Source organism: Pseudomonas oryzihabitans (assembly GCF_007665395.1).
GTDB classification, from domain to species: Bacteria; Pseudomonadota; Gammaproteobacteria; order Pseudomonadales; family Pseudomonadaceae; genus Chryseomonas; species Chryseomonas psychrotolerans_C.
In genome coordinates this window covers 37,241-150,201 of the sequence record NZ_VDND01000014.1, presented here as the reverse complement: position 1 = coordinate 150,201, position 112,961 = coordinate 37,241, and the positions used below count along the sequence as shown (strand labels likewise).

Here is a 112,961-nt window from a genome sequence, read left to right as displayed (position 1 = left end):
GGCCAATCGCCTTCGGCGGCGTGCAGGTCGGTATGACAGACGCCACTGGCGGCGATCTTGACCAGTACCTGGCCGGCGCCCGGGGTGGGCACCGCCACTTCGCGGATCTCCAGGGGTTGGCCAAAGGCGGTGACGACGGCAGCTTTCATTGTTTTAGGCATGACGAGTCCCTCATGGATACAAGATGCGTGGATGAAGCCAGACGGGGCCTGCGCCGGGACGCACCGATCCACCGCGGGCGGCCGCTGCGTCTAGCGTCGGCCACCCACGGGGAAGGGGTGTTGATCCAGGTCAGGCGGGAGGCGCACCCCGACGTCCTGCTGGGGCGCACCGTCCAGACGTCGTACTTTCCGAGCGGCCCTGACGCCTACGCAGCCGCCTGGAAGCTGCGCCTGACGTCTCGCGGGGCGCTTAGAAGAAGCCCAGCGGATTGATGTCGTAGCTGACCAGCAGGTTCTTGGTCTGCTGGTAGTGGTCGAGCATCATCTTGTGGGTTTCGCGGCCGACGCCGGATTTCTTGTAGCCGCCGAAGGCGGCGTGGGCGGGGTAGAGGTGGTAGCAGTTGGTCCAGACGCGACCGGCCTTGATGCCGCGGCCCATGCGGTAGGCGCGGTTGATGTCGCGGGTCCAGACGCCGGCGCCGAGGCCGAACTCGGTGTCGTTGGCGATGGCCAGGGCCTCGGCTTCGTCCTTGAAGGTGGTCACGCCGATCACCGGGCCGAAGATCTCCTCCTGGAAGACGCGCATCTTGTTGTGGCCCTTGAGCAGGGTCGGCTGGATGTAATAACCACTAGACAGGTCGCCCTGCAGCTGCTCGACGTTGCCGCCGGTGAGGAATTCGGCGCCTTCCTTCCGGGCGATGTCCAGGTAGGAGACGATCTTCTCGAATTGTTGCTGCGAGGCCTGGGCGCCGATCATGGTGTCGGTGTCCAGCGGATCGCCGCGCTTGATCTGGGCGATCTTCTTCTGCACCGCTTCCATGAAGGGGGCGTAGATGGATTCCTGTACCAGGGCGCGGGACGGGCAGGTGCAGACCTCGCCCTGGTTGAAGAAGCCCAGCACCAGCCCCTCGGCGGCCTTGTCGATGAAGCTCGGCTCGGCCTGCATGATGTCTTCGAAATAGATGTTGGGCGACTTGCCGCCCAGTTCCACGGTGCTGGGAATGATGTTCTTGGCCGCACAGGAGAGGATGTGCGAACCCACCGGGGTGGAGCCGGTGAAGGCGATCTTGGCGATGCGGGTGCTGGTGGCCAGGGCCTCGCCGGCCTCCTTGCCATAGCCCTGCACCACGTTGAGCACGCCGGGCGGCAGCAGGTCGCCGACGATCTCGACGAACAGGGTAATGGACAGCGGCGTTTGCTCGGCGGGCTTGAGCACCACGCAGTTGCCGGCGGCCAGGGCCGGGGCCAGCTTCCAGGCGGCCATCAGCAGCGGGAAGTTCCAGGGGATGATCTGGCCGACCACGCCCAGTGGCTCGTGGAAATGGTAGCTGGCGGTGGTGTCGTTGATCTCGGCGGCGCTGCCTTCCTGGGCGCGGATGCAGCCGGCGAAGTAGCGGAAGTGGTCGGCGGCCAGGGGCACGTCGGCGTTGAGCGTCTCGCGCACCGCCTTGCCGTTGTCCCAGGTTTCGGCGACGGCCAGCTTTTCCAAATTCTGTTCGATGCGATCGGCGATCTTCAGCAGGATCAGCGAGCGTTCCTGGACCGAGGTGCGGCCCCAGGCATCGGCGGCGGCATGGGCGGCGTCCAGGGCGCGCTCGATGTCGGCGGCGTCGGAGCGGGGGAATTCGCCGATCACCGAACCGTTCACCGGCGAGGTATTGGTGAAGTACTGGCCCTTCGCCGGGGCGACGAAGTCGCCGCCGATATAGTTGCCGTAGCGGGCCTGCAAGGTGACGAGGGCATCTGGGGTGCCGGGAGCTGCGTAGCGCATGGTGGGTCTCCTGTTTGTTCTTGTAGGAAGAGCGGCGCTCCGATCCTGAGCAAGGCACGGGCCAAGTCGGGCGAACCCGCATGGCCGCAGCCTTTTCTGCCGCATGAGGTGAGCGCCGCCCCCTGTCACTGTGACAGAGGTGTCACCCCTTGGCGTGACAGCCTGTCACCTCGGGGTGACAAGGTGCCCAGCCCCGCCGATTTGGCCTATGCTGGAGGCCGCAGACGCCCACGCGGAGGACAACAACAATGGCCGCCACCCCGTCCGATCGTCATGCCAGCCAGGTGCTCGAACTCGCCCGCGGCGCTGTCCTCGACGGCCCCGCCAGCGATCCGGCCATCGCCCGTTCCTGGCGGCGCTGTCTCGACGAGCATCACCTGGACCCGGCTGCTCGCGTGGCGCCCTGGGTGCTGGACCGCGCCCGCTTCGACGAGCACCGCGAGCGCCAACAGCGGGTCCTGCAGATCGCTCGTAGCCAGATGAATTCCCTGCACCAGCAACTCGGCGGCGCCGGCCACGCCGTGCTGCTCACCGATGCCCGCGGCCTGATCCTCGACTGCGTGACCGCCGAGGCCGAGCGCGGGATCTTCCAGCAGGCCGGCCTCTGGCTAGGGGCCGACTGGAGCGAGGCCTGCGAAGGCACCAACGGCATCGGTACCTGCGTGGTGGAGCGCCAGGCGCTGACCATCCATCGCGACGAACACTTCCGCAGCCGCCATACCCAGCTGACCTGCTCGGCCAGCCCGGTATTCGATCCGGCGGGCGAGCTGCTGGCGGTGCTGGACGTCTCTACCGCCCGCCAGGAAGCCTCGCGCCAGGGCCAGTTCCACACCATGGCGCTGGTCAATCTCTCGGCCAAGCTGATCGAGAGCTGCTATTTCCTCGACCGCTACGCCGAAGGCTACCTGCTGCGCTTCCACGCCCAGGCCGCCTATGTCGGCCTGCTCAGCGAGGGGCTGCTGGCCTTCGACGACGAGGGGCGTGTCGAGGCCGCCAACGAGACCGCCCTGATGCTGCTCGGCCTGGCGCGTGGCGCCGTGCTGGGGCAGCGGATGGAAAGCCTGTTCGAGCTACGGCTGGACGATCTGCTGGAGCGTGCGCGACCGCAACCCAGTGCCTGCTGGGCGCTGCGCGGGCGCCAGGGGCAGACGTTCCACGGTCTGGTGCGCGGCCCCCAGGTGCGCCCGATCACCCCGGTGGCGGTGCCCAAGGCGCCCCTGCCCGGCGGTATCTGCCTGGCCGACCCGGCCCTGGCGCGGGATTTCGTCCGGGCGCTCAAGGTCCTGGAGCGCGACGTCCCGGTGCTGCTGCACGGCGAGACCGGCACCGGCAAGGAGGCCTTCGCCAGCGCCCTGCACCGCGCCAGCAGTCGCGCCGGCCAGGCCTTCGTCGCCCTCAACTGCGCGGCCATTCCGGAAACCCTGATCGAGAGCGAGCTGTTCGGCTATCGCGGCGGCAGCTTCACCGGCGCACGCAAGGAAGGCATGGCCGGCAAGCTGCAGCAGGCCGATGGCGGCATCCTTTTCCTCGACGAGATCGGCGACATGCCGCTGGCCCTGCAGACGCGGCTGCTCAGGGTGCTGGAAGAGCGTCAGGTAGTCCCCCTCGGTGGTGGTGCCCCGCGGGCACTGGATCTGCGGCTGGTCAGCGCCAGCCACCGCGACCTGGAGGCCCTGGTGGCCGCTGGCAGCTTCCGGGAGGACCTCTACTATCGCCTGCGCGGCCTGGTAGTGACGCTGCCGGCGCTGCGCGACCGTAGCGACCGCGGCGAACTGCTCGATCAACTGCTGGCCGAAGAGGCGCGCGGCGAGTCGATCCGCCTCGAGCCGGCGGCCCGCGCCTGCCTGCTGGCCCAGCCCTGGCCCGGCAACGTCCGCCAGTTGCGCACCGTGCTACGTACCCTGGTCGCCCTGAGCGAAGACGGCCGGATCGGCCTGGACGAGCTACCGGCGGAATGCCGTACCGAGGCACCTCGCGTCTGCGCCCCTACCGCACCGGTCGACAGCGCCCGGGAGGAGCTGCGGGCGGTGCTGGACGACTGCCACTGGCAGATGACCCGGGCGGCCAAGCGGCTGGGGGTGAGTCGCAATACCCTCTATCGCTGGCTGCATCAGCACGGTCTGCAGCGCCCGCAGGCCTAGCGCGCCGTCTTCGGACAAAGGTGGGCGATGCAGGGCGAGACGAACAGACTGCCGCGATAGGCACCCGCCAGGGTGCGGCTGGCGACTAGGGTCCACAGCAGGACCAGCGCCACCACTAGCACGGCGCCCAGGCCGGTGAAGAAGGGCGCCGCCAAGGCCTCGCCCAGGTGCAGGGTGGTCAGCGCATAGACGCCCAGGGGAAAGGTGAAGCCCCACCAGCCCAGGTTGAAGGGTATACCCTGGCGGGTGTAGCGCCCGGTGACCAGCACGGCCAGGGCCAACCACCAGAGCCCCAGGCCCCATAACAATACGGCGCCCAGCAGGCCCAGCCCCTTGGCAATCTCGCCGATGCCGGCCAGCCCCTGGGCGGCCAACACTGCTGGCGCATCGGTGCCCAGCACGAGCAGGCCCAGGGCTCCGGTGCCGATCGGCCCCAGCGCCAGCCAGCTCGACGCCGCCATGCTGGCCGGCGGCAGCTTGTGCAGTGCCAGGCGCAGCAGCAGGATCACCAGCAGACTCAGGGCGATGGGCACCGAGTAGGCCCAGAGCACATAGCTGGCGATGAGCACGGTGAATTGCTCGCCAGCCGCCAGGTGTGGGACCAGCAGCCCGCCGCTGGCAGCGGCGACTTCCGCCGCCACCACGGGCAGCAGCCAGACGGCGGTCATCTGGTCGATGCGATGCTCCTGGCGAGTGAACATCAGGTAGGGAATCAACACCCCGCAGGCCAGTGCCATGGCCGCATCCAGCCACCAGAGGCCGAGGGCCAGGGGCACCACGGCCTCACCCCAGCGCGGCAGGCCAAACAGCAACAGCCCATTGATCAGCGTCGCCAGGCCCATGGGAATGGTGCCGAAGAACATCGAGACGGTGGCGTGGGCGAATATTTGCCGGGCTTCGTCGAAGAACAGCAGCCAGCGGGCGGCGTAGAGTCCGGCGAACAGGGTGAACAGCAGGGCGTTGAGCAGCCAAAGGCCTTCTGCGACCTGATGCAGCCCCGGGATCGGCAGCGGGAAAGCTGCCAGGGCGAGGGCCAGGATGCCGGTGCCCATGGTCACGGCGAACCAGTGGGGGGTGAACTGGCGGATGACCTCCAGTGGTCGGTCGAGCTGACTGAAGGGTTTGCTCTGGCGCAGTGTTAAGGCATCGGCGAGAGGCATGGCAGAGCTCCTGAACGGAAGGTCTCTAGCCTAGGAAACGGGGCTTATCATTAAAAGTGAATGATTCTAAAATATAAATCCAAATGGTAGATATGCCCTTGCTTCAAGGGACGGAGCCTGTCTCAAGGCTTCCCTTTGAAATGCCCTGGGCGTGGCGAGCGCCGTGGCACTTGGGCATCCGCGACGGCTAGCGCGCCGGCACTCTGGCCCCCCGTGCTAACCTTGCCGCCGTTCAATTCTGTAGCGGAGCCCGCCTGTCATGCACATCCACATCCTCGGTATCTGCGGCACCTTCATGGGGTCGCTCGCGGTGCTGGCCAAGGAAGCCGGCCATCGCGTGACCGGCTCCGATGCCAACGTCTATCCGCCCATGAGCACCCAGCTGGAAGCCCAGGGCATCGAGCTGACCCAGGGCTACGATCCGGCGCAACTCGACCCCGCGCCGGACCTGGTGGTGATCGGCAATGCCCTGTCTCGCGGCAATCCGGCGGTGGAATACGTGCTGGACAAGGGGCTGCCCTATGTCTCCGGCCCCCAGTGGCTGGCCGAGCACGTGCTGCAGGGCCGCTGGGTGCTGGCGGTCGCCGGGACCCACGGCAAGACCACCACCACCAGCATGCTGGCCTGGGTGCTGGAGCACGCCGGCATGAGTCCGGGCTTTCTCATCGGCGGGGTACCACAGAATTTCGGCATCTCGGCGCGGCTGGGCGGCACGCCCTTCTTCGTGGTGGAAGCCGACGAATACGACAGTGCCTTCTTCGACAAGAGATCCAAGTTCGTCCACTACCGACCGCGCACCACCATCCTCAACAACCTGGAATACGATCACGCGGACATCTTCCCGGATCTGGCGGCCATCGAGCGGCAGTTCCACCATCTGGTGCGGACCATTCCCAGCTCTGGCCTGATCATCCATCCCACCGCCGAGACGGCGCTGGTGCAGGTGTTGGAGATGGGCTGCTGGACCCCGGTGCAGACCACCGGCGCAGGTGGCCAGTGGCAGGCGCGCCTGCTGGCCGAGGACGGCTCGCGCTTCGAGGTGCTGTTCGACGGCGCGGTGCAGGGCACGGTGAACTGGGAACTGACCGGCCAGCACAACGTGGCCAATGCCCTGGCCACCCTGGCGGCGGCTCGCCACGTCGGCGTGGTGCCGAGCCTGGGCGTCGCCGCCCTGAGTCAATTCCGCAGCGTCAAGCGGCGCATGGAGAAGGTCGCCGAGGTGCGCGGCGTGACCGTCTACGACGACTTCGCCCACCACCCGACCGCCATCGCCACCACCCTGCAGGGGCTGCGCGCCCGGGTCGGCAGCGAGCGGATCATCGCCGTCATCGAGCCGCGCTCCAATTCCATGAAGCTGGGCGCCCACCGCGACGGCCTGCCGGAGAGCGTCACCGGCGCCGACAGCGTCATCTGGTATGCCCCGCCGAATCTGGGCTGGGACCTGGCCGGGACCGCCGCCGCCTGCCAGGTACCGGCGGTGGTCTGCGATTCCCTGGAAGCCATCATCGCCCGGGTCCAGGCTAAATTGGACGGCCCCACCCACGTGGTGATCATGAGCAATGGCGGCTTCGGCGGCCTGCACGGCAAGCTGGCCGCCGCCTTGGAGCAGGCATGATGGCCGGCCCCGAACGCATCACCCTGGCGCTGACCGGCGCCTCGGGCGCCCAGTACGGGCTGCGCCTGCTGGACTGCCTGGTGCAGGAAGAGCGCGAGGTGCACTTCCTCATCTCCAGGGCCGCACAACTGGTGATGGCCACCGAGACCGACGTGGTGCTGCCACCCAAGCCCCAGGCCATGCAGGCCTTTCTCACCGAATACACCGGCGCGGCGCCGGGCCAGGTGCGGGTGTTCGGCCAGAGCGACTGGATGGCGCCGCCAGCCTCCGGCTCCAGCGCCCCCGCGGCCATGGTGGTCTGCCCCTGTTCCACCGGCACCCTCTCGGCCATCGCCACCGGGGCCAGCAACAACCTCATCGAACGCGCTGCGGACGTGGCGCTCAAGGAGCGGCGCCAGCTGATCCTGGTCCCGCGCGAGTCGCCATTCTCCAGCATCCACCTGGAAAACATGCTCAAGCTGTCCAACCTCGGTGTGACCATCCTGCCGGCCTCGCCGGGCTTCTACCACCAGCCGCAGACCCTCGACGACCTGGTGGACTTCGTGGTGGCACGCATCCTCAACACCCTGGGCATCCCCCAGGACATGCTGCCGCGCTGGGGCGAACATCACCTGTCTGGCAACGATGACTAGGGCCGTCGCGCGCCTCGGCCTGCTGCTGACGACCGTGCTGGTCCTCGGCGGCTGCGCCACGGCGCGCACCCTGGACGCTGCCAAGCCCGGCGCACCGGTGGTCTATGCCGGCACCCGGTTGGATCTCTATGCCCTCCAAGGCGGCTGCTGCGCCCAGGATCGCTTCGGCGCCGAGGCGCCGGCCTGGCCGGTGCTGGACCTGCCCGGCAGCGCCCTGTTCGACACCCTGCTGCTGCCGCTGTCGCTGCCGGCCGCCATCGGCGGGCGCGGCAGCGTGCGCGGCGGTCTCTAGTCGGGGGCGCTCCGATCGCTGCGGTTGAGCAGGTCCAATAGGGCCGACTGCAGCTCCCCGGCAGCCTCGGTGGCACCGATGTCTCCGGCCACCGCTGCATTCGCCAGGGCGTCAGCTGCGCCCAGCAGCCCCCAAAGTCCCGCCTTGGTCAGGCCGCGGGGGCCGACGAAGGGCGCCAGAAGCGCGGAGCACTTGTCGATGAACAGCTGTTGATAGCGGTGCTTGACGGCGGATAGTTCCGGCGAGCCGCTCAAGGCCGCCAGCACCTCGGCGATGTCCCGCCCCTGGGTCAGGACACAATTGACGTAGCTGATGGCGATGGTCCGCGCCTTGGCCTCCCGGGTCGGCTCGGCGGCGGCGACGGCCGCGTCGAACAGCGCCGTCTGGCGCACGTCGTAATCCTCATACAGCGCTGCCAGCAGGCCGTTGCGACTACCGAAGTGGTCGTAAACCAATGGCTTGGTGACCCCTGCCACTTCGCTGAGATGAATGAGGGTGAGCGCATCGGTACCCTCGTCGGCGATCAGTTGCCAGGCCGCGTCCAGCAACTGGCGCGTACGGGCTTCACGGGACAGGCGTCGCCGCGAGGAGGCGCTAGGGGTAGGCGTCATCTAGGCCGCTCCTGCTGGATAGGGTGCGCGGCGAATAGGCTCTGCCCCAACGAGAGCGCCTGCTGGAGATGGGCTTCGGGATAGCCGACGTCGGAAGCCAGTAGTAGTGTCGATGTCTTCACCGGAGCCCCGCAGTAGCCGAAGATGCCGTGATCAATTTGGGTTTTCATGGCTCCCTCGTAGCCGTGCCGCGCGAGGGTGCCGCGATCAGCGCCACCCAAGGCGACGAGATGAACGGGTAGCCAGCCCAGCTTCTTCACCAGGGTGCCGTCCTTGTCTTCGTAGGCCCACCCGTAGCTGAAGACACGGTCGATCCAGCCTTTGAGCACCGCTGGGAAGGACCACCAATACAAGGGATAGACCAGCACCAGCGCATCTGCCCGTTCCAGCCGGGCATGTTCGGTGGCGATATCGGCGGCTGGGGCGTTATTTCCATGGAAAAGCGCCAGATCTTCCCGGTTGAAGCGCGGATCGAAGCCTGCGCCGACGAGATCGGCGATTTCCCACGAGTCCGCACAATTGGCCGCGGCAATACCCTTGGCAAGCTCAGCGGCGACGGCGTTGGTCAAGGAGTCTTGCAAGGGATGGGCGACGACGATGAGAGCATGCATCAGAGATAGCCTCAGGAGTTAATTTACCAGCAGTAAGTTACCTTTGGTAAATTAATTCGTCTACCTCTCCTGACCTATCGTCATTCAGAGCCCTGCCAGCAACGCCCCTAGCTTGGCCATGGCCGTCTCGCTACGTTCGTCCCAAGGATGGCCGCAATTGAGCCTGATGCAGTGGCGAAAGCCCTGTTGCGCGGAAAAGATCGGTCCTGGCGCCAGGCTGATGCCCTCGACCAGGGCCTGGCGGTAGAGCGCCAGGCTGTCCACCCGCGTAGGCAATTCGAACCACAGAAAGTAGCCGCCCTGGGGCCGGCTGACGTGGGTGTCGGCGGGGAAGTAGCGCCGCGCTGCCGCCAGCATCGCCTGGCGCTGGCGGTCGAGACTCAGGCGCAGGCGGCGTAGGTGGCGCTCGTAGCCGCCGTGTTGCAGATAGTCCGCCAGGGCGGCCTGGGCCGGCATCGAGGGGGTGATGGTGGTCATCAGCCGTAGTCGGGCGACGGCGCCCGCCTGGCGGCCGGCCGCGATCCAGCCAACACGGTAACCCGGGGCCAGGCACTTGGAAAAGGAGCCGCAGTGCAGTACCAGGCCGTCGGTGTCGAAGCGCTTGATCGGGCGGTGCGGCTCGCCGCCGCTGTACAGTTCGGCGTAGACGTCATCTTCCAGTAGCGGCACCTGATGGCGCTGCAAGAGGGCATAGAGCCGCCGCTGGCTGGCCTCGTCGAGGCTGGCGCCGGTGGGGTTCTGCAAGCCGCTCATGAACCAGCAGGCCCTGATCGGCAGGCGGCCGAGGGCCTCTTCCAGGGCGTCCAGATTCAGGCCGTGCGCGGGGTCGACCGGGATCTCCACCGCCTTGAGCTGCAGCCGTTCCAGCACCTGCAGGCTGGCGTAGAAGGCCGGGCTTTCCACCGCCACCAGGTCACCGGGCCGGGTCAGGCTCTGCAGGCCCAGGTTCAGCGCCTCCAGGGCGCCGTGGGTGATCACCAGTTCCTCGCCGACCTCCGGCATGCCGGCGAGGCCGTAGCGCCGGGCGATCTGCCGGCGCAGCTCCGGATGGCCGAGGGTGACGTAGGCGGTGAGGTCCTGGGCGGGCAGGTCGCGCAGGCCGTGGGCCATGCTGCGGGCCAGCCGCGCCAGGGGGAAGAGATCCGGGCTGGGAAAGGCCGAGCCGAAGGGCACGATGCCTGGATCCTGCAGCGATTGCAGCACCGAGTACACCAGGTCGCTGACGGCTACCTCGGTGCCTTCCAGCGGCGCCAGCAGCGGCGCCGCGTCCCGCGCCCGGGCCGGTTCGCGGACGAAGTAGCCGGAGCGCTCCCGGGCCTCGATCAGGCCACGGCTTTCCAGCAGGTAATAGGCCTGGAACACCGTGGAGGGGCTGATGCCGTGGGTCTGGCTAGCGCTACGTACCGACGGCAGGCGCTCGCCCGGGGCGAGGACACCGGTGGTCATCAGGGTGGCGAGCTGGTCGGCGAATCTTTCGTAGCGCTTCATGCGGGGCCAGGGCAGGGGAGACCGTCACTATAGCGAGGCTGATCCCATCTGATCCGGTTTTTCCGGCGGTTACCTGCTGCTGTAAAGCCCCGGCCCTGAGGCCTAAGCTCTGCTCATCCCTTTCTGGCATCCCGCGGAGGCAGCCATGGACGATGGTATCTTCATGATTCTTTTCAGCGTGCTCGCACTCATCCTGCTCGGCAGCGGCTACTACGCCTGCGTCATGCTGAACAAGGACCGCCGCGACGTGGAAAAGAACGATCAGCTGCGCTGATCGCCTACCTCGCAGACATCCACCCAGCGCGCCTCGCTGAGTTCGGCCAGCCGCTCCGGCGTGAGGCGCACGCAGCTGTGGATGGCGCCTGCGGCCGGTAGCACCTCGTCGAAGGCTTTCAGCGATTCGTCGCAATAGACCGGCAGCGGGGTGGCCAGCCCGAAAGGGCAGACGCCACCCACCGGATGCCCGGTGAGACCTTCCACGGTCGCGGCATCGAGCAGCTTGGCCTTGCCACCGAAGGCCGCTTTCAGCTTGCGGTTGTCCAGCCGCGCATCGCCACGGGCGACCAGTAGAAGTTGCTGGTCGCCGACTTTCAGCCCCAGGGTCTTGGCGATTCGCCCCGGCTCCACGCCATGGGCGGCCGCGGCCAGGGTAACGGTCGCGGTACTGGTGGTGGCCTCGAGGATCTCGAGGTCGGGCGCGATGCGGGCGAGGTGCTGGCGGACGGAGTCGAGGCTCATGGGGCTTCCCATGCAGGTAAACCCCGACTTTCGGTAATCCATACCGCCCACGTCAAGGCTGCCTCAGCACTCCACGAAGGTGACCGCCAGGCCGCCACGGGAGGTTTCCTTGTACTTGCTGTGCATGTCCGCGCCGGTTTCCTTCATGGTGCGGATCACCTGGTCGAGGGAGATGAAGTGCTCGCCGTCGCCGCGCAGGGCCATCTGGGCGGCGTTGATCGCCTTGACCGCGGCGATGGCGTTGCGCTCGATGCAGGGCACCTGCACCAGGCCACCCACCGGGTCGCAGGTCAGGCCCAGGTTGTGCTCCAGGCCGATCTCGGCGGCGTTTTCCAGCTGCTCCGGGCTGGCGCCCAGCACCTCGGCCAGACCGGCGGCGGCCATGGCGCAGGCCGAGCCGACCTCACCCTGGCAGCCCACCTCGGCTCCGGAGATGGAGGCGTTCTTCTTGCACAGGATGCCGACGGCCGCAGCGGCGAGCATGAAGCGCACCACGTCGTCGTCGCAGGCGTCGGGGTTGAATTTCATGTAGTACATCAGCACCGCCGGGATGATCCCGGCTGCGCCGTTGGTGGGGGCGGTGACCATGCGCCCGCCGGCGGCGTTCTCCTCGTTCACCGCCAGGGCGAAGAGGTTGACCCATTCCATGGCGGAGAGGGTGGAGCCGATGACGTTGGGCTTGCCGATGGCTTGCAGGCTCTGGTGCAGGCGGGCGGCACGGCGGCGCACCTTGAGGCCGCCGGGCAGGATGCCTTCGTTGGTCAGTCCGTTCTGGACGCATTCGCGCATCACGCCCCAGATGCGCAGCAGGCCACTGCGGATCTCGTCTTCGGTGCGCCAGCTCTTCTCGTTCGCCAGCATCAGCTCGGCCACGCCCAGGCCATGGCTGTGGCACAGGTGCAGCAGCTCGGCGCCGCTGGAGAATTCGTAGGGCAACTCGGTGGTGTCGCTGTCCAGCCGGCCGCTGGCAGCCTGGGCGGCATCCACCACGAAGCCACCGCCGATGGAGTAGTAGGTGGCCTCGGCCACCTCGCCGGTGGCGCCGAAGGCGGTCAGGGTCATGGCGTTGGGGTGGTAGGGCAGGCTTTCGTCAAGCAGCAGCAGGTCTTCCTGCCAGTCGAAATGGATCGCCTGGCACCCGGCCAGCAGCAGCTGGCGTTCGTTGCGCAGGGCTTCGATGCGCGGCTCCACGGCGGCGGGATCGACGCGATCCGGCCATTCGCCCATCAGGCCGATCAGGGTGGCGCGGTCGGTGCCGTGGCCGACGCCAGTGGCCGACAGCGAGCCATAGAGGCGCACCTCGACCCGCTTTACCTGCTCCAGCAGCCCCTCGTCGACCAGGCGCTGGGCGAAGAGGGCGCCGGCCCGCATCGGTCCCACGGTATGGGAACTGGACGGACCCACGCCGATTTTGAACAGGTCGAAGACGCTGATGGCCATGACGATGATCTCTGATTGAGCTTGAATGGACGCCAGACAAGCTGCCGGCGGATGGCTCATAGTGGTGATAAGCCCTCAGCTCGCACAAACGAAAGCTTCTAAGCGATCCTTTAGCGGAACTCATCGATGAGCCGGATCCTCAACGCCCAAACCCAGGCCTGGCTGCAGGTCTTCGCCTGCGCCGCCCGGCATCTGTCCTTCACGCGCTGCGCCGAAGAGCTGCACGTGACGCCTGGCGCCATCAGCCAGCAGATGCGCCAGCTGGAGGAGCGGCTGGGCTTCAAGCTGTTCCATCGCGTCGCCCGTGGCCTGGAGCTGACGGCGGAGGGGCAGCGCCTGGCGACCACCCTGAACCAGGCCTATGGGCTGATCGATGCCGAACTGCGCCGACTCAACGCCGGGCAATTCGGTGGGGTGGTGCGGCTCAGGTCGATTCCCTCGTTCCTGGGCAAATGGCTGACGCCGCGACTGCCGCGCCTGCAGGCACGCTTTCCCGATCTGCAACTGCGCCTGGTGGCCGAAGACAGCAGCTGGTCGCTGCGCGAGGGCGAATTCGACCTGGCCATCGATCTCAACGACGGCAGCTATCCGGGCCTGGCCTCGACGCCGCTGATGGAAGAGGAGATCTTCCCGGTCTGCGCGCCCAGTCTGTTGCAGGGGCGGCCGCCGCTGGAACGGCCGGAGGACCTGGAGTTCTATCCGCTGCTGCACGACATCACCGCCTGGCGCGGTAGCTACGAATACGCCGAATGGGAGTTCTATCTCGCCAGCATCGGCGCCCCGGCGCTGGACGTGCGGCGCGGCCATACCTTCAATCGCAACCACCTGACCATCGAGGCGGCCATCGCCGGCATGGGCGTGGCCATCGCCCGGCGCGCCCTGATCACCGACGAACTGGCGCGTGGCGTGCTGGTGGTGCCGCCCTTCGGCCGCTCGGTGCCGGCGCACAAGAGGTACATGCTGCTCTATGCCCAGGGCGCCCTGGCCGATCCCCGCTTGCGGGCCTTGCACGACTGGCTGGTGCAGGAGGTCGATCAGATGGTGCTGGCGCAGCCGGCGTAGGAGCCTCTGTCTGATCGCGACTAGGGTGGTCAGCCAACGTGGCCGATCCTGGCGTCCGGCGTGGGTGGGGTTGAGCGCAGCGAAGCCCAACAGCTCCTCCCTCGGCACCGGTGATGTTGGGCTTCGACGATATAGCCGTCTCAGCCCAACCTAGGATTGATTGCGCCCAGCTCCGTAGCGTGGAAAACGGCGCAGCCTTTTCCGCAGGTGGCTTCGTTGTGGGGCGCGCCCTCACCCCAACCCTCTCCCGGAGGGAGAGGGGGCTGTTCGAGCGAGGAGGGGCCTGTGCAGGCGCCGTAGCGTGGAAAACGGCGCAGCCTTTTCCACGGGTGGCTTCGTCGTGGGGCGTGCCCTCACCCCAGCCCTCTCCCGGAGGGAGAGGGGGCTTGTCCGAGCGTTTGCAGGCCCCGTAGCGTGGAAAACGGCGCAGCCTTTTCCACTGGTGGCTTCGTCGTGAGGCGTGCCCTCACCCCAGCCCCCTCCCGGATTGAGAGGGAGCTATCCGAGCGGGGAGTGGCGGTAATATGTCCTGGAAACGCTTGATCGACCCGTGCGGGGCCTACCGGTAGGAGCGGCCGCATCGGCGGACCGCCATGACCGCGAGGACAGCCCTCGGCGCCTTGAGCTACGTCTTCAACGTCCCAGCTTGCGCAGTTCGTCCGACTCCACCACCCGCACGCCCTTGCCTTCTTCCAGGGCCAGGCGCCACAGCGCGCGGGCCAGGACCGTGGCTTCGATGCCGTGCCACTTGCCCGGCAACCACTGGGAGAGCGGGGCGGCCAGGCGTTCGCCCAGGCGCTCTTCCTGGCGTTGCCCGATCAGCAGCGAGGGCCGTGCCAGGGTCAGTTGCGGCCAACCCTGGCCCTGCAGGGCTTCCTCCAGCTCCCCCTTGACCTTGTTGTAGAAGATCGAGGATTGCGGATCGGCGCCGATGGCGCTGACCACGATGTAGTGGCGGGCGCCCAGTTCGAGCGCGCGCTGGCCGACCGCCAGGGGCAGGCCGAAGTCGACGGCGCGGAAGGCCGCCTCGGAGCCGGCCTGCTTCAGGGTGGTGCCCAGGCAGCAGAAGGCCACGTCCAGCGGGCCTTGCAGGGTCGGCAGCAGACTGTTGAGGTCGCCTACCGGGTTGTCCAGGCGAGCGTGCTCCGCCAGGGGGCGGCGCGTCGGCGCCAGCACCCGCGGTACCGTCGGCTCGTTGAGGAGGCGGTCGAGCAGGTGTTCGCCGGTCAGGCCGGTGGCGCCGGCGATGAGGGCATGCTGAGGCGTCAGGTACACGGGGCTCTCCTAGGTAGCGGCGGCCGCTGATGTCGGATTGGACCGCGGGCGTTCCGGTTGTTCGTCAGCCTCGCGGGTACGGGCGGCACTCAGCGGCTCGCCCGCCAGGCGCGCCATTTCTGCAGCACGGCGGGCGGCGCCCAGAGCTGGGGCTCGGACGGGTCGAAGCCTTCGGTCTTCTCGCGCACGGACACGGTGTCGCGGGCGCGCTGGAAGGCCTGTTCGGGATCGTCGGTGTGCTGGAAGGCTTCGGCGAACAGGGCCCGCCCGAAGTAGGTGAAGTCGGCTTCGTCGGTGCAGCCGAAGGAGGTCCGGTCGGCCTTGGAAGCGGTCATCACCAGGGTATGGTCGTCCTGCAGTTGCGGGATGAAGCCGCCGCTGTAGCAGCTGGAGACGATCACCAGCTTGTCGCGTCCGCGCAGCGGCGCGAGCAGGCGGCCAAGCTCCGCGGCGGGCAGGCTGGAGAGATCCAGGCCCGGCTGGTCGAGCACCAGCTGGTGGTCGGCCGAGCCGTGGCTGGTCAGGTAGATGAGGATGAGATCCTCGGGACCAGTGCGCTGGGCTAGGGCCTGCAGGCTCTGGTAGAGATTCTCGCGGGTGGCCAGCGGATGGTCGTTGCGGATTTCCTTGGCGTTGATCAGGCGCACGACGTCGCGCGCGCCCCAGGTGGTGGTCAGGAAGTTGGCGACGTAGTTGGCTTCCCGCTGGAACACGCCCTGGTTGCCGTCGCCCGCCAGGACCAGGCCGTAGAGTTCGGTGGCCGGGGTGGAGGCCGGGATCTGCTGCAGCTCCTGGTCGAGCACCTTGCCCTGGTCGAGCAGGGCGCGTTCCAGGGGATCGGCGATGTACTGGCCCTGGTCGTCGCGGATGCGCTTGCCACCTTCCCAGAGGCCACGTTCGACCTGGCCATCGGTGCGGGTCAACACGCCCACGCCGGCATAGACGCCGTCGGCGAAAGTGCCGCGATAGACGCTGCCGTCGCTGTTGGTGAGCACGCCCTGGCCGTCGAACTTCCAGTTGCGGAAGGCGCCGCGGTACTGGCTGCTGTCGCTGCCGACGAATTCGCCGTTGCCGGTCAGCTCGCCGGCGGTGAAGCGACCGCGCCAAAGGTCACCGCTGGCGCTGCGGTAGACGCCGGCGCCCTCGAACTGGTCGTCGACGAATTCACCGTCATAGCGATCGCCACCCGGCTCCTGCCACTGGCCGACACCGTTGAGGTGGCCGTCGTTGAAGGTGCCGATGGTCTGGGTACCGTCGCTGTCGAGCTTGGAGCCCTGGCCCTGCATGCGACCGTTGACGAAGCTGCCGTGGTACTCCCAGCCGGCGCTGCTGATGAGATTGCCCTGGCCATGGTAGAGGCCACGGCGAAAGGTGCCCTGGTAGTAGGTGCCGTCGGCGAATTGCTGCTCGCCCGGGCCCTCGGCCAGGCCGTCCTTGAAGCGACCCTTGAGCCAGTTGCCGTTGGGCCACTCGATGCGACCACTGCCGTTGAGCAGGCCGCTGACGATCTCGCCGGTATAGACCCCGCCATCGGGCAACCTCACGCTGCTCGCATTGGGCGCTGCCTGGGCGACGCAGGTCGCCAGCAGGAGAGCGGCGAGGGCGAGACGACGCAAGAGGGTGCTCATAGGTGGGGTCGGCGGGCGCTTTAACGCGCCTCGAGCCGGACCAGGTGACGCTCCAGCGTCGCGGAGTAGGGCTCCAGGAGGCGCTCCACGCAGCTGGCCCCGGCCGGGCTGGCGATGGTGCGGATACGGGCGCGTTTACGCAGCAGCTCGTCCTCGGCGATGCTGTGTTCGACCAGCAGCAGGTTGCGACTATGGCGACTCAGCGCCTGGGCATTGCGTACGGTGGTGTTGTCCAGCAATTGGGCGAGCTCCAGGCCGGCGAGGCGTTCGCCCTGAGTCAGACCCAGTTGCAGCTGCAGGGTTGCACCGCTGCCCACCACTTCCACCTGCAGGGCGTGACCCAGGGCACGCATGATCTCGCCGCAGCAGAGCGCCCGGGTGAGGTAGTCGTCGTCGTCGCTGCGCTCGTGGAAGAGTATCAGGCTGCCGCCGTCCTTGAGGGTGTGCAGTTCGCCGTCATAGAGCTCGGTGGCCTGCTGCAGGCAGTCGCGATAGCGTTCGAGCAACTGCTCGAGGCGGCTGCGCGGCAGGCGGCTGAGCTGGTCCTGAGCGCCGAGCTGGATGGCCAGCACCGCTGAGGTGACGATGTCGGGCTCGGTGGGCAGTGCCGGGGCCGGGGTGGCCGGCGGCTCGGTGAAGGAGTCCGGGACCAGGTCGGCGAAGGCGTCGGCATCCAGCTCGGCGTCGGCGTCCGGCTGTGCGGCCGTGGCCGGCTTGCGGGCGGCCGGCTTGGCGCTGGCGGCTTTGCGCGCGGGCGGCGGCTTGACGCTGAGGCCGCCCTGCTCGTCGGCGAAGGGGTCGTCGTCCTCGGCCACTTCCGCCTTGGGTGGCTTGGGCGGGACCAGCCGGCTTTGCAGCTGGCGGGCCAGGTCGCCCAGTTCGTCGAGCCGCCCGGCGCCGGGCGCCGGATCGTCCGGATCGCGCAGCCAGACGCGCAGTTCGAGCAACGGGATCGACAGCTGCCGACCCAGCCGCAGGCTGAGGATCAGCGTCAGGGCCAGCAGGATCAGCCCCAGCAGGCCCATGTTCTGCAGGCTGATCATCATCGGCTGCTGGAACTGGTCCATGTCCAGCGCCAGGCGGACCTGGCCGGCGGTGACGTCCTGGAAACGGATCGGCGTGCTGTAGATGCCGTCGGTGGCGGTCAGCAGGCCCTGGCTCGGCCGGGTGCCGGACTCGGCCAGCACCCGGTTGTCCGGACTGTAGACCGCGGCATGGGCGACCAGCGGATTGCGCGCCAGGTTGCTCAGCAGCACGTTGAGGCTGAGGTTGTCGTTGGCCACCAGCAGCTCGGCGGCGGAGTTGGCCGTCTGCGTCACCAGGCTCTGGCCGACGGCATCGGCCTGCTGCTGCATGGCGTGGCGGAACTGCATGCTCATGATGCCGGCATAGATCACCAGGGCGGCAGCCACCAGCAGCAGGCTGTGGGAAACGATGCGCAAGGCCACCGGCACACGACGCTGGCGCAGGGCTCGGTAGATCAGCAGGAAGAAATTATCGGGCTTGACGGTCGCGGGGCGGGTCACAGAAATCGTTTCTTTGGACAAAAAGTGTGCGACCAGTATAACCAGCGGGTCGGGGTGCGAAAACGGCGAATGCGGGTCCTTGCGCGCAAAAGAGGCCGGCGGTGGGCTCCCGCCGCCAGCCGGTGGCCATGGCTCGGCACCGCCGGAGCGAAAGGGTAGACTGCGCGCTTTTCGTCGAGGGGATCGCCATGCAAGACGTTATCGGACTCCAGGCCGTGGGCATCCTGCCCGCCGACTGGTTGGCTGCCCTCACCGGCGCCCTGGCCGCCGCCGGTGCCCGGCTGGAATCCCTGCAGCAGCAGGGCCTGGACAACAGTGCCGCGGTCACCCTGCTGGTCAGTCCGGCCAGTGCCGGCGCCGCGCTGGTGCCGGCGCTGCAGGCCCTGGGCCTGCAGGTGGCGCCCCTGGCGCAGCCGGTGCCGGAGACCGGCGAAGCCCATGTCCTGACGCTGATGGGCCGCACCCTGGCCGATCTGCCGCTGACCCGCCTGGCCGCCCTGTGCCGCGAGCAGGGCCTGAACATCAACGCCATCCGCGCCCTGAGCGAGCCGGGCGCGACCACGCGCGCCGCCCTGGAGCTGCGCGTTACCGGCGAGCCGCACGAACCCCAGGCCCTGCGCGCCGGCCTGCTGGCGCTGGCCCAGGAAGGCCAGGCGGACATCGGCTGGCAGCCCGATGACCTGCGGCGCCAGCATCGCCGTCTGGCGGTGTTCGACATGGACAGCACCCTGATCCAGGCCGAGGTCATCGACGAACTGGCCAAGGCCGCCGGCATCGGCGAGCGGGTGGCGGCCATCACCGAGCGCGCCATGCGCGGCGAGATCGACTTCCGCGCCAGCTTCACCGAGCGCATGGCGCTGCTGCAGGGCCTGTCCGAGGACGTGCTGGCGGACATCGGCGCCCAGCTGCGCCTGACCGAAGGCGCCGAGCGGCTGTTCGCCGAGCTGAAGCGCCTGGGCTACAAGACCGCCATTCTTTCCGGTGGCTTCACCTACTTCGCCCGCCAGGTACAGGCGCGGCTGGGGATCGACTACGTCTATGCCAACGAGCTGGAGATCGTCGACGGCACGCTGACCGGGCGCGCCGTCGAGCCCATCGTCGATGCCCAGCGCAAGGCGGACCTGCTGCGCGAGCTGGCCAGTCGCGAAGGGCTGGAGCTGGAACAGACCATCGCCGTGGGCGATGGCGCCAACGACCTGCCGATGCTCGCCCTCGCCGGCCTCGGTGTTGCGTTCCGCGCCAAGCCGCTGGTGCGCCAGTCCGCCCGGCAGTCGGTAAGCGTGCTGGGCCTGGACGGGGTGCTCTACCTGCTCGGCGTGGAAGACCGCCACACCCTGGGCTGAAACGGCCGGCGCTGCCAGGGCGGTCCGCCGATGCGGCCGCCGCCGTAGGTTGGGTTGAGCGCAGCGAAGCCCAACGGGGGCTTACCTCGGCTCGCCGGCAATGTTGGGCCTCGACGATGGAGCCGTCTCAGCTCAACCTAAGGTCTATCGCCGCCATGGCCGCGATAAACCAATGCTGATCCGGGCCGCCGCTACTCCGCCTGGAATTCGTAGTCCATCGCCTGGCTGGGCTCCTGCAGGTAGTAGCCCTGGATGAAGTGCACCCCGACCTGCCAGAGCTGGGCCAGGACGCTGGCGCTCTCGACGAAGGGCGCGATGCTCTGGACGTTCTGGGCGCTGAGTTCGGCGACCATGGCCTTGAGGCGTTCCTGGTGTTCCGGTTGCCCCAGATCCTTGATCAGCGAGCCGGACAGCTTGACGTAGTCCGGCACCAGCAGGCGCAGTGCGGCCAGCGGCTGGGGGCCTCCGGCGAAGCCACTGAGAGTGACCGGATGGCCCTGGCGGCGTAGCCGGTGCACCATGCCCAGGGCCTGTTCCGGCTGGGCCAGCAGGTCTTCTTCGCTCAGCTGGAAGATCACCGCATCGGCGTCCAGGCTCTGCGCCTGCAGGGTGGTGGTCAGCCAGGGCAGCAGTTCCAGGTCGCCCAGGGTCGCGCCCGACAGGTGCACGAAGATCCGGGTGCCATGGCCGCGCGCGCGATGCTCGCCGAGCTGGCGCAGCGCCTGGTGGATCACCCAGCGATCGATCTGGCCGCTCAGGCCGCTGTCGCGGGCGGTGCGGGCGAATTCCGCGGGCGAGACTTCCTCACCCTGGGGATTGATGAGCCGCAAGAGCGCCTCGTAGTACTCGTGGCTGCCGCCGCGCAATCCGATCACCGGCTGGAACAGCAGGCGGAAGCCGTTCTGCTGCAGCGCCTGCTTGACCATGGCCACCAGGTTGCCGCGATTGGCCGCGGCGGCCAGTTCTTCCTCGGGGTCGTAGCGCTTGCAGGCGTTGCCGCCGCGCTGGGCGACCTGGCGGGCGGAGCGATGCGCCCGGTCGACCAGGTCGCCGGCGCTCTTGACGTGGGTATCCAGGCCGACCAGGCCGATGGAATAGCTGATGGCCAGGTTGCGGCCGGCCAGGCTCAGGGGTTGGCGTTCCTGCCGGCCGAGCAGCCGCTCGAAGGCGGTGTCGAGGCTGGCGTCGGCCGCCTGGGGCAGCAGGGCGGTGAAGGCGTCGTCGGCAAAGCGCGACAGGGTCACCAGGCTGCCGAAGTGTTCGCGCAGCCGCTCCGCCAGGGCCACCAGCAGCTCATCCATGGCGCCTATGCCCAGGTCGGCCAGCAGCGTCGGATAGCGATCTATGCTCAGGTAGGCGAAGCTCGCCGGGGCCCCGAGCCGGGCGCGCTCCAGGGCATCCTCGAGCAGTTCGAGCATGCGGCTGCGATTGAGCAGGCCGGTCAGGATGTCCTGGAAGCGTACCTCGCGCAGCTGTTCCTCGAGGGCCTCGGGGACGGCGCGGGCCTCGCGCAGGTGCAGCTGCACGCAGGGCTCGTCCTGGTAGATCGCCGGCGTCAGGCGCAGACGGACCGCGACGAGGTGGTCATCGTGGCGGACGCACTGGCAATCCAGCTCCAGGGGATGGGGAGCGTCGCGCAGCTGGCGGAAGGCATCGCGCAGCGCCGGCTGGTCGGCCGGGGCGATGAGATCCATCAGCGGGGTGATTTCCAGGTCCTCGGCGGACGGGTAGCCCAGCAGCTGCACATAGGCGGAATTGACATGGATGTGCAGGCCGTCGTGGACATAGGCGACCGCATCCACGGCATTGGCCAGCAGCAGCTGGCAACGCTGCTCGGCCTCGGCCAGGGCCTGTTCCAGGCGGCGGCGCTCGCGGCGTTCGGCGAGATTGCCGAGTTCGCGCAGGCTGGCCAGCAGGAGGTGGTCGTCGTTGTCGCAGGCGATGGCATCGCGGGCACCTTGGCGCAGCGCCTCGACCACCGCGCTCGCATCGTCCGGCGCGACCCGCTGGATGACGGCGAGGTGTGGCACCTGGCGGCGCAGCTGGCGGAGGACGGCGTGGCTGTCGAGGTCCGAGCTGGGCGGGGCGAGGATGGCGAGGTCCCAGGATTGGGACAGCAGCTCGTCCAGCCCGGCGGGATCGGCGAGGCGCTGGGCGCGCGCGGCCCGTCCGGCATTGCGGAACAGGCTTACCAGACGTTCCGCCTCGTTCTGCGATGCTTCGAGCAGCAACAGGCGGATCGCGCTGTGTTCGGCAGCCATGGTCTACTCGCACCCTGGCGATAACGACAAACCCTGGAAGCTACAGAGACTTCCACAGCGAGTCAAAGTCTTCTTCCTGGCGTACGCCGCCGCCGGCCGGACCGCCCTTGGGTGGCGTGCCGCTCTGCTCCAGCAGGTGATACTCGAAGACGCTGAAGCTGACCGTCATGCTGCGCCGCCGGTCGAGCATGCCGCGCTGCTCGGTCCCCTGCTGATTGATCTGCACCTTGCTGCCTTCCTGGAACGGCAGGCGCGGCGCGATCAGCGTCGGGGCCTGGTCGATGGCCTTGATCTCGGGCAGCAGCAGGGCGCGCAGGTACTGGCTGTTCTGTTCGGCCTTGCGCAGCAGTTGCAGGCCACAGGGGCGCGCGGTGGGTGCCAGCAGTTCGACCCCCATCTGGGTGCCGCTGCCGGGCACCTGGCGGACCCAGCGCACCACGGCCGGGCCCCAGTTGCGATCCTCCGGCAGGCGCACGCCGAGCAATTCGCCAGCCTGCAGCTGTTCGGGCACCTCGCCGCTCCAGCTCAGGCAATAGCCACCCGGACTGTGGTTGACCACCTGCACCAGATGAATCGGAAAGGCCGGACTGGCCGCCTCGCCGTCACCGGGCAGGCTGTCGTAGTGGATCTCTTCCAGCGCCTCGGCGTTCCAGTCCAGGGCATCCGGCGCCCGGGTCTCGGCGTCGAAAGCCAGCGACCAGACGTCTTCCTTGGGCTTGGGCGTGAAGGTTTCGGGGACCGCCACCGTCGACAGGCGCAGGGTGTCGGCGAACACCTGGCCGCCGGCGAGCTGGTAATGCAGGGCACTCATGCCGATGCAGACCTGGACCTGGCCCTGGCCGGGCATGCGCTGGAAGGCACGATCGGCTTCCTGGCCCCAGGCACCGACCAGGTGTTGCAGCAGGTCCAGGGAGAGGTCGCCATGCACCGGCAGGCGCGCCCGGGCGCGCTGTTCCGGGGCCAGCGCCAGGTAGTCCTCGATGGCCTGCACCAGTTGTTGCGGCGCAAGACCCAGAAGACCGTTGAGGTTGGCTTCGCGCAGCAGCGAGCGATAGCGCGGCGGGGCGTCGATCTGTGGCGCCACCACCATCAGGGTGCCGTTCTGCTCGGGACCTTGCAGGCGAATCAGGTTGGCCCAGTCGTCCAGGTGCAGGGTCAGCTGGGCGATATGACTCTGGCGCAGCTGGTTGCAACGGGCGGCGCCGAACAGCAGGGCGGCGCCATAGGCCTGGGTGATGGTCTGGCTGCCGTCGCCGGGCAGCAGTTCGTCGCGGATCTTCTGGTTGTGCAGGCCGCTGGTCACCGCCAGGCGATAGAGCTGGTGCAGCTCCAGCCAGAGGTTGTCGTGGACCGGCGTATAGAGCTGGGCCGCGCGGATCAGCGGCCCCAGCAGGGCGCGCAGGGCACGCTGGATGGCGGTGGCGAGCAGGGTGCTGCGTTCGCCGCGCTCGCTTTCCTCCACCACGATCAGCTTGTAGCCCGCGGCCAGCAGGTTCTGCAGCGCCTGGCAGAGATTGGCGACCTTGCGCGAGCGCTCGTCGAGCACGATGGCCTGGTTGAGCACATGGCGCTCGAGCAGCTGGCAGACCCGCTGCACATCCGGCCGCAGGGCCTCGAGCAGGCGCAGCCGTGCCTCGGGCGTCAGGATCAGCCGGTTGATTTCAAGCAGGCCCTGGTAGAGCAGCCGGGCGAATTCGCCGAGCTTGGCCCGTGGCAATTGCTCCAGCCAGCGCTTGAGGCCGGCCGGGGTGGCGTCACAAAACGTCAGGCTGCGCTGATCGGGCGTCGGTACCCGCAACATGAGCTGTGGCCTTTTGCTATCCATTCGCCGCACGCACTCCTGTTTCGATGGGCAGTGAACCGCGCATCTAGGCGAGAGGCCCTGGCTCGGAAACGGTGGTCACGGGGGCCGGCGTGGTCGGAACCCCGAGCAGTTGCCCCATGTTGACGGTCGACAAGGCGCCGAGTTCAGCGGACCAGTTCACCGCTTCCGGTCCGAACAGCACGATGGCGGTGGAACCCAGCTTGAAGCGCCCCAGCTCGTCACCGGTGTTCAGGGTAATAGGCGCACGCGCCGCCGCGTCGTAGGCGAAGGTCTTGAGCTCACGCTTGGGTGGCGTGACCAGGCCGGCCCAGACCGTCTCGATGCTGGCGACGATCATGGCGCCGACCAGGATGACCGCCATGGGTCCCACGGCGGTGTCGAAGAGGCAGACTACCCGCTCGTTGCGGGCGAACAGCTCCGGCACGTTCTCGGCGGTGAGCTGGTTGACCGAGAAGATGCGCCCGGGCACGTAGACCATTTCCTTGAGGGTGCCGGTGAGCGGCATGTGCACCCGGTGGTAGTCCTTGGGCGACAGGTAGATGGTGGCGAAGCTGCCGCCCATGAAGGGCGCGGCGCGCAGGCCGTCGCCGCCGAGCAGTTCCAGCAGGCTGTAGCTGTGGCCCTTGGCCTGGAAGATGCGGCCATGCTCGATGCGTCCCAGCTGGCTGATGGCGCCATCGCTGGGGCTGACCACCACGCCGGGCGTGGCCGGCAGCGGGCGGGCGCCGGGCTTGAGGGCGCGGGTGAAGAAGGCGTTGAAGTTCTCGTAGGCGGTGGGGTCCTCCACCTGGGCCTGGCGCATGTCCACGTCGTAGTGACGGACGAACCAGTGGGTCAGCAGGTTCTTGAACCAGGGCGCGCGGCACTCGGCGAAGCCGCCGACGATCCGCGACAGCAGGTGGTGCGGCAGCAGGTGCTGGGCCAGGATGAACAGTCGGTCTTGCAGTTTCATGGGAGGTCCTTGGCGATCATTCGATGGGCGTGTCGGGGTGGTTGCCCCATTCGCCCCAGGAGCCGGCATAGGCTTTCACTCGCGGGTAGCCCAGGGCCTTGGCCGCGAGGTAGGTGAAGCCGGATCGGTGATGGGTCTGGCAGTGGGTGATGATTTCCTTGTCGCGGGTAAGGCCCAGGCGCTCGAGCTCGGCGGCGAGGTCGTCGCGGATGCGCAGCTGGCGCGCGCGGTCCATGCCGGCGGTCCACTCGAAGTTGATGGCGCCGGGGATATGGCCACCGCGGGCGGTCAGCACCTTCTCGCCACGATATTCATCGGCGCCGCGGGCATCCCAGATCGCCAGGTCCTCGGCGCCCAGCCGGCTCTGCAGGTAGGCGCGGGTGGCGGTGGGCTCCTCGTGCAGGGTCAGGGCGACGGGGGCGCCCACCGGCGCCGGCGTGTCGGTCACCAGCGGCAGGCCGGCGGCGATCCAGCCCTGGCGCCCGCCGTTGAGGTAGTGATAGCGGCCATGGCCGATCACGTCCAGCAGCCAGATGAAGCGGCCGGCCCAGCCGCCGCCCTCGTCGTCATAGACCACGTAGACGGCCTCGGGGCGTTGCCCCAGTTCGCCGAACAGCTGCTCCAGGTCGGCCTGGGCGGGCAGCAGTCCGGGTGCCGGCTTGGTGCCCAGCTGGGTCCGGGCGGGCGCGACGTGGCGCGCGCCGGGCAGATGCCCTTCGGCGTAGTGGGCGGCGCTGCTGAGATCCACCAGGATCAGCTCGGGCGCGTCCAGACGCGCCGCGAGATCGGCGGGCTCAATCACCAGGGGCAGGGCGGAAAAGGGCATCGCGGATTTCCCGTCGGTCCGTAGCAAAGCTGAAGTGTACCGAGGTTGGCGGCCCAGCGTCAGGTCGGCCGTGCCCGCGGCCGATTGGCGAAGCTGCCGATGGCGCGCTCGATACAGGTGAAGGTCTTGTCCAGCGCCGCGGTCCGCCGCGGGTCCGCCGGCTCCAGCTCGCTGTCCAGCACCGCCAGCAGGACCACCCGCTCGCCGAAGCCGAGGCTGCGGAACCAGAGCCGTTCGTTGGCGAACAGCCGGCGCAGGTCGGCGGGCAGGTGCGGCGCGAAACGCGCCCGGTTGCCGGCATCGATGCGCAGTTGCCCGGGACTGCCGAACAGCTTGGCCAGCAGCGGCTGGCTGGCGATGTCCAGCTGCAGGCCGGGGGCGTCCTCCAGGCCATGCTGCAACTGCACATTGCCCTGCTGGCCGTTGCGATCGGGGGTAAGCAGCAGCAGGCGGGGCAAGCCGCAGGCCACCAGCGCCTGGCGGGCGCAGTCGAACAGCTGGGGCAGGGTGGCGAAGGCGCTGGGCGTGTGCAGCAGCTGCTCGCAGAGGCCGCGCCAGCGTTGCGCCTGGCTCTGGCTCGCGACCTGCACCCGCGGCACTGGCTGCAGGCGCCGTTCGCCCGGCGGCCAGAGCAGCCCCTCGGCGGGGTGCCAGAGACCCGGCCGGGCATGGCGCTGGGCGTCCTGCACCGCGAGTTCGTGGCTGCGACCCTGCACCCGCGCCAGCGGCAGCTGCAGATAGAGGGCACTCAGGCGTTGCCAGCGCAGGGTGTGGGGGCCGTCCCAGGCATGGTGACTGGCCAGCGCCAGGCCGTTGGCCAGCAGGATGGTGTTGCTGGGATGGGTCAGCCAGCGCCGCAGGTGGGGATCCTGGTCGAGTCGCTGCTGCTGCTCGAGGGGATCTTCGCCATGGGCGATGTGCAGCGCCTTGACCAACTGGCGGCGATCCTGGTCCAGTAGGCGATAGCCTTCGACGATCCAGTCGGGCAATTGCCAGTGGCGGGCCAGTGCCTGGCACAGGCGGACGGCCGGTACACCGAGCAATTCGCGCTCGACCTGCAGCGCCGGTTCGCCTTCGCCCAGCACGCGGCGTTCCCACTCCTCGAAGAGTTCCGGATAGCGCGTCACCAGCGGCCAGAGCGGCGCCAGAAAGAGCAGGGCGGCCAGGCGGATGTCCGGCCACAGGCGCGCCAGGGGCACGCCGAACAGGCCCAGGCCGAGGGTCATGGCGTGCTGGCTGACCAGGCATAGCTGCCGCAGCGGTCGTGGCAGGCGCTCTTCCGGCAGGCTGGGCTGGCGGGCGATCAAGTATTCCGCCGGGCCGAGGCCGACCCGCCCGAGCACGGCTTCGAGGCTGGCGGCGGGGTCGCCGAGGCTGGCATGGCCACGGTTGGCCTCGCGCAGCAGGGCCAGCGCCAACGGAGGTGACTCGCAGAGTCTTTCGGCGATCTCATGCAACGCCAGGCGGCCATCGGCCAGGGCGCGGCGCAGGCGATCCGCGGTGGCGGTCGCCACCGGCAGACGCACGCCTTCCAGGTGTTTGACCCAGTCTTCGACGGTATTCGGGCGGCTGGACATACGGCGGTCGCCTTGAAATTTGATGAAAGGCCTTCAGTCCGGGGCGCCGGGTCCGATAAAGGGGGCGTGAGGGTAGATCCCCGGCTCAATTTTCCTTAGCACACAGTATTCCCAACCATGGCAAAAATCATCGGCATCATCGTGATATTCGCGGCTGTCCTCGGCGGCTACATCCTCGCGCATGGCAAGATCGCGGCGATCATCCAGCCGCTCGAGGTGCTGATCATCGGCGGCGCGGCGCTGGGGGCCTTCCTACAGGCCAACCCGGGCAGCACCTTCATGCAGGTGTTCAAGAAGTCGCTGAAGATGTTCGGCAACCGCTTTACCCACGCCTTCTACATGGACGTGCTCAAGCTGCTCTACGAGATCCTCAACAAGAGCCGGCGCGAGGGCATGATGTCCATCGAGGCGGACGTGGAGGATCCCAAGGCCAGCCCGATCTTCAGCAAGTACCCGAACATCCTCAAGGATGAGCAGATGACCGCCTACATCGCCGACTACCTGCGGCTGATGTCCTCCGGCAACATGGCGCCCCACGAGCTGGAGGGCCTGTTCGACATGGAGCTGGCGGGCATCAAGGAAGAGCTGGAGCACCCCTCCCATGCCGTATCGCGGGTCGCCGACGGCCTGCCCGGCTTCGGCATCGTCGCCGCGGTGCTGGGGATCGTGATCACCATGGGCATGCTCGGCGAGGGCGACCAGGCGGCCATCGGTGGCCACGTCGGCGCAGCCCTGGTGGGGACCTTCCTCGGTATTCTCGCGGCCTATGGCTTCTTCGGTCCGCTGGCCACCTGCCTGGAGCACGACGCCAAGGAAGAACTCAACGTGCTGGAGGCCATCAAGGCCTGCCTGGTGGCCGCCGCCAGCGGCATGCCGCCCACCGTCGCCGTGGAGTTCGGCCGCAAGGTGCTGTTCCCCGCGCACCGGCCGTCCTTCAGTGAACTCGAGCAGGCGATGCGGGGCAGCTGATGGACAACAACCAGCCGATCATCGTCAAGCGCGTCAAGAAGAGCGCCGCCGGCCACCACGGCGGCGCCTGGAAGATCGCCTTCGCCGACTTCGCCACCGCCATGATGGCGTTCTTCCTGGTGCTCTGGCTGATGTCCTCGGCCACCCCGGAGCAGAAGAAGGCCATCGCCGGCTACTTCCAGGACCCGATCGGCTTCACCGAAAGCGCCAGTCCCTATGTCATCGACCTGGGCGGCACTCCGACGCCAGCGCCCGACCGCACCCTGAACCCAGAGATCCAGGCGCAGCCGGACTCGACCCAGAACAAGGTCAACCCGGACATGCAGGAGCGCGCCGACCCCAACGAATCCAACCGCGTGGCGCCCGATCCGACCCAGGCGCTGGATCCTTCCGAGAAGCGCCAGCCCAACGATACCGCGCAGCAGCAGAAAGACCAGAGCCAGGCGGCGTCGAAGACCGATGCCAGCCAGGCGCAGAAGATGGACGCCAGCCAGGCGGAAAAGATCGCCGAGCAGGTCGACAAGGAGCGGCTGCAACTGCTGCTGCAGGAACTGCAGAACAAGATCGAGCAGAATCCGGAGCTGCAGAAGTTCAAGGACCAGATCCTGCTGGAGATCACCCAGGACGGCCTGCGCATCCAGATCGTCGATGCCGACAACCGGCCAATGTTCGATTCCGGCAGTCCGCGGCTGAAGTCCTATTTCGAGGACATCCTGCTGGCCATGGCCGACACCATCCGCCAGGTGCCGAACAAGATCAGCATCAGCGGCCACACCGATGCGGCGCGCTACAACGGCAAGGGCGACTTCAGCAACTGGGAGCTGTCCGCCGGCCGGGCCAACGCGGCGCGCCGAGCGCTGGTCGCCGGGGGTTATCCGGAAGACCAGGTGGCACGTATCGTCGGCTATGCCTCCTCGGCGCCCTTCGACCGCGACCATCCGCTCAATCCGGTCAACCGGCGCATCGATATCATCGTGCTGACCAAGAAGGCGCAGCAGGCCATCGAAGGGCGGGCCGGGAGCAGCCAGGCGCCGAGTCCGGCGGCCAAGGACGCGCCGGGAGCCAGTCGTGGCGGGGTGTCCAGTGGTGGCGTTTCCGCCACCGGCAACCTGGCGCAACCCATCAACAACGCGGCCTTCAAGCAGCAGATCAACGCCTTCGACGCCGGCGTCATCCAGGGCAAGCCCTGAGCGGCCGCCTGGATCGATAGGAAAATTCGCTGTCAGCGTTCGGTTTTTTCGTCCGTTGGCGCCAGCGTGGCTGGTTAAGCTGCAGAGGTTTCACGAAGGATCGGGCACCTTGCGCCCTGGCGCGCGGTCTCTCGATCTCCGACCCTCTGCAGGAGCCTTCCGATGAGCAACGCCTTTATCGACACCATCAAGCGCCGTCGCAGCCAGTATGCGCTGGGCAAGAACCTGCCGCTGCCGCAGGACCAGGTCACCACGCTGATCCAGGAGGCGGTCAAGCTATCGCCCTCCGCCTTCAACTCCCAGAGCTCGCGCGCGGTGATCCTGTTCGGCGCCGAGAGCGACAAGTTCTGGGGCTTCGTCATGCAGGCGCTGCGGCAGATCGTGCCGGCCGAATCCTTCGCGCCCACCGAAGGCAAGATCAACAGCTTCGCCGCCGGCGCGGGCACCGTGCTGTTCTACGAGGACCGCCACGTGGTCTCCGCGCTGCAGGACCAGTATCCGGCCTACGCCGACAACTTCCCGATCTGGTCGGAGCAGGCCAGCGGCATCGCCCAGTTCTCGGTGTGGACGGCCCTGGCCAACGCCGGCATCGGCGCCAGCCTGCAGCACTACAATCCGCTGCCCGACGCCCTGGCCGCCGCCGAGTGGAAATTGCCGGAGACCTGGCACCTGCGCGCCCAGATGCCGTTCGGCTCCAACGAGGGTGACTTCCCCGAGAAGGCCTTCATGGACGACGCCGAGCGCTTCCGGGTCTTCGGCTGACCGTTCTCGACTGATAAAGAAAACGCCGGGCTTGCCCGGCGTTTTCTTTAGAGCCTGCTAAAAGGCTTGCGAGCTAGAGCCAAACAAGGCGGAAAGACCTGAGGAAGCGGAGTTTACAAAAGGTAAATGAGCATTCCGAAGGTCTTGCCAACGCTGTTTGGCCGACGCGCAGCAGCCTTTTAACAGGCTCTTAGTAGCGCGACTCGCCTTCCAGGCTCGCCAGGATGTGCCTATAGCTGGCCATCCGCTGCGGATGGATGTCACCCCGCTCCAGGGCGGCGAGCAGGGCGCAACCGGGCTCGCGTTCGTGCTGGCAGTCGCGGAAGCGGCAGTGGCCGATGAAGTCGCCGAATTCCTTGAAACCCGCCTCGACGTCGTCGCGACTCACATGGCTCAGGCCGAATTCGCGGATGCCGGGCGAGTCGATCAGATCGCCACCGTCGGGAAAATGGAAGAGACGGGCGGTGGTGGTGGTGTGGGTACCCTTGTTGGTCAGCTCGGACAGCGGACCGACGCGCGTATCGACGCCCGGTAGCAGGGCATTGACCAGCGACGACTTGCCCACCCCCGATTGCCCCACGAAGACACTCACGTGCTCGTCCAGGGCACTCTTGAGCTGGTCCATGCTCAGTCCGTTGTGGGCCGAGACCTCCAGCAGCGGATAGTCCAGCTCGCGGTAGATGCCCAGCAAGTCGTCCAGTGCCGGGCCGTTGTGCTCGTCGATCAGGTCGGCCTTGTTGAGCAGCAGCAGCGGCTGGATACCGGCGTGTTCGGCGGCCACCAGGTAGCGGTCGATGAGGTTGGCGTGGGGCGTGGGCAGCGGGGCGAAGACGATCACCAGGCGGTCGACGTTGGCCGCCACCGGCTTGAGCTGGCCGCGCATGTCCGGCCGGCAGATCTCCGAGCGTCGCGGCAACTGGGCGACGATGACGCCATTGCCCTGGACGCCGGCCCGGAACACCACCCGGTCACCGGTGACCAGGGTCGGCAGGTTGGCACGCAGGTGGCAGCGCTGCAGCTGGCCGTCGCCATCCTCCACCTCGACCTGGACGCCGAAGTGGGCGATCACCTGACCCTGTTGCTCGGGTCCCAGATCGCCGCCCTCGAGCTCCTCGATCAGCTTCGACTCGCGCTTTTCCGCGCGGGCGGCGCGCTCGGTCTGGATTTTCTCGATCCGCCAGCTCTGGCGACGGGTCAGGTGGCGTTTGGCCATGGGATGTCCGCGGGTTTCAGGGGCGAGGAGTCTAGCATTGGCCGCTCGCGACGGATTACCTAAACTTGGCGCACCTCGTCGCCCTGGAGCCCCCATGCTGGCCCATCTCGCCTCGCGCTATCCCCTGCTGCTAGCCGTCCTGGTGCAGTTGGCCGCCCTGGTGGTCGCCGTCGTCGGCCTGCGGCTGTGGGCCAGCTTCGCCGGCCAGCGTCCGTCGCTGCTGGCGCTGGTCTGCCTGCAGGCGGTGCTGGCGGCCCTGCTGGGCGAGGTGCTCGGGCTGGCGCGCTGGTGGGTGTTCATCAACCTGCTGTTCGCCCCGGCGCTCTACCTGGTCAGCGGGCGTGGCCTCTCGGCGGGTATCGCCGCGCTGGGCTTCCTGCTGCTCCTGCTGCTGAACTGGAACAGCCTGCGCGAGCGGGTGCCGCTCTATCTCACCGGACGTCAGACCCGCGAGCGGCTGGCCGAACTGCTCGCCGAACGCGAGCCGACCTTTCGCTTCGTCGACCTGGGTTGCGGCCTGGGCGATACCCTGGTCGACCTCTCCCGGCGCTTTCCACAGGCCAGTTTCGTCGGCGTGGAGACGGCGCCGCTGAGCTTCGCCCTGGCCTGGCTGCGCTGCCTGCCCAGGCGCAACTGCCAGGTGCGCTATCGCGACCTCTGGCGGGTGGAGCTGGGCGAGTTCGAGGTCGTCTACTGCTTTCTCTCGCCGGCGCCCATGCCGCGCCTGGGCGAGAAGGCGCGACAGGAACTGCGTCCCGGCAGCTGGCTGATCAGCAATACCTTCGAGATTCCCGACCAGCCGGCGGATCGGGTGCTGGAGGTGGGTGACCTGCGCGGCAGCCGGCTGCTGCTCTGGCGCCGGTAGGTGCGCGGCAGGCGCGCTGCTACACTGGTGCCATCATCAAGGAGTTCACCATGCCCACCCCCAATCCGCAGCACCTGATCTGGATCGACCTGGAAATGACCGGCCTGGATCCGGATCGGGACGTGATCATCGAGATGGCCACCATCGTCACCGACAGCGATCTGAATGTCCTGGCCGAGGGCCCGGTGCTGGCCATCCACCAGTCGGACGAGATCCTGGCCGGCATGGACGAGTGGAACACCCGCCAGCACGGCGGCTCGGGGCTGACCCAGCGGGTGCGCGAGAGCACCGTCGACACCGCCCAGGCCGAGGCGCTGACCCTGGAGTTCCTGCGTGACTGGGTGCCCAAGGGCAAGTCGCCGATCTGCGGCAACAGCATCTGCCAGGATCGTCGCTTCCTCTATCGCCGCATGCCGGAGCTGGAAGCCTACTTCCACTACCGCAACCTGGACGTCTCCACCCTCAAGGAACTGGCCGCGCGCTGGGCGCCCCACGTCCGCGATGGCGTGAAGAAGAGCGGCAGCCACCTGGCGCTGGACGACATCCGCGATTCCATCGCCGAGCTGCGCCACTACCGCGAGCACTTCATCAAGCTCTGACGGCCTCGCCGCCGTGCTGCTGTCCATCCTCTACCTGGTGGCCATCACCGCCGAGGCCATGACCGGCGCGCTGTCCGCCGGGCGGCGCGGCATGGACCTGTTCGGCGTGGCGCTGATCGCCAGCGTCACCGCCCTGGGCGGCGGCTCGGTGCGCGACGTCCTGCTCGGGCACTACCCGCTCGGTTGGGTCAGGCATCCCGAGTACCTGGCGCTCACCGTGGGTGCGGGCCTCGCCACCGTGGCCATCGCCCGGGTCATGCGGCATCTGCGCCAGCTGTTCCTGGTGCTCGACGCCCTGGGCCTGGTGGCCTTCACCGTGATCGGCTGCCAGGTGGCGCTGGAGATGGGCCTGAGTCCGGTCATCGTCATCGTCAGCGGTACCCTCACCGGCACCTGCGGCGGCATCCTGCGCGACATCCTCTGCAACGACGTCCCCCTGATCCTCAGGCGCGAGCTCTACGCCAGCGTGGCGGTGCTGTCCGCCGGCTGCTACCTGCTCTGCCGCCAGTGGCTGAGCGAGGAACAGGCGCTGCTCATCACCCTCAGTGCCGGGCTGCTGCTCCGCCTGCTGGCGCTGAGATTCAACTGGCAGATGCCGACCTTCAGGTACGACGACGAGCCCCACTAGCGCTCGCCATGCCGCTCCAGCGCCCAGTCGACGTGCTCGCGCACCAGCGGCGAGGGGTGCTCGCGCTGCAACCGCAGCGCCTCCACCACGGGGATGCTGGTCGGTGCATTGCCCAGGCCGACCGCCAGGTTGCGCAGCCAGCGCTCGTAGCCGGCGCGGCGCAGCGGCGAGCCCTCGGTGCGGCTGAGAAACTCGGCTTCGGTCCAGCGGAAGAGCTCGGCCAGGCTGGCGCTGTCCAGCCGGTGGCGCGGCTGGAAGTCCCCTTCGGCACTGGGCTTGGCGAAGCGGTTCCAGGGGCAGACCAGCTGACAGTCGTCACAGCCGAACACCCGGTTGCCGATCAGCGGGCGCAGCTCCAGCGGAATGCTGCCCTTGAATTCGATGGTCAGGTAGGAGATGCAGCGGCGGGCATCCAGCTGATAAGGGCCGACGAAAGCCTGGGTCGGGCAGATGTCCAGGCAGGCCCGGCAGGTGCCGCAGTGGTCGCGCGAGGTGGGTTCGTCCACCGGCAGGGGCACGTCGACGAAGAGTTCGCCGAGGAAGAACCAACTGCCGGCCTTGCGATTGAGCACCAGGGTGTTCTTGCCGATCCAGCCCAGGCCGGCCTGTTCGGCGATGGCCTTTTCCAGTACCGGCGCGCTGTCGACGAAGGCGCGATAGCCGAGCGGCCCGATCTCGGCCTGGATGCGCTCCGCCAGCTGCTGCAGGCGCTTGCGGATCAGCTTGTGGTAGTCGCGGCCCAGGGCGTAGCGCGAGACATAGGCGGCACTGCCGTCGGCCAGGCGTTCGCTCATGCGGGTATCGCCGGGCAGGTAATCCATGCGCAGGGAAATCACCCGGAGGGTGCCGGGTACCAGTTCGGCCGGTCGCGAACGTTTGGTTCCGTGCGCGGCCATATAGTCCATCTCGCCATGGAAACCGGCGGCCAGCCAGCGCTCCAGATGTTCCTCGTGACGTGCCAGATCCAGGCCGGCGATGCCGGTCTGCTGAAAGCCCAGTTCCCGACCCCAGGTCTTGATGAGGTCGGCCAGGGCGGCGAGATCGAGGGCGACAGCGGACATCGACAGGAAGGCGCGTGGCAGGAGGGCCGCCTATTTTGCCAGACTCCGGAGGCTTTCCCAGCATGCACGACGAACTGCCGTTCCAGCTCTACAGCGCCCAGCAGGTGCGGGATCTCGATGCCCAACTGATCGCCGGCGGTCTGCCCGGTCTCGAGTTGATGCGCCGCGCCGCCGCTGCGGCCTGGCGCTCGCTGCGTCATGGCTGGCCCCATGCCGGTGCCCTCTGCGTGCTGGCCGGGGGCGGCAACAACGCCGGGGATGGCTATCTGGTCGCCGCCTTGGCGCGCAAGGCCGGCTGGCAGGCGCGCGTCTGGTACCTGGCCGATCCAAGCGGTCTCAGCGGCGATGCCGCCCTGGCCCATGCCGAGGCCCTGGCCGCCGGTGTGGATATCCAGCCCTGGCGTACGGACGCGCCACTGGCCGGGGTGCTGATCGATGCCCTGCTCGGCACCGGGCTCAAGGGTGCGGCGCGCGAGCCCTACGCCGCGGCCATCGAGCGGATCAACGTCAGCGAGCTGCCGGTGGTGGCCATCGATATCCCGTCCGGGCTGGACGCCGACACCGGGGCGGCAGCGGGAGCCCTGGTGCGCGCCGACCTGACCATCACCTTCATCGGCCTCAAGCTCGGCCTGTTCACCGGCAAGGGCCCGGATCACGTCGGCAGCCTGGTGTTCGAGCCGCTGATGGAGGAGCCGCAGAATCCCGCCCACGCCACCGCGCAGCGGCTGGCGCCCGGCAACCTGCCACGGCTGGCGGTGCGCCCGCTGAATGCGCACAAGGGCCAATTCGGTCACCTGCTGGTGATCGGCGGCGACGAGGGCACCGGTGGCGCGGCCATCATGACCAGCGAAGCGGCGCTGCGCTGCGGCGCCGGCATGCTCAGCCTGGCGACCCGGCCGTCCAATGTCACTGCGGTACTGGCGCGGCGGCCCGAGGTCATGGTCGCCGGGGTGCATTCCAGCTTCGCCGTGCTCGAACTGGCCAAGAAAGCCGATGTGCTGGCCGTCGGACCCGGGCTGGGGCAGGGCGCCTGGGGCAAGGCGCTGGCCAGCGCCGCCGCGACGCTGGACGTGGCCCAGGTGTGGGACGCCGATGCGCTCAATCTCCTGGCCGCCGGGGTGGTCGAGGCGCCGCGCGGGCCCTGGGTGATGACGCCGCACCCGGGCGAGGCGGCGCGGCTGCTCGGCCGGTCGATCAAGGAGATCGAGGCCGATCGCCCCGGCAGCGCTCGCGAACTGGCCCGGCGCTATGGCGGCGTGGCCCTGCTCAAGGGCTTCGGTACCCTGATCGCCCATCCGGACGGACGCATGGCGCTGTGTGGCGAGGGCCATCCGGCGATGGCCACCGGTGGCCTGGGGGACATCCTCACCGGTATCATCGCGGCCCTGCTGGGGCAGGGGCTGCCACCCTTCGAGGCCGCCTGCCTGGGCGCCTGGCTGCACGGTCGGGCCGGCGCCGAGCTGGGTCGCCAGGGCCGCGGCCTGGCCGCCAGCGATCTGCCCCTGGTCGCCCGCCAGTTGCTCGAGGAACTCCAGCCATGCCTGAACTGACCCTGCACGCCGCCGACGAAGCCGCCATGTATGCCCTGGGAGCCCGCCTGGCCCGGGCCAGCGGCGGTCGCGGTGTGCTCTACCTGCACGGCGACCTGGGCGCCGGCAAGACCACCCTGTCGCGCGGCATCCTGCGCGGCCTCGGCCATGCCGGGGCGGTCAAGAGCCCCACCTTCACCCTGGTCGAGCCCTATGAATTGGCCAGCGGCGCGGTCTACCACTTCGATCTCTATCGCCTGGCCGATCCGGAAGAGCTGGAATTCATGGGGATTCGCGACTACTTCACACCCGAAGCCTTGTGCCTGGTGGAATGGCCCGAACGTGGCCAGGGCTTTTTGCCAAAGCCGGACCTGGACATTACCATTACGCCACGCGCCGACGGCCGTGATCTCCGCCTGGTCAGCCAGGGGGCTCATGGCGAGGCCTGGTGCGCCGCCCTCGCGTCCTAGGACGCCGATCCCCGTTCTCCAGCTATACGGTCGCAGGCATGCGCAAGCGTTTTCTCAGGTCGGGACTCGGCCTGTTGTTGTTGATCCTCAGCAGTCAGCTGCTGGCCGCCACCCAGATCAAGGGCATGCGCGTCTGGCGCGCACCCGACAATACCCGGCTGGTGTTCGATCTCACCGGCCCGGTCAAGGCCAGCGTCTTCACCCTCAGCGCCCCGGACCGCATCGTCATCGACCTGTCCGGCGCGCAGCTCGACGGCGGGCTGAACGAGAAGCCGCTGCGCAACACCCCCATCACCGGCCTGCGGGCGGCCCAGCGCTCGCCGGGCGAGGTGCGCCTGGTGCTGGACACCAAGGGCGCCCTGACGCCCAAGAGCTTCACCCTGGCGCCCAACAAGGAGTACGGCAACCGCCTGGTGGTCGATCTCTACGACCAGGGTACCGATCCGGCCACCAGTGACATCCCGGCCACCGTCACGCCCAACCTGCCGGCGACCCCGGTGACCCCGGCCCAACCGGCCACCCGTCTGCCGGCCGGACCCAGCGGCAAGCGCGACGTGGTGGTGGTGATCGACCCGGGCCACGGCGGGGAAGACCCCGGTGCCATCGGCCGTGGTCGGCTGTACGAGAAGAACGTGGTGCTGGCCATCGCCCGGCAGCTGCAGGCCAATCTCAACCGGCAGAAGGGCTTTCGCGCCGAGCTGACGCGCACCAGTGACTACTTCATCCCGCTGCGCCAGCGGCAGGTCATCGCCCGCAAGAAGGGCGCAGACCTGTTCATCTCCATCCATGCCGATTCGGCGCCCAGCGCCAGCGCCGAGGGCGTCACCGTCTTCGCCCTGTCCCAGCGCGGCGCCACCTCCGAGGCGGCGCGCTGGCTGGCCGATTCGGAAAACCGCTCCGACCAGGTCGGCGGCGTCTCCGATGCCCTGGACAACAAGGACCCGATGCTCGCCGGGGTGCTCATGGACCTGTCCATGACCGCCACCGTGGCCTCCAGCCTGGAAGTCGGCCAGACCATCCTCAGCCAGGTCGGGCGCGCCACCAAGCTGCTCCACTCGCGGGTGGAGCAGGCCGGGTTCATGGTGCTGAAGTCGCCGGACATCCCCTCGATCCTGGTGGAGACCGGCTTCATCACCAACGCCAACGAATCGGCCAAGCTCGCCAGTCCCGCGCACCAGGGCCTGCTCGCCCGGCAGATCCAGTCGGGCATCGTGCAGTACTTCCAGCATCGTCCGCCGCCGGGTACCTACCTGGCCTGGCAGCGCGAGCAACGCGGCGACAAGGTCGGAGTGGTGCGCGGCGTCGACCAGCACCGCGTGCAGCCCGGCGAAAGCCTGAGCCTGATCGCCCGGCGCTATGATGTCGACCTGTCCACCCTGCGCGCCGCCAATGGGCTGCGCGGCAATCGCATCCGTTCCGGTCAGGTGCTGACCATCCCCACCCACGAACTGGCGGCCAGCAATGACTGAACCCCGGCGCATCCAGCTGCTCAGTCCGCGGCTGTCCAACCAGATCGCCGCCGGCGAGGTGGTCGAACGCCCCGCCTCGGTGGCTAAGGAGCTGCTGGAGAACAGCCTGGATGCCGGTGCCCGGCGCATCGACGTCGAGGTGGAGCAGGGCGGGATCAAGCTGCTGCGGGTACGCGACGACGGCCACGGCATCCCGGCGGATGACCTGCACCTGGCCCTGGCGCGCCATGCCACCAGCAAGATCTACCACCTGGACGAGCTGGAAAGCGTCGCCAGCCTGGGGTTTCGCGGCGAAGCCCTGGCCTCGGTCAGCTCGGTGTCGCGCCTCACCCTGACCTCCCGCCACCTGGGCGAAGACCAGGCCTGGCAGGTGGAGACCGAAGGCCGCGAGATGCAGCCGCGGGTGCAGCCCGCCGCCCATCCCCAGGGCACCTCGGTGGAGGTGCGTGACCTCTTCTTCAATACCCCGGCGCGGCGCAAGTTCCTGCGCGCCGAAAAGACCGAATTCGATCACCTGCAGGAAGTGGTGCGGCGCCTGGCGCTGGCGCGCTTCGACGTGGGCTTCCACCTCAGACACAACGGCAAGAGCGTGCTCGCCCTGCACCCGGCCGGCGATCCGCAGAGCCAGGGGCGTCGGGTCGGCGCGGTCTGCGGGCCGGCCTTCCTCGAGCAGGCGCTGCCGCTGGACATCGAGCGCGGCGGCCTGCGCCTCTGGGGTTGGGTGGGCCTGCCGACCTTCTCGCGCGGCCAGGCCGACCTGCAGTACTTCTACGTCAACGGCCGCATGGTGCGCGACAAGCTGGTCGCCCATGCCGTGCGCCAGGCCTATCGCGACGTCCTCTACAACGGCCGTTACCCGGCCTTCGTGCTGTTCCTCGAAGTGGATCCGGCGACGGTGGACGTCAACGTCCACCCCACCAAGCACGAGGTGCGTTTCCGCGACAGTCGCCAGGTCCACGACTTCCTCTACGGCACCCTGCACCGGGCGCTGGGCGACATCCGCCCGGACGACCAGCTCGCCGTGGTGGCGCCCACCGCCCCGGCACCGCTGAGCGGCCCCGCCGCCGGTGAGTTCGGTCCCCAGGGCGAGATGCGCCTGGCCGCCGCCGTGCTGCACGACAGCCCCGCGCCGCCCGCCCAGCCCCTCGCCAGTGGCGGTGGCTCGGCTGGCGCGCGCTACAGTCCGGCGCCGCAGCCCTATGCCGGGGCGCTCGTGGCCGAGGTCCAGAGCGCCTACCAGGCGTTCTTCGCCCCGCTGCCGGAGGGTGCTGCCAGCGCTCCGCTGCCGGCGGAGCAGGGCGACGTGCCGCCGCTGGGCTATGCCCTGGCCCAGCTCAAGGGCATCTACATCCTCGCCGAGAACGCCCAGGGGCTGATCCTGGTGGACATGCACGCCGCCCACGAGCGCATCACCTACGAGCGGCTCAAGGTGGCCATGGCCAGCGAAGGCCTGCGCGGCCAGCCGCTGCTGGTGCCCGAGTCCCTGGCGGTCAGCGAGCGCGAGGCCGATTGCGCCGAAGAGCACGGTCAGTGGTTCGAACGCCTCGGCTTCGAGCTGCAGCGCCTCGGCCCCGAGACCCTGGCGATCCGCCAGATCCCGGCGCTGCTCAAGCAGGCCCAGGCCGCCCGGCTGGTGCAGGACGTGCTCGCCGACCTGCTGGAATACGGCACCAGCGACCGCATCCAGGCGCACCTCAACGAATTGCTCGGCACCATGGCCTGCCACGGCTCGGTCCGCGCCAACCGGCGGCTGACGCTGCCGGAGATGAATGCCTTGCTGCGCGACATGGAAACCACCGAGCGCAGCGGCCAGTGCAACCACGGCCGTCCGACCTGGGCCCAGCTCAGCCTGGACGACCTGGACAAACTCTTCCTGCGCGGCCGCTGACCGCCCCGCCGCGTCCTGCGCGGCGCCCTTCGAGAATCCCGCATGACCACCCCCCTGCCGCCCGCCATCTTCCTCATGGGGCCGACCGCCTCCGGCAAGACCGATCTCGCCATCGAGCTGGCCCGGCTACTGCCCATCGAGCTGATCAGCGTGGATTCGGCGCTGGTCTATCGCGGCATGGACATCGGCACCGCCAAGCCCAGCGCCGCGCTGCTGGCGGCCTATCCGCACCGGCTGGTGGACATCCGCGATCCGGCGGAAAGCTATTCCGCGGCCGACTTCCGTACCGATGCCCTGGCGGCCATGGCCGAGATCACCGCCGCCGGGCGCATTCCCCTGCTGGTCGGCGGCACCATGCTCTACTTCAAGGCCCTGCTCGACGGCCTGGCCGACATGCCCGGCGCTGATCCGGCGGTACGCGCCGAGATCGAGGCCCAGGCCGCGGTCGCCGGCTGGGGCGAGATCCATCGGCAACTGGCCGAGGTCGATCCGGTGTCCGCGGCGCGCATCCACCCCAACGATCCCCAGCGGCTGTTGCGGGCCCTCGAGGTGTTTCGCGTCAGCGGTCGCTCGATGACCGAGCATCGCGCGCTGCAAATGCGTGCCACTGCCGATTCGAACGGGGCGCCCCAGACACAATTGCCCTATACTGTCGCCCAATTGATCCTGGCACCCGGCCGGCGTGAGGTGCTCCATGCGCGGATCGCCGAGCGCTTCGAGCTCATGCTGGAACAGGGTCTGATCGACGAAGTCTCAGCCTTGCGGGAGCGTCCCGATCTGCATCCTGGCCTGCCGTCCATGCGATCCGTAGGCTATCGTCAGGTCTGGGAATTCCTGGAAGGGGAATGCACGCGGGAAGAGATGGTGGCGCGTGGCGTGGCGGCCACGCGGCAGTTGGCGAAGCGGCAGTTGACCTGGTTGCGTGGCTGGCCCGCCGCGCAGACGTTCGACAGCTTGGCTTGTGACAATCTGCCGCGGATCTTGAAATGCCTCGCCGGCGACTCCATATCGCCCCGCAGCTGAATCGTTTTTGTCCGCGTGTCCATGGTGGGCAGCGGAAGCTGGCATGTCGCCAGACCGGTATTTTCATTTCTTTAGGAGAGCGACACGATGTCAAAAGGGCACTCGCTACAAGACCCTTACCTGAACACCCTGCGTAAAGAGCGCGTTCCGGTTTCCATTTATCTCGTCAACGGCATCAAGCTGCAGGGTCAGATCGAGTCCTTCGACCAGTTCGTGATCCTGCTCAAGAACACCGTCAGCCAGATGGTCTACAAGCATGCGATCTCCACCGTGGTGCCCAGCCGCCCGGTGCGCCTGCCCAGCTCCGAGACCGGTGAGTCGGATAGCGAATAAATAACGAGAGGAGCGCCCTGTTGTTCTTCGAGCGTCACGAAGGTGGTGAGCGGGCCATTCTGGTCCATCTGGAAGGCCTGCATCCGGAGGCGCGTGAAGATCCTCAGGAGTTTCTCGAACTCGCGCGGTCGGCGGGTGCGGAGACCGTGGCCTTCATCACGGTGAATCGCAGCCAGCCGACCGCGCGTTTTCTCATCGGTACCGGCAAGGTCGAAGAGCTGCACGATCAGGTGCACGCCAAAGGCGCCGACCTGGTCATCTTCAACCATGACCTCACGCCCAGCCAGGAACGCAATCTCGAAAAAGCCTTCGAGTGCCGCGTCCTGGACCGTACCGGCCTCATTCTCGACATCTTCGCCCAGCGCGCCCGTACCCACGAGGGCAAGCTGCAGGTGGAGCTCGCCCAGCTCGAGCACATGAGCACCCGGCTGGTCCGCGGCTGGACCCACCTCGAGCGCCAGAAGGGCGGTATCGGCCTGCGCGGCCCGGGTGAAACCCAGCTGGAAACCGACCGCCGTCTGCTGCGGATTCGTATCCGCCAGATCCGCCAGCGCCTGGACAAGGTGCTGAGCCAGCGCGAACAGGCGCGCCGCGGCCGCCGTCGCGCCGAGATCCCCGCGGTCTCCCTGGTCGGCTATACCAACGCCGGCAAGTCCACCCTGTTCAACAGCCTCACCGCCTCCGGCGTCTATGCGGCGGATCAGCTGTTCGCGACCCTGGATCCTACCTTGCGCCGCTTGCAGCTGCCGGACCTGGGACCGATCGTGCTGGCCGATACCGTGGGCTTTATCCGCCACCTGCCGCACAAGCTGGTCGAGGCCTTCCGCGCGACGCTGGAGGAATCCAGCAACTCCGATCTGCTGCTGCACGTGATCGATGCCCATGAAGAAGATCGGCAGCTGCAGATCGAGCAGGTCGAGGCGGTGCTGCACGAGATCGGCGCCGATGAGCTGCCGATGCTGGAGATCTACAACAAGATCGACCTGCTCGAAGGCGTCGAACCGCACATCCAGCGCGACGACGAGAGCGGCCGTCCGATCCGGGTCTGGGTCTCGGCTCGTGAAGGCAAGGGGCTCGACCTGATCGGCCAGGCGGTGGCGGAGCTGCTCGGCGAAGACCTCTTCGTCGGGGTGTTGCGCCTGCCGCAGCGCCACGCCCGGCTGCGCGCCCAGCTGTTCGAGCTAGGGGTGGTGCAGCAGGACGATCACGATGACGAAGGCAATATCCTGTTGTCTGTACGAGTACCCCGCGCCGAACTCAATCGACTGCTCAGCCGGGCCGGTGAAGAGCCGGAAGTCTTTATCCAGCAACATGTTTTGCAATAAACCCCTGCTCGGCGCTTTTGTCCGGGCAGGGACCATCCGGTAGCATTGGTCGACGCGCCATTTCGGCGCGTTTTCGCGTTATCAGTAGGGAGAGCGCTATGGCTTGGAACGAGCCCGGTGGCAACTCGAACAATCAAGACCCCTGGGGCGGCCGCAACAACAACGGCGGCGGCAATGGTGGACGCAAGGGGCCGCCGGATCTCGACGAAGCCTTGCGTAAGTTTCAGGACCGCATCAACCGCCTGGTTGGTGGCAAGAAGCGGTCCGGCGGCAGCGGCGGCGACAGTCTCGGTTCGGGGGGTGGCAAGGGTCTGCTGCTGCTCGGCGTGCTGCTGGTCGGTGCGCTGTGGCTGTACAACGCCGTCTACGTCGTCGACGAGCAGGAACAGGCGGTGGTGCTGCGCCTGGGCAAATACCATGAGACGGTAGGGCCCGGCCTGAACATCTACTTCCCGCCCTTCGAGACCAAGTACCAGGAAAACGTCACCCGCGAGCGGGCCTACAGCAAGCAGGGCGCCATGCTGACCCAGGACGAGAACATCGTCGAGGTGCCACTGACCGTCCAGTACCGCATCACCAACCTCAAGGACTTTGTCCTCAACGTGGACCAGCCGGAGGTCAGCCTGCAGCAGGCGACCGACAGCGCCTTGCGCCACGTGGCCGGCTCCTCGACCATGGACCAGCTGCTGACCGACGGCCGCGAGCAGGTCGCCACCAGCGTCCGCGAACGGCTGCAGCGCTTCCTCGACACCTACGGTACCGGCATCACCGTGACCCAGGTGAACATCCAGAGTGCCTCGGCTCCGCGCGAGGTCCAGGAAGCCTTCGACGACGTCATCCGCGCCCGCGAAGACGAGCAGCGCGAGAAGAACCAGGCCGAAGCCTATGCCAACGGGGTGATTCCCGAGGCCCGCGGTGCCGCCCAGCGCATCATCGAGGAAGCCAATGGCTACCGTGACGAGGTCGTTGCCCGGGCCCAGGGTGATGCCTCGCGCTTCAGCCAGCTGGCGGTCCAGTACGCGGTCAATCCGCAGCTGACCCGCGAGCGTCTGTACATCGAGACGATGCAGGAAGTGCTCGGCCAGTCGAGCAAGGTCATGGTGACCACCCAGGCCGGCCAGAACCTGCTCTATCTGCCGCTCGACAAGCTGATGCAGAACCGTGCCCCGGCGCCGACCTCGGCGATCAGCAGTGGCGCTGCCCCCGCGGCGTCGAGCGACACGGCCGCTTCGGTCATTCGCAATCTGCCGCAGTCCACCGAAGCGCGTACGAGGGAGAGCCGCTGATGAGCAATAAATCGCTGGCCGCGCTGATCGTCGTGGTCGTCCTGGGCCTCGCCGCCTGGAGCAGTCTGTTCGTGGTGAAGGAGACCGAGCGTGCGGTAATGCTGCGCTTCGGTCGCGTGGTCGAGCCCAATCTGGAGCCCGGCCTGCACTTCAAGATTCCCTACGTCAACCGGGTGCGCAAGTTCGATGCCCGCCTGCAGACGCTGGACACCCCGACGCAGCGCTTCCTGACGCTGGAAAAGAAAGCGGTAATGGTGGATGCCTACGCCAAGTGGCGCATCTTCAATGCCGATCGCTACTACACCGCGACCTCGGGTCTCAAGCAGATCGCCGACGAGCGCCTGCTGCGCCGCCTGGAAGCCGGTCTGCGCGACCAGTTCGGTCGCCGTACCCTGCACGAGGTGGTGTCCGGCGAGCGGGATGCCATGGTCGGCTCGCTGACCGCGGCGCTGAACAAGATGGCCAACCAGGAGCTGGGTATCGAGGTGCTGGACGTGCGCGTCAAGGCCATCGACCTGCCCAAGGAAGTCAGTCGCAGCGTCTACGAGCGGATGAGCACCGAGCGGGAGCGGGAAGCCCGCGAGCACCGCGCCAAGGGTCGCGAGCTGGCCGAAGGCATCCGTGCCGACGCCGATCGTCAGCGCCGGGTGCTGCTGGCCGAAGCCTATCGCCAGGCCGAGCAGGCCCGGGGTGAAGGTGACGCCCAGGCGGCCCAGGTCTATTCCCAGGCCTACTCGAAGAATCCGTCGTTCTTCTCCTTCTATCGCAGCCTGCAGGCCTATCGCTCCAGCTTCTCCAGCAAGAGCGACGTCCTGGTGCTGGATCCGAAGAGCGATTTCTTCAAGTATTTCCAGAGTCCGGGGCAGTGAGGGGCGGGATGAACGGCAGCTAGGCTTCACTCGTCGTTCATCCCCGATCGCCGATTTTTTCGTGTTATCATGAATCAGCCGGGGCCATCCCCGGCTTTTTTGCGTCCGTACGAAACCCGTGGAAGGGCAACGCCCTGGCTGATCCGGGTAGCAATCCACGGCAGAGCGGCTCGTTTCCGCAGCAGGACTTCCCCGGGAGTTCGCTGCCTCGACCTTGGCAGCCGCGTGCCGATCCATGACATGGAGAAGAGGCCTAATGGCTACGGTAGACCGCTGGCTGCTGCCTGACGGTATCGAGGAAATCCTGCCGCCCGATGCGGCGCGCATCGAGGCCGCGCGGCGTCGGGTGCTGGAGCTGTTCCATTGCTGGGGCTACGAGTTCGTCATCACCCCGCACCTGGAATTCCTGGAATCGCTGCTTACCGGCGCGGCCAAGGAACTGGAGCTGCGCACCTTCAAGGTGACCGATCCCAGTTCCGGCCGCCTCATGGGCTTTCGTTCCGACATCACGCCCCAGGTGGCCCGCATGGAGGCCCACAGCCTCAAGCAGAGCGGTCCGAGCCGGCTGTGCTACGCCGGCAGCGTGCTGCATACCCGGCCACGGGCACTGTCCACCTCGCGCAGCCCGATCCAGGTCGGTGCCGAGCTCTATGGTGTTCCCGGCAGCGAAGGGGATCTGGAAGTCATCAGCCTGATGCTCGACGTGCTCGAGCAGGCCCAGGTGGCCGATGTGCACATGGACCTGGGTCACGTCGGCATCTATCGCGGGCTGTGCCAGGTCGCCGGTGTCTCGGGAGCCAGTGAGCAGCAGCTATTCGACGCCCTGCAGCGCAAGGCGGTCGACGAGGTCGCCGAGCTGACCGCCGCCCTGCCCGCCGCCGAGCGCGGCTGGTTGCGCGCCCTGGTCGAGCTGAGTGGCGATGCCGCGGTGCTGGACCAAGCCCGCCAACGCCTGGCGGGCGCCCCCGCGCCGGTGATCCAGGCGCTGGGCGAGCTGGAAGCCCTGGCCGAGTCGCTCGCCGGTCGCTTCCCGGGCATGCCGCTGTATTTCGATCTGGGTGAGCTGCGCGGTTACCACTATCACACCGGGGTGGTCTTCGCCGCCTTCGTGCCCGGTACCGGCGAGTCCATCGCCCAGGGCGGGCGCTACGACAACATCGGCGCCGACTTCGGTCGTTCGCGGCCGGCTACCGGCTTTTCCACCGACCTCAAGACCCTCGTCGAGCTGGGCACCGCCGTGCTGGACGAGCCGCGTCGCGGCATCTGGGCCCCGGCTGGCGATGCCCCGGCGCTCTGGCAGGCCGTGCGCGAGCTGCGCGCCGCCGGCGAGCGGGTGGTCCAGGCCACCCGCCACGACGACGAAGACCAGCTGCGCACCGCGGGCTGCGACCGGCGTCTGGTCGAGCAGCAGGGTGTCTGGGCGGTAGTGCCCTTGAATTCCTAAACACCGGATCTGGCATCCGGGTGAACGTGAGCATCGTCGGCCTGGCCGACAGAAATCTTCCTGACAGGGGATAAGGTTATGGGTAAGAACGTCGTCGTCCTGGGCACCCAGTGGGGTGATGAGGGCAAGGGCAAGATCGTGGACCTGCTGACCGACCAGGCCGCTGCCGTGGTGCGTTATCAGGGCGGCCACAACGCCGGCCATACGCTGGTCATCGATGGTCAGAAGACCATCCTGCGGCTGATTCCCTCGGGCATCCTGCGCGCCGACACCCAGTGCCTGATCGGCAATGGCGTGGTGCTGTCGCCGGAAGCCCTGTTCAAGGAAGTCGGCGAGCTGGAGGCCCGCGGCGTGCCGGTGCGCGAGCGCCTGCGCATCAGCTCCGCCTGTTCGCTGATCCTGCCCTACCACGTGGCCCTGGACCAGGCCCGCGAGAAGGCCCGTGGTGAAGCCAAGATCGGCACCACCGGTCGCGGCATCGGCCCGGCCTACGAAGACAAGATCGCCCGGCGCGGCCTGCGGGTCGGCGACCTGTTCCATCCCGAGCGCTTCGCCGCCAAGCTCAAGGAAGTGCTGGACTACCACAACTTCGTCCTGCAGAACTATTTCAACGAGCCGCCGGTGGACTTCCAGAAGACCTACGACGAGGCCATGGAGCACGCCAAGGTCATGCAGCCGCTGGTCATGGACGTGGTCAGTCGCCTGCACGAGCTGCGCAAGGCCGGCGAGAACCTGATGTTCGAAGGCGCCCAGGGCACCCTGCTGGACATCGACCACGGTACCTATCCCTTCGTCACCAGTTCCAACACCACCGCCGGTGGCGTGGCGACCGGTTCCGGCGTGGGCCCGCTGTACCTGGACTACATCCTCGGCATCACCAAGGCCTACACCACCCGTGTCGGTTCCGGTCCCTTCCCGACCGAGCTGTTCGACGAGACCGGTGCCTACCTGGCCAAGCAGGGGCATGAATTCGGTTCCGTCACCGGCCGCCCGCGCCGTTGCGGCTGGTTCGATGCGGTCATCCTGCGTCGCTCCATCGAGATCAACAGCATCTCCGGTCTGTGCCTGACCAAGCTGGACGTGCTCGATGGCCTGGAAACCGTGCGCATCTGCACCGGCTACAAGGACGCCGCTGGCAACCTGCTGACCGAGGCGCCCACCGACGCCGACAGCTACACAGGTCTGCAGCCGGTCTACGAGGAGATGCCGGGCTGGAGCGAGTCTACCGTCGGCGCCCAGAGCCTCGAGGCGCTGCCGGCCAATGCCCAGGCCTATATCCGCCGCATCGCCGAGCTGGTCGAGGCGCCGATCGACATCGTCTCGACCGGTCCGGATCGCAAGGAAACCATCGTGCTGCGCCATCCCTTCGCCTGAGTGCGCCAAAAGGATGCAGCCTGAAAAGCCCCGCCCCGCGGGGCTTTTCGCATTCTGGGGTGGGAGCGACGCTGGTTGATCCAGGGCAACCGCTGGTCCGGAATGGCCAGCATATTGCTATGACTATTCAAGGTTGTGGCTCCAGCTCTGCGCCGGTCGGCCGACAGCCTGTCACTGTCCCTTGCCGTTGGAGACCCCCATGTCGTTTCTCTTGTCCTTGCTGCGCAGTCGCCTGTTGCTGCCGGTGTTCGTCAGTCTGGTGCTCGCCGTCGTCCTCCAGGTCGCGCTGGCGGTATGGCTCACCCAGGATGCGGTAAAGGGGTTGCAGTCGGGGTTGGCCGAGCGGCTGTCGGGAGAATCCGAGCGGCTGGCGGACAACCTGCGGCAAGCCGGTGGCGAGGTGGATGGCAGCCTGGCCGAGCTGGCGGGCCAGACCCGCACACGCCTCGCCGAAGGCCTGTCGCAGCGCCTCACCCGGGAGCGTCAGCAGGTGGGCGAGACCCTGACCGCGACGCTGAAGAGCAATGCCCGAAACCTGGCCGAATTGCTGGCTGGTGTCGCGCCCAAGGCCATGTGGGATGCCGACGTCCCGGCGCTGTCCGATCTGGCGCGGCGGGCGCAGAGCAATCCCGACGTGCTCTTCGTGGTCTTCCAGGATGCCCAGGGTCAGAACCTGACGCGCTACCTCAATCGTCAGGACGAGCGCGTTGCCCGCTTGCTCGCCGCCGGCCAGGGCGAGGGTGCCCTGGCCAAGGTGCTGGAGGCGGCCACCCGCGATCCGTCGGTCTACCGGGTGGATGCCTCCATCAATCCCAATGGGGTGGAGATCGGCAAGGTGGTGGTGGGCTTCTCCACCCAGTCCATCGACCGCGCCGGCGTCGCTCTGGATCAGAGCTTCAAGACCCTGATCGAGGATGCCGGCGGCCTGGTGTCCAGCAGTGTGGCGGCCGCGGCCAAGGGCAGCGCGGCGACCCTGTCGGCGCGCCTGGAGGGAACCCGCCAGACGGCCCTGGCGATGAGTCGCAACGCCAGCGAGACGGTCGCCGCCCTGGCCGGGACGCTGCGTTGGCAGATCGCCCTGGGGCTGATCCTGGTCGGGGTGGTCATGGTGCTGGCGGTGGCCCTGGTGCTGGGGCGTCGGGTGCTGAGCCGGATCGGCGTATTGCAGCGCGCCCTGGACGACCTGGCGGCGGGGGAGGGGGATCTCACCCGGCGGTTGAACCTGGGGCAGGGTGACGAGATCCAGGCATTGGGCGGTGCGGTGGATCGTTTCATCGCCAAGCTCCAACCGCTGGTGAGCGAGGCCAATGGCGTCGCCGCGCGCACCGGCGAGGAGATCCGTGGCCTGGCTGGCAGCAGTGCCACCGCCGAGGCCGCGGCGCAGCGGCAGCGCGAGGAGGTGGCCCGTAGCCTGGAGGCCCTGTCCGGCATCGCCGCGGAAGCCGAGGGTGAAAGCGCCGCCATGCAGGGCGCCCTGCAGCAGGTGGAAGCCATTCGCAGTTCCACCCAGAGCAACGCGCGGATCGCCAGCCAGGTGGCCCAGGGCATCGAAGGCCTGGTGACCCAGGTCGAGTCCGGCGCCCAGGTGATCGAGCGGCTGGCGGCCCAGAGCGAGCAGATCGAGGTGGTGCTGGACGTGATCCGCGGGATCGCCGAGCAGACCAACCTGCTGGCGCTCAATGCCGCCATCGAGGCCGCGCGTGCCGGCGAGAGTGGCCGGGGCTTCGCGGTGGTCGCCGACGAGGTGCGCGCCCTCGCCAGCAAGACCCAGGAATCCACCGGCAGCATCCGCACCCACATCGCCGGGTTGCAGGAGGGCGCTCGCGAAGCGGTGGCGGCCATCGGCGAGGCGCGCCAGCAGGCGAGCAGCGGCCTGGCCGTGCTGCGCGACAGCAATCGGATCCAGCAGGACGTCCACCTCGCGGTGGATCAGGTGCATGCCAGCATGAGCACCGCTGCCCAGGCGGCGCGCCGCCAGGCCGAGGGCGCCGCGGCCGTGCGCCTGCGTGTCGAGGTGATCCATGGCGAGGCCCTGAAGGCGGCCGAGTCGATGGCGGCCACCGCGCGCGGCGGGCGTACCCTGGCGGAGCTGGCCGCGCAGTTGCGCGGCAGCCTGGGGCAATTCAAGGCGTAGCCTCCGGGCTGCGCTTTTTCGCGGGCAAGAAAAAACCGGCCGAAGCCGGTTTTTTCAGTGCGTCCGATCAGGGATCGTCCGCTTGGTATTGGTGCCCAGGAGAAGACTCGAACTTCCACGGTGTTGCCACCGCTAGGACCTGAACCTAGTGCGTCTACCAATTCCGCCACCTGGGCCTGCAGTGCGACTTCTGATCGCTTCCCGTCGCCCTTACGGGGTTCGGGATTAAAAAACCGGCTAGCGCCGGCTTTTCGTCGACCGATCTGCAAATCGATCGACTATAATGAGTGGTGCCCAGGAGAAGACTCGAACTTCCACGGTGTTGCCACCGCTAGGACCTGAACCTAGTGCGTCTACCAATTCCGCCACCTGGGCACTCAATGCGATGATCGCTCATCGACTCCGACGTCGCAACTGCTCACGGCGTCGTGGGGCGGCACTTTACTCAGGGGTCGTTTGCTTGTAAACCCCTGCTGTGAAAAATATTTTTATTGAGCATGCCAGACTAACTATTGCGCGGTTTTCACGTTTCAATAGGCTTCATGGCATCTCCTACCGTACATCGACATAGAAGGTAACCCCAGACTGATGGCCGATTGGCAATCCCTCGATCCCGAGGCCGCCCGGGAAGCGGAAAAGTACGATAACCCCATTCCGAGTCGCGAACTCATTCTGGCTCATCTCGCCGACCGCGGCGCTCCGGCCACTCGGCCGCAGCTCGCCGAGGAATTCGGCCTCGTCACCGAAGACCAGCTCGAAGCCCTTCGGCGCCGCATGCGCGCCATGGAGCGCGACGGTCAGGTGATCTACACCCGCCGTGGCGCCTATGCGCCCATCGACAAGCTGGACCTGGTACGGGGTCGCATCGCCGGTCACCGGGACGGCTTCGGCTTCCTGATCCCCGACGACGGCAGCGACGATCTCTTCCTCAGCCCGGCGCAGATGCGCCTGGTGTTCGATGGCGACATCGCCCTGGCGCGGGTCGCCGGCCATGACCGTCGTGGTCGGCGCGAAGGCGGCCTGGTGGAAGTGGTCAACCGGGCCCACGAGTCCCTGGTCGGGCGCTTCTTCCAGGAGAGCGGGCTGGCCTACGTGGTGCCGGACAATCCCAAGATCGGCCAGCAGGTGCTGGTGCCCGAAGGCAAGCACGGCGGCGCTGCCCATGGTCAGTTCGTGCAGGTGCGCATCGACGAGTGGCCCACCACCTTCCGCCAGGCCCAGGGCGAGGTAATCGAGATCCTCGGCGACTACATGGCGCCGGGCATGGAGATCGAGGTCGCGCTGCGCAGCTACGACATCCCCAACGAATGGCCCAAGGCCGTCGAGAAGGAGGCCGCCAAGCTCAAGCCCGAGGTGGAGGAGAAGGACAAGCAGAAGCGCATCGACCTGCGTCAGCTGCCCTTCGTCACCATCGATGGCGAAGATGCCCGCGACTTCGACGACGCCGTCTATGCCGAGCCGAAGAAGTCCGGCGGCTGGCGCCTCTACGTGGCCATCGCCGACGTCTCCCACTACGTCAAGGTCGGCTCGGCGCTGGACGCCGAGGCGGAGAAGCGCGGCAACTCGGTGTATTTCCCCGAGCGGGTCATTCCCATGCTGCCGGAAGCCCTGTCCAACGGGCTCTGCTCGCTGAATCCCCAGGTTGATCGCCTGGCCATGGTCTGCGAGATGACCATCGCCGCCTCCGGCCGCATGACCGGCTACCAGTTCTACGAAGCGGTCATCCATTCCCATGCGCGGCTGACCTACAACAAGGTCTCCGCGGTGCTGGAGCAGCCCAAGTCGGTCGAAGGCAAGCAGTTGCGCAAGCAACTGGGCGACGTGGTGCCGCATCTCGAGCAGCTCTATGGGCTGTACAAGGTGCTGCTGGCCGCGCGCCACGTGCGTGGTGCCATCGATTTCGAGACCCAGGAGACGCGCATCGTCTTCGGTGCCGATCGCAAGATCTCGGAAATCCGCCCGACCCAGCGCAACGACGCCCACAAGCTGATCGAGGAGTGCATGCTGTGCGCCAACGTGGCCACCGCCAAGTTCCTCGAGAAGCACAAGGTTCCCGCCCTGTATCGGGTACACGACGCGCCGCCCCTGGAAAAGCAGACCAACCTCCGCCAGTTCCTCGGTGAGATGGGCCTGTCGCTGACCAAGGGCAAGGCCAATCCGGTGCCCTCGGACTACCAGGCGCTGCTGCAGCAGATCCGCGAGCGTCCGGACTTCCGCCTGATCCAGACCGTCATGCTGAGGTCCTTGAGCCAGGCGGTCTACAGTCCGGACAACAACGGTCACTTCGGTCTCAACTACGAGGCCTATACCCACTTCACCTCGCCGATCCGCCGTTATCCGGACCTGTTGATCCATCGTGCGATTCGCAGCGTGATCCGCTCCAAGCTGGAGACCAAGCACGTCAAGCGCGCGGGCGCGACGAGCATGGCCAAGGCGCGGATCTATCCCTACGACGAGCTGCGTCTGGATCAGCTCGGTGAGCAGTGCTCCATGACCGAGCGCCGCGCCGACGAAGCCACCCGTGACGTCTCCAACTGGCTCAAGTGCGAGTTCATGAAGGATCGGGTCGGCGAGACCTATGCCGGCGTCATCACCGCGGTGACCGGCTTCGGCCTGTTCGTCGAGCTGTCCGAGGTCTTCGTCGAAGGCCTGGTGCACGTCACCGCGCTGCCGGACGACTACTACCACTTCGACAGCGTCCATCATCGTCTTTCCGGCGAGCGCAGCGGCCGCAGCTACCGCCTGGGCGATCCGATCGAGGTGGTGGTGGCGCGCGTCGACCTGGATGAGCGCAAGATCGATTTCGTGCTGCCGGCCAGTGCTGGCGCACCCCGGGTCCGCGAAGAGCGCGAGCCGCGCCGCAAGCGTGACAATCGCGGTCGCCGCCGCGACGCCCCGGTTGAAGACCAGGCCGTCGCCCCGACGCCGGAAGCCCCGGCCACCTCGGTGTCGCCGGAACTGCTGGAGCAGGCCGACAAGCTGCTGGGCAATACCGACGTCAAGCGCAGCCGCGCGGTGAAGCAGGCGTTGCTGGCGGAAGCCAAGGTCGAGGGCGGCAAGCCCCCGGCCAAGGGCAAGTCCAGCGGCCAGGGCAAGGCCAGCGCTCAAGGCAAGTCCGGTACCCAGGGCAAGGCCGGCGCTCAGGGCAAGACCGACAAGAGCAAGGCCAGCGCCACGGCCAAGGCGCGTACCGCTCCGGCGGCCCGTCAGTCCAAGGCGTCCAGCGCCGCGGCCGAAGGCGCCGCCGCGGTGGAAGCCAAGGTCAAGAAGGCCAAGGCCGTCGCCGCCAAGAAGAAGACGGCGAGCCAGCCCAAGGACGAGGGGCAGGCCGCGGCCGCTGCCAAGGCCAGAACCAAGGCCAAGGCGAAGAAGCCGCATCGCAAGGGTCAGTCGCGCCCCAAGGATGACGCATGAGCCAGTTGGAAACCGTCTACGGTATCCACGCCGTGGAAGCGCTGCTGCGCTTCCATCCGCGCCGCGTCAAGCAGCTGTGGATCGCCGATGGACGCCGTGAGCCGCGCGTCGAGGCCTTGCTGGAACTGGCCGCCGGCCAGCGCCTGGCGGTGGAAACCAAGCCCCGTGCCCAGCTCGACGAACTGGCCGAAGGGGTGCACCAGGGGGTGCTGGCGCAGGTCAGCCCCAGCCAGGTCTGGGGCGAGGCCATGCTCGAGGAATTGCTCGACCGGGCCGAGGGGCCGCCGTTGCTGCTGGTGCTGGATGGCGTGACCGATCCGCACAACCTCGGCGCCTGCCTGCGCAGCGCCGATGCCGCCGGGGCACTGGCGGTGATCGTGCCCAAGGACAAGTCCGCCACCCTGACCGCGGTGGTGCGCAAGGTGGCCTGCGGCGCGGCCGAGGTGTTGCCGCTGGTGGCCGTCACCAACCTGGCGCGCACCCTGGAAAAGCTGCAGAAGCGCGGTCTGTGGATCGTGGGCACCGCCGGTGAGGCGACCCAGGAGATCTATGACATCGACATGAGTGGTCCGACCGTGGTGGTCATGGGGGCCGAAGGCAAGGGCATGCGCCGGCTCACCCGCGAGCACTGCGATCACCTGGCCCGCCTGCCCATGGCTGGCAGTGTCAGCAGTCTCAACGTCTCGGTGGCGACCGGTGTCTGCCTGTTCGAAGCCGTGCGCCAGCGACGCGCCTCGCCGTCCTGATGGGAACATGAGGAAACGCCTGGGCGCCTGGGAAGTGCGTATCGCACTATACGAATCGCGCTGCAATGCGCAGAATACCAGGCTAGCCTTGGGAAACCCCGGGGTGAGGCAGGTAAACGAGAGGATGCCCGCGTGAGTCAGGAGATCCAAGAGCCGGTCGGCTTGCGAGTGCTGCTTGTCGAAGACGATGCCACGTTGCGCATGCTGACCACGGAAGTCATCGAAGAGCTGGACCACCAGGTCACGGCCGTCGCCTCGGCGGAGGCCGCCCTGGAGCTGCTGCCGCAGGGCGAGCACGATGTACTGTTCACCGATATCGGGCTGGGTGGCATGTCCGGTATCGAATTGACGCGGTGCGCCCTGGTGATGGATCCGGCGCTGCGCATCGTCGTCGCCTCGGGTTATGCCTTCGAGCCCGAGCCGGGCATGGAGGAGCGGGTCGGGGTGCTGATCAAGCCCTACGACCTGAACAAGATCCGCCAGGCCCTGGCCGACGTGCGACGCTGAGTACCCCGCGCTGGCCGGCGGTCGCGCCGGTCATGCCCGCGGTTGCGCCTCCGGGCGCCCTTCTCTAGAATGTCGCCCCTTGCCCGGAGTGCGTCCGTACTCCGCCGGGCAAGTCACCCGAACTATTCACTCCTTGCCTGACCGCGTCTGCGCGGCAGGCTGCAACCCGTAAGGAGCATTAAATGCGTCATTACGAAGTCGTGTTCCTGGTTCATCCGGACCAGAGCGAACAGGTGGGCGGCATGGTCGAGCGCTACACCAAGGCTATCGAAGAAGACGGTGGCAAAGTCCATCGCCTGGAAGACTGGGGCCGTCGTCAGCTGGCTTACGCCATCGACAACGTTCACAAGGCTCACTACGTACTCATGAACATCGAGTGCAGCGCCAAGGCCCTGGCCGAGCTGGAAGACAACTTCCGCTACAACGACGCCGTGATCCGCAACATGATCCTGCGCCGTGACGAGGCCGTCACCGGTCAATCCGAGATGCTCAAGGCCGAAGAAAACCGCAACGAGCGTCGCGAGCGTCGCGAGCGTCCCGCCGAGTCCGAGTCTGAGTCCGCCGATGGCAACTCCGACGACGCCGACAGCGCCGAGTAATCTGGATCTAGCGAGGAATCATTGTCATGGCACGTTTCTTCCGTCGTCGTAAGTTCTGCCGTTTCACCGCCGAAGGCGTGAAAGAGATCGACTACAAGGATCTCAACACCCTGAAGGCCTACGTCTCCGAAACCGGCAAGATCGTCCCGAGCCGTATCACTGGCACCAAGGCCAAGTACCAGCGTCAGCTGGGCGCCGCCATCAAGCGTGCCCGTTACCTGGCCCTGCTGCCCTACACCGACAGCCACGGTCGTTGATCGACGCCTGAGCACGGATAACGGATAAACACGGCATGCGGCCTCTGGCTGAGTTCATCATGCGCGGCCGTACTCAGGCCACCCTGGTGGTGGTGCTGGGCGCGATCGTGCCGCTGCTGTACTGGATGACCGCTGCCGGTGGCAGCCTGGTGCTGTTGCGCCGGGGACCTGCCGCGGCGGCCGGGGTGCTGGTCTGGGCCCTGCTGCCGGCGCTGTTCTGGCTGTATCTGGGTGATGCCAGCATTCTGCTGGTGTTGCTGGGTTCGACGCTGCTGGCGGCGATATTGCGCCAGAGCGGGTCCTGGACGCGGGTGCTGCTGGCCAGTGTCCCCCTGGGACTGGCCTTCGCGCTGGTGCTGGGCCAGGTCTACGCCGAGGGGATCGCGCAGCTGGCGGACGAAATCCGCCAGATGTTGCCCAAGGTGCTGGGCCCGAGCGCGGCGCAGTTGCCGCCGGAAAAGCAGGCGCAGTTGCAGTTGTTGCTGCTGCCCGTGCTGACCGGCCTGATGGCGGCGTTCTTCCAGATCACCTGCCTGCTGTGCCTGATGTTGGGGCGCTACTGGCAGGCGGCGCTGTACAACCCCCAGGGGTTCGGGCGTGAGTTCCGGGCCCTGAGGCTACGTCCAGCCATCGCGCTCGGCCTGCTGGCCCTGCTGGTGCTGGCGCCGAACCTGGGCAGTGGGCTTGGCCTGCTGACCCCGCTGTGCAGCGTGCCGCTGGCGTTCGCCGGCATCGCCCTGCTGCACGGGCTGGTGGCGGCCAAGCGCCTGGCGGGCTTCTGGCTGGTGGGGCTGTACGTGACGCTGCTGCTGTTCGGGCAGCTGATCTATCCGTTGTTGGTGATTCTGGCTGTGATCGATAGCGTGTTCGATTTCCGTGGGCGGTCTGCGCAAGAGCCGCAGGGGCCGACGGACGGTGAAGGTTAAAAGTTAAGAGGAAAGACTCAATGGATGTCATCCTGCTGGAAAAGATCGCCAACCTGGGCAACCTGGGCGACAAAGTGAACGTCAAGGGCGGCTACGCCCGTAACTTCCTGCTGCCGCAGGGCAAGGCCACCGCAGCTACCGCTGCCAACGTCGAGGCTTTCGAAGCTCGTCGCGCCGAGCTCGAGAAGCAGGCTGCCGAGAAGAAGGCCCAGGCCGACGCCCGTGCCGCAAAGCTGGCTGAACTGACCGTGACCATCGCCGCCAACTCCGGCGACGAAGGCAAGCTGTTCGGTTCCATCGGCACCCGCGACATCGCCGAAGCCGTCAGCGCCGCTGGCGTCGAGCTGGACAAGAGCGAAGTTCGCCTGCCCAACGGCGCCCTGCGCAACACCGGCGAATACGATGTCGAAGTGCACCTGCACACCGACGTCGAAGCCACCGTCAAGGTCGTCGTCGTCGCTGAGTAAGCGCGCCGTCGCCTGACTGGCGGACTTGCGCCCCGGCGCCGGTCTGCCGACAATCGGGCACGTCATTGCCAAGGCAGTGACGTGCCCTTTGTCTTTTCTGCCGTTTCGAAAATCATTTCGCCACCCGCAACGGGGGCCCAAGACCTGCGCATGAACGAGATTTCCCTGCCCGAGCAGTACGATCTGCAGACCGCTGCCCTCAAGGTACCGCCGCACTCCATCGAGGCCGAACAGGCCGTGCTGGGCGGTCTGATGCTGGACAACAATGCCTGGGAGCGCGTGCTCGATCAGGTGTCCGATGGCGACTTCTATCGGCACGATCACCGACTTATCTTCCGCGCCGTGGCCCGCCTGGCCGAGCGCAACCAGCCGTTCGACGTGGTGACCCTGTCCGAGCAGCTGGACAACGAAGGCCAACTGCCCCAGGTGGGCGGCCTGGCCTACCTGGCCGAGCTGGCGAAGAACACCCCCTCGGTCGCCAACATCAAGGCCTATGCGCAGATCGTCCGCGAGCGGGCCACCCTGCGCCAGCTGATCGGCATCAGCGCCGACATCGCCGACAGCGCCTACAACCCGGAAGGGCGCGGGGCCAACGACCTGCTCGACGAAGCCGAGCGCAAGATCTTCGAGATCGCCGAGGCGCGTCCCAAGTCCGGCGGCCCGGTCGGGGTGAACGACATCCTGACCAAGGCCATCGACCGCATCGATACGCTGTTCAATTCCAGCGACGCCATCACCGGCGTCTCCACTGGCTTCGCCGACCTGGACGAGAAGACCAGCGGCCTGCAGCCGGCGGACCTGATCATCGTCGCCGGCCGCCCGTCCATGGGCAAGACCACCTTCGCCATGAACCTGGTGGAGAACGCGGTGCTGCGCACCGACAAGGCAGTGCTGGTGTTCTCCCTGGAGATGCCCGCCGACTCCATCGTGCTGCGGATGCTCTCGTCCCTCGGCCGCATCGACCAGACCAAGGTGCGTTCCGGCAAGCTGGACGATGACGACTGGCCGCGACTGACCTCGGCGGTCAACCTGCTCAACGACCGCAAGCTGTTCATCGACGATACCGCCGGCATCAGCCCCTCGGAAATGCGTGCCCGCACCCGTCGCCTGGTGCGCGAGCACGGCGATCTGGCCTTGATCATGGTGGATTACCTGCAGCTGATGCAGATCGGCGGCAGCAGTGGCGAGAACCGCACCGCCGAGATATCCGAGATCTCGCGTTCGCTCAAGGGCCTGGCGAAGGAGTTCAACTGCCCGGTGGTGGCGCTCTCCCAGCTCAACCGCTCGCTGGAGCAGCGGCCGAACAAGCGTCCGGTGAACTCCGACCTGCGTGAATCGGGCGCCATCGAGCAGGACGCCGACGTCATCATGTTCGTCTACCGGGACGAGGTGTATCACCCGGAGACCGAGTACAAGGGCGTGGCGGAAATCATCATCGGCAAGCAGCGTAACGGGCCGATCGGCACCACGCGGCTGGCCTTCATCGGCAAATACACCCGGTTCGAGAATCTCGCGCCCGGCAGCTACGTTTTCGAGGACGAATGATGGTCAAGGACAAGCTGAAGATCGCCGTCCTGCTCGGCGGCACCAGCGAGGAGCGCGATGTGTCCATCGCCAGTGGCGCCCAGGTGGTGGCGGCCCTGCGCCGGCGCGGGCACCAGGTGGTGACCGTGGACACCGCCCTGGGCCTGCTCGACGAAGACGCCGAGCGGGCGCTGCTGGAGGCCCGGGTCGGCCTCGAGCCGCCGGAGCGGACCGCCCTGGCGCGGATGCGTGGCCAGGATGCCGGCGCCGTGCTCAGTCGCGCCGAACTGGGTGACCAGGATCTGCTGTTCCTCGCCCTGCACGGCGGGACCGGTGAGAACGGCACCTTGCAGACCCTGCTCGACCTGGCCGAGCTGAGCTACACCGGCAGTGGCCGGGTGGGCAGCGCCGTGGCCATGGACAAGGACCTCAGCAAGCGGCTGTTCCGCGCCGCCGGGGTGCCTACCGCCGACTGGCTGATGGCACCGGTGGATGCCCAGGCGGTGGCCGAGACCCTGGGCTTCCCGGTGATCGTCAAGCCCAGCCAGCAGGGCTCCACCGTAGGGCTGACCAAGGTCAGCCGCGCCGAGGAGCTGCAGCCGGCCATCGAGCTGGCGCTGCGCTACGACCGCGAGGTGATGATCGAGCGCTTCGTCGCCGGGCGCGAGCTGACCGTCGGCGTGCTGGGCGACCAGCCGCTGGCAGTGGGCGAGATCGTCCTCGGCCAGAGCGGGGTGTTCGACTACACCAGCAAGTACCAGCCCCAGGGCGCGGTCGAGGTATTCCCCGCCGAGGTCTCCATGGAGATCGCCGCGGAAGCGCGCCGGCTGGCCCTGGCCGCGCACCGGGCGCTCAAGCTGGACGGCTACAGCCGCGCCGACTTCCGCCTGGACGCCGAAGGGCGGCTATGGTGCCTGGAGGTCAATACCCTGCCGGGCATGACCGCCACCAGCCTGCTGCCGCAATCGGCCGCGGCGGTCGGCATCGACTTCGACGAGCTCTGCGAACGCATCTGCCGGCTCGCCCTGCAGGCCTGACCCCTCCGCAGCCGACGCCGCTATCGCTTCGGGCGGTGGCGGCTGCGTCCCGTGCCGAAGCCAGATGCGGACCCGCCGCCATGCCCCAGACGCTGACCCCGGTGCAGACCCGGGCGCTGTTCTTCTCCGCGCTGCTGCTGTTCGTCCTGCCCTTCATCCTGGTCGACTTCCCCTATGTCGATGACAACTGGCGCATCCAGTTGCAGAACGGCCCCGAGTGGCGCCAGCAGGGCCGGGTGCTCACCGAGCTCTTCTACCGGCTGCTGACCTTCAGCGGCAGCACCCTCAATCTGTTTCCCCTGCCACTGCTGATCGCCTGCGCCGCAGCGGCCTGGGCGCTGACCGACCTGGCCCGCCACTGCTTCGGCGCGCCCCGGCCGACCCAGTGCCTGGCGCTCCTGCCGCTGTGGTTCTCGCCGTTCTGGCTGGGCAACCTGACCTACCAGTACGATGGCCCGACCATGGCCCTGAGCTTGGTGGCGGTGATCTATGCGGTGATCTTCCGCAGTCGCCATACGGTCTTGGCGTTGCTGGTGCCGGCGCTGTTGCTGGCGGCAGCCATCGCCTTCTACCAGGTGGCGCTCAATGTCTTCCTCGGGCTCTCTTGCCTGGAGCTGATCCGCGCGGTGCAGCGCCGCGAGGCGCCGGCGCAGTCCCTGCGCCTGGTCCTGCGCCAGGGCCTGCAACTGCTGCTGGGCGGGGTGATCTATTACCTGACGGCCTACCAACTGGTGGCGACCACCCGGCATGCGGGCCTGGGCGGCGACCTGCTGCCGGTGCTCTGGCAGCGCCTGGGCGAGGTGGCCCAGAGCGTCGGCCTGCTGGTCACCCCGGGCAATCTCTGGCTGTGGTGGCTGTTCGGCGGGCTGGCCGCGCTCGGCTACGGCCTGGGCGTCCTGAGCTACGCCCGCGCCTACGGCCGGCGGGCGCTGTTGCCCCTGCTGCTGTACGGCGCGACCCTGCCGGTGCTGGCCTTCTGCGTCGCCGGCATCACCCTGCTGTTCAGCGACTTCATCCTCGAGGCCCGCACCCTGATGGGCCTGGCGGTGGTGCTGACCCTGGCGTTGCTGCTGGCCCACGACCTGCTGGAGCGCCTGCAGCCGCGCCTGACCTGGCTGCTGGTGCTGCCGCTGCTGTGGATGCTGTCGCTGGCCTATGCCTACGGCCAGGTGCTGTCGGCGCAGAAGACCTTCGAGCGCGGTTTCGTCCAGGAGCTGCACCACGACCTCAGCAGTCGCCCGGAGCTGCGCTCCTTCCAGCGCATCCTCTGGACCGGCGGGCCGCTGGAGGTGGCCTGGCTGCCGCTGGCGCAGAAGACCTTCGAGCAACTGCCGGCCTTGCCCTTCATCCTCGGGCTGTCGCCGGGCAACTTCATGATCGCCGAGCGACTGCAGGACCTGGGGGTGATCGACGATGCCGACAGCGACAGCTGTACCCAGCGCGTGGCGGTGCCCGGCGCGGCGACACGGCTGGTCGACAATCGCTTCTATGACATCTGGGCGGTGGGCCAGGACGGCTGCATCATCATGAAGCCGCAGCCGCCGTGGGTACCCTTCGAGTAGGGAGGTAGGTTGGGCTGAGCGTAGCGAAGCCCAACGATGACTTGCTCGGCCATGCCTGTTGGGCTTCGACGATGAAGCCGTCTCAGCCCAACCTACCGGTGCCTCGCTCAGCTCCGGCGCAGCTTGAAGCAGAGGAACAGGAAGGCCAGCCACACCGGGATTGCGTAGACCGACACGGCGATGCCGGGGATGCGCAGCATCAGCACCAGGATCAGGCCGACGAACGCCAGGCACAGCCAGTTGGCGAAGGGCGACCAGAACGCCGGAAAGTGCGAGGTGCGGCCGGCCTGGCGCTGGGCGGTGCGGAATTTCAGGTGGGTCAGGCTGATCAGCGCCCAGGCGATCACCAGCGAGGCCACCACCAGCGACATCAGCAGCTCCAGGGCATTCTGTGGCAGCAGGTAGTTCACCACCACGCACAGCAGGGTCACCGCCGAGGACACGGCGATGCCCAGCAGCGGCACGCCACTGCGGTTGGTGCGCAAGAGGGCGCGGGGTGCGTCGCCTTGCTCGGCCATGCCATAGAGCATGCGGCTGGTGCAGTAGACACCGCTGTTGTAGACCGACAGCGCCGCGGTCAGCACCACGAAGTTGAGCAGGTGCGCGGCGGTGTCGCTGCCGAGCAGGGCGAAGGTCTGCACGAAGGGGCTGCCGGCGTAGTCGTCACCACCGGCACCGATGCTGCGTACCAGCTCGTCCCAGGGGTGCAGCGAGAGCAGGATGGTCAGGGCGCCGACGTAGAAGATCAGGATGCGCCAGACCACCTGGTTGATGGCCTTGGGGATGACGGTGCGCGGCTGGTCGGCCTCGGCGGCGGTGATGCCCACCAGCTCCAGGCCGCCGAAGGAGAACATGATGATCGCCAGGACCGCGAACAGGCCGCTCCAGCCGTTGGGCAGGAAGCCGCCATGGCTCCAGAGGTTGCTCACCGAGGCTTCGGGCCCGCCGGCGCCGCTGATCAGCAGCCAGAGCCCGAAGGCCATCATGCCGAGGATGGCGACCACCTTGATCAGGGCGAACCAGAACTCGGTCTCGCCGAAGGCCTTCACGTTGAACAGGTTGATGGCGTTGACCAGCACGAAGAACACCAGGGCGCTGGCCCAGGTCGGTACCTCGGGCCACCAGTACTGCACGTACTTGCCCACCGCGGTGAGTTCCGACATGCCCACCAGCACATAGAGCACCCAGTAGTTCCAGCCGGAGAGAAAGCCCGGGAAGCGACCCCAGTAGCGACTGGCGAAGTGGCTGAAGGAGCCGGCCACCGGCTCCTCGACGATCATCTCGCCGAGCTGGCGCATGATCAGGAAGGCGATGAAGCCGGCGATGGCGTAGCCGAGGATCATCGCCGGACCGGCCGACTTGAGCACCCCGGCCGAGCCGAGGAACAGGCCGGTGCCGATGGCCCCGCCGAGGGCGATCAACTGGATATGACGATTCTTCAGGCCGCGCTGCAACTGGCCGGCGGCGGGTTGGGGCTGGGACATGGACGGGGGTGTCTCGGTGGTGGGGAGGGAGCGGGGGGTTATGGTAGCACTCCTGTCGAGTCAGGCCGCTGCGGGGGCTTTCCCTCACCCCGGCCCTCTCCCCGAGGGAGAGGGGGAAGAGCGTGTTGTGGCAGGGAATTGCCGTTGGATATCTCTCCTCGGTCCTCTCCTGGGAGAAAGGGGCGGCTACGTGTGGACAAGGCTGCGCCGTTGTCCACCCTACGGCTGAAAAGCATTGCCGACGGGTTTCTCTCACCTCGGGTTTCTCTCGGAGAGAGGGGGGGGAAGAGCGTGCTGCGGGTGGGAATTGCCTTTGGGTATCTCTCCTCGGTCCTTTCTTGGGAGAAAGGGGCGGCTGCGCCTGGACAAGGCTGCGCCGTTGTCCACCCTACGACTGAAAGGCATTGCCGATGGGTTTCTCTCACCTCGGTTCTCTCTCGGAGAGAGAGGGGGAAGAGCGTGCTGCGGGTGGGAATTGCCGTTGGGTATCTTTCCTCGGTCCTCTCTTGGGCGAAAGGGGCGGCTACGCGTGGACAAGGCTGCGCCGTTGTCCACCCTACGGCTGGAGGGCAGGGCCGATGGGCTTCCCTCTCCCCCTGGCCCTCTCTCAAAGGGAGAGGGGGACGAGTAGGGGCGCGAGGTGCTTTTGCCCCCTCTCCCCCGGGGAGAGGGTTGGGGTGAGGGCAGGGCGAAGGCAGCCGCCCGATAGCCAAAGGCAATCGATGTCCGGGGGCTGAACTGGTCATTTTTTGTGCTATTCTTCGCGCCCTCCCAAAACACCCCTTTCCCGGAAGCTGCCATGCAAGCCGCCACGCCGCTGTTCGACTATCCGAAATACTGGGCCGAGTGCTTCGGTCCGGCGCCGTTCCTGCCCATGAGTCGGGCGGAAATGGACCAACTCGGCTGGGACAGCTGCGACATCATCATCGTCACCGGGGACGCCTACGTCGATCATCCGTCCTTCGGCATGGCCATCATCGGCCGCCTGCTGGAAGCCCAGGGCTTCCGCGTGGGCATCATCGCCCAGCCGGCCTGGCAGTCGAAGGACGACTTCATGCAGCTCGGCGAGCCGAATCTGTTCTTCGGCGTGGCCGCGGGCAACATGGACTCCATGATCAACCGCTACACCGCCGACAAGAAGATCCGCTCCGACGATGCCTATACCCCGGGCAACGTCGCCGGCAAGCGCCCGGATCGCGCCAGCCTGGTCTACAGCCAGCGCTGCAAGGAGGCCTACAGCCACGTGCCGGTGGTGCTCGGCGGCATCGAGGCATCGCTGCGCCGGATCGCCCACTACGACTATTGGCAGGACAAGGTCCGCCGCTCGATCCTGATGGACGCCACCGCCGACATCCTGCTCTATGGCAACGCCGAGCGGGCGGTGGTCGAGATCGCCCAGCGGCTGTCGCGCGGCGAGCAGGTCGAGTCCATCACCGATGTGCGCGGCACCGCCTTCATCCGCCGCGATACGCCCGAGGGCTGGTTCGAGGTCGATTCGACCCGCATCGACCGCCCCGGTCGTGTCGACAAGATCATCAATCCCTACGTCAATACGCAGGACACCGAGGCCTGCGCCATCGAGCAGGCCAAGGGTGAGGTCGAGGACCCCAACGAAGCCAAGGTGGTGCAGCTGCTGGACAGCCCGCGCATGACCCGCGAGAAGACGGTGATTCGCCTGCCGTCCTTCGAGAAGGTGCGCAACGACCCGGTGCTCTATGCCCACGCCAACCGCGTGCTGCACCTGGAGACCAATCCGGGCAACGCCCGCGCCCTGGTGCAGAAGCATGGCGAGGTGGACGTCTGGTTCACGCCGCCGCCCATCCCCATGACCACCGAGGAAATGGACTATGTGTTCGGCATGCCCTATGCGCGGGTGCCGCACCCGGCCTATGGCAAGGAAAAGATCCCGGCCTACGAGATGATCCGCTTCTCGGTGAACATCATGCGCGGCTGCTTTGGTGGCTGCACCTTCTGCTCCATCACCGAGCACGAAGGCCGGATCATCCAGAATCGCTCCCACGACTCGATCATCCGCGAGATCGAGGAGATGCGCGACAAGGTGCCGGGCTTCACCGGCGTGGTCTCGGACCTCGGCGGGCCGACCGCCAACATGTACCGCATCGCCTGCAAGGACCCGGAGATCGAGCGCCACTGCCGCAAGCCGTCGTGCGTGTTCCCCGGCATCTGCGAGAACCTCAACACCGATCACTCGTCCTTGATCGAGCTGTACCGCAAGGCGCGGGCGCTGCCGGGGGTGAAGAAGATCCTGATCGCCTCGGGGCTGAGATACGACCTGGCCGTGGAGTCGCCCGAGTACGTCAAGGAGCTGGTCACCCACCATGTCGGTGGCTACCTGAAGATCGCGCCCGAGCACACCGAGCGCGGTCCGTTGGACAAGATGATGAAGCCCGGCATCGGCAGCTACGACCGCTTCAAGCAGATGTTCGAGAAGTACACCAAGGAGGCGGGCAAGGAGCAGTACCTGATCCCCTACTTCATCGCCGCGCACCCGGGCACCACCGACGAGGACATGATGAACCTCGCCCTGTGGCTCAAGCGCAACGGCTTCCGCGCGGACCAGGTGCAGGCCTTCTATCCCTCGCCGATGGCCACTGCCACGGCCATGTACCACTCGGGCAAGAATCCGCTGCGCAAGGTCACCTACAAGAGCGACGGTGTGACCATCGTCAAGAGCGACCAGCAGCGCCGCCTGCACAAGGCCTTCCTGCGCTACCACGATCCCAAGGGCTGGCCGATGCTGCGCGAGGCCTTGGAGCGCATGGGCCGCGCCGACCTGATCGGGCCCGGCAAGCACCAGTTGATCCCGGCCACCCAGCCGGTGGGCGATGGCGGCTACCAGAGCGCCCGGCGCAAGAACTCCACCCCGGTGGGCAGCAAGAAGACCGGCACCGGTGGCGGCCGCATCCTCACCCAGCATACCGGCCTGCCGCCGCGCGCCAGCGACGGCAGCAAGGCCTGGGACAAGGGCCAGGAAGGCCAGGCCGCCGGCTACGCCAAGGGCGGCCCGCGCAAGAAGTCGCGCCGCCAGCCGAACATGCCGCGCTGAGGCGAGGGCAGGAGAAAAGGGGAGGCCGAGGCCTCCCCTTTTTTATGGGCGTTAGATCAGGCGTGGGGTTGTTGGGCTTCGACGGTGGAGCTGTCTCAACCCAACCTACCGGGGCCTGGCGTAGGTTGGGTTGAGCGCAGCGAAGCCCAACGCTGAGGATTACCCGCGCAATTCGGCGAAGTGGGCCTGCATGCGATTGGCGTCGGCGGTGCGGCCGCTGAAGAGTTCGAAGGCCTTGACCGCCTGGAACACGGCCATGGTGCCGCCGTCGAGGGTGCGGCAGCCGAGGGCGCGGGCGTGGCGCAGCAGTTCGGTTTCCAGCGGAAAGTAGATGATCTCGGCGACCCACAGGCCGGGGTGCAGCAGCTCGGCCGGCAAGGGCAGGCCGGGCAGCTTGGCCATGCCCACCGGCGAGGTGTTGACCAGCCCGTCGGCGGCGGCCAGGGCTGCGGCCTGGTCGGTGCCGACCGCGGCGCGGCCGGAGCCGAAGTGACGGGTCAGGTTGTCCACCAGGACCTGGGCGCGCTCGGCCTCGACGTCGAAGATGAACAGCTGGTCGACGCCCTCGGCGAGCAGGGCATGGGCCACGGCGCTACCGGCGCCGCCGGCGCCCAGTTGCACCACCAGGCGCTTGGCCACGTCCGGCAGGCCGCGGCGGAAGCCTTCGGCGAAGCCCAGGCAGTCGGTGTTGTGGCCCACGGCGCGGCCGTCGGCCAGCACCACGGTATTCACCGCGCCGATGCCACGGGCCTCCGGGGAGAGGTCGTCGAGCAGCGGAATGATCGCCTGCTTGCAGGGAAAGGTGATGTTGAGGCCGGTGAAGCCGGTGCGCTGGGCCGCCTGCAGCAGTTCGGGCAGGGCGTCGGCGGTGAGGCCGAGCGCGTCCAGGTCGATCAGGCGGTAGAGGTACCTGAGGCCCTGGGCGTCGCCTTCGCGTTCGTGCATGGCGGGTGTCAGCGAAGCCTGGATGCCGGCGCCGATGAGGCCGGCGAGGACGGATTTGGGTGCGGTCATGGCGTTAGTTTCCCTGGTGGGCGATGAGGGCGCTGATGGCGGCGCGATAGCCCTGGCTGCCGAGGCCGCAGATGACGCCGACGGCGATGCCCGAGACATAGGAATGATGCCGGAAGGCCTCACGGCGATGAACGTTGGACAGGTGCACCTCGTAGACCGGCAGTTCGCTGGCCACCAGGGCGTCGCGCAGGGCCACCGAGGTATGGGTCCAGGCGGCGGGGTTGATCACCACCCCGGCGTAGGCGCCGCGGGCCTGATGGATCCAGTCGAGCAATTCGCCTTCGTGGTTGGTCTGGCGGAAATCCACCTCGTAACCACGTTCGGCGGCGGTCTCGGTGCATAGCCGGGCGACGTCGGCCAGGGTCTCGTGGCCGTAGGTGGCGGGTTCGCGGGTGCCGAGCAGGTTGAGGTTGGGGCCGTTGAGCACCAGGATGCGACGGGAGGACATGACAGCTTTCTCTCTTGTTGTCTTGCCGGGCAGGCACTGCCCGGCGCTGGAGAGAAAATGTACCAGCCGGTTAATTTCGTCAATCGACTCGGCTGGGCGGGCGCCGGGGCAGGCTGCGGAAACGTTCGATTATCGACCTTGGCCCGCTAGATCGCCACCAGTCCGCGCACGCCCTCGGCCTCCATGTCGGCGCCACGCCCACGCTGGACGATCTCGCCGCGGGACATCACCAGGTAGCCATCGGCCAGTTCGCTGGCGAAGTCGTAAAACTGCTCCACCAGCAGGATGGCCATGTCGCCGCGCTTGGCCAGGTGAGCGATGACGGTGCCGATCTCCTTGATCACCGAGGGCTGGATGCCTTCGGTGGGTTCGTCGAGGATCAGCAGGCGCGGGCGGCTGGCCAGGGCGCGGCCGATGGCCAGCTGCTGCTGCTGGCCGCCGGAGAGATCGCCGCCGCGGCGCTGGCGCATCTGCCGGAGCACCGGGAAGAGTTCGTAGATGAACTCCGGCACCTCGCGCGCCTCCCGGGCGGGAAAGCGCGACAGGCCCATGAGCAGATTTTCTTCGACGGTGAGGCGCGGAAAGATCTCGCGGCCCTGGGGCACGTAGGCGATGCCGGATTGCACCCGCTGGTGCGGCTTGCGGCCGGTGATGTCCTGGCCTTCCCAGGTGACGCTGCCGCGCTTGGCCGGGATCAGGCCCATGAGGCAGCGCAGCAGGGTGGTCTTGCCGACGCCGTTGCGGCCGAGCAGGCTGGTGACCTCGCCGATGGGCGCCTCGAAGGACAGGCCACGGAGGATGTGGCTGCCGCCGTAGTATTGATGGAGTTCGTTGACCTGGAGCATGGGGGCCTCGGCCTTTTGAGCGGGTCCGGGCGGGCAGTGCGCCTGCCGGACGTAGGTTGGGTTGAGCGTAGCGAAGCCCAACAACGCGCCACCTCAAACAGCGTTGGGCTTCGACGGTGGAGCCGTCTCAACCCAACCTACGGGTAGGCGTTTGTCGGCGCGGCGCTAGCGCCCCAGATACACCTCGATCACCTGTTCGTTGGCCTGGACCTGGTCCAGCGAGCCCTCGGCCAGGACGTGGCCCTGGTGCAGCACGGTGACGTGGTCGGCGATGCTGCCGACGAAGCCCATGTCGTGCTCCACCACCATCAGCGAGTGCCGGGGTACCAGCGACTTGAACAGTTCGGCGGTGAATTCGGTCTCGGCGTCGGTCATGCCGGCCACCGGTTCGTCGAGCAGCAGGAGTTGCGGTTCCTGCACCAGCAGCATGCCGATCTCGAGGAATTGCTTCTGGCCGTGGGAGAGCAGGCCGGCGGTGCGGCCGCGCGACTCCTGCAGGCGGATAGTGGTGAGCACCTCCTCCAGGCGATCGCGCTGCGCACCGGTGAGGCGTGCGCGGAGGCTGGCCCACACCGACTTGTCGGTGCGCTGCGCCAGTTCCAGGTTTTCCCAGACGGTCAGGGCTTCGAATACCGTGGGCTTCTGGAACTTGCGGCCGATGCCGGCCTGGGCGATCTCCACCGGTTGCAGGCGGGTGAGGTCGAGGGTCTCGCCGAACCAGGCCGTGCCGCGGTCCGGGCGGGTCTTGCCGGTGATGACGTCCATCATGGTGGTCTTGCCGGCGCCGTTGGGGCCGATGATGCAGCGCAATTCGCCGACGCCGATGTAGAGGTTGAGGTCGCGCAGCGCCTTGAAGCCGTCGAAGCTGACCTCGATGCCTTCCAGGCTGAGGATGGTGCCGTGGCGGGTATCCAGGCCCTGGCCGGCGCGATGGCCGAGGCCGCTGGCTTCGCCGCCGATGCCGGGGTCGAGCACCTCGGCGGCCAGCGGGGGGACGGGGGCGGCTTTCATGCGTCACGCTCCTTCTTGATGAGGCCGATCACGCCACGTGGCAGATAGAGGGTGACGACGATGAACAGGGCGCCGAGGAAGAACAGCCAGTACTCGGGGAAGGCCACGGTGAACCAGCTCTTGGCGCCGTTGACGATGCCGGCGCCGAGCACCGGGCCGATCAGGCTGCCGCGTCCGCCGAGGGCAACCCAGATGGCCGCTTCGATGGAGTTGGTCGGCGCCATCTCGCTGGGGTTGATGATGCCCACCTGGGGTACGTAGAGGGCGCCGGCCAGGCCGCAGAGCACCGCCGAGAGCACCCAGACGAACAGCTTGAAGCCGCGTGGATCGTAGCCGCAGAAGGTCACCCGGTTCTCGGCGTCGCGGATCGCCGTGAGGATGCGGCCGAACTTGCTCTGCGCCAGCCGCCAGCCGAGCCAGAGGCTGGCCACCAGCAGCGTCACGGTGAGCAGGAAGAGCACCGCGCGGGTGCCCTGGGCCGCCACCGGGAAGCCCAGCAGGGTGGTGAAGCCGGTGAAGCCGTTGTTGCCGCCGAAGCCGGTCTCGTTGCGGAAGAACAGCAGCATGCCGGCGTAGGTCAGGGCCTGGGTCATGATCGAGAAGTAGACCCCCTTGATCTTCGAGCGGAAGGCGAAGAAGCCGAACACCAGGGCCAGCAGGCCGGGCGCCAGCACCGCCAGGCACAGGGCCCAGAGGAAGTGGTCGGTGCCGGCCCAGAACCAGGGATAGCTGCTCCAGGAGAGGAAGCTCATGAAGGGTGGCAGGCCGTCACCGGCCGCCTGGCGCATCAGGTACATGCCCATGGCGTAGCCGCCGAGGGCGAAGAACAGCCCGTGGCCCAGGGAGAGCATGCCGGCGTAGCCCCAGACCAGGTCCAGCGCCAGGGCGACGATGGCGTAACAGAGGATCTTGCCCACCAGGGTGAGGGTATAGGCCGAGACCTGGAAGGGGTTGTCGGCCGGTAGCAGGGACAGCAGCGGCAGCGCCAGCAGCACGGCGAGGGCCAGGCCGAGCACGGCCAGGCTCAGGCGCGGGCCGACTTTCTGCACGGCGGTAAGGGCGAGTGGCTGGTTCAATCGATGACCCTCCCCTTGAGGGCGAACAGGCCCTGGGGCCTGCGCTGGATGAACAGGATGATCAGGCCGAGGATGAGGATCTTGCCCAGCACGGCGCCGATCTGCGGCTCGAGGATCTTGTTGACGATGCCGAGGCCGAAGGCGGCCAGCACGCTGCCGGCCAGTTGGCCGACGCCGCCCAGCACCACCACCAGGAAGGAATCGATGATGTAGCTCTGGCCGAGGTCGGGGCCGACGTTGCCGATCTGCGACAGGGCCACGCCACCCAGGCCGGCGATGCCGGAGCCGAGGCCGAAGGCGAGCATGTCGATGCGGCCGGTGGGCACGCCGCAGCAGGCGGCCATGTTGCGATTCTGGGTCACGGCGCGCACGTTCAGGCCCAGGCGGGTCTTGTTCAGCAGGGTCCAGGTCAGGATCAGCACGAAGACCACGAAGCCGAGGATGATCACCCGGTTCCAGGGCAGGAGCAGGTTGGGCAGCACCTGGATACCGCCGGACAGCCAGGCCGGGTTGGCCACCTCGACGTTCTGGGCGCCGAACAGCACCCGCACCGCCTGGATCAGCATCAGGCTGATGCCCCAGGTCGCCAGCAGGGTTTCCAGCGGCCGGCCATAGAGGTGGCGGATCACGGTGCGCTCCAGCGCCATGCCGATGGCGGCGGTGACCGCGAAGGCCACCGGCAGCGCCAGCAGGGGATACCAGGCCAGCCATTCCGGCGCCAGGCGTTGCAGGGTCAGCTGCACCACGTAGGTGGCGTAGGCGCCGAGCATCAGCATCTCGCCATGGGCCATGTTGATGACGCCGAGCAGGCCATAGGTGATGGCCAGGCCCAGGGCGGCCAGCAGCAGGATGGAGCCCAGCGACAGGCCGGTGAAGGCCTGGCCGAGCAGATCGCCCAGCAGCAGTTTGCGGTCCACCTGGGCGAGGCCGGTGGCGGCGGCCTTGCGCACCTCTTCGTTGGCTTCCACGGCCGGATCGAGCAGGGCCTGCAGGCGGGTCTTGGCCTGGGGCTCGCCGGACTCGCCGAGCAGCCGCACCGCGGCCAGGCGCACCGCCGGATCGGGATCGGTCAGCTGGAGATTGGCCAGGGCGGCGGTGAGGGCGCGCTTGACGTCCTTGTCCGCCTCGGTCTGCAGGCGCTTTTCCAGGAAGGCGCGCTGCTCGGGCTTGGCATCCTGGCGCAGCGCCTGGGCGGCGCCCAGGCGGACGCTGGCATCGGCGGAGAGCAGCTGGCCGCTGGCCTGGGCGGCACCGATGAGGATGCGCAGGCGATTGTTCAGGCGGATCGGCTTGGGGGACCCGCTGGGGGCAGTGGCGTCACCCTCGGCGGCGGTATAGGTGTCGCCGGTCTTGTAGAAGGGCCGCTTGGTGTCGTCGGTATAGAGGCGACCGTCCTGCAGCGCCTGGAGCACCGGGAGCTGGGCCGGAGCGGGCGCGGCGGCCCAGTCCTGCAGCAGTTTGGCCTGGTCGGTGGGACTGGCGGCGGCCAGGTCGGCGGCGGGGCCGGCCTGGGCAAAGCCGGCGAGCAGCGACAGCAGGGGCAGAAGAAAAAGGCGTAGTGACATGCTCGGCCTCGTCGGTGGGTAAAGGCTCCTGCGCGCGGGCCCGAGAGCGGGCGTGCGTGGCCTCGTTTCTGGTGCCAGGCACCGGGCCGTGTGGCCAGGTGCGCTGGCGGGCCCTCACCCTGGCCCTCTCCCAGGGGGCGAGGAGGCAGAGCGGAGCGGTGGTGCTGCGGCGCTTCCGGTGTTGGCGGGAGGTGCCTTGGCCCTCACCCCCGGTCCTCTCGCAAAGGGAAAGAGGGAAGAGCGGTTGGCCTCGGCGCGCCTCTTGCCCTCACCCCAACCCGCTCCCCAGGGGAGAGGGGGTAAGAGCTGCACGCTGAGCGGCGTTTTGCTCCCCCTCTTCCTAAGGGGAGAGGGACAGGCGTTACTTGCCGCCCTTCACCGGCTCGTCGGACTTCTTGTCGTTGCCAGGGATGTAGGGGCTCCAGGGCTGGGCACGCACCGGGCCTTCGGTCTGCCAGACGACGTTGAACTGACCGTTGTCCTGGACCTCGCCGATCATCACCGGCTTGTGCAGGTGGTGGTTCTTCTCGTCCATCTTCACGGTGTAGCCGTCCGGCGCGGCGAAGGTCTGGCCGGCCATGGCCTTGCGCACCTTGTCGACGTCGGTGCTGCCGGCCTTTTCCACCGCCTGGGCCCACATGTGGATGCCGACGTAGGTGGCTTCCATGGGGTCGTTGGTCACGGCGGTCTGGTAGTTGGGCAGGTTCTTGGCCTTGGCGTAGGCCTTCCAGGCCGCGACGAACTTCTGGTTCACCGGGTTATCCAGCGACTCGAAGTAGTTCCAGGCGGCGAGCTGGCCCACCAGCGGCTTGGTATCGATGCCGCGCAGTTCTTCCTCGCCCACCGAGAAGGCCACCACCGGTACGTCGGTGGCCTTCAGACCCTGGTTGCCCAGTTCCTTGTAGAAGGGCACGTTGGAATCGCCGTTGATGGTGGAGACCACCGCGGTCTTGCCGCCCGCGGCGAACTTCTTGATGTTGGCGACGATGGTCTGGTAGTCGCTGTGGCCGAAGGGGGTGTAGACCTCTTCGATGTCCTTGTCCTGGATGCCCTTGCTGTGCAGGAAGGATCTCAGGATCTTGTTGGTGGTGCGCGGGTAGACGTAGTCGGTGCCCAGCAGGAAGAAGCGCTTGGCGCCGCCGCCTTCCTCGCTCAGCAGGTATTCCACCGCCGGGATGGCCTGCTGGTTCGGCGCCGCGCCGGTGTAGAAGACGTTCGGCGACATCTCTTCGCCCTCGTACTGCACCGGGTAGAACAGCAGGCCGTTGAGTTCTTCATAGACCGGCAGCACCGACTTGCGCGACACCGAGGTCCAGCAGCCGAAGGTGACCGCGACCTTGTCCTGGGTCAGCAGCTGGCGGCCCTTCTCGGCGAACAGCGGCCAGTTGGAGGCCGGGTCGACCACCACGGGTTCGAGTTTCTTGCCCAGCACCCCGCCCTTGGCGTTGATCTCGTCGATGGTCATCAGCGCCATGTCCTTGAGCGAGGTCTCGGAGATGGCCATGGTGCCGGAGAGCGAATGCAGGATGCCGACCTTGATGGTGTCCGCAGCGTGGGCGGCGCTCCAGGGGAACAGGCCGCTCATGAGCAGGGCGCTGGCGGCGAGGGTGGTCTTGAGAAGAGGGCGGCGCTTCATGCGAATGGCTCCTGGCGAACGTGCGCTGTTGTTGGGCTGGGCTCTGGGCCCGGCAATCGCCATTTCAGGATTTGTGCCAGGGGGCTTGGGGCCGCTTGAGGGCTGCGTTCCGGCCGCTTGACCGATCGCTCAGGATTCTCCCTGTGCACCAGTATGGGGCGGGTCCGAGCAAGCCAATGAGGGCTTGCACGATGCTGGTGCTACCTCGCGCGAAGGGGCCGATGGCCGTTGCCTTTTACGCAACATGAAAGACCGAATGCCGTATTGGTGGTGATGCCTGGAGCCTCCCATACTCGATCGCATGGGCTGGCCACCGGGTCGGTCGACAGCCATTCGCGAGAACGAGAAGAGGAGCAAGGCATGGGCATGCAGGTCGGGGTCATCGGACTCGGCAACATGGGCGGCAACATGGCGATCACCCTGGCACGCAAGGGCGTGTCGGTCATCGGGCTGGACCCCTCCAGCGCCGCCTGCGAGCGGGTCGCTGCCCAGGGCGTGGCCATCGCCGGCGACCTGGCCGCGCTGACCGCCGCCAGCGAGGTGATCGTGCTGTCGCTGCCCAAGGCCGAGCATGTCGAGGCCGTGTGCCTGGGCGAGGCGGGGTTGGTCGGTCAGGTGCGGCCGGGTACCGTGGTGGTCGACACCACCACCTCCACCCCCGAGACCAGCCGCCGGATGGCCGCGGCCTTCGCCGAGGTCGGCGCCGACTTCCTCGATGCGCCGGTGTCCGGCGGTCCGGCCGGCGCCGCGGCCGGCACCATGACCATGGTCATCGGCGGTAGCGACGCGGCCCTGGCCAAGGCGCTGCCGGCGCTGGAAGCCATGAGCGCGACCCGCGTGCACATCGGCGCCGTGGGCGCCGGCAACATCGCCAAGATCGCCAACAACCTGCTCGCCGCCGCGCACCTGATCACCACCGCCGAGGCGGTGACCCTGGCCGCCCGTGCCGGGGTAGCCCCGGAAAAGTTGATCGAAGGCATCAACGCCGGCTCCGGGCGCAGCGCCGCCAGCCAGGGCATGTTCCCCACCTGGGTGCTGAACAAGGCCTACGACTCCGGCTTCACCATGGGCCTGATGCGCAAGGACGTGGGCCTGGCCCGTGACCTCATCGCCGAACTCGGCCTCGAGCTGCCGCTGGCCGCGGCCACCGCCCAGGCCTGGGCGGCCAGTGCCGAGACCCTGGCCGATGGCGAGGATTTCTGCGCCATCGCGCGACGTACCAGCGAAGACCTGTTCGGCAAGGGGGAATGATCATGATGAATGCCAAGACTCTGGAATTGCTCAAGCCCTTCTGGGGCGACCGCCAGCAGGTCGCAAGCTTTGTGGACGGCGCCTTCGTCGACGGCAGCGGCGAGCAGGTCGAGGTGCGCAACGCCCATGACGACAGCCTCGCCTACCGCTACCCCGATGCCGACCTGGCCGTGGTCGAGCGCGCCGATGCCGCCGCCCGCCGGGCCCGCGAGGAATGGCGCGCCCTGACCGCCCAGGCCCGCGGACGCATCATCTACCGCGTCGGCGCCCTGATCCGCGAGGAAGCCGAGGCCCTGGCGCAGCTGGAATCCCTGACCGCCAACAAGCCGATCCGCGATGCCCGCGTCGAGGTGCTCAAGGTCGCCGAGATGTTCGAGTACTACGCCGGCTGGGCCGACAAGCTGCACGGCGAAGTCATCCCGGTGCCCACCAGCCACCTCAACTACGTGACCTACGAACCCCTGGGCACGGTGCTGCAGATCACCCCCTGGAACGCGCCCATCTTCACCGGCGGCTGGCAGATCGCCCCGGCCATCACCGCCGGCAACGCGGTGATCCTCAAGCCCTCCGAGCTGACCCCGGTGACTTCGCTGCTGCTCGGCGTGCTGGTGGAACGCGCTGGCGCGCCCAAAGGCCTGGTCAACGTCCTCGCCGGCCAGGGTCATACCGTGGGCCAGCAGGTGATCGCCCACGCCGACATCCGCAAGGTGGTCTTCGTCGGCTCGCCGGCCACCGGCCGCCACATCGCCGCCGCCGCGGCGCAGCGCTGCATCCCGGTAGTGCTGGAGCTGGGTGGCAAGTCGGCCAACATCGTCTTCGAGGACGCCGACCTGGATCTGGCCGTGCGCGGTGCCCAGGCGGCGATCTTCTCCGGCGCCGGCCAGAGTTGCGTCTCCGGTTCGCGGCTGCTGGTGCAGGAGTCCATCTACGAGCGCTTCATCCAGGCGGTGGCCCGCGCCGCCAGCCAGTTCAAGGTAGGGGATCCCAGCGATCCCGAGACCCAGATCGGCCCGATCCACAACGCCAAGCAATTCGCCCACGTGCGGCGGATGGTGGAAGGCGCTCTGGGTGAAGGCGCGCGGCACGTGGCCAACGGCGTCGAGCCGCTGCCGGCCGGGACCGGCTACTACGTCAATCCCACCGTGCTGGCCGGCCACAACGGCCTGACCTGCGCCCAGGAAGAGATCTTCGGGCCGGTGGTAGTGGCCATTCCGTTCAAGGACGAGGCCGATGCCATCCGCATCGCCAACGACAGCCGCTTCGGCCTGGCCGGCGCGGTCTGGACCCGTGACGTCGGACGTGCCCACCGGGTAGCCCGTGGCGTGCGCGCCGGTACCTTCTGGGTCAACGGCTACAAGACCATCCATGTCAGTTCGCCCTTCGGTGGCTATGGCGAGAGCGGCTACGGCCGCTCCTCCGGCCTCGATGCCCTGCGCGAATACAGCGAGGTGAAGAGCGTCTGGGTGGAGACCGCTGCGGTGCCTGCCGCCGGCTTCGGCTATGGCGCCAGCCTGGAGTAACAGATGACCATCCATCAATCCCTGTTGGACGACGCCCGCCGCTGGCGGCGCGACTTCCACGCCCATCCCGAACTGGGCTTCGCCGAACACCGCACCGCGGCGCGGGTGGCCGAGCTGCTGGAGGGCTTCGGCCTGGAGGTCCATCGCGGCCTCGGCGGCACCGGCGTGGTGGGCGTACTGCGCCACGGCGAGGGCCCCAGCCTGGGGCTGCGCGCCGACATGGACGCCCTGCCGATGCAGGAGGTGGGCGACGTTCCCCACCGTTCCACCGCGGCCGGACGCATGCACGCCTGCGGCCACGACGGCCACACCGCCATCCTGCTGGCCACGGCTCGGTACCTGAGCGAGACCCGCGACTTCCGCGGCACCCTCTTTTTCGTCTTCCAGCCCGCCGAGGAAAATCTCGGCGGCGCCCAGAAGATGATCGAGGACGGCCTGTTCGAACGCTTCCCGATGGACGCCATCTACGGCCTGCACAACTGGCCGGGTTTGCCGGCCGGCCAGGTGGTGGTCAATCCCGGCGCCATGATGGCCTCGCTGGACACCTTCGCCATCACCCTGACCGGCAAGGGCTGCCACGCGGCCATGCCGGAGCGCGGCCGCGATCCCATCGTCGCCGCGGCGGACCTGATCCTGCAGTTGCAGACCATCGTCGCCCGCCGCATCTCGCCGCTGGCGTCCGCGGTGGTCAGCGTGACCATGATGGAGGCCGGGGAGGCGATCAACGTCATCCCCGAGGTGGCGCGCCTCAGGGGCACGGTACGGTGCCTGGATGGCGCGGTACGCGCCGAGGTCGAGCGGCTGATCGGCGAAATCGTCGCCCAGGCCCCGGCGGCCCAGGGTGTGCGTGGCGAGCTGGCGTTCACCCGTGGCTATCCGGTGACCCAGAACCATCCCGCCCAGGCGGCGCGGGTGCGCCAGGCGGCGGTCACAGCCTTCGGCGCCGAGCGGGTCAGCGATGGCGTACCGCCGTCCATGGCCTCCGAGGACTTCGCCTTCATGCTGGCGGCGCGGCCGGGGGCCTATCTCTGGCTCGGCGTCGACGGCGCCCAGCCCTCGGCGCCGCTGCACAATCCAGCCTACGACTTCAATGACGCCATCATCGAGCCGGCGGTAAAGCTGTGGGCGGAGTTGGTGCGGCAGGAGTTGCCAGCCTGAGGTGTGCCTGCCGTCGGTCTGCAGAGCGCCGCTGACACTCAGCGAAAGGCGGTCATCTGCTGCACCAGGCTCGCCCGCAACTCGTCCGCCGCACGGCTGAGCTTGCGCCCCAGCCGGGTGACCAGCTCGACGTGGGCGCGGGCGAAGCCCGGATCGGCCAGGGGCAGGGCGCGCAAGGCGCCACTGTCCAGTTCCTGGGTCGCGGCGAACAGCGGCAAGAGGGTCACGCCGCCCTGCTGGGCATAGTGCTTGAGCAGGGTGAAGGTGTTGCAGGTGAGGGTCGGCGCCAGGCGCTGGCCGGCGGCCTGTTCCACGGCATCGAGCATCTGGCGGATGCCGTAGGAGATGTCCGGTAACGCCAGGCGGTGCCGGCCCAGTTCAGCCAGCGCGATGGGACCTGCGGTCGCGGCCAGCGGATGCTCCGGCGCCACCAGCGCGTAGAGCGGCTGCGGCCGGCTGCCATGCACCCGCAGGTGCGGATCGCGCGGCGGATTGAATACCAGCCCCAGGTGCGCCTCGTCCTCCATCACCTGGCGGATCACCTCATTGGTGCCCACCACGTTGACCCTGACCTCGATGTCCGGATGCCGCGCGGAAAATTCGCCCAGGCTGCGCGACAGGTCGCCGATGAACCCCTCGCCGATGGCCAGCGCCACGTTGCCGGTGCGCAGCCCCTGGAGGTCGGCGATGGCGTCTCTCAGGCCGTCGAGCTGGGTCTGGCGCTGGCGGAAATAGTCCAGCACCAGGCGACCGGCCTCGGTGGGGGTGATGCCACGGCGATGCCGCTCGATGAGATCGACGCCCAGCTCGGCCTCGACCTGGGCGATCTGCCGGCTGACCGCGGAAGGGGCGATGTCCAGGGCGTCGGCAGCGGCGCGCACGCTGCCCAGGCGCACCGCCTCGACGAAGTAATGCAAGCGCTGTTCGTGAATTCCACGCATCCTTGTGTTCTCGTAAAGGCAACGGAAAAGGCCATTTCCAGTATTGGAGAGAGAACAGGGCGCTGTCCATACTCGGCCCAAGACCACGGCCGCCCCGGCCTGGCCGAGGCCCGCGACGCAGAGGCCCGGAGCGGCGGAACAACTCCTGGAAAACAGCGTTCTTCCCGGCACTCCCGCTTCCGGACATCCTCCGTGCGACCTCGACCAGCCCTCCTAGAACGGCCGGGTCACGCTCCCTCGCGGAGCCTTCGTTTCTGCCCAGCGAGCCTCGCCGCTCGCGTCTGCCAACATACCAACAACCGAGCCCGCGAGTGGGCCGCAGGGGGAAGAATGAGTGCCAATCCGACTCTGGCCGTCGGCCAGGACCGCGCGGTCAGCGATACCGTCAAACTCTACATCTGGGCAGCCCTGGTGCTGCTGATCGCCGAGCTGGTCGGCGCCATCAGCATCCCGCTGGGGCCGGGCAAGGTGGTCCTGCTGCCGATGATCTGGGCGTTGCTGCTGGGTGCCGCGGTCGGTCTCGCCGGCCCGCGCCTGCCCCAGGGCCTGAGCGTCAGCCGCAGCGCCCAGGTGCGCTCGGCGGCCATCCTGCAATACGCCCTGCTGATCTTCATCGCCAAGCTCGGCCTGGTGGTGGGGGGCTCGCTGCCCACGGTGATCGCCGCGGGCTGGGCGCTGGCCTTCCAGGAGCTGGGACACTTCGTCGGCACCATCCTGCTCGGTCTGCCGGTGGCCTTGCTGCTGGGCATCAAGCGCGAGGCCGTCGGCGCCACCTTCTCGGTGGGCCGCGAGCCGAGCCTGGCGATCATCGGCGAGCGCTACGGCATGGATTCGCCGGAGGGGCGCGGCGTACTCGCCGAATACCTCACCGGTACCCTGATCGGTGCGGTATTCATGGCCATCGTGGCCGGCTTCATCGCCAGCCTGAATATCTTCCATCCCTATTCCCTGGCCATGGGCGCCGGCATCGGCTCGGGCAGCATCATGGCCGCCGCCGCCGGTGCGGTGGCCGCCCAGCAGACCCCCGAGGTGGCCAAGGAGGTCATGGCGCTGGCCGCCGCGGCCAACCTGATCACCACGACCCTGGGCACCTATTTCACCCTGTTCATCTCCCTGCCGCTGGCGGTCTGGGGCTATCGGGTGCTGGAGCCGCGCATCGGCCGCACCACCAAGGCCTCCTTCACCCAGAGCGCGGTGGACCAGACGGTGGTGGACGAGCCGGTGGAGCTGGGATGGTCGGGCCGCCTGAGCGCCTGGCTGGCCGCCGCGACCCTGGCGCTGCTCGGTACCTTCGTCGCCACCAAGACCCTGCCGACGGCCGCCCTCAGTGCCGTGGCGCTGATGATCGCCGCGGCCTTCGTCGGCGAACTGCTCTGCCAGCTGTTCCGCCGCAAGGTGCCGGCGGTGTGTTGGGTGTCGCTGGTGGCCATGTTCCTCACCTCGCCCTGGTGTCCGCTGGCGCCGCAGATCACCGCCGCCTCCAACAGCGTCGGCGTACTGGCGGTGATCACCCCCATGCTGGCCTTCGCCGGCCTGTCCATCGCCAAGGACATCCCCGCCTTCCGCCGCCTTGGCTGGCGCATCGTGGTGGTGTCCCTGACCGCCGGCTTCGGTACCTTCATCGGCGCGGTGTGCATCGCCGAGCTGTTCCACTGATGAACTCCCTGGCCCCGGTCGCCGTACCGGGGCCAGGCGTCCATACTGCAGCCTCCACTCCCTGGAGGTTTCCATGCAGCCCGATGCCGCTTCGCTCGCGTCCCATATCGATCACACCCTGCTCGCCGCCGACGCCAGTCGTGCGCGCATCGCCCAGCTATGCGCGGAGGCCAGGACCCACGGCTTCTATTCGGTGTGTGTGAATTCCGGCCAAGTCCCCTACGCGGTCGAGCAACTGGCTGGCAGTGCGGTCAAGGTCTGCGCGGTGGTGGGCTTTCCGCTGGGCGCCGGCTTGAGCGCGGCCAAGGCCTTCGAGGCCGAGCGCGCCATCGCCGCCGGGGCGGGGGAGATCGACATGGTGCTCAATATCGGCTGGCTCAAGGAGGGTCTGCTGGACGAGGTGTCCGCCGACATCGCCGCGGTGTTGACCGCCTGCGGGGCGGTACCGCTCAAGGTGATCCTGGAGACCGGCCTGCTCGACGAGACCCAGAAGCGCCAGGCCTGTCGCCTCTGTCGCGACCTCGGAGTGGCCTTCGTCAAGACCTCCACCGGCTTCGGCCACGGCGGCGCGACCCTGGAGGACGTGCGGCTGATGCGCGAAGAGGTGGGTCCGGAGATGGGCGTGAAAGCCTCTGGCGGCGTACGTGACCGCGCCACCGCCCAGGCCATGCTGGAGGCCGGTGCGACCCGACTGGGGACCAGTTCGGGGGTAGCCATCGTCACCGGTAGCGAAGGTGGGTCAGGGTACTAGACAGGACGAACGTAGGTTGGGTTGAGCACAGCGAAGCTCAACGGTGCGGCGTCGAGCTTTGGTGTGTTGGGCTTCGGCGATAAGGCCGCCTCAGCCCAACCTACGGCGTCAGCCCGGCCCCTGCCGGTACAGCTTGGAATCGCTGAAGTCCCCCGGCGCCAGCACCTCGCCGACCAGGATCAGCGCGGTGCGGCGAAAGTCCTTGTCGCGTGCCCGTTCGACGATGTCGGCTAGGGTGCCCTGGACGCTGTCCTGGTCCGGCCAACTGGCGCGGTGGACGATGGCGACCGGGCAGCTGGGGCCGTAGTGCGGCAGCAAGTCGGCGACGATGCGCTCCAGCTGGCCCACGCCTAGGTGGATGGCCAGGGTCGCGCGGTGCTGGGCCAGATCGGCCAGCGCCTCGCCTTCCGGCATGGCCGTGCGGCTGGCGTAGCGGGTGAGGATCACCGTCTGGCTGACGCCGGGCAGGGTCAGTTCGCAGCCCAGCAAGGCGGCGCAGGCGGCGGTCGCGGTCACGCCGGGGACGATCTCGTAGGGAATGCCCAGGGCCTGCAGGCGGCGGATCTGCTCGCCAATGGCGCCGTACAGCGAGGGATCGCCGGAGTGCACTCGGGCCACGTCCTGGCCGCGGGCGTGGGCGGCGGCGAGATGACCGACGATGGTGTCGAGATCCAGCTGGGCGGTGTCGATCACCGTCTCGGCCTGGTGGCCTTCCAGCACCGCCGCCGGCACCAGGGAGCCGGCGTAGAGGATCACCGGGCACTGGCGGATCAGCCGCTGGCCCTTGACGGTGATGAGGTCGGGATCGCCGGGGCCGGCGCCGATGAAATGGACGGTCATGGGATTTCTTCGGCGAGGGCGGCGAGCAGGTCGGCGACGCTGGCGAGTTCGCGGTCGACGGTGGGCAGGGCGGGGCGGCGCAGGATCAGCACCGGCAGGCCGCGCTCACGCGCTACCTGCAACTTGGGCTGGGTAGCGGCGCTGCCGCTGTTCTTGCTGATCAGCACATCGAAGTTGCCCTGGGCGAAGAGCGCACGCTCGGCGTCCAGGGCGAAGGGGCCGCGGTCGGCGATGATGCGGGCCTGGGCGGTGCCGGGATGGGCGTCGAGCAGGCGCAGGGTCCAGAACTGATGGGCGGGGATCTCGCCCAGGTGCTCCAGGGGTTCGCGCCCCAGGGTGAAGAAGGGGCGGGCGAAGGGCGCCAGCGCTGTCTGCAACTCGGCCCAGCCGGCCACTTCGCGCCAATCGTCCTCCGGCCCGGCCTGCCACCCCGGGCGGCGTAGAGCCCAGCAGGGGATGCCTGCGCTCGTTGCGGCCTGGGCGGCGTTATGGCTGATCTGGGCGGCGTAGGGGTGGGTGGCGTCCAGCAGCAGGTCGATACCTTCACTGCCAAGAAAGGCCGCCAGGCCCGCGGCGCCGCCGTAGCCGCCGACCCGCACCTGGCAGGGCAGGTCCTGAGGCACCCGGCCGAGGCCGGCCAGGCTGTAGCGGGCATCTGCCGGAAGCTGGCGGGCGATGGCCAGGGCCTCGGTGGTGCCGCCGAGCAGGAGGATCTTCATGGGATGGCTCCGACGAGGTCGTGGGCGTGCACCCTCACCCCCGACCCCTCTCCCGGGGGCAGAGGGGAGCAAAGCCGGTGCCTGGGATTGAGCCGCGGAGTCGGGGTCCTGGCCTCGCAGGCGGCGTTCCCGCCGGTCATTGCAGCTCGCTCAGAAAGACGAGTGGGCGTTAGCCCGTACGCCAGACTTCCAACCCACCACAGAACGACCCCTTCGCCCCTACGGGGAGAGGGCTGGGGTGAGGAGGCGAGGCCCTGCACAAGGCTTTCATCAATGATGAGAGCACGACGAAGCTGCCGAGCGCCTGACCGCCGCACTTCCCCCCGATCGTCACAGCGAACGACACCCTCGCCCCTACGGGGAGAGGGCCGGGGTGAGGGGGCGAGGCGCCGCTTACCGCTGCGGATTAAAGGGTCACACCAAGCCACTCCCTCTCCCCTCGGGGAGAGGGCTGGGGTGAGGGGGGCAACTCCAACACTCACGACTTCACCACCTCCAATAAGGTGATGGGCAGCGCCGCGCGCCAGGTGTCGAAGGCGCCCAGTGGCTGGGCCTGGGCCACCTGCAGGCGAGTCAGGTCGCCGCCGTGGTGTGCGCGAAAGGCCACCAGGGCCGCTTCGGTCTGTAGGGTCACGGCATTGGCGACCAGGCGGCCGCCGGAACGCAGCGCGTCCCAGCAGGTATCCAGCACCCTGGGCGCGGTCAGGCCGCCGCCGATGAAGATGGCGTCCGGCGTGGCCAGACCGGCCAGGGCCTCCGGGGCCTGGCCGGCCACCAGTTGCAGTGCCGGGGCGCCGAGGTGGTCGCGGTTGTGGCGGATATGAGCCTGGCGGCCGGCGTCGGCCTCGATGGCCAGTACCCGGCAGCCGGGATGGCTGCGCGCCCATTCGATGCCGATGGAGCCGCAGCCGGCGCCCACGTCCCACAGCAATTCGCCGGGGCGCGGCGCCAGGCGCGCCAGGGTCACGGCGCGCACATCGCGCTTGGTCAGTTGGCCGTCATGGCGATAGGCGTCGTCCGGCAGGCCGGGGGTGAGCGGCAGGCCCGGCTCACCGGTCTCGCTGAGGACCTCGATGGCGACCAGGTTGAGCGCCGCCGCCTCGGCCAGCGACCAGTCCTGGGCGCGGCCGGTAACCCGTCGTTCCAGCGGGCCGCCCAGATGCTCCAGCACCTGCAACGGGCTGGCGCCGAAGCCTTGCGCCACCAGCAGTTCAGCCAGGGCAGCGGGACTGCGGCCATCGTTGCTCAGGACCAGCAGCCGGGCGCCGGGATGCAGGTGGCGCACCACCCCGGCCAGGGGCCGGGCCACCACCGACAGCAGCGTCACCTCCTGCAGCGGCCAACCCAGGCGCGCGGCGGCCAGGGAGTAGGAGGAGGGCGCCGGCAATACCTGCAATTCGTCGGCCGACAACTGGCGCGACAGACTGGCGCCGACGCCGAACAGCATGGGATCGCCGCTGGCCAGGACGCAGACCGGGGTGCCGCGCCGGTCCAGCACCGGGGCCAGGGCGAAGGGCTGCGGCCAGGGCTCGCGGGTGGCGCCAATGCAGGGTGGCAGCAGCGCCAGCTGGCGCGGGCCACCGATGACGACCTGCGCCTCCAGCAGGGCGCGACGCGCCTGCTTGCCGAGGCCGGGGTAGCCGTCTTCGCCGATACCCACCACGGTCAGCCAGGGGATCATGAACAAACCTCATCGAACGTCAGCCGACCGGGCGTTTTCAAGGGGTCGGGCAAAGCGGGCATAATAACGTCTTTCCCGTTCAGCCCGACCTTCCGCCGTGAATCCTCCGCTTCCCACCGCCCTCGTCCCGCGGCCTTCGGCCTGTCCGGGCCTGCTGCGCATCGTGCCCGCGCGCGATGGCGGCCTGTGCCGGGTGAAGTTGCCGGGCGGCCGCCTCACGGCGGTTCAGGCCCGCGCCATCGCCCAGGCCAGCGAGCGCTGGGCGAGCGGCGTGCTGGAACTGACCAACAGAGCCAATCTGCAACTGCGCGGCGTGCGCCCGGACGGCGCCGACGCCCTGGTCGCTGCCCTGCAGGCCGCCGGTCTGGGCCCAGCCGATCCGGCGGCCGACGATGTGCGCAATCTGCTGCTCAGCCCCGCCGCGGGCCGTGATCCGCAACAGTTGCGCGACGTCCGCCCCCTGGCCGCCGAATTGCTTGCCCTGGTGGAAGGCGACCGCCGGCTGCATGGGCTGTCGGCCAAGTTCGCCCTGCAACTGGACGGCGGCGAGGCCCTGACGCGGCTCGACCATCCCCATGACGTCTGGCTGGCGGCCCGTGCCGAGGGCTATGTGCTCGGTCTCGCCGGCACCCCGCTGGACGCACCCCTGGGCCTGATTCCGCTGGGGCGCGAGGTGGCGACGGTGGCGCTGCTGCTGCATCGCTTCCTCGACCTGGCCAGCCCTGAGCAGAGCCGCATGCGCCAGTTGCTGGCGCAGCATCCGGCCGCAGCGCTGCTGGCGGGTCTGGACCTGCTGCCGGCTCCGCGGCACCCACGCGCCCCCGCGGAAACCGCAAGACGCCTGGGCATCCACCGCCAGCGCCAAGCTGGCCTCTGCTGGGTCGGTGCCCAACCCGCCCTGGGTCGACTCCCGACGGCGACCCTGGCTGCGGTCGCCGACCTCGCCGCGCGCCTGGGCAACGGCGACCTGCACCTCACCCCCTGGCAGGGCCTGCTGCTGCCGGATGTGCCGGTCTACCAGGCGCCGGAGCTGCTCGCCGCCCTGGCGGCCCTGGACCTGACCGTCGACCCCGCCGCGCCCCTGGCCCGCTTGGTCGCCTGTACCGGTAGCCAGGGCTGCGCCAAGGGCCAGGCCGAGACCAAGGGCGATGCCCTGCAGCTGGCCGAACGGCTGCCGGCCGGCGTGGAGGTCCATCTTTCCGGCTGCCCGCGCAGTTGCGCCCTGGCCGGTCAGGCGCCCCATACCCTGCTGGCCGTGGCCCCCGGCCGCTATGACCTCTTCGTGCGCGACGCCACCCAGCCCGGTCCGGGCCGGCGGCGCGCCACCCACCTTTCTCTCGACGAGGCCGCCGCCTGGCTGGCCCGGAGCCCTAGTGATGCTTGAGTACGAACGCGACGGCCAGGCGATCTATCGCCAATCCTTCGCCACTATCCGCGCCGAGGCTGATCTCTCGGCCATCCCCGCCGACCTGGAAAAGCTCGCCGTGCGGGTGATCCATGCCTGCGGCATGGTCGACGTGGTCCAGGACCTGGCCTTTTCCGCGGGGGCCGGCGCGGCCGGTCGCGCGGCCCTGGCGGCCGGTGCGCCCATCCTCTGCGATGCACGCATGGTCGCCGAAGGCGTCACCCGCACCCGGCTGCCGGCGAACAACCCGGTGATCTGCACCCTGCACGACGAAGGCATCCGCGAGCTGGCGCTGGAGCAGGGCAATACCCGCTCGGCGGTGGCCCTGGAGCGTTGGCGGCCGCACCTGGCCGGCAGCGTGGTGGTGATCGGCAATGCCCCCACGGCGCTGTTCTACCTGCTGGAAATGCTCGACGCCGGGGCGCCCAAGCCGGCGCTGATCCTCGGCATGCCGGTGGGGTTCGTCGGGGCGATGGAGTCCAAGGACGCCCTGGCGGCCGACAGCCGCGGCGTGCCCTATGTCATCGTCCGCGGCCGCCGGGGCGGCAGTGCCATGGCCGCCGCGGCGGTCAATGCCCTGGCCACGGAGGTGGAGTGATGGCCGGCCGCCTGCTCGGCCTGGGCGTTGGCCCGGGCGATCCGGAACTCATCACCGTGAAGGCCCTGCGCCTGCTGCAGGGCGCGCCGGTGGTGGCCTATTTCGTCGCCAAGGCCAAGGCCAACGTCGGCCAGGGCGGCAATGCCTATGGCGTCATCGAGGGTTATCTGCTGGACGGCCAGCAGCGCCTGCCGCTGGTCTATCCGGTGACCACCGAGAAGCTGGCGCCGCCGCTGTCCTACGAGACGGTGATCGCCGATTTCTACGACACCGCTGCTGCCCAGGTGGCCGACCACCTGGACGCCGGCCGTGACGTGGCGGTGATCTGCGAGGGCGATCCCTTCTTCTACGGCTCCTACATGTACCTGCACGACCGCCTGGCCGAGCGCTACGAGGCCCAGGTGGTGCCGGGGGTCTGCTCCATGCTCGGCGGCGTGGCCATGCTCGGCCTGCCGCTGGTCTATCGCAACCAGACCCTCACCGTGCTCTCCGGGGTGCTCTCCGCCGAGGAATTGAAGGCGCGCCTGCAGAGCGCCGATGCCGCCGTGGTGATGAAACTCGGCCGCAATTTCGACAAGGTGCGCCAGGTCCTGCGAGAGCTGGGCCTGGATCAGCGCGCCCGCTATATCGAGCGCGCCACCATGAGCAACCAGCGCATCGTGGCGCTGGACGAGGTCGAGCCCATGGCCTCGCCGTATTTCTCGCTGGTGGTGGTGCCGGGGGTGAAATGGAAGGGCTGAGTCCGGCCATCGTCATCCTCGGCCCCGGCGCCGAGGCCACCGCCCGCCGCTTGCAAGCTGGCCTGCCGGGTAGCCTGGTGCACGGCCTGGCCGGACGGGTCGCAGGCGACGTGAGCTACACCGCCTTCGGCGACCATTTGCGTGAACTCTATCGGCAGCAACGCCCGCTGGTGGTGCTCTGCGCCGCCGGCATCGTCATCCGCAGCCTGGCGCCGCTCCTGGACGACAAGACCGCCGAGCCGCCCGTGCTGGCGGTGGCCGAGGACGGCAGCGCCGTGGTGCCCCTGCTGGGTGGCCTGGCCGGTACCAATCGCCTGGCCCGCACCCTGGGTACGCTGCTGGCGGTGGCACCAGCCATCACCACCAGCGGCGAGCTGAGGTTCGGCACCTGTCTGCTCGATCCGCCGGCCGGCTATGCCCTGGCCGACGTCGACGTGGCCAAGCACCGGGTGGCCGATCTGCTGGCCGGTGCCCCGGTGCGCATCGAGGGCGAGGCGCCCTGGCTGGACGAGGTGCCCCTGGCGCGCGATCCCGCCGCCCACCAGCGCATCCTGGTCTCGCCGCTGGCCAGTGCCGACGACCACACCCTGCTGATCCATCCCCGCGCGGTGCTGGTGGCGGTACGCGCCGATGCCAGCGCTGCTGCCGTCACCGAACTGCTCGCCAGCACCGGCTACGCGCCAGGCGCCGTGGCCGTGCTCCTGGCGCGGGCCGAAGACATGGCCGCGCCCGCCCTGGCCGAGTTGAGCCAGGCGCTGGACGTACCGCTGAGATTCGTCGACGCCAGCACGCCGGACTTCGCCCAGGCGACCGTGACGCGGGCCCAGGAGCGAGGCATCGCCCTGCACCTGCACGGGACGCCGCTGGACCCGGACCGCCTCGGGCAGTGCCGTGGTCGCCTCAGCGTGGTGGGCCTCGGCCCCGGCGCGGCCGAGTTGATGGCGCCAGTGGTGCGGCGCGCCCTGGACCAGGCCCAGGACGTGCTCGGCTATGCCACCTACGTGAACATGGCTGGTCCCTTGCGTCCCGACCAGTTGGCCCATGCCAGCGATAACCGCGAGGAATTGCAGCGCGCCCGCCATGCCTTCGAACTGGCCGCCAGTGGGCGCCAGGTGGTAATGGTGTCGTCCGGCGACCCCGGCGTCTTCGCCATGGCCGCGGCGGTGCTGGAGGTGCTGGAAGGCGCCACGGATCCGCGCTGGGTCGCGGTGGAACTGGAGATCCTGCCGGGCATCACCGCGGCCATGGCCAGCGCCGCCCTGGCCGGCGCGCCCCTGGGCCACGACTTCTGCCTGATCTCCCTGTCCGACAACCTCAAGCCCTGGGCGGTGATCGAGCAGCGGCTGCGCCAGGCTGCCGCGGCGGACCTGGCCATGGCCTTCTACAACCCCATCTCCAAGGCCCGTCCGCACCAACTGGACCGGGCCCTGGATGTCCTGCGTAGCTGTCGCCCGGCGACCACTCCGGTGATCCTCGGCCGCGACGTCGGCCGGCCCGGCGGCGGTCTCGAGTACACCAGCCTCGGCGCCCTGCGCAGCGAGATGGTCGATTCACGCACCCTGGTGATCCTCGGCTCCAGCCATACCCGGCGCTTCAAGCGGGCCGATGGCGGCGAATGGGTCTATACGCCACGCTGGTATGATCCTGAGTTGTTATAAAGTAACATCTAGTGCTTGAAGATTGGTCGCCGCTGGTTCACCGTCGGCGACCCCTTAGATCCCTTGGCGGGAAGCCGGTGAGAAGCCGGCGCGGTCGCGCCACTGTAAGCTTCGCGAGAAGCGAGCCAGACCTCACCAGGGGATACCCATCATCCACAAGGGACGCGTCATCCCAGGGAGAGTCCATGCTTCGCCATCTTTCGCCGCTGCTCGCGGCCGCGGCACTGTCCGTTTCGGCCTTCACCGCCCAGGCCGCCACCCACTATCCGTTGACCGTGCACAACTGCGGTCGCGACCTGGTCTTCGAGCGCGCCCCCCAGCGCCTGGTCAGTATCGGCCAGGCCAGCACCGAGCTGCTGCTGCGCCTGGGTGTGGCCGCGCGGCTGGTGGGCACCGGCGTCTGGTTCGGCGGCTTGCCCGCGGACCTGCAGGACGAGGGCAAGGGCATTCCGCGGCTGGCCGACAACGCGCCCAGCTTCGAGGCCGTGGTCGGTACCCGGCCGGACCTGGTGGCGGCGCAGTACACCTATCACGTCGGTCCCGGCGGTGAGGTGGCGGACTTCCCGCGTTTCGCCAACCTGGGCATCGCCGCCTACGTGGCGCCCAGCGATTGCGAAGGCAAGGCGGTGACCGCCGACTCCAACAGCGATGGTAGCCGCAGCGCCCCCTTCGACATGCAGCTGGTAACCCGCGAGGTGCACGAACTGGCGGCCATCCTCGATGTGCAGCCGGCCGGCGACCGCCTGGCGGCTGATTTGGACCGGCGCATCGCCGCTGCTGGCGAGAAAGCCAAGGCTGCCGGGGTGCAGGGTCGTTCGGTGCTGTTCTGGTTCTCCAGTACGCGCCTGGAAGGGGACCCCTGGGTGGCCGGCAACCTCGGTGCGCCCGCCTGGATCGCGCGCGCCCTGGGGCTGCGCAATGTGGTGGACAGCGCCGAGGAATGGCCGGCGGTGAGCTGGGAGCGCATCGCCGCCCTGGACCCGGACTACATCGTCGTGGCGCGCATGGACCGCCGCCTGTACCCGGCCGACGACGTCGACAAGAAGCTGGCCTTCCTGCGCAGCGACCCCCTGACCCGCGAATTGCGCGCGGTGCGCGAGAACCACCTGCTGGTGGTGGACGCCCCGACCCTCAACCCCTCGCTGCGGGTGGTGGACGGCGTCGAGGCCCTGGCCAGCGATCTGGGCAAACCCAAACCATGAGCCTGCCCCTGGCGGCCGCAGGCGCCCGGCCCTGGCGCTGGCTGCTGGGCCTGGCCGCCGTGCTGGCGCTGGCCGCCAGCGTGGTGTTCGCGGCCTCCTTCGGCGAGATGCCCATCGCCCCCTTGACCAGCCTGCAGGCCATCGCCAATGGCCTCGGCCTGGGGCCCTATCCGGTGGAGCGCATCGTCCAGGGCATCGTCTGGGAATACCGCTTCAGCCGCGCCCTGGTGGCCGCCTGCTGCGGGGCGGGCCTGGCGGTCTCGGGGGCCATCCTCCAGGCGCTGTTGCGCAACGCCCTGGCCGAACCCTATGTGCTGGGACTGTCGGCCGGCGCTTCCACCGGCGCGGTGCTGGTGATGCTGCTGGGCGTCGGCGGGGGTGTGCTCGGGGTCTCCCTGGGCGCCTTCCTCGGCGCCCTGCTGGCCTTCACCGTGGTGCTGCCCTTCCTCGGCAGCGGTGGCAGCACCCGCATCATCCTCGCCGGGGTCGCCGCCTCCCAGCTGTTCAACGCCCTGACCGCCTACATCGTCGCCACCGCAGCCAACGCCGAGCAGGCGCGCAGCGTGATGTTCTGGCTGCTCGGCAGCCTGTCCGGGGTGCGCTGGCCGGATGTCTGGCTGGCCGGCGCCGTGGTCCTCGGCGGCCTGCTGGTGTGCCTGGCCTGCGCCCGGGCGCTGGACGCCTTCGCCTTCGGCGAGGACGCCGCCGCCAGCCTCGGCGTGGCGGTGGGCCCACTGCGCCTGTTGCTCCTGGCGGTCACCGGCCTGATCACCGCCTGCCTGGTCAGCCTGGTCGGAGCGGTGGGCTTCGTCGGCCTGGTGATCCCCCATGTGGCGCGCTTCCTGGTCGGTCCGGGGCATGGTCGGCTGCTGCCCGCCTGCGCCCTGATCGGCGCCCTGTTCATGGTGCTGGCCGACATCGTTGCCCGCACCCTGGTGGCCAAGCAGACCCTGCCCATCGGCGTGGTCACCGCCCTGGTCGGGGCGCCGGCCTTCGCTTTCATCCTCTATCGCGCGCGGGAGGTCCGATGAGTCTGGCCGCGCGCGACGTGGCCTGGAGCGCCGGTGGCCAGCCGATCCTGCGCGGGGTGACCCTCGCGGTGCCGCCCGGCGGCGTGCTCGGGCTGCTCGGCCCCAACGGCTCGGGCAAGTCCAGCCTGTTGCGGCTGCTGGCCGGCCTGCGGCGGCCGGAGGAGGGCAGGGTCAGCCTCGACGAGACGCCGCTGAAGCTGCTGCGCCGCCGCGACCTGGCGCGCCGGGTCGCGCTGGTGGAGCAGCAGGCCGGCACCGAGGCCGATCTCTCGGTGGCCGAGGTGGTGCGCCTGGGCCGCACGCCCCATCGTGGCCTGCTCGACGCCTGGAGCGCCCGCGACGCCGAGGTCTGCCAGCGCGCCCTGGCCCAGGTCGGGCTGGCCGACAAGGCCAGTCGTCGTTGGCCCAGCCTCTCTGGCGGCGAACGCCAGCGCGCCCAGATCGCTCGCGCCCTGGCCCAGGAGCCCAGCGAACTCCTGCTCGACGAACCCACCAACCATCTGGATATCCAGCACCAGCTGGAGATCCTCGACCTGGTCCGCCGTCTGCCGGCCACCTGCGTGCTGGCCATCCACGACCTCAACCTGGCCGCGCTGTTCTGTGACCGCCTGGCGGTGCTCAGGGACGGGCGCCTGGTCGCCGAGGGCACCCCGGCCGAGGTGCTGACGGCCGAGCTGATCCAACAGGTGTGGGGGGTGAGGGCCGAGGTCAGTCTGGACGGCCCGGAGGTCCGGCCGACGATCCGCTATCGGCTGGGCTGACGGCGCCGCACCGGGCCGGCGCTCTCGTCGATCACCCGCTTCAGCGCCGGGCGTCCGCCCAGCATGAAGACCAGCTCCACGACGATGAACAGCGGGCCGATGGCCAGTCCGGCGAGGTCGTCGAGAAAGGCGGGCTTGCGTCCTTCGTAGTGGTGCCCGACGAACTGGATGGCCCAGCCCGCTACGAACAGACCCAGGCCCCAGGCCAGCCATAGTGCTGTGGTCCGGGCCGCCAGCAGGGCGCCTAGCCAGAGGGCCAGGGCGAGCAGGGCGGTCATCAGCAGCCCGAGCGGACGATCCAGGCGCAGATAGAAGATCGCCACCGCGCCAGCGACCTCCACGGCGGGTGACAGCGGCCAGCCCGCCAGGCTGAAAACCGGGCGGGACAGCAGGCTGGCCACCGCCAGGACGATCAGCAGGATGCCGGGAAAATGACTGGCGATGTTGCGCGGATCGCGGTGATAGCGGGCGTATTGGCTGAGATGCTCTTCCAGGGTCTTCATCGGCAGGCTGCCCAGGCGGCGGGTAGGAGCTCCAGCATGCACCTGGGCGGTCGTTCTGTCTGCCGGGTCCGAGACGGTTGCCATTGCGATGATCGCCCCTTCGCTCGATAATCGGCCAAAAGCCTGCCGAGGATAGGGTCGATGGACGATAACCGCACCGCTCATGCCACGGGGCTACCGCCGTTGGCGGCGCCGCCGATCATCGCCTCGCCGGCCAAGCGCATCGAAGCCTTCGCCGGCGACCCGAATTTCATGACCTCCCTGGCGCGTGGCCTGGCGGTGATCCACGCCTTCCAAGAACGCAAGCGCCAGCTGACCATCGCCCAGATCAGCCACCGCACCGAGATCCCGCGCGCGGCGGTGCGGCGCTGCCTGCATACCCTGATGAAACTGGGCTACGTCACCACCGATGGCCGCACCTATTCGCTGCTGCCCAAGGTGCTGACCCTTGGCCACGCCTATCTGTCGTCCACGCCGCTGGCGGTCACCGCCCAGCCGGTGCTCGACCGCCTCAGCGAACAGCTGCACGAGGCCTGTTCCATGGCCACCCTGGAGGGTGACGAGATCCTCTATATCGCTCGCTCGGCCACGCCGCAGCGGCTGATCTCGGTGGACCTCAGCGTCGGCAGCCGGTTGCCGGCCTATTGCACCTCCATGGGCCGCATCCTGCTCGCCGCCCTGGACGATGCCGCCCTGCACGACTACCTGGAGCACGCCGATCTGCAGGCCAAGACCAGCCGCACCCTCTACCAGCCGCCAGCGCTCATCGACTGCCTGGGCCAGGTACGCCAGCAGGGCTACGTGGTGGTCGACCAGGAATTGGAAGTGGGGCTGAGATCCCTGGCGGTACCCCTGCGCGATGCCGCCGGCCAGGTGCTGGCGGCGCTCAATGTCGGCACCCACGCCAGCCGGGTCAGCCGCCAGGAGCTGGAGACGAGATTCCTGCCGGTGCTGCTGGCGGCCAGCCAGGAATTGAGCACTCGGCTGTTTCACTAGTGCCGAAATAGCTGCCTCAGAGCGGCTGGCGCCATACCTTCAGGGTATGGCGCTGCACCTGCCGGATATTGGACAGCCTGGCGCACCGCTGCGCATCCTGAGGGCATAACAACAAGCCGTCAGGAGTACCGTCTATGGACAGGGTCTTGCTGAGCGAGCGGAGTCGGGTCTTCGCGGCCTGCGCTCCCGGCCAGGTCTCGGAATACGTCGGTCGCCACCTGGGTAGCCATCGCCTGCAAATTTCCCGCGATGCCATCGCCCAGGCCAGCCTTGCCCATCGCAGTTTCGCCGCCCTCGACCTCTGCCGGCTGCACTATGCCGGCCAGGTACGCATCCTGGCGCCGGCGTGGGACGACCGCTACCACCTGCAGATTCTCTTGCGGGGTCGCTGCCTGTGGCAGGGCCACGAGGATGCGCGCTGCTATGGACCAGGTGAGCTGATGCTGCTCAATCCCCGCGAGCCGGTGGACCTGGTCTATTCCGACAATTGCGAGAAATTCATCGTCAAGCTCCCGGTGACGCTGCTCGAGCGCGTTTGCCAGGCGCAGGGCTGGACGCTGCCGGCCACGGGCATCCGTTTCGTCCGGCCCGTGGCGCAGCGTCCCTCCGAGGACATCCTCGATCTGCTGGCGCTGATCTGCCATGAAGCCGAGGAGAGTCTGCCCAACGGCCTCCACGAGCCCTATCTGCAGATCCTGGTGGCCAAGTTGCTGCTGCAACTGCCGAGCAATCTAAAGCCCCAGGTCGACCGGCCCGAACCCTGCGGCCGTTTCACCCAATTGCTCGACTATCTGGAGGCGCACCTTGGTGACGAGCTCAGCCCACGCCAGTTGGCCGCCCAGGTGCACCTCAGCGAGCGCGCCCTGTACGGCCTGTTCCAGCGGGAGGTCGGTTGTGCACCGCTGGAATTCGTCCGTCGGCGCCGGCTGGAGCGGGCCCGCGCGACGCTGCTCGATCCGCGTGCCGCGGCGCGCAGCGTGACCGAAGTGGCCCTGGCCCATGGCTTCCTACACCTGGGCCGTTTCGCCCAGCACTACAGGGCGCGTTTCGGCGAATCGCCGTCGGCTACCTGGCGCGGACGCTCGAGCTAGACGGCAGCGAACGGATAATCCCGTGCAGCGGCGGGATAGTGGCAACGGTCGGGGAAGACGAGCATGGACACCAGGGGCGCCACGGCGCCCCGCCAAGCGACAACGCTCCTACAACAACAACTCGAGCGCACCGCCATGTCCAAGACAGTCTCGCTCTCCCCCGGCGCGGTCCTGCCCCTCGCATCCTCCCTGCTGCTGAGTCTCGGCGCCGGGCTGGCCAGTCTGCCGGCCCAGGCCAACAACGGCGTCCGGTTGCCGGCCTATGGCGCCAAGGCCATGGGCATGGCCGGCGTTTCCATCGCCCTGCCACAGGATGCCGCCGCGTCCGCCAACAACCCCGCCGGCATGGCCTTGCTGGGCGATCGCTTCGACGCCGACCTGACCCTGTTGCGGGCGCCGATCCGCACCGAGGTCGGTAGCAACCACTACGCCGACAACGCAGTGGTGGCCGTGCCCACCGGCGGCTTCAACCGGGTCATCAACGCGGATCTAAGCGCCGGTCTCTCGGTGTTCGGCCAGGGCATCGCCCTGGACTACGGCGAACCGGTGTTCGGCAGCCACGACCTCAAGTCCAGCCTGCAGCAGGTGGTGCTGGCGCCCACCGTCACCTGGCGCCTGGCTCCCGGGCATTACCTGGGCTTCTCGCCGCGACTGGCCTACCAGCGCCTGGACATCGCCGGATTGGAAGGCTTCGGCTTCGCCAGTCCGGGGGCCGACAAGGCCTATGGCGGCGGCTTCGCCCTGGGCTACCAGGGTGCCCTGAGCGACCGCCTCAGCCTGGGCGTCAGCTACGCCAGCCCCCTATGGTTCCAGCGCCTGGAGCGCTATCGCGGCCTCTTGCCGGACGGTCGCCTGAATCTGCCGCAGCAGGCCGGTATTGGCCTGGCATTCAAGGCCACGCCCCAGCTGACCCTGGCCGCCGATGCCTTGTGGATCAACTGGTCTGGCGAGCGGGCCTATGGCAATCGCCTCACCGAGGGCGGTCCACTGGGCGCCAGCGACGGCCCCGGCTTCGGCTGGCGCGACCAGAAAATCCTGCGTTTCGGCGCCAGCTACGAGGTGAACGCGCAGTGGACGCTGCGCGCCGGCGCCTCCTTCTCCAATCACTTCATTCCCAGCAGCGAAGCCACCTTCGCCACCCTGGCCCCGCTGGCCCAGTACGACCACTACAGCCTCGGCGCCAGCTACCGGCTGGGCAACGGCTGGGAGGTCACCGGCAGCTATCTCTATGCGGTCAATGACCGGCTCAAAGGCAGCGGCGCCAGCCAGGGCATCACCGTCGGCACCGACGTTTCCTATCTCAATCTCGGCATTGGCTACCGCTTCTAGGAGGACGATCCCATGACCACCACCTACCTGCTGATCCATGGTTCCTGGCACGACGGTCGTGCCTGGGACGGCGTCGCCCAGGCCCTGCGCGCCCAGGGGGCCGAGGTGCATACCCCGACCCTGGCCGGCCACGGTCACGGCGCTGATCTGGCGGCCAGCCACGCCGATTGCGTGGACTCCCTGGTCGACTACGTACGCCGCCACGACCTGCGTGACGTGGTCGCCCTCGGCCACAGCTGGGGCGGCACCGTGCTGCAGAGTCTGGCCGAGATCGAGACCGCGCGGCTCAAGCGCCTGGTGTTCCACAACGCCTTCGTCCTGCGCGACGGCGAGGCGCTGTTCGACCTGGTGCCGCCGCACTACCAGGCTCTGTGGCGCCAGCTGGAGCAACCCGATGGCGGCCTCATGCTGCCCTTCCCGGTGTTCCGCGACGCCTTCATTGGCGACGCCAGCCTGGAACAGGCCCAGGCCGTCTACGCCGAGTACCTCACCCCGACCCCGGCGCGCAGTCACTTCGACGCCGTGCCGCTGAAGACCTTCGACGGCTTGCCGATCCCACGCAGCTGGCTCTATGCCCAGGACGACGTGGCCCTGCCACCCGGCCAGTACGGCTGGCATCCCCGCCTGAGCGAGCGCCTCGGCGGCTATCGCCTGGTGTCCCTGGCCGGTAGCCACGAGGTGCTCTTCACCCGGCCCAATGTCCTGGCCGAAGCCATCCACCTGGCCGGCCGCGACTAGCGGCGGGCCCTGCGCGAGGAAATCCCATGAACGCTCCCCTCAACGTCGCCATCGTCGGTGGCGGCATCGCCGGCGTCGGCCTGGCCCTCGGCCTGAAGGACGCCTCGCACCTCAAGGTCACCCTGTTCGAATCCGCGCCGGCCTTCGGCGAGATCGGCGCCGGGGTGTCCTTCGGCGCCAATGCCGTGCGGGCCCTGGCCGGGCTGGGCATGGCTGAGCCCTACCAGGCGCTCGCCGACCGCACCCCCGAGCCCTGGCAGGACGTCTGGTTCGAGTGGCGCCGAGGCAGCGACGCCAGCTACCTGGGCGCCACCCTGGCGCCGGGCGTCGGCCAGTCTTCCATCCACCGCGCCGATTTCCTCGACGCCCTGGCGCGCCGGCTGCCCGCGGGCCTGGCCGTGTTCGGCAAGCGTGCCTGCGGCCTGCACCAGGACGCCTCGGGCGTCACCCTGAGCTTCACCGACGGCAGTCGCCATCACTGCGATCTGGTGCTGGCCGCCGACGGCATCAAGTCCGGCCTGCGCGCGTCGGTCCTGGCCGGCCACGGCCTGAGCGACACGGGGCCGCGCTTCACCGGCAGCGTCGCCTATCGCGGTCTGGTGGAGCGCGAGCTGTTGCGCGAGCGCTTTCACGCCGCCGGACTCGACCAGCACCTGCTCGACGTACCGCAGATGTACCTGGCCCAGGACGGCCATATCCTCACCTTCCCCATCAAGCAGGGGCGGATCATCAATATCGTTGCCTTCCTCACCGCCCAGCCGCGCACCAGGGTCTGGCCGGTGGACCAGCCCTGGGTACGCGGTGCCAGTCGCGCCGAGGTGGGCGCGGCCTTCGCCGACTGGGGGCTGGCGGCCCGGACCCTGGTGGAGGCCATCGAAGCGCCGACGCTCTGGGCCCTGCACGACATCGAGGAACTGCCCTATTACGTGCACGGCCGCGCCGCGCTGCTCGGCGACGCCGCCCACGCCATGCTGCCGCACCAGGGCGCTGGGGCCGGCCAGGGCCTGGAAGATGCCTGGTTCCTGCGCGAACTGCTGGTCGATCCGCAGCTGACGCGGGGCAACCTCGACCAGGTGCTCCAGGCTTACCAGCGCTGGCGCCTGCCCCGCGCCTGCCATACCCAGCGCACCTCCTGGGAGGCCGGCGAACTCTACGAGTATCGCGACCGGGCAACCGGCCAGGACGACGCTCTGCTGGGGCAGACCTTGGCCAGGCGTTTTGACTGGCTGTGGCAGCACGACCTGCTGGCAGAGGTACGCGAAGCGCGAGACGGGCTGGGTTGGTCGCTACAGCCGGCCTGAGGAAGGCCGGGCTGAATGAAATCCGGTCGATTATCGGCCAGATCGCCGATAATCGAATTGTCAGTCTCTTGTGGTTGGGCTTAACGTCGGCGCAGTGGCGCACTACGCCGATAACAACAACACGAGCAGACCACCATGACGCAAATCCTCGACGCGGGCGCCGCGCCCCTGGCCGATCATCCGGCCACGGCCGTGGCCGGCACCCTTGACGTCCAGCAGTTCATCAATCGCCAGGCCCTCTCGGCCTATCAGTGGCGCATCGTCGCCCTGTGCTTCCTCATCGTCTTCCTCGATGGCCTCGACACCGCGGCCATGGGCTTCATCGCCCCGGCGCTGTCGGTGGACTGGGGGGTGCCGCGCGCCAGCCTGGGGCCGGTGATGAGCGCCGCCCTGGGCGGCATGGTGTTCGGCGCCCTCGGCTCCGGGCCGCTGGCCGACCGCTTCGGCCGCAAGGGCGTGCTGGTGGTGGCCACCTTTATCTTCGGCGGCTTCAGCCTGCTGTCGGCTTTCAGCGCCAACCTCGAGCAGCTGGTGATCCTGAGATTCCTCACCGGCCTGGGCCTCGGCGCGGCCATGCCCAATGCCACCACGCTACTCTCGGAATACACCCCCGAGCGCCTCAAGTCGCTGCTGGTGACCAGCATGTTCTGCGGCTTCAACCTGGGCATGGCCGGCGGCGGCTTCGTCTCGGCCTGGATGATCCCGGCCTACGGCTGGCACAGCCTGCTGGTGCTCGGTGGCGTGCTGCCGCTGGCCCTGGCGGTGGTCCTGCTGCTCTGGCTGCCGGAGTCGGCGCGCTATCTGGTGGTGCACGGCAAGAGCGCCGAGCGCATCCGCCGGGTGCTGGCGCCCATCGGCCGCGAGGCCGCCGAGTCGCGGCACTTCGTGGTGCCGGAGCAGAAATCGGTCAAGACCGGCAACGTCTTCGCAGTGATCTTCAACCGCAGCTACAGCGCCGGCACCCTGCTGCTGTGGCTGACCTACTTCATGGGCCTGGTGATCGTCTATCTGCTCACCAGCTGGCTGCCGACCCTGATGCGCGACGCCGGTGCCAGCCTGGAGCAGGCCGCCCTGATCGGTGCGCTGTTCCAGTTCGGCGGGGTGCTCAGCGCGGTCTTCGTCGGCTGGGCCATGGACAGATTCAATCCGCACAGGGTCATCGGGCTGTTCTATGCCCTGGCGGGTATCTTCGCCTACTGCGTCGGCCAGAGCCTGGGCCAGGTCGCCCTGGTCGCCACCCTGGTGCTGGTGGCCGGCATGTGCATCAATGGCGCCCAGTCGGCCATGCCCTCGCTGGCCGCACGCTACTACCCGACCCATGGCCGCGCCACCGGGGTGTCCTGGATGCTCGGCATCGGCCGCTTCGGCGCCATCACCGGCGCCTGGATGGGCGCGACCCTGCTGGGCCTGGGCTGGACCTTCACCCAGGTCCTCACCGCGTTGCTGCTGCCCGCTGCCTTGGCTGCCCTGGCGGTGCTGATCAAGGGCGTGGTCAGCCACGCCGACGCCACCTGAGCGCACGCTCATCGCCGGTGGCAGCGCTAGGCGAGGGCGCTGCCACCGCGTAAAGTTGCACCCTTCGATCGCTTGCCAGTTGCCCGCTCTAGAGCGGGCGCAGACGTCTCAAGGGCTTCCATGACAGGTTTTCTTCACGGCCGGCGGTGGGCCGTACGGCTGATAACGCTTATCGCTTGCCTTCTGATTGCGCCGGCCTTCGCCGAGACCCGCCAGGTGACGGACGTCCTCGGGCGCACGGTCACCCTCGCGGTCCCGGCCAAGCGGGTAGTGCTGGGTTTCAACTTCACCGACTACCTGGCGGTAGGGGGCGAGCAGGCCTTTGCGGCCGTAGTCGGCATCTCTCGCGGCGCCTGGGAGCGCAAGGTGCCTGGCACCTGGCGGGTGTACGTTGCCAAGCTACCGCCTCTGGCCGAGTTGCCCGATGTCGGCGAGGTGGAAAACAACAGCTTCTCCGTGGAGAAGGTGCTCGCCCTCAAGCCGGACCTGGTGGTGCTGGCCGCCTGGCAATTCCAGGCGCTGGACAGCGAGGTCAAGCGTCTCGAACAGCTGGGCATTCCGGTGGTGGCGATCGACTACAACGCCCAGACCCTTGAACGTCACCTGGCCTCCACCCGCCTGCTCGGTGTCATCACCGGCCAGGAGGCGCGGGCCGCCGAGCTGGCCGACGTCTATGCCAAGGCGGTCCAGGACATCCAGACCCGCCTCGCGGCGGCCCATAGGCCGAAGCCGCGGGTCTACGTCGAATTCGGCAACAAGGGCCCGGCCGAATACTCCTTCACCTATGGGCAGAACATGTGGGGCGCCATGGTGACCCTGGCCGGCGGCGACAACATCGCCGCACCCTTCGTGCAATGGTGGGGGGTGATGAATCCGGAGCAGGTGCTCATGGCACAGCCGCAGGTCATCTTCATCTCCGGCCGCGAGGACAACAGCAATCCCGCCGCGCTGCCCATGGGGCCAGGGGTCACCGCCGACGAGGCCCGCAGCCACCTGCGCGCCTTCATGCAGCGACCGGGCTGGGCCAATCTGCCGGCGATCCGCGATGGCCGCCTCTATGGCGTCTACCAGGGCGCCTCGCGCAGCCTGGAAGACTTCGCCATGCTGCAGTTCATCGCCAAACAGCTATATCCGGATCTGTTCCAGGATCTGGACCCCATGGCCAACTACCGGGAATTCTACCGGCGCTACCTGCCGATCCAGCCGCAGGGCACCTTCGCCGTGGGGCTGACGCCATGACCGCTCCCCTGATGTCCAGCCCGCCGGACGCCATCGCCGCGCAGCGCGCCCGCGAGCGCCGCCGCTGGCGGGCCTGCGCGGTGTTTCTCGCGTTGGCGCTGGTGGGCCTGGTGCTCGATATCGCCACCGGCCCGTCGCTGCTCTCGCCGCTGGAGGTGCTCAAGTCCCTGACCGGCCTGGGTGAGCGCCAGCCGATGACCGATGCCATCGTCCGCGACCTGCGCCTGCCCGTCGCCCTGATGGCCCTGGCGGTGGGCGCGGCGCTCGGTGCTGGCGGGGCGCAGATGCAGACGCTGCTCAACAATCCCATGGCCAGCCCCTATACCCTGGGCATGGCCGCCGCCGCCGGTTGCGGCGCCGCCCTGAGCCTGGCGCTGGGCAGCTTCGGCCTGGGTGCGCTGATCGGGGTGCCGCTGGGCGCCTTCGTCTTCGCCATGCTGGCCGCGCTGTTTCTCTTCGCCCTGGCCTCGCTCAAGCGCACCGGCAGCGACACCATCATCCTCGGCGGCATCGCCTTGCTGTTCCTCTTCCAGTCGTTGTTGTCGCTGGTGCAGTTCCTCTCCTCGCCGGAGTTGTCGCAGCAGATCCTGTTCTGGCTGTTCGGCAGCCTGGGGCGCGCCACCTGGACCACCCTGGCCATCGTCACCGGGGTGACCCTGCTCTGCTGTGGCCTGCTGCTGGGCGATGCCTGGAAGCTGGCTGCCCTGCGCCTGGGCGAGGCCCGCGCGGCCAGCCTGGGGGTGGACATCCGCCGCCTGCGCCTCAAGGTGCTGATCCTCGTGGCGGTGATGACCGCCACGGCGACCAGCTTCGTCGGGGTGATCGGCTTCGTCGGTCTGGTGGCGCCCCATATCGCCCGCTGGCAGGTGGGGGAGGATCAGCGCTTCCTGCTGCCGCTGTCGGCCATCTGCGGCGCCCTGATGCTGTCCTTCGCCTCGGTGCTGTCCAAGTCCATCCTGCCGGGCGCGCTGTTTCCGGTGGGCATCGTCACCGCCATCGTCGGGGTGCCCTTCCTGCTCTGGCTCATCTTCGCCCCACGCAGGTCCAGCCCATGATTCGCCTCCACGACCTCGCGCTGAAGCGTGGCGACCGTACCGTGATCGCCGGGCTGTCCACCGAACTGCACCCCGGCCAGGTCCATGTGATCCTGGGCCCCAACGGCACCGGCAAGACCACCTTGCTGCGCGCCCTGGCCGGTGACCTGCCGCTGGCCGCCGGCCGGATCGAACGGGGCGAGCGGCGGTTGGTGGCCGGCGCCTCGGCCCGTCGCCAAAGGGACGGCTGGCGCCAGGGGGTGGCCTATATGCCGCAGGATTCCCACGCCGAGGCGGCACTCTCGGTGCTGGAGACGGTGGCCATGGGCAGCCTGGAACGGCTGACCCTGCATCTGGACGATGACCTGCTGCGGCGCGCCCTGGGCAAGCTGGAGGAGGTGGGCATCGCCCACCTGGCCTCGCGCCAGCTGGGCGCCTTGAGTGGCGGGCAGCGGCAACTGGTGTTCTTCGCCCAAGTGTTGATGCGCGAGCCCGAGGTGATGCTGCTGGACGAACCGGTCAGCGCCCTGGACCTGCGGCACCAGATCAACCTGCTGGACCGGGTGCGCCACGAGACCCGCTTGCACGGCCGGGTGACCGTGGTGGTCTTGCACGACCTCAACCTGGCCTGCCAGTACGCCGATACGCTGCTGGTGCTGGTCGACGGGGGCCTGCTGGCCGCCGGACGCCCGGCGGCCATCGTCAGCGCCGATCTGCTGGAGGCCACCTATGGCGTGGCGGTGGACATCCTCCACGACCGGCAGGGCCGGCCGGTGGTCCAGCCGCTGGCGGGTCAGGCCTTCAACGAGGCCTGATTGGGCGAGCCATCAAGCGGCTCATGACGCGGGGCGCCTGGCTGTACGGCGGCCAGTAACCGGACTGGGCTGGCGCACGGATGCAGGAGCGGAATCAGCGGAGTTCGAGCACGGCACCCGCCCGCCCGGCGGACGCGTGCCGTCTCATCGTGTTGCTTTTAGAAGGTGTAGGTGAAGCCCGCCTGCACCGTGCGCGGTTCGCCCGGATAGCTGTAGGCGTTCCAGGAGCTCTCGTCGTAGCCCTTGTTGAAGACGTTGCGCACGTCCAGGTTCAGCCGCAGGTGCTCGTCGACCTGGTAGAAGCTCAGCAGGTCGGTGACCGTGTAGCTGTCCATCGTGTAATCGCTGACCGCGGTCTTCTGGCCTTCGCGCTCGCCCACGTACTTGACGTTGGCGCCCAGCCCCAGGCCGCGTAGCACGCCTTCGTGGAATTCGTAGACGTTGAGCAGGTTGACGGCGTTGCGCGGGATGTTGGTCAGGCGGGTGCCGCGCGGCAGGCTGTTGTCCTTGGTCACCTCGGCGTCGGTGAAGGCGTAGCCGCCGAGGATGCGCCAGTTGGCCGTCAAGTCGCCGGCGACGTTGAGTTCGAAACCGCGGCTGCGCACCTCGCCGGCAGCGACGTTGAAGTTCGGATCGACCGGGTCCAGGGTCAGGACGTTTTCCTTGACCGTGTGGAAGATCGCCGCGTCGACGCTGAGCCGACCGCCCAGCGCCGCCCACTTCAGGCCCAGCTCGTAGGCCTTGCCTTCCTCGGGGTCGAAGCCGCCGCCCAGGCGCGCCGCGCCGGTGTTGGGCTTGAACGACTTGGAGGCGCTGGCATAGAGCGCCAGGTCCGGGGTCAGGTCATAGCTGGCCCCCAGACGCGGGGTGACGGCGGTGTCCTCGTTGGTCCAGCTCTGGCCGCCGGCGACGAAGTTGTCGTAGTCGTGCTCGAAGCGCTCCAGGCGCAGGCCACCCAGCAGCTTGAGTCGGTCGGTGACCTTGAGTTGGTCCTGCACGAAGGCGGCCCAGCTCTTGAGGGTCTCGTGGTCGTGGGTCGGCGTGCGGGTCAGCGCCGGGCGCGGCTGGCCGAGCACCGGGTCGACCAGGTTGACCGTATAGACCCCGGCGCCACCGGCGGAGCGCTGGATGATGGAGCGGTAGTCGTAGTCTTCCACCTCCACCCCGGTGATCAGGGTATGGCCGAGGCCGAAGGTGTCGAAGTGGCCGGTCAGGTTCAGTTGCAGGTCGCGGTCGCTCCACTCCAGCTTGCGGTAGCTGAAGTTGCGCCCGAGGATCACGCCGTTGGCCTGCACGCCGTTGGCTTCCACGGCATTGCCCTTGAGGCTGCCATCCAGGTACTGGAAGCCGCCGGCCAGGGTCCAGGCGTCGCTGAGCTGATGCTCGAAGCGCAGCTGATAGGTCTGGTTGTCGTTGTGCAGCAGGTTGGTGGTGCCCTTTTCCCAGGCGTTGGTGGAGCGACTGGCCTCGGCGCGCTGGGCCAGGTAGTTGGTCCGGCCCCGATCCAGCGGCGCGTTGTTGCGGATGAGGTCGGCTTCGAAGGTGATGAGGGTGGCGTCGGTGGCCTGCCAGCTCAGCACCGGGGCGACCTCATAGCGCTCGTGCTGCACATCGTCGCGGAAGCTGTCGCCGCCTTCGGCGACCAGGTTGAGGCGATAGGCCAGGCGACCGTCGTCGTCGACCGGGCCGGTGGTGTCCAGGGTGCCGCGCCTCAGGCCCTGGTCGGTGAACTGGCTGCCGAGGGTGGTCTTGCGTTCGCCCAAGGGCTGCTTGGTGACGACGTTGAAGGTACCGCCCGGATCGCTGCGGCCATAGAGGGTCGCCGCCGGGCCACGCAGGACCTCGACCCGCTCCAGGGTGGCGGCGTCCGGCGCGTTGGGATAGCCACGGTTCATGGGGAAACCGTTGCGGAAGTACTCGGAGCTGGTGAAGCCGCGCACCGTGTAGCTGGTCAGGCCCTGGCCACCGAAGTTGTTGCCGCGGCCCACGCCACCGGCCTGGTCCAGCGCCTGTTGCAGGCGGGTGGCGGAGAGGTCGTCGAGGGCCTCGCGCGAGACCACGCTGACCGATTGCGGCGTTTCATGCAGCGGGGTGTCGGTGCGGGTGGCACTGCTGGAGCGTTCCGCGCGATATCCCTGCACCGGTCCGGTAGCCGATTCGGCGGTCCCGGTGACGGTGAGATCGGACAACACCTGGGGCGCTTCGTCCGCCGTCTGGGCGAAGCCATGGAGGGGCAGGGCGCAAAGGGGAAGCAGGGACAGAGCAGGGACCAGCCGGCGCATTTATCATCGTCCTGGAGTTCGGGGAGGCGGATTCTAGAGCGGTTTACAAAGTGGATACAACTGAGTGTCGTTACCACTTGCGAGGTATTTCGGTTTGCTGGTCGGATGCCTGGAAGGTGGCTCCTGCAGCGCCTCGCGCGTCCCTCGCGGACTGGTAGTCCCGCCGCGCCCCGGCCATTTCGCGTAGCATGCCGATCCCCTTGTGCCAGCGACCGTCCATGAACAACTCCACCCTCGCCCAGCTCGCCGATCTGCTCACCTCCGCGCTCGCGGCGCCGCCGACCGAGGCGCGTCGCCTGATCCATGGTCGGGGCCGACGGCTGCCGGGGCTCGAGCAGCTCACCGTCGACTGGCTGGAAGGCGTGGTGCGGGTGGGCCTGTTCCGTGAGCTGCCCGCGGACGAGCTGGCGGCCCTGCGCTCGACGCTGATGGCCCTGGCCGACAGCTCCGCCTGGATAGCCAGCGGCGCGAAGAGCCTGCTGCTGCAGCATCGCTATCGTCTCGACGCCGCCAGCGAGGCCCTGATCGGTGCACCGGTGGGCGAGCACGTCATCCACGAGGACGGCCTGAAATTTGGCCTGGATCTCTCCCGCCACCAGAACATGGGGCTGTTCCTCGACATGCGCCTGGGTCGGCGCTGGGTGCGCGAGCAGGCGGCCGGACGGCGGGTGCTCAATCTCTTCGCCTATACCTGCGGCTTCTCGGTGGCGGCCCTGGCCGGCGGCGCCGCGCGGGTGGTCAACCTGGACATGGCCCGGGGGCCCCTGACCCGTGGCCGCGAGAACCATCGCCTCAACGGCCATGACCTGAGCCAGGTCAGCTTCCTCGGCCACGAGCTGTTCAAGTCCTGGGGCAAGGTGCGCAAGCTGGGCCCCTACGACCTGGTGATCGTCGATCCGCCCAGCTTCCAGCAGGGCAGCTTCGCCCTGACCAAGGACTACGCTCGCATCCTGCGCCGGCTGCCGGAGCTGCTCGCCCCGGGCGGCCGGGTGCTCGCCTGCGTCAACGACCCCGGCGTGGGCGCGGACTTCCTCATCGCCGGCATGGCCGAGGAAGCGCCCGGGCTGGCCTTCGTCGAGCGCCTGGCCAATCCCCCGGAATTCGCCGACGAGGACCCGGAGGGCGGCCTCAAGGTCCTGGTGTTCCAGCAGGAACAAGCGTCGTAGGTTGGGTTGAGCGCAGCGAAGCCCAACGGTGCCCGGGTTCGGCTCTGGCTCGTTGGGCTTCGACGATGAAGCCGTCTCAGCCCAACCTATGAGTCCGCCCGTAGGTTGGGTTGAGCGCAGCGAAGCCCAACGATGCCCGGGCTCGACCCCGTCTTGTTGGGCTTCGACGATAAAGCCGTCTCAACCCAACCTACGAATCCGCCCGTAAGCTTGGGTTGAGCGCAGCGAAGCCCAACGGTGCTCGCTGCTCAGGCCACGCGTGTTGGGCTTCGACGATGAAGCCGTCTCAGCCCAACCTACGAATCCGCCCGTAGGTTGGGTTGAGCGCAGCGAAGCCCAACGGTGCCCGGGTTCGGCTCTGGCTCGTTGGGCTTCGACGATAAAGCCGTCTCAACCCAACCTACGAATCCGCCCGTAGCTTGGGTTGAGCGCAGCGAAGCCTAACGGTGCTCGCTGCTCAGGCCACGCGTGTTGGGCTTCGACGATAAAGCTGTCTCAACCCAACCTACGTCCGGCCTCAACCCTGCTTCGGCAATCGCCGGTAGAGTTGCTCAACCTTTTCCCGTGCCCAGGGCGTGCGGCGCAGGAAGGTCAGGCTGGATTTGAGGCTGGGTTCGTGGGTGAAGCAGCGCAGCGGGATGCGGCGACCGAGTTCTTCCCAGCCGTGATGGTCCACCAGGCGGGTGAGCAGGGCTTCGAGGGTGACGCCTTCGAGGGCGGGGCGGGCTTTGTCGGGCATCTGTCGGTTCCTGTCACGGGTGGCGCAGTGTAGCCGTTGCCGCGACCCATCGCGCGCTACTGTGGTCGATAGCCTGCTGAGCAATGTCGTTCGATAATCGAACTGTTAGTCGATTATCGGATTGTCCGAGGCGTCGGGGCTTTGTAGTCTGACCCCAGACCGCCGCACCGGGCGGCGCCGATAACAAAGACGCGAGTCGACAATCCATGGCCCAGATCCTGTCCCTGAGCGAAGCCATCCAGCGCTTCGTCCACGATGGCGAGACCGTCGCCCTCGAAGGCTTCACCCATCTCATCCCGACCGCCGCCGCCCACGAGTTGATCCGCCAGAACCGGCGTGATCTGACCCTGGTGCGCATGACCCCCGACCTGGTCTACGACCTGCTGATCGGCGCCGGCTGTGCCAAGCGGCTGATCTTCTCCTGGGGTGGCAACCCCGGCGTCGGCTCGCTGCACCGGCTGCGCGATGCGGTGGAGAAGGGCTGGCCGCACAAGCTGGAGATTTCCGAGCACAGCCACGCGGCCCTGGCCAATGCCTATGTCGCCGGCGCCTCCAACCTGCCGTTCGCCGTGCTGCGGGGCTACCAGGGCTCGGACCTGGCCAAGGTCAATCCGGACATCAAGTTCATCGCCTGCCCCTTCACCGGCGAGCAGCTCGCGGCGGTGCCCAGCGTGCGCCCCGACGTCACCGTCATCCACGCGCAGAAGGCCGACCGCCAGGGCAACGTGCTGATCCAGGGCATCCTCGGCGTGCAGAAGGAAGCCGCCCTGGCCGCCCAGCGCTGCATCGTCACCGTGGAAGAGATCGTCGACGACCTCCAGGCGCCGATGAATGCCTGCGTGCTGCCGACCTGGGCCCTGAGCGCCGTCTGCGTGGTGCCGGGCGGGGCGCATCCGTCCTATGCCCACGGCTACTACGAGCGCGACAACCGCTTCTACCAAGCCTGGGATCCGATCGCCCGCGATCGCGATACCTTCACCCAGTGGATCGACACCTACATCCGCGGTACCGCGGACTTCGCCGCCTTCCAGGCGAAGCTGGCTGCGGAGGCCTGAATCATGAGCGACTTCACCACCAATGAAATGATGACCGTGGCCGCCGCGCGCCGCCTCGGCAATGGCAGCGTCTGCTTCGTCGGCATCGGCCTGCCGTCCACCGCGGCGAACCTCGCGCGCCTGACCCACGCGCCGGACGTGGTGCTGATCTACGAATCCGGCCCCATCGGCGCCAAACCCACGGTACTGCCCCTGTCCATCGGCGATGGTGAGCTGGCCGAGACCGCCGACACCGTGGTGCCCACCGGTGAGATCTTCCGCTACTGGCTGCAGGGCGGGCGCATCGACGTCGGCTTCCTCGGCGCGGCCCAGGTCGACCGCTTCGGCAACATCAACACCACGGTGATCGGCGACTACCACCAGCCCAAGGTGCGCCTGCCCGGCGCCGGCGGCGCCCCGGAGATCGCCGGCTCGGCCAAGGAGGTGCTGATCATCCTCAAGCAATCGCACCGCAGCTTCGTCGACAAGCTGGCCTTCATCACCTCGGTGGGCTTCGGCGAGGGCGGTGATCACCGCCAGCAACTGGGCCTGCCGGGCAAGGGCCCGACCGCCATCATCACCGACCTCTGCATCATGGAGCCGGAAGCCGGCACGAACGAATTCGTGGTGACCGCCCTGCATCCCGGGGTGACCCGCGAGCAGGTGGTGGCCGCCACCGGCTGGGCCATCCGCTTCGCCGACCAGGTCGCCACCACCGAGGCGCCCACCGCCATCGAACTCGACGCCCTGCGCGATCTGCAGGCGCGCACGGCGGCGGCTCACGGTGGCCAGAAGGGAGGTGAGGAATGAGTCGCGCCGTCTATATCTGCGACGCCGTCCGCACGCCCATCGGCCGGCTCAACGGCGGTCTTTCCGCAGTGCGGGCCGACGACCTGGCGGCCATCCCGCTCAAGGCGCTGCAGGAGCGCAATCCGCAGGTGGACTGGTCCGCCGTGGACGAGGTGTTCATGGGCTGCGCCAACCAGGCCGGCGAAGACAATCGCAACGTGGCACGCATGGCGGTGCTGCTCTCGGGGCTGCCGGAAACCGTACCCGGCGTGACCCTGAATCGCCTCTGCGCCTCGGGCATGGAAGCGGTGGGCCAGGCCTACCGCGCCATCGCCCTCGGCGAGATGGACCTGGTGATCGCCGCCGGGGTGGAATCCATGACCCGTGCGCCCTATGTGATGGGCAAGGCCGACAGCGCCTTCGGTCGCGGCCAGAAACTGGAAGACACCACCCTGGGCTGGCGCTTCGTCAATCCGGCGCTGAAGGAAGCCTATGGCGTCGACAGCATGCCGGTCACCGGGGACAACGTTGCCGCCGACTATGGCGTCAGCCGCGCCGACCAGGACGCCTTCGGCCTGCGCAGCCAGCAACGCGCCGCCGCGGCCCAGGAGTCCGGTTACTACGCCGAGGAAATCGTCCCGGTGACCATCAAGGGCAAGAAGGGCGACGTGGTGGTGGCCCAGGACGAGCATCCGCGCCCGGACACCACCGCCGAGGGCCTGGCCAAGCTCAAGCCGGTCAACGGCCCGGACCAGACCGTGACCGCCGGCAATGCCTCGGGCCTCAACGACGGTGCCTCGGCCATCATCCTGGCCTCGGCGGAGGCCGTGAAGAAACATGGCCTGACCCCGCGCGCCAAGGTGCTTGGCATGGCCAGCGGTGGCGTGGCGCCGCGCATCATGGGCGTCGGCCCGACCCCGGCGGTGCGCAAGCTGCTCAAGCACCTGGACCTCTCCATCGACGCCTTCGACGTCATCGAACTCAACGAAGCCTTCGCCGCCCAGGGCCTGGCAGTCCTGCGCGAGCTGGGCGTGGCCGACGACAGTCCCAAGGTCAATCCCAACGGCGGCGCCATCGCCCTGGGCCATCCCCTGGGCATGAGCGGTAACCGCCTGGTGCTCACCGCGGTGCACCACCTGGAGAAGACCGGCGGCCGCCTGGGGCTCGCCACCATGTGCGTGGGCGTCGGCCAGGGGCTGGCGCTGGCGGTGGAGCGGGTGGATTCGATCTAGTTTTTTATGTTCCGGTTTGATCGCGGCCATGGGCCGCTCCTACGAAAGCTCGATGTACCTGTAGGAGCGGCCCATGGCCGCGATGGCCAGAGCTGATCGTAGAGCCCGTGTTCGAGCAAATCACCCGAACCTCATCCACCCCATGCCCACACCCCCCTGTAACCGCGTGTGTCTCTCCTGGTCCGATGGCGGTAGGCTGTCTCTCGTCCATCCATACCTATAATTAAGGATCTCCATGAGCACTCACCCGCACTACAGCTTCGAGGAGCGCAAGAAGCGCATCTTCGCCATCGTTGGCGCCTCGTCCGGCAACCTGGTGGAATGGTTCGACTTCTACGTCTACGCCTTCTGCTCCATCTACTTCGCCGCCGCCTTCTTTCCCAAGAGCGATCCCACCGTCCAGTTGCTGAGCACCGCCGGGGTGTTCGCCGCGGGCTTCCTGATGCGGCCCCTGGGTGGCTGGATTTTCGGGCGCATCGCCGACAAGTACGGCCGGCGCACCTCCATGGTCATCTCCATCTTGATGATGGGCGCCGGCTCCCTGGCCATCGCCTGCCTGCCCACCTACGCCAGCATCGGCGTCGCGGCGCCGGCCCTGCTGCTGCTCGCGCGACTGCTGCAGGGCATCTCGGTCGGCGGTGAATACGGCACCACCGCCACCTACATGAGCGAGGTGGCCCTGCGCGGCCAGCGCGGCTTCTTCGCCTCCTTCCAGTACGTTACCCTGATCGGCGGCCAGTTGCTGGCAGTGCTGGTGGTGGTGATCCTGCAGCAGGTGCTCAGCGACGCCGACCTGCGCGCCTGGGGCTGGCGGATTCCCTTCGTGGTCGGCGCCGTCGCCGCGGTGATCTCGCTGTTCCTGCGTCGCTCGCTGGAAGAAACCACCACCGCCGAGACCCGCGCCAACAAGGAAGCCGGCACCCTGAGCGGGCTGTTCAGGAACCACAAGGCGGCCTTCTTCACCGTACTCGGCTACACCGCCGGCGGTTCGCTGATCTTCTATACCTTCACCACCTACATGCAGAAGTACCTGGTCAACACCAGCGGCATGGACGCCAAGACCGCCAGTGCCGTGATGACCTGTGCCCTGCTGGTGTTCATGCTGATGCAGCCACTGTTCGGCATGCTCTCCGACCGCATCGGTCGCCGTGCCTCCATGCTGCTGTTCGGTGGCCTGGGCACGGTCTGCACCTGGCCGATCCTCACGGCGCTGGCCAGCGTCCAGAGTCCCTTCGTGGCCTTCCTGCTGATCTGCCTGGCCATGGCCATCATCAGCCTCTACACCTCCATCAGCGGCCTGGTGAAGGCGGAGATGTTCCCGCCCGAGGTGCGCGCCCTGGGCGTGGGCCTGTCCTATGCGGTGGCCAACGCGGTCTTCGGCGGCTCGGCGGAGTTCGTCGCCCTGAGCTTCAAGACCCAGGGGCACGAGGAAGTCTTCTACATCTACGTCTCGGTGATGCTGGCGGTAGCCTTCCTGGTCAGCCTGCGGCTGCCGCGACAGGCTGCCTACCTGCATCACGACCACTAAGTCCAAGGAGTCCCCATGTCCAATCTGCTGTTCGACGCCTACTTCACCAACGCCGCCATGCGTGAGGTGTTCTGCGATCGGGGTCGACTGCAGGGCATGCTGGACTTCGAGGCGGCCCTGGCCCGTGCCGAGGCGGCGGTGGGGGTGATCCCCCAGACGGCGGTGGCGCCCATCGCCGCCGCCTGCCGCGCCGAGCTGTATGACGCCGCCGAACTGGCCCGGGCGGTGGTCAGCGCCGGCAATTCCGCCATTCCCCTGGTCAAGGCCCTGGGCCGGCAGATCGCCGGCCAGGACCCCGAGGCCGAACGCCATGTGCACCGCGGCGCCACCAGCCAGGACGCCATGGACAGTGGCCTGGTATTGCAGATTCGCCAGGCGCTGGATCTCCTGGATGCCGACCTGGCGGCCCTGGCCGAGGCCCTCGCGGCCCAGGCCGAGCGCCATGCCGGCACCGTGCTGGCCGGCCGTACCTGGCTGCAACACGCAACGCCGGTGACCCTGGGCATGAAGCTGGCCGGGGTACTGGGCGCCATCACCCGGCAGCGCCAGCGCCTGGCCGAGTTGCGGCCGCGGGTGCTGGTGCTGCAGTTCGGTGGCGCCTCCGGCAGCCTGGCTGCCCTGGGCGAGCAGGCCCTGCCGGTGGCCGAGGCCTTGGCTCACGAGCTGCAGCTGAGCCTGCCGGAGCAGCCCTGGCATACCCAGCGCGACCGTCTCGTCGAGGTCGGCGCCTGGCTCGGCCTGGTGGCCGGCAGCCTGGGCAAGCTGGGGCGCGATCTGTCGCTGCTGATGCAGACCGAGGCCGCCGAGGTGTTCGAGCCCTCGGCGCCGGGCAAGGGGGGATCGTCCACCATGCCGCACAAGCGCAATCCGGTCGGCGCCGCGGTGCTGATCGCCGCTGCCACCCGCGCGCCGGGACTGGTCAGCACGCTGTTTTCCGCCATGCCCCAGGAGCACGAGCGCAGCCTGGGACTCTGGCACGCCGAGTGGGAAACCCTGCCGGAGCTGTTCTGCCTGGTCTCCGGTGCCCTGCAGCAGGCACAGACCATCGTCACCGGGCTGGAGGTCGATGCCGCGCGCATGCAGGCCAATCTGGAACTGACTCACGGGCTGGTGCTGGCCGAGGCGGTGAGCATCGCCCTGGCCGGCCGCCTGGGTCGCGAGGCCGCCCACCACCTGGTGGAGCAGAGCTGCAAGCGCGCTGTCCAGGAGGGTCGCCATCTGCGTCTGGTGCTCGGCGATACCCCCGAGGTCACCGCCGAACTCTCCAGCGTCGAGCTGGATCGCCTGCTGGACCCCGCCCATTACCACGGCCAGGCCCGGGCCTGGGTGGCCCGCGCCCTGGCCGAACACCGCTCCCTGCTTGCCCATTCCTAAACCAGAGGACTGCCTGATGCCCAGCGTACGTCTCGCCGATGGCGACCTGAATTACCGGCTGGAGGGCCTCGAGGGCGCTCCGGTGCTGATCCTGTCCAACTCCCTGGGCACCAACCTGGCCATGTGGGATGACCAGGCCGCGGCCTTCAGCGAGAGATTCCGCCTGCTGCGCTACGACACCCGCGGCCACGGCGCTTCCCTGGTGACGCCCGGCCCCTATCGCATGGACCAGAACGGCCGCGATGTCCTGGCCCTGGCCGATGCCCTGGGTATCGAGCAATTCGCCTTCTGCGGCCTGTCCATGGGTGGCTCCATCGGCCAGTGGCTGGGCATCAACGCTCCCGAGCGGGTCACCCGCCTGGTGCTGTGCAACACCGGCGCCAAGATCGGTACCCCCGAGGTGTGGAACACCCGCATCCAGACCGTCGAAGCCGGCGGCGAGCAGGCCATGCGCGACCTGCGCGACGCCTCCATCGGTCGCTGGTTCACCCCCGACTTCGCCAGTGCCGAACCGCAGAAGGTCGACCGCATCGTCGCCATGCTCGCCAATACCTCTCCCCAGGGCTATGCGGCCAACTGCGCGGCGGTGCGTGACGCCGACTTCCGCGAGGTGCTGGATGCCATCCGTGCCCCGACGCTGATCGTCGCCGGCACCCACGACGCCGTGACCACCCCCGCCGACGGCCGCTTCCTGCAGGAGCGCATCCCCGGCGCCGAGTACGTCGAGTTCCCCGCCGCCCACCTGTCCAACGTGCAGATGGGCGACGCCTTCACCCAGCGCGTGCTGGCCTTCCTCAGCGCCTAAAGGAGTCGATCGTGGACGAAAGAGAACGTTACGAGGCCGGCATGCAGGTCCGCCGCGCGGTGCTGGGCGATGCCCACGTCGACCGCAGCCTGGAAAAGCTGACGCCCTTCAACGAAGAATTCCAGGAGATGATCACCCGCCACGCCTGGGGCGACATCTGGACCCGCCCAGGCCTGCCACGGCACACCCGCAGCCTGATCACCATCGCCATGCTGATCGGCATGAACCGCGAGGGCGAACTGCGCCTGCACCTGCGCGCCGCGCGCAACAACGGGGTGACGCGGGAGGAGCTCAAGGAGCTGATCATGCAGAGCGCCATCTACTGTGGCATTCCGGCGGCCAATGCCACCTTCCATCTGGCGGAGGCGGTGTGGGATGAGTTGGGGGTGGAGTCGTTGGAGGGGTGAGTACGCCCCTCAGTCGCCCCCTTGAATGGCGCCCGCTGGAGTGATCTGGTGGGCGTCGTTGTTTTGGGCGGGCGTAGGTTGGGTTGAGCGTTAGCGAAGCCCAACGTTGCAGGGCGCCACTTTGCACCTTGGGTGTTGTGGGTTCCTGGGCTGGTTATCGAGTGCTTTGAAGGTTTTTGTTTCGCCCACCCGGGCGAGTCACTTTTGCCAGTCGCGGCTGCGCGCCCCGGACTACGCGTCCCGAACAAAAGTAACCAAAAACGCTTGCCCCGACCATCCGGCCCTGCGCTGCGGGTAACTTGCGTTGCTCGCCCTTCGGGCCAGCCTACGGCTATTACTTCGCTACGCTACGTTTCGCTCACGCCAGCGCCGTTCCGGGGTCGGTCCAGATGGGCCGTCCATGGCCCACTGGACCTCTCGCCGCATTCCTGCGGCTCGACCCGCTCCAAGACACTGGCACTCGCCCTGCTGAACGGGGCGATTCGCTAGCCTGAAAGTGTTGGTTGAATAACCCGTAACCCGTAACCCGTAACCCGTAACCCGTAACCCGTAACCCGTAACCCGTAACCCGTAACCCGTAA

Annotated in this window: 98 protein-coding genes, 2 tRNA genes, 1 pseudogene and 1 riboswitch (1 of these 102 cut by a window edge); of the genes and pseudogenes, 66 read left to right on the top strand and 35 right to left on the bottom strand. The window is 68.2% G+C overall.

The features are described 5' to 3' along the window. Together adhP and exaC are read right to left on the bottom strand one after the other, a co-directional pair. A protein-coding gene (gene adhP, locus FSV73_RS23000) for an alcohol dehydrogenase AdhP (protein ID WP_145012037.1) crosses the window boundary here: on the bottom strand, positions 1–161 show its beginning. Its footprint begins 871 nt before the window's first position; the window shows 161 of its 1,032 coding nt (coding positions 1–161); the start codon lies at positions 159–161; the stop codon falls past the left edge of the window. 250 nt (positions 162–411) lie between these two features. Further along, positions 412–1,932, bottom strand: coding sequence for an acetaldehyde dehydrogenase ExaC (exaC, locus tag FSV73_RS22995; RefSeq protein ID WP_145012034.1), 1,521 nt, complete (start codon positions 1,930–1,932; stop codon positions 412–414). A 248-nt stretch (positions 1,933–2,180) separates the two neighbouring features. Between exaC and FSV73_RS22990 the strand changes: the two genes are divergently transcribed. Then, positions 2,181–4,073 (top strand): sigma-54-dependent Fis family transcriptional regulator, encoded by a 1,893-nt coding sequence (locus FSV73_RS22990; RefSeq protein ID WP_145012031.1) that lies wholly within the window; start codon positions 2,181–2,183, stop codon positions 4,071–4,073. On the opposite strand, the gene FSV73_RS22985 is transcribed toward FSV73_RS22990, so the two are convergent. Beyond that, positions 4,070–5,233, bottom strand: a complete 1,164-nt coding sequence (locus tag FSV73_RS22985) for a C4-dicarboxylate ABC transporter (RefSeq protein WP_145012028.1) — start codon at positions 5,231–5,233, stop codon at positions 4,070–4,072. The two genes, FSV73_RS22990 and FSV73_RS22985, sit on opposite strands and share 4 nt — an antisense overlap. Positions 5,234–5,492: 259 nt before the next feature. Between FSV73_RS22985 and mpl the strand changes: the two genes are divergently transcribed. From mpl to FSV73_RS22970, 3 genes are read left to right on the top strand one after another with little or no spacing between them, the layout of a single operon-like run. Further along, complete coding sequence (gene mpl, locus FSV73_RS22980) at positions 5,493–6,848, top strand: UDP-N-acetylmuramate:L-alanyl-gamma-D-glutamyl-meso-diaminopimelate ligase (RefSeq protein ID WP_145012025.1); 1,356 nt, start codon at positions 5,493–5,495, stop codon at positions 6,846–6,848. Then, entirely contained in the window at positions 6,848–7,480 is a 633-nt protein-coding gene (gene ubiX, locus FSV73_RS22975) for a flavin prenyltransferase UbiX (protein WP_145012065.1), read from the top strand. Before mpl ends, ubiX begins: the two co-directional genes overlap by 1 nt. Next, positions 7,473–7,772, top strand: coding sequence for a YceK/YidQ family lipoprotein (locus tag FSV73_RS22970; protein WP_145012022.1), 300 nt, complete (start codon positions 7,473–7,475; stop codon positions 7,770–7,772). Before ubiX ends, FSV73_RS22970 begins: the two co-directional genes overlap by 8 nt. On the opposite strand, the gene FSV73_RS22965 is transcribed toward FSV73_RS22970, so the two are convergent. The 3 genes from FSV73_RS22965 to FSV73_RS22955 form a co-directional block, all read right to left on the bottom strand. Then, on the bottom strand, positions 7,769–8,383 hold the full coding sequence (locus tag FSV73_RS22965; RefSeq protein ID WP_145012019.1) for a TetR/AcrR family transcriptional regulator: 615 nt from the start codon (positions 8,381–8,383) through the stop codon (positions 7,769–7,771). The two genes, FSV73_RS22970 and FSV73_RS22965, sit on opposite strands and share 4 nt — an antisense overlap. After that, on the bottom strand, positions 8,380–8,994 hold the full coding sequence (locus tag FSV73_RS22960; RefSeq protein ID WP_145012016.1) for an NAD(P)H-dependent oxidoreductase: 615 nt from the start codon (positions 8,992–8,994) through the stop codon (positions 8,380–8,382). Before FSV73_RS22960 ends, FSV73_RS22965 begins: the two co-directional genes overlap by 4 nt. A gap of 84 nt (positions 8,995–9,078) precedes the next feature. Further along, positions 9,079–10,482, bottom strand: a complete 1,404-nt coding sequence (locus tag FSV73_RS22955) for a PLP-dependent aminotransferase family protein (protein WP_145012013.1) — start codon at positions 10,480–10,482, stop codon at positions 9,079–9,081. Between the two features lie 145 nt (positions 10,483–10,627). On the opposite strand from FSV73_RS22955, the gene FSV73_RS25870 reads away from it, so the two are divergent. After that, entirely contained in the window at positions 10,628–10,756 is a 129-nt protein-coding gene (locus FSV73_RS25870; RefSeq protein WP_260856146.1) for a hypothetical protein, read from the top strand. Here the strand turns inward: FSV73_RS25870 and FSV73_RS22950 are convergent. Both FSV73_RS22950 and FSV73_RS22945 read right to left on the bottom strand, forming a co-directional pair. Then, positions 10,744–11,220, bottom strand: coding sequence for a YbaK/EbsC family protein (locus FSV73_RS22950; protein ID WP_145012010.1), 477 nt, complete (start codon positions 11,218–11,220; stop codon positions 10,744–10,746). The genes FSV73_RS25870 and FSV73_RS22950 overlap by 13 nt on opposite strands. Before the next feature lie 63 nt (positions 11,221–11,283). Beyond that, a complete protein-coding gene (locus tag FSV73_RS22945; protein ID WP_145012007.1) occupies positions 11,284–12,660 on the bottom strand; it encodes an L-serine ammonia-lyase in 1,377 nt (458 codons plus the stop codon). Between the two features lie 126 nt (positions 12,661–12,786). Between FSV73_RS22945 and FSV73_RS22940 the strand changes: the two genes are divergently transcribed. Then, positions 12,787–13,722, top strand: coding sequence for a LysR substrate-binding domain-containing protein (locus FSV73_RS22940; protein ID WP_145012004.1), 936 nt, complete (start codon positions 12,787–12,789; stop codon positions 13,720–13,722). Between the two features lie 633 nt (positions 13,723–14,355). Here FSV73_RS22940 and FSV73_RS22935 read toward each other — a convergent pair. The 3 genes from FSV73_RS22935 to FSV73_RS22925 form a co-directional block, all read right to left on the bottom strand. Further along, positions 14,356–14,997, bottom strand: a complete 642-nt coding sequence (locus FSV73_RS22935) for an oxidoreductase (protein WP_145012001.1) — start codon at positions 14,995–14,997, stop codon at positions 14,356–14,358. Positions 14,998–15,086: 89 nt separating this feature from the next. Continuing rightward, entirely contained in the window at positions 15,087–16,625 is a 1,539-nt protein-coding gene (locus tag FSV73_RS22930) for a C13 family peptidase (protein WP_145011997.1), read from the bottom strand. Between the two features lie 20 nt (positions 16,626–16,645). Continuing rightward, positions 16,646–18,151 carry an AhpA/YtjB family protein gene (locus tag FSV73_RS22925; protein WP_145011994.1) on the bottom strand — a complete coding sequence of 502 codons (1,506 nt, stop codon included), beginning with the start codon at positions 18,149–18,151 and terminating at the stop codon, positions 16,646–16,648. 188 nt (positions 18,152–18,339) lie between these two features. Between FSV73_RS22925 and serB the strand changes: the two genes are divergently transcribed. After that, positions 18,340–19,494, top strand: coding sequence for a phosphoserine phosphatase SerB (serB, locus tag FSV73_RS22920; protein ID WP_145011991.1), 1,155 nt, complete (start codon positions 18,340–18,342; stop codon positions 19,492–19,494). Positions 19,495–19,685: 191 nt separating this feature from the next. On the opposite strand, the gene FSV73_RS22915 is transcribed toward serB, so the two are convergent. The 5 genes from FSV73_RS22915 to FSV73_RS22895 all read right to left on the bottom strand — a co-directional run bounded on the left by FSV73_RS22915 (position 19,686) and on the right by FSV73_RS22895 (position 26,935). After that, entirely contained in the window at positions 19,686–21,755 is a 2,070-nt protein-coding gene (locus tag FSV73_RS22915; protein WP_145011988.1) for a GGDEF/EAL domain-containing response regulator, read from the bottom strand. Positions 21,756–21,795: 40 nt separating this feature from the next. Next, positions 21,796–23,556, bottom strand: coding sequence for a molecular chaperone (locus tag FSV73_RS22910; protein ID WP_145011985.1), 1,761 nt, complete (start codon positions 23,554–23,556; stop codon positions 21,796–21,798). Between the two features lie 67 nt (positions 23,557–23,623). Continuing rightward, on the bottom strand, positions 23,624–24,532 hold the full coding sequence (gene asd, locus FSV73_RS22905; RefSeq protein WP_145011982.1) for an archaetidylserine decarboxylase: 909 nt from the start codon (positions 24,530–24,532) through the stop codon (positions 23,624–23,626). A gap of 16 nt (positions 24,533–24,548) precedes the next feature. After that, positions 24,549–25,358: a rhodanese-like domain-containing protein gene (locus FSV73_RS22900; protein WP_145011979.1), complete on the bottom strand. Its 810-nt coding sequence runs from the start codon at positions 25,356–25,358 to the stop codon at positions 24,549–24,551. A gap of 59 nt (positions 25,359–25,417) precedes the next feature. Beyond that, positions 25,418–26,935 (bottom strand): HDOD domain-containing protein, encoded by a 1,518-nt coding sequence (locus FSV73_RS22895; RefSeq protein WP_145011976.1) that lies wholly within the window; start codon positions 26,933–26,935, stop codon positions 25,418–25,420. Positions 26,936–27,052: 117 nt separating this feature from the next. On the opposite strand from FSV73_RS22895, the gene motA reads away from it, so the two are divergent. From motA to FSV73_RS22880, 3 genes are all read left to right on the top strand, one after another. Then, positions 27,053–27,904, top strand: coding sequence for a flagellar motor stator protein MotA (gene motA, locus FSV73_RS22890; protein WP_145011973.1), 852 nt, complete (start codon positions 27,053–27,055; stop codon positions 27,902–27,904). Then, positions 27,904–29,094 (top strand): flagellar motor protein MotB, encoded by a 1,191-nt coding sequence (locus FSV73_RS22885; protein ID WP_145011970.1) that lies wholly within the window; start codon positions 27,904–27,906, stop codon positions 29,092–29,094. The genes motA and FSV73_RS22885 overlap by 1 nt, the downstream gene beginning before the upstream one ends. A gap of 162 nt (positions 29,095–29,256) precedes the next feature. Continuing rightward, the gene (locus tag FSV73_RS22880) at positions 29,257–29,856 is read left to right on the top strand and encodes a nitroreductase family protein (RefSeq protein WP_145011967.1); all 600 of its coding nucleotides are present in this window, start codon (positions 29,257–29,259) and stop codon (positions 29,854–29,856) included. Positions 29,857–30,046: 190 nt separating this feature from the next. On the opposite strand, the gene rsgA is transcribed toward FSV73_RS22880, so the two are convergent. Then, positions 30,047–31,069 carry a small ribosomal subunit biogenesis GTPase RsgA gene (rsgA, locus tag FSV73_RS22875; protein ID WP_145011964.1) on the bottom strand — a complete coding sequence of 341 codons (1,023 nt, stop codon included), beginning with the start codon at positions 31,067–31,069 and terminating at the stop codon, positions 30,047–30,049. A gap of 94 nt (positions 31,070–31,163) precedes the next feature. On the opposite strand from rsgA, the gene FSV73_RS22870 reads away from it, so the two are divergent. From FSV73_RS22870 to FSV73_RS22860, 3 genes are read left to right on the top strand one after another with little or no spacing between them, the layout of a single operon-like run. Next, entirely contained in the window at positions 31,164–31,934 is a 771-nt protein-coding gene (locus tag FSV73_RS22870; RefSeq protein WP_145011961.1) for a class I SAM-dependent methyltransferase, read from the top strand. A gap of 50 nt (positions 31,935–31,984) precedes the next feature. After that, a complete protein-coding gene (gene orn, locus FSV73_RS22865) occupies positions 31,985–32,533 on the top strand; it encodes an oligoribonuclease (RefSeq protein ID WP_145011958.1) in 549 nt (182 codons plus the stop codon). Between the two features lie 13 nt (positions 32,534–32,546). Continuing rightward, positions 32,547–33,161 carry a trimeric intracellular cation channel family protein gene (locus FSV73_RS22860; RefSeq protein WP_145011955.1) on the top strand — a complete coding sequence of 205 codons (615 nt, stop codon included), beginning with the start codon at positions 32,547–32,549 and terminating at the stop codon, positions 33,159–33,161. On the opposite strand, the gene queG is transcribed toward FSV73_RS22860, so the two are convergent. Then, the gene (gene queG / locus FSV73_RS22855; protein ID WP_145011952.1) at positions 33,158–34,222 is read right to left on the bottom strand and encodes a tRNA epoxyqueuosine(34) reductase QueG; all 1,065 of its coding nucleotides are present in this window, start codon (positions 34,220–34,222) and stop codon (positions 33,158–33,160) included. The genes FSV73_RS22860 and queG overlap by 4 nt on opposite strands. 62 nt (positions 34,223–34,284) lie before the next feature. On the opposite strand from queG, the gene FSV73_RS22850 reads away from it, so the two are divergent. From FSV73_RS22850 to FSV73_RS26275, 13 genes and pseudogenes are all read left to right on the top strand, one after another. Next, a complete protein-coding gene (locus tag FSV73_RS22850; RefSeq protein ID WP_145011949.1) occupies positions 34,285–35,772 on the top strand; it encodes an NAD(P)H-hydrate dehydratase in 1,488 nt (495 codons plus the stop codon). Next, a complete protein-coding gene (gene tsaE / locus FSV73_RS22845; protein WP_145011947.1) occupies positions 35,760–36,221 on the top strand; it encodes a tRNA (adenosine(37)-N6)-threonylcarbamoyltransferase complex ATPase subunit type 1 TsaE in 462 nt (153 codons plus the stop codon). The genes FSV73_RS22850 and tsaE overlap by 13 nt, the downstream gene beginning before the upstream one ends. A gap of 38 nt (positions 36,222–36,259) precedes the next feature. Continuing rightward, positions 36,260–37,690 (top strand): N-acetylmuramoyl-L-alanine amidase, encoded by a 1,431-nt coding sequence (locus FSV73_RS22840; protein WP_145011944.1) that lies wholly within the window; start codon positions 36,260–36,262, stop codon positions 37,688–37,690. Further along, complete coding sequence (mutL, locus tag FSV73_RS22835) at positions 37,683–39,578, top strand: DNA mismatch repair endonuclease MutL (protein WP_145011941.1); 1,896 nt, start codon at positions 37,683–37,685, stop codon at positions 39,576–39,578. Before FSV73_RS22840 ends, mutL begins: the two co-directional genes overlap by 8 nt. A gap of 42 nt (positions 39,579–39,620) precedes the next feature. Next, positions 39,621–40,601: a tRNA (adenosine(37)-N6)-dimethylallyltransferase MiaA gene (gene miaA, locus FSV73_RS22830; RefSeq protein WP_145011937.1), complete on the top strand. Its 981-nt coding sequence runs from the start codon at positions 39,621–39,623 to the stop codon at positions 40,599–40,601. An 87-nt stretch (positions 40,602–40,688) separates the two neighbouring features. Next, positions 40,689–40,934 carry an RNA chaperone Hfq gene (gene hfq / locus FSV73_RS22825; protein WP_059231646.1) on the top strand — a complete coding sequence of 82 codons (246 nt, stop codon included), beginning with the start codon at positions 40,689–40,691 and terminating at the stop codon, positions 40,932–40,934. 20 nt (positions 40,935–40,954) lie between these two features. Further along, entirely contained in the window at positions 40,955–42,259 is a 1,305-nt protein-coding gene (gene hflX, locus FSV73_RS22820) for a ribosome rescue GTPase HflX (protein WP_145011934.1), read from the top strand. Between the two features lie 98 nt (positions 42,260–42,357). Continuing rightward, the gene (hflK, locus tag FSV73_RS22815) at positions 42,358–43,545 is read left to right on the top strand and encodes an FtsH protease activity modulator HflK (RefSeq protein ID WP_145011931.1); all 1,188 of its coding nucleotides are present in this window, start codon (positions 42,358–42,360) and stop codon (positions 43,543–43,545) included. Beyond that, the gene (gene hflC, locus FSV73_RS22810) at positions 43,545–44,414 is read left to right on the top strand and encodes a protease modulator HflC (protein WP_017642910.1); all 870 of its coding nucleotides are present in this window, start codon (positions 43,545–43,547) and stop codon (positions 44,412–44,414) included. Before hflK ends, hflC begins: the two co-directional genes overlap by 1 nt. A 256-nt stretch (positions 44,415–44,670) precedes the next feature. Next, on the top strand, positions 44,671–45,858 hold the full coding sequence (locus tag FSV73_RS22805) for an ATP phosphoribosyltransferase regulatory subunit (protein ID WP_145011928.1): 1,188 nt from the start codon (positions 44,671–44,673) through the stop codon (positions 45,856–45,858). Positions 45,859–45,936: 78 nt separating this feature from the next. After that, on the top strand, positions 45,937–47,232 hold the full coding sequence (locus tag FSV73_RS22800; RefSeq protein WP_145011924.1) for an adenylosuccinate synthase: 1,296 nt from the start codon (positions 45,937–45,939) through the stop codon (positions 47,230–47,232). A 199-nt stretch (positions 47,233–47,431) separates the two neighbouring features. Further along, positions 47,432–48,508: pseudogene (locus FSV73_RS26280) on the top strand (HAMP domain-containing protein); the annotation flags it as partial. A gap of 186 nt (positions 48,509–48,694) precedes the next feature. Continuing rightward, on the top strand, positions 48,695–49,366 hold the full coding sequence (locus FSV73_RS26275; protein WP_437179310.1) for a methyl-accepting chemotaxis protein: 672 nt from the start codon (positions 48,695–48,697) through the stop codon (positions 49,364–49,366). 89 nt (positions 49,367–49,455) lie between these two features. Here the strand turns inward: FSV73_RS26275 and FSV73_RS22790 are convergent. Then, positions 49,456–49,542 (bottom strand) — tRNA-Leu (locus FSV73_RS22790). A 112-nt stretch (positions 49,543–49,654) separates the two neighbouring features. After that, positions 49,655–49,741: transfer RNA gene (locus tag FSV73_RS22785), tRNA-Leu, on the bottom strand. Positions 49,742–49,954: 213 nt separating this feature from the next. On the opposite strand from FSV73_RS22785, the gene rnr reads away from it, so the two are divergent. The 10 genes from rnr to FSV73_RS22735 all read left to right on the top strand — a co-directional run bounded on the left by rnr (position 49,955) and on the right by FSV73_RS22735 (position 60,405). After that, a complete protein-coding gene (gene rnr / locus FSV73_RS22780; protein ID WP_145011918.1) occupies positions 49,955–52,780 on the top strand; it encodes a ribonuclease R in 2,826 nt (941 codons plus the stop codon). Further along, positions 52,777–53,526, top strand: coding sequence for a 23S rRNA (guanosine(2251)-2'-O)-methyltransferase RlmB (gene rlmB, locus FSV73_RS22775; protein ID WP_145011915.1), 750 nt, complete (start codon positions 52,777–52,779; stop codon positions 53,524–53,526). The genes rnr and rlmB overlap by 4 nt, the downstream gene beginning before the upstream one ends. 132 nt (positions 53,527–53,658) lie before the next feature. Then, positions 53,659–54,033, top strand: a complete 375-nt coding sequence (locus tag FSV73_RS22770) for a response regulator (RefSeq protein ID WP_145011912.1) — start codon at positions 53,659–53,661, stop codon at positions 54,031–54,033. A gap of 182 nt (positions 54,034–54,215) precedes the next feature. After that, a complete protein-coding gene (gene rpsF, locus FSV73_RS22765) occupies positions 54,216–54,632 on the top strand; it encodes a 30S ribosomal protein S6 (protein WP_145011909.1) in 417 nt (138 codons plus the stop codon). 26 nt (positions 54,633–54,658) lie between these two features. Continuing rightward, the gene (gene rpsR, locus FSV73_RS22760) at positions 54,659–54,889 is read left to right on the top strand and encodes a 30S ribosomal protein S18 (RefSeq protein WP_059316384.1); all 231 of its coding nucleotides are present in this window, start codon (positions 54,659–54,661) and stop codon (positions 54,887–54,889) included. 35 nt (positions 54,890–54,924) lie between these two features. Continuing rightward, positions 54,925–55,815, top strand: a complete 891-nt coding sequence (locus FSV73_RS22755; RefSeq protein WP_145011906.1) for a hypothetical protein — start codon at positions 54,925–54,927, stop codon at positions 55,813–55,815. 20 nt (positions 55,816–55,835) lie between these two features. Beyond that, complete coding sequence (gene rplI / locus FSV73_RS22750; RefSeq protein ID WP_059231672.1) at positions 55,836–56,282, top strand: 50S ribosomal protein L9; 447 nt, start codon at positions 55,836–55,838, stop codon at positions 56,280–56,282. Positions 56,283–56,432: 150 nt separating this feature from the next. Then, on the top strand, positions 56,433–57,827 hold the full coding sequence (gene dnaB / locus FSV73_RS22745; protein ID WP_145011903.1) for a replicative DNA helicase: 1,395 nt from the start codon (positions 56,433–56,435) through the stop codon (positions 57,825–57,827). Continuing rightward, a complete protein-coding gene (locus FSV73_RS22740) occupies positions 57,827–58,843 on the top strand; it encodes a D-alanine--D-alanine ligase (protein WP_145012062.1) in 1,017 nt (338 codons plus the stop codon). The genes dnaB and FSV73_RS22740 overlap by 1 nt, the downstream gene beginning before the upstream one ends. Before the next feature lie 80 nt (positions 58,844–58,923). Next, positions 58,924–60,405: a glucosyltransferase domain-containing protein gene (locus FSV73_RS22735; RefSeq protein ID WP_145011900.1), complete on the top strand. Its 1,482-nt coding sequence runs from the start codon at positions 58,924–58,926 to the stop codon at positions 60,403–60,405. Positions 60,406–60,512: 107 nt separating this feature from the next. Here the strand turns inward: FSV73_RS22735 and FSV73_RS22730 are convergent, their stop codons facing one another. Further along, on the bottom strand, positions 60,513–61,889 hold the full coding sequence (locus FSV73_RS22730) for an amino acid permease (RefSeq protein WP_145011897.1): 1,377 nt from the start codon (positions 61,887–61,889) through the stop codon (positions 60,513–60,515). 799 nt (positions 61,890–62,688) lie between these two features. Between FSV73_RS22730 and FSV73_RS22725 the strand changes: the two genes are divergently transcribed. After that, complete coding sequence (locus FSV73_RS22725) at positions 62,689–64,956, top strand: YgiQ family radical SAM protein (protein ID WP_145011894.1); 2,268 nt, start codon at positions 62,689–62,691, stop codon at positions 64,954–64,956. Positions 64,957–65,115: 159 nt separating this feature from the next. Here FSV73_RS22725 and FSV73_RS22720 read toward each other — a convergent pair whose 3' ends face one another. The 7 genes from FSV73_RS22720 to urtA all read right to left on the bottom strand — a co-directional run bounded on the left by FSV73_RS22720 (position 65,116) and on the right by urtA (position 72,551). Beyond that, a complete protein-coding gene (locus FSV73_RS22720; RefSeq protein ID WP_145011891.1) occupies positions 65,116–65,970 on the bottom strand; it encodes a shikimate dehydrogenase in 855 nt (284 codons plus the stop codon). A gap of 4 nt (positions 65,971–65,974) precedes the next feature. Further along, on the bottom strand, positions 65,975–66,418 hold the full coding sequence (gene aroQ / locus FSV73_RS22715; RefSeq protein ID WP_145011888.1) for a type II 3-dehydroquinate dehydratase: 444 nt from the start codon (positions 66,416–66,418) through the stop codon (positions 65,975–65,977). A 146-nt stretch (positions 66,419–66,564) separates the two neighbouring features. Further along, on the bottom strand, positions 66,565–67,263 hold the full coding sequence (gene urtE, locus FSV73_RS22710) for an urea ABC transporter ATP-binding subunit UrtE (protein ID WP_145011885.1): 699 nt from the start codon (positions 67,261–67,263) through the stop codon (positions 66,565–66,567). Positions 67,264–67,428: 165 nt separating this feature from the next. After that, positions 67,429–68,274: an urea ABC transporter ATP-binding protein UrtD gene (gene urtD / locus FSV73_RS22705; protein WP_145011882.1), complete on the bottom strand. Its 846-nt coding sequence runs from the start codon at positions 68,272–68,274 to the stop codon at positions 67,429–67,431. Further along, positions 68,271–69,350, bottom strand: coding sequence for an urea ABC transporter permease subunit UrtC (gene urtC, locus FSV73_RS22700; RefSeq protein ID WP_145011879.1), 1,080 nt, complete (start codon positions 69,348–69,350; stop codon positions 68,271–68,273). Before urtC ends, urtD begins: the two co-directional genes overlap by 4 nt. After that, complete coding sequence (gene urtB / locus FSV73_RS22695; RefSeq protein WP_145011875.1) at positions 69,347–70,915, bottom strand: urea ABC transporter permease subunit UrtB; 1,569 nt, start codon at positions 70,913–70,915, stop codon at positions 69,347–69,349. Before urtB ends, urtC begins: the two co-directional genes overlap by 4 nt. 361 nt (positions 70,916–71,276) lie before the next feature. Then, complete coding sequence (gene urtA, locus FSV73_RS22690; RefSeq protein ID WP_145011872.1) at positions 71,277–72,551, bottom strand: urea ABC transporter substrate-binding protein; 1,275 nt, start codon at positions 72,549–72,551, stop codon at positions 71,277–71,279. Positions 72,552–72,911: 360 nt separating this feature from the next. Here urtA and FSV73_RS22685 point away from each other — a divergent pair, with 360 nt between their 5' ends. The 3 genes from FSV73_RS22685 to FSV73_RS22675 are packed head-to-tail and all read left to right on the top strand — an operon-like array spanning position 72,912 to position 76,480. Beyond that, positions 72,912–73,802 carry an NAD(P)-dependent oxidoreductase gene (locus FSV73_RS22685; RefSeq protein WP_145011869.1) on the top strand — a complete coding sequence of 297 codons (891 nt, stop codon included), beginning with the start codon at positions 72,912–72,914 and terminating at the stop codon, positions 73,800–73,802. Between the two features lie 2 nt (positions 73,803–73,804). Next, on the top strand, positions 73,805–75,322 hold the full coding sequence (locus tag FSV73_RS22680) for an aldehyde dehydrogenase family protein (RefSeq protein WP_145011866.1): 1,518 nt from the start codon (positions 73,805–73,807) through the stop codon (positions 75,320–75,322). Between the two features lie 3 nt (positions 75,323–75,325). Continuing rightward, on the top strand, positions 75,326–76,480 hold the full coding sequence (locus FSV73_RS22675) for a M20 aminoacylase family protein (protein WP_145011863.1): 1,155 nt from the start codon (positions 75,326–75,328) through the stop codon (positions 76,478–76,480). A 38-nt stretch (positions 76,481–76,518) separates the two neighbouring features. Here FSV73_RS22675 and FSV73_RS22670 read toward each other — a convergent pair whose 3' ends face one another. After that, the gene (locus tag FSV73_RS22670; protein ID WP_145011860.1) at positions 76,519–77,421 is read right to left on the bottom strand and encodes a LysR family transcriptional regulator; all 903 of its coding nucleotides are present in this window, start codon (positions 77,419–77,421) and stop codon (positions 76,519–76,521) included. A gap of 330 nt (positions 77,422–77,751) precedes the next feature. Here FSV73_RS22670 and FSV73_RS22665 point away from each other — a divergent pair, with 330 nt between their 5' ends. Together FSV73_RS22665 and deoC are read left to right on the top strand one after the other, a co-directional pair. After that, positions 77,752–79,077 carry a DUF3100 domain-containing protein gene (locus FSV73_RS22665; RefSeq protein ID WP_145011857.1) on the top strand — a complete coding sequence of 442 codons (1,326 nt, stop codon included), beginning with the start codon at positions 77,752–77,754 and terminating at the stop codon, positions 79,075–79,077. Positions 79,078–79,150: 73 nt separating this feature from the next. Continuing rightward, on the top strand, positions 79,151–79,828 hold the full coding sequence (gene deoC / locus FSV73_RS22660) for a deoxyribose-phosphate aldolase (protein ID WP_145011854.1): 678 nt from the start codon (positions 79,151–79,153) through the stop codon (positions 79,826–79,828). Positions 79,829–79,936: 108 nt separating this feature from the next. Here deoC and cobM read toward each other — a convergent pair whose 3' ends face one another. The 3 genes from cobM to cbiE form a co-directional block, all read right to left on the bottom strand. Next, positions 79,937–80,668 (bottom strand): precorrin-4 C(11)-methyltransferase, encoded by a 732-nt coding sequence (cobM, locus tag FSV73_RS22655; RefSeq protein ID WP_145011852.1) that lies wholly within the window; start codon positions 80,666–80,668, stop codon positions 79,937–79,939. Beyond that, the gene (locus FSV73_RS22650) at positions 80,665–81,387 is read right to left on the bottom strand and encodes a cobalt-precorrin-6A reductase (RefSeq protein ID WP_145011849.1); all 723 of its coding nucleotides are present in this window, start codon (positions 81,385–81,387) and stop codon (positions 80,665–80,667) included. Before FSV73_RS22650 ends, cobM begins: the two co-directional genes overlap by 4 nt. Positions 81,388–81,865: 478 nt before the next feature. Beyond that, entirely contained in the window at positions 81,866–83,068 is a 1,203-nt protein-coding gene (gene cbiE / locus FSV73_RS22645) for a precorrin-6y C5,15-methyltransferase (decarboxylating) subunit CbiE (protein ID WP_145011844.1), read from the bottom strand. Between the two features lie 97 nt (positions 83,069–83,165). Here cbiE and cobG point away from each other — a divergent pair, with 97 nt between their 5' ends. From cobG to FSV73_RS22610, 7 genes are all read left to right on the top strand, one after another. Beyond that, positions 83,166–84,452, top strand: a complete 1,287-nt coding sequence (gene cobG / locus FSV73_RS22640) for a precorrin-3B synthase (RefSeq protein ID WP_145011840.1) — start codon at positions 83,166–83,168, stop codon at positions 84,450–84,452. Then, positions 84,445–85,071 (top strand): precorrin-8X methylmutase, encoded by a 627-nt coding sequence (locus FSV73_RS22635; RefSeq protein ID WP_145011837.1) that lies wholly within the window; start codon positions 84,445–84,447, stop codon positions 85,069–85,071. Before cobG ends, FSV73_RS22635 begins: the two co-directional genes overlap by 8 nt. After that, positions 85,071–85,811, top strand: coding sequence for a precorrin-2 C(20)-methyltransferase (locus FSV73_RS22630; protein WP_145011834.1), 741 nt, complete (start codon positions 85,071–85,073; stop codon positions 85,809–85,811). The genes FSV73_RS22635 and FSV73_RS22630 overlap by 1 nt, the downstream gene beginning before the upstream one ends. Continuing rightward, entirely contained in the window at positions 85,799–87,469 is a 1,671-nt protein-coding gene (gene cobJ, locus FSV73_RS22625; RefSeq protein WP_186309317.1) for a precorrin-3B C(17)-methyltransferase, read from the top strand. Before FSV73_RS22630 ends, cobJ begins: the two co-directional genes overlap by 13 nt. A gap of 16 nt (positions 87,470–87,485) precedes the next feature. Beyond that, positions 87,486–87,623, top strand: a riboswitch (cobalamin riboswitch). A 31-nt stretch (positions 87,624–87,654) separates the two neighbouring features. Further along, positions 87,655–88,671 (top strand): ABC transporter substrate-binding protein, encoded by a 1,017-nt coding sequence (locus FSV73_RS22620; RefSeq protein WP_145011831.1) that lies wholly within the window; start codon positions 87,655–87,657, stop codon positions 88,669–88,671. Then, entirely contained in the window at positions 88,668–89,702 is a 1,035-nt protein-coding gene (locus FSV73_RS22615) for a FecCD family ABC transporter permease (RefSeq protein WP_145011829.1), read from the top strand. The genes FSV73_RS22620 and FSV73_RS22615 overlap by 4 nt, the downstream gene beginning before the upstream one ends. Further along, a complete protein-coding gene (locus FSV73_RS22610) occupies positions 89,699–90,463 on the top strand; it encodes an ABC transporter ATP-binding protein (RefSeq protein WP_145011826.1) in 765 nt (254 codons plus the stop codon). The genes FSV73_RS22615 and FSV73_RS22610 overlap by 4 nt, the downstream gene beginning before the upstream one ends. Here FSV73_RS22610 and FSV73_RS22605 read toward each other — a convergent pair. Beyond that, on the bottom strand, positions 90,448–90,966 hold the full coding sequence (locus FSV73_RS22605) for a DUF962 domain-containing protein (RefSeq protein ID WP_145012056.1): 519 nt from the start codon (positions 90,964–90,966) through the stop codon (positions 90,448–90,450). The two genes, FSV73_RS22610 and FSV73_RS22605, sit on opposite strands and share 16 nt — an antisense overlap. A gap of 141 nt (positions 90,967–91,107) precedes the next feature. On the opposite strand from FSV73_RS22605, the gene FSV73_RS22600 reads away from it, so the two are divergent. The 9 genes from FSV73_RS22600 to FSV73_RS22560 all read left to right on the top strand — a co-directional run bounded on the left by FSV73_RS22600 (position 91,108) and on the right by FSV73_RS22560 (position 101,024). Then, positions 91,108–91,962: an IclR family transcriptional regulator domain-containing protein gene (locus tag FSV73_RS22600; RefSeq protein WP_145011823.1), complete on the top strand. Its 855-nt coding sequence runs from the start codon at positions 91,108–91,110 to the stop codon at positions 91,960–91,962. A 134-nt stretch (positions 91,963–92,096) separates the two neighbouring features. After that, on the top strand, positions 92,097–93,053 hold the full coding sequence (locus FSV73_RS22595; protein WP_145011820.1) for an AraC family transcriptional regulator: 957 nt from the start codon (positions 92,097–92,099) through the stop codon (positions 93,051–93,053). 135 nt (positions 93,054–93,188) lie between these two features. After that, positions 93,189–94,382, top strand: coding sequence for an OmpP1/FadL family transporter (locus tag FSV73_RS22590; protein ID WP_145011817.1), 1,194 nt, complete (start codon positions 93,189–93,191; stop codon positions 94,380–94,382). Between the two features lie 12 nt (positions 94,383–94,394). Continuing rightward, complete coding sequence (locus tag FSV73_RS22585; RefSeq protein ID WP_145011814.1) at positions 94,395–95,120, top strand: alpha/beta fold hydrolase; 726 nt, start codon at positions 94,395–94,397, stop codon at positions 95,118–95,120. Positions 95,121–95,146: 26 nt separating this feature from the next. Then, positions 95,147–96,421: a salicylate 1-monooxygenase gene (salA, locus tag FSV73_RS22580; protein ID WP_145011811.1), complete on the top strand. Its 1,275-nt coding sequence runs from the start codon at positions 95,147–95,149 to the stop codon at positions 96,419–96,421. A 135-nt stretch (positions 96,422–96,556) separates the two neighbouring features. Then, entirely contained in the window at positions 96,557–97,936 is a 1,380-nt protein-coding gene (locus FSV73_RS22575; RefSeq protein ID WP_145011808.1) for an MFS transporter, read from the top strand. A 216-nt stretch (positions 97,937–98,152) separates the two neighbouring features. Beyond that, positions 98,153–99,175, top strand: a complete 1,023-nt coding sequence (locus FSV73_RS22570) for an ABC transporter substrate-binding protein (protein ID WP_260856144.1) — start codon at positions 98,153–98,155, stop codon at positions 99,173–99,175. Then, positions 99,172–100,230 carry a FecCD family ABC transporter permease gene (locus tag FSV73_RS22565; RefSeq protein WP_145011802.1) on the top strand — a complete coding sequence of 353 codons (1,059 nt, stop codon included), beginning with the start codon at positions 99,172–99,174 and terminating at the stop codon, positions 100,228–100,230. Before FSV73_RS22570 ends, FSV73_RS22565 begins: the two co-directional genes overlap by 4 nt. Next, positions 100,227–101,024, top strand: coding sequence for an ABC transporter ATP-binding protein (locus FSV73_RS22560; protein ID WP_145011799.1), 798 nt, complete (start codon positions 100,227–100,229; stop codon positions 101,022–101,024). Before FSV73_RS22565 ends, FSV73_RS22560 begins: the two co-directional genes overlap by 4 nt. 158 nt (positions 101,025–101,182) lie before the next feature. On the opposite strand, the gene FSV73_RS22555 is transcribed toward FSV73_RS22560, so the two are convergent. Continuing rightward, positions 101,183–103,306 carry a TonB-dependent siderophore receptor gene (locus FSV73_RS22555; RefSeq protein WP_145011796.1) on the bottom strand — a complete coding sequence of 708 codons (2,124 nt, stop codon included), beginning with the start codon at positions 103,304–103,306 and terminating at the stop codon, positions 101,183–101,185. Between the two features lie 218 nt (positions 103,307–103,524). On the opposite strand from FSV73_RS22555, the gene FSV73_RS22550 reads away from it, so the two are divergent. Then, positions 103,525–104,472, top strand: a complete 948-nt coding sequence (locus FSV73_RS22550; RefSeq protein WP_145011791.1) for a class I SAM-dependent methyltransferase — start codon at positions 103,525–103,527, stop codon at positions 104,470–104,472. Positions 104,473–104,989: 517 nt separating this feature from the next. On the opposite strand, the gene FSV73_RS22545 is transcribed toward FSV73_RS22550, so the two are convergent. Beyond that, positions 104,990–105,211 carry a VF530 family DNA-binding protein gene (locus FSV73_RS22545; RefSeq protein ID WP_145011788.1) on the bottom strand — a complete coding sequence of 74 codons (222 nt, stop codon included), beginning with the start codon at positions 105,209–105,211 and terminating at the stop codon, positions 104,990–104,992. Positions 105,212–105,417: 206 nt separating this feature from the next. Here FSV73_RS22545 and FSV73_RS22540 point away from each other — a divergent pair, with 206 nt between their 5' ends. The 7 genes from FSV73_RS22540 (at position 105,418) to pcaC (ending at position 112,380) form a co-directional block, all read left to right on the top strand. Next, a complete protein-coding gene (locus FSV73_RS22540; RefSeq protein WP_017642962.1) occupies positions 105,418–106,266 on the top strand; it encodes a CoA transferase subunit A in 849 nt (282 codons plus the stop codon). 3 nt (positions 106,267–106,269) lie between these two features. After that, the gene (locus FSV73_RS22535; RefSeq protein WP_145011785.1) at positions 106,270–107,055 is read left to right on the top strand and encodes a CoA-transferase subunit beta; all 786 of its coding nucleotides are present in this window, start codon (positions 106,270–106,272) and stop codon (positions 107,053–107,055) included. Next, positions 107,052–108,266 carry a 3-oxoadipyl-CoA thiolase gene (pcaF, locus tag FSV73_RS22530; RefSeq protein ID WP_145011782.1) on the top strand — a complete coding sequence of 405 codons (1,215 nt, stop codon included), beginning with the start codon at positions 107,052–107,054 and terminating at the stop codon, positions 108,264–108,266. The genes FSV73_RS22535 and pcaF overlap by 4 nt, the downstream gene beginning before the upstream one ends. Positions 108,267–108,501: 235 nt before the next feature. Then, positions 108,502–109,794, top strand: a complete 1,293-nt coding sequence (locus FSV73_RS22525; RefSeq protein WP_145011779.1) for an MFS family transporter — start codon at positions 108,502–108,504, stop codon at positions 109,792–109,794. A gap of 15 nt (positions 109,795–109,809) precedes the next feature. Continuing rightward, the gene (locus tag FSV73_RS22520; RefSeq protein WP_145011776.1) at positions 109,810–111,168 is read left to right on the top strand and encodes a 3-carboxy-cis,cis-muconate cycloisomerase; all 1,359 of its coding nucleotides are present in this window, start codon (positions 109,810–109,812) and stop codon (positions 111,166–111,168) included. Between the two features lie 16 nt (positions 111,169–111,184). Further along, positions 111,185–111,973, top strand: coding sequence for a 3-oxoadipate enol-lactonase (gene pcaD / locus FSV73_RS22515; protein WP_145011773.1), 789 nt, complete (start codon positions 111,185–111,187; stop codon positions 111,971–111,973). An 11-nt stretch (positions 111,974–111,984) separates the two neighbouring features. Next, on the top strand, positions 111,985–112,380 hold the full coding sequence (pcaC, locus tag FSV73_RS22510; protein WP_145011770.1) for a 4-carboxymuconolactone decarboxylase: 396 nt from the start codon (positions 111,985–111,987) through the stop codon (positions 112,378–112,380). Positions 112,381–112,961 lie beyond the last annotated feature (581 nt).

Bases quoted from the DNA above. Each gene is read 5' to 3' on its own strand.
- exaC (WP_145012034.1), bottom strand. From the start codon at position 1,932: ATGCGCTACGCAGCTCCCGGCACCCCAGATGCCCTCGTCACCTTGCAG.
- FSV73_RS22990 (WP_145012031.1), top strand. From the start codon at position 2,181: ATGGCCGCCACCCCGTCCGATCGTCATGCCAGCCAGGTGCTCGAACTC.
- FSV73_RS22985 (WP_145012028.1), bottom strand. From the start codon at position 5,233: ATGCCTCTCGCCGATGCCTTAACACTGCGCCAGAGCAAACCCTTCAGT.
- mpl (WP_145012025.1), top strand. From the start codon at position 5,493: ATGCACATCCACATCCTCGGTATCTGCGGCACCTTCATGGGGTCGCTC.
- ubiX (WP_145012065.1), top strand. From the start codon at position 6,848: ATGGCCGGCCCCGAACGCATCACCCTGGCGCTGACCGGCGCCTCGGGC.
- FSV73_RS22970 (WP_145012022.1), top strand. From the start codon at position 7,473: ATGACTAGGGCCGTCGCGCGCCTCGGCCTGCTGCTGACGACCGTGCTG.
- FSV73_RS22965 (WP_145012019.1), bottom strand. From the start codon at position 8,383: ATGACGCCTACCCCTAGCGCCTCCTCGCGGCGACGCCTGTCCCGTGAA.
- FSV73_RS22960 (WP_145012016.1), bottom strand. From the start codon at position 8,994: ATGCATGCTCTCATCGTCGTCGCCCATCCCTTGCAAGACTCCTTGACC.
- FSV73_RS22955 (WP_145012013.1), bottom strand. From the start codon at position 10,482: ATGAAGCGCTACGAAAGATTCGCCGACCAGCTCGCCACCCTGATGACC.
- FSV73_RS25870 (WP_260856146.1), top strand. From the start codon at position 10,628: ATGGACGATGGTATCTTCATGATTCTTTTCAGCGTGCTCGCACTCATC.
- FSV73_RS22950 (WP_145012010.1), bottom strand. From the start codon at position 11,220: ATGAGCCTCGACTCCGTCCGCCAGCACCTCGCCCGCATCGCGCCCGAC.
- FSV73_RS22945 (WP_145012007.1), bottom strand. From the start codon at position 12,660: ATGGCCATCAGCGTCTTCGACCTGTTCAAAATCGGCGTGGGTCCGTCC.
- FSV73_RS22940 (WP_145012004.1), top strand. From the start codon at position 12,787: ATGAGCCGGATCCTCAACGCCCAAACCCAGGCCTGGCTGCAGGTCTTC.
- FSV73_RS22930 (WP_145011997.1), bottom strand. From the start codon at position 16,625: ATGAGCACCCTCTTGCGTCGTCTCGCCCTCGCCGCTCTCCTGCTGGCG.
- serB (WP_145011991.1), top strand. From the start codon at position 18,340: ATGCAAGACGTTATCGGACTCCAGGCCGTGGGCATCCTGCCCGCCGAC.
- FSV73_RS22915 (WP_145011988.1), bottom strand. From the start codon at position 21,755: ATGGCTGCCGAACACAGCGCGATCCGCCTGTTGCTGCTCGAAGCATCG.
- FSV73_RS22910 (WP_145011985.1), bottom strand. From the start codon at position 23,556: ATGTTGCGGGTACCGACGCCCGATCAGCGCAGCCTGACGTTTTGTGAC.
- asd (WP_145011982.1), bottom strand. From the start codon at position 24,532: ATGAAACTGCAAGACCGACTGTTCATCCTGGCCCAGCACCTGCTGCCG.
- FSV73_RS22900 (WP_145011979.1), bottom strand. From the start codon at position 25,358: ATGCCCTTTTCCGCCCTGCCCCTGGTGATTGAGCCCGCCGATCTCGCG.
- FSV73_RS22895 (WP_145011976.1), bottom strand. From the start codon at position 26,935: ATGTCCAGCCGCCCGAATACCGTCGAAGACTGGGTCAAACACCTGGAA.
- motA (WP_145011973.1), top strand. From the start codon at position 27,053: ATGGCAAAAATCATCGGCATCATCGTGATATTCGCGGCTGTCCTCGGC.
- FSV73_RS22885 (WP_145011970.1), top strand. From the start codon at position 27,904: ATGGACAACAACCAGCCGATCATCGTCAAGCGCGTCAAGAAGAGCGCC.
- FSV73_RS22880 (WP_145011967.1), top strand. From the start codon at position 29,257: ATGAGCAACGCCTTTATCGACACCATCAAGCGCCGTCGCAGCCAGTAT.
- rsgA (WP_145011964.1), bottom strand. From the start codon at position 31,069: ATGGCCAAACGCCACCTGACCCGTCGCCAGAGCTGGCGGATCGAGAAA.
- FSV73_RS22870 (WP_145011961.1), top strand. From the start codon at position 31,164: ATGCTGGCCCATCTCGCCTCGCGCTATCCCCTGCTGCTAGCCGTCCTG.
- orn (WP_145011958.1), top strand. From the start codon at position 31,985: ATGCCCACCCCCAATCCGCAGCACCTGATCTGGATCGACCTGGAAATG.
- queG (WP_145011952.1), bottom strand. From the start codon at position 34,222: ATGTCCGCTGTCGCCCTCGATCTCGCCGCCCTGGCCGACCTCATCAAG.
- FSV73_RS22850 (WP_145011949.1), top strand. From the start codon at position 34,285: ATGCACGACGAACTGCCGTTCCAGCTCTACAGCGCCCAGCAGGTGCGG.
- tsaE (WP_145011947.1), top strand. From the start codon at position 35,760: ATGCCTGAACTGACCCTGCACGCCGCCGACGAAGCCGCCATGTATGCC.
- FSV73_RS22840 (WP_145011944.1), top strand. From the start codon at position 36,260: ATGCGCAAGCGTTTTCTCAGGTCGGGACTCGGCCTGTTGTTGTTGATC.
- mutL (WP_145011941.1), top strand. From the start codon at position 37,683: ATGACTGAACCCCGGCGCATCCAGCTGCTCAGTCCGCGGCTGTCCAAC.
- miaA (WP_145011937.1), top strand. From the start codon at position 39,621: ATGACCACCCCCCTGCCGCCCGCCATCTTCCTCATGGGGCCGACCGCC.
- hfq (WP_059231646.1), top strand. From the start codon at position 40,689: ATGTCAAAAGGGCACTCGCTACAAGACCCTTACCTGAACACCCTGCGT.
- hflK (WP_145011931.1), top strand. From the start codon at position 42,358: ATGGCTTGGAACGAGCCCGGTGGCAACTCGAACAATCAAGACCCCTGG.
- hflC (WP_017642910.1), top strand. From the start codon at position 43,545: ATGAGCAATAAATCGCTGGCCGCGCTGATCGTCGTGGTCGTCCTGGGC.
- FSV73_RS22805 (WP_145011928.1), top strand. From the start codon at position 44,671: ATGGCTACGGTAGACCGCTGGCTGCTGCCTGACGGTATCGAGGAAATC.
- FSV73_RS22800 (WP_145011924.1), top strand. From the start codon at position 45,937: ATGGGTAAGAACGTCGTCGTCCTGGGCACCCAGTGGGGTGATGAGGGC.
- FSV73_RS26275 (WP_437179310.1), top strand. From the start codon at position 48,695: ATGCAGGGCGCCCTGCAGCAGGTGGAAGCCATTCGCAGTTCCACCCAG.
- rnr (WP_145011918.1), top strand. From the start codon at position 49,955: ATGGCCGATTGGCAATCCCTCGATCCCGAGGCCGCCCGGGAAGCGGAA.
- rlmB (WP_145011915.1), top strand. From the start codon at position 52,777: ATGAGCCAGTTGGAAACCGTCTACGGTATCCACGCCGTGGAAGCGCTG.
- rpsF (WP_145011909.1), top strand. From the start codon at position 54,216: ATGCGTCATTACGAAGTCGTGTTCCTGGTTCATCCGGACCAGAGCGAA.
- rpsR (WP_059316384.1), top strand. From the start codon at position 54,659: ATGGCACGTTTCTTCCGTCGTCGTAAGTTCTGCCGTTTCACCGCCGAA.
- FSV73_RS22755 (WP_145011906.1), top strand. From the start codon at position 54,925: ATGCGGCCTCTGGCTGAGTTCATCATGCGCGGCCGTACTCAGGCCACC.
- rplI (WP_059231672.1), top strand. From the start codon at position 55,836: ATGGATGTCATCCTGCTGGAAAAGATCGCCAACCTGGGCAACCTGGGC.
- dnaB (WP_145011903.1), top strand. From the start codon at position 56,433: ATGAACGAGATTTCCCTGCCCGAGCAGTACGATCTGCAGACCGCTGCC.
- FSV73_RS22740 (WP_145012062.1), top strand. From the start codon at position 57,827: ATGGTCAAGGACAAGCTGAAGATCGCCGTCCTGCTCGGCGGCACCAGC.
- FSV73_RS22735 (WP_145011900.1), top strand. From the start codon at position 58,924: ATGCCCCAGACGCTGACCCCGGTGCAGACCCGGGCGCTGTTCTTCTCC.
- FSV73_RS22730 (WP_145011897.1), bottom strand. From the start codon at position 61,889: ATGTCCCAGCCCCAACCCGCCGCCGGCCAGTTGCAGCGCGGCCTGAAG.
- FSV73_RS22725 (WP_145011894.1), top strand. From the start codon at position 62,689: ATGCAAGCCGCCACGCCGCTGTTCGACTATCCGAAATACTGGGCCGAG.
- FSV73_RS22720 (WP_145011891.1), bottom strand. From the start codon at position 65,970: ATGACCGCACCCAAATCCGTCCTCGCCGGCCTCATCGGCGCCGGCATC.
- aroQ (WP_145011888.1), bottom strand. From the start codon at position 66,418: ATGTCCTCCCGTCGCATCCTGGTGCTCAACGGCCCCAACCTCAACCTG.
- urtE (WP_145011885.1), bottom strand. From the start codon at position 67,263: ATGCTCCAGGTCAACGAACTCCATCAATACTACGGCGGCAGCCACATC.
- urtD (WP_145011882.1), bottom strand. From the start codon at position 68,274: ATGAAAGCCGCCCCCGTCCCCCCGCTGGCCGCCGAGGTGCTCGACCCC.
- urtB (WP_145011875.1), bottom strand. From the start codon at position 70,915: ATGTCACTACGCCTTTTTCTTCTGCCCCTGCTGTCGCTGCTCGCCGGC.
- urtA (WP_145011872.1), bottom strand. From the start codon at position 72,551: ATGAAGCGCCGCCCTCTTCTCAAGACCACCCTCGCCGCCAGCGCCCTG.
- FSV73_RS22685 (WP_145011869.1), top strand. From the start codon at position 72,912: ATGGGCATGCAGGTCGGGGTCATCGGACTCGGCAACATGGGCGGCAAC.
- FSV73_RS22680 (WP_145011866.1), top strand. From the start codon at position 73,805: ATGATGAATGCCAAGACTCTGGAATTGCTCAAGCCCTTCTGGGGCGAC.
- FSV73_RS22675 (WP_145011863.1), top strand. From the start codon at position 75,326: ATGACCATCCATCAATCCCTGTTGGACGACGCCCGCCGCTGGCGGCGC.
- FSV73_RS22670 (WP_145011860.1), bottom strand. From the start codon at position 77,421: ATGCGTGGAATTCACGAACAGCGCTTGCATTACTTCGTCGAGGCGGTG.
- FSV73_RS22665 (WP_145011857.1), top strand. From the start codon at position 77,752: ATGAGTGCCAATCCGACTCTGGCCGTCGGCCAGGACCGCGCGGTCAGC.
- deoC (WP_145011854.1), top strand. From the start codon at position 79,151: ATGCAGCCCGATGCCGCTTCGCTCGCGTCCCATATCGATCACACCCTG.
- cobM (WP_145011852.1), bottom strand. From the start codon at position 80,668: ATGACCGTCCATTTCATCGGCGCCGGCCCCGGCGATCCCGACCTCATC.
- FSV73_RS22650 (WP_145011849.1), bottom strand. From the start codon at position 81,387: ATGAAGATCCTCCTGCTCGGCGGCACCACCGAGGCCCTGGCCATCGCC.
- cbiE (WP_145011844.1), bottom strand. From the start codon at position 83,068: ATGATCCCCTGGCTGACCGTGGTGGGTATCGGCGAAGACGGCTACCCC.
- FSV73_RS22635 (WP_145011837.1), top strand. From the start codon at position 84,445: ATGCTTGAGTACGAACGCGACGGCCAGGCGATCTATCGCCAATCCTTC.
- FSV73_RS22630 (WP_145011834.1), top strand. From the start codon at position 85,071: ATGGCCGGCCGCCTGCTCGGCCTGGGCGTTGGCCCGGGCGATCCGGAA.
- cobJ (WP_186309317.1), top strand. From the start codon at position 85,799: ATGGAAGGGCTGAGTCCGGCCATCGTCATCCTCGGCCCCGGCGCCGAG.
- FSV73_RS22620 (WP_145011831.1), top strand. From the start codon at position 87,655: ATGCTTCGCCATCTTTCGCCGCTGCTCGCGGCCGCGGCACTGTCCGTT.
- FSV73_RS22615 (WP_145011829.1), top strand. From the start codon at position 88,668: ATGAGCCTGCCCCTGGCGGCCGCAGGCGCCCGGCCCTGGCGCTGGCTG.
- FSV73_RS22610 (WP_145011826.1), top strand. From the start codon at position 89,699: ATGAGTCTGGCCGCGCGCGACGTGGCCTGGAGCGCCGGTGGCCAGCCG.
- FSV73_RS22605 (WP_145012056.1), bottom strand. From the start codon at position 90,966: ATGAAGACCCTGGAAGAGCATCTCAGCCAATACGCCCGCTATCACCGC.
- FSV73_RS22600 (WP_145011823.1), top strand. From the start codon at position 91,108: ATGGACGATAACCGCACCGCTCATGCCACGGGGCTACCGCCGTTGGCG.
- FSV73_RS22595 (WP_145011820.1), top strand. From the start codon at position 92,097: ATGGACAGGGTCTTGCTGAGCGAGCGGAGTCGGGTCTTCGCGGCCTGC.
- FSV73_RS22590 (WP_145011817.1), top strand. From the start codon at position 93,189: ATGTCCAAGACAGTCTCGCTCTCCCCCGGCGCGGTCCTGCCCCTCGCA.
- FSV73_RS22585 (WP_145011814.1), top strand. From the start codon at position 94,395: ATGACCACCACCTACCTGCTGATCCATGGTTCCTGGCACGACGGTCGT.
- salA (WP_145011811.1), top strand. From the start codon at position 95,147: ATGAACGCTCCCCTCAACGTCGCCATCGTCGGTGGCGGCATCGCCGGC.
- FSV73_RS22575 (WP_145011808.1), top strand. From the start codon at position 96,557: ATGACGCAAATCCTCGACGCGGGCGCCGCGCCCCTGGCCGATCATCCG.
- FSV73_RS22565 (WP_145011802.1), top strand. From the start codon at position 99,172: ATGACCGCTCCCCTGATGTCCAGCCCGCCGGACGCCATCGCCGCGCAG.
- FSV73_RS22560 (WP_145011799.1), top strand. From the start codon at position 100,227: ATGATTCGCCTCCACGACCTCGCGCTGAAGCGTGGCGACCGTACCGTG.
- FSV73_RS22555 (WP_145011796.1), bottom strand. From the start codon at position 103,306: ATGCGCCGGCTGGTCCCTGCTCTGTCCCTGCTTCCCCTTTGCGCCCTG.
- FSV73_RS22550 (WP_145011791.1), top strand. From the start codon at position 103,525: ATGAACAACTCCACCCTCGCCCAGCTCGCCGATCTGCTCACCTCCGCG.
- FSV73_RS22545 (WP_145011788.1), bottom strand. From the start codon at position 105,211: ATGCCCGACAAAGCCCGCCCCGCCCTCGAAGGCGTCACCCTCGAAGCC.
- FSV73_RS22540 (WP_017642962.1), top strand. From the start codon at position 105,418: ATGGCCCAGATCCTGTCCCTGAGCGAAGCCATCCAGCGCTTCGTCCAC.
- FSV73_RS22535 (WP_145011785.1), top strand. From the start codon at position 106,270: ATGAGCGACTTCACCACCAATGAAATGATGACCGTGGCCGCCGCGCGC.
- pcaF (WP_145011782.1), top strand. From the start codon at position 107,052: ATGAGTCGCGCCGTCTATATCTGCGACGCCGTCCGCACGCCCATCGGC.
- FSV73_RS22525 (WP_145011779.1), top strand. From the start codon at position 108,502: ATGAGCACTCACCCGCACTACAGCTTCGAGGAGCGCAAGAAGCGCATC.
- FSV73_RS22520 (WP_145011776.1), top strand. From the start codon at position 109,810: ATGTCCAATCTGCTGTTCGACGCCTACTTCACCAACGCCGCCATGCGT.
- pcaD (WP_145011773.1), top strand. From the start codon at position 111,185: ATGCCCAGCGTACGTCTCGCCGATGGCGACCTGAATTACCGGCTGGAG.